This window comes from Pseudomonas sp. 300, from assembly GCF_055803035.1.
In genome coordinates this window covers 2,320,509-2,435,851 of the sequence record NZ_JAVLRV010000002.1, presented here as the reverse complement: position 1 = coordinate 2,435,851, position 115,343 = coordinate 2,320,509, and the positions used below count along the sequence as shown (strand labels likewise).

The 115,343-nt window shown below is 60.4% G+C and carries 78 protein-coding genes, 1 other RNA gene and 1 pseudogene (1 of these 80 only partly in view); 44 read left to right on the top strand and 36 right to left on the bottom strand.

Translation table 11 applies throughout. The annotated features are described in order from the left end of the window. From Q7W83_RS17545 to Q7W83_RS17535, 3 genes are all read left to right on the top strand, one after another. On the top strand, positions 1 to 298 hold the final stretch of the coding sequence (locus tag Q7W83_RS17545) for a non-ribosomal peptide synthetase (RefSeq protein WP_473656403.1). Its footprint begins 2,801 nt before the window's first position; 298 of the gene's 3,099 nt are visible here — the last part of the coding sequence; the start codon falls outside the window, past its left edge; its stop codon occupies positions 296 to 298. Then, on the top strand, positions 295 to 12,093 hold the full coding sequence (locus tag Q7W83_RS17540; RefSeq protein WP_473656402.1) for an amino acid adenylation domain-containing protein: 11,799 nt from the start codon (positions 295 to 297) through the stop codon (positions 12,091 to 12,093). The genes Q7W83_RS17545 and Q7W83_RS17540 overlap by 4 nt, the downstream gene beginning before the upstream one ends. A gap of 92 nt (positions 12,094 to 12,185) precedes the next feature. Next, on the top strand, positions 12,186 to 13,151 hold the full coding sequence (locus Q7W83_RS17535) for an alpha/beta hydrolase (RefSeq protein ID WP_473656401.1): 966 nt from the start codon (positions 12,186 to 12,188) through the stop codon (positions 13,149 to 13,151). A gap of 49 nt (positions 13,152 to 13,200) precedes the next feature. Here Q7W83_RS17535 and Q7W83_RS17530 read toward each other — a convergent pair whose 3' ends face one another. Continuing rightward, the gene (locus Q7W83_RS17530; protein WP_473656400.1) at positions 13,201 to 13,557 is read right to left on the bottom strand and encodes a DUF6124 family protein; all 357 of its coding nucleotides are present in this window, start codon (positions 13,555 to 13,557) and stop codon (positions 13,201 to 13,203) included. A 348-nt stretch (positions 13,558 to 13,905) separates the two neighbouring features. Between Q7W83_RS17530 and Q7W83_RS17525 the strand changes: the two are divergent. Together Q7W83_RS17525 and Q7W83_RS17520 are read left to right on the top strand one after the other, a co-directional pair. Further along, a pseudogene (locus Q7W83_RS17525) lies at positions 13,906 to 14,334 on the top strand (DUF1963 domain-containing protein); the annotation flags it as partial. 50 nt (positions 14,335 to 14,384) lie between these two features. Beyond that, positions 14,385 to 14,840: a GNAT family N-acetyltransferase gene (locus tag Q7W83_RS17520; protein WP_473656399.1), complete on the top strand. Its 456-nt coding sequence runs from the start codon at positions 14,385 to 14,387 to the stop codon at positions 14,838 to 14,840. Positions 14,841 to 15,005: 165 nt separating this feature from the next. Here the strand turns inward: Q7W83_RS17520 and Q7W83_RS17515 are convergent, their stop codons facing one another. The 5 genes from Q7W83_RS17515 to pvdM form a co-directional block, all read right to left on the bottom strand. After that, positions 15,006 to 17,420 (bottom strand): TonB-dependent siderophore receptor, encoded by a 2,415-nt coding sequence (locus Q7W83_RS17515; RefSeq protein WP_150637567.1) that lies wholly within the window; start codon positions 17,418 to 17,420, stop codon positions 15,006 to 15,008. Between the two features lie 123 nt (positions 17,421 to 17,543). Further along, positions 17,544 to 19,205, bottom strand: a complete 1,662-nt coding sequence (locus Q7W83_RS17510) for a cyclic peptide export ABC transporter (RefSeq protein WP_473656398.1) — start codon at positions 19,203 to 19,205, stop codon at positions 17,544 to 17,546. A gap of 102 nt (positions 19,206 to 19,307) precedes the next feature. After that, positions 19,308 to 20,213 (bottom strand): dihydropyoverdine dehydrogenase, encoded by a 906-nt coding sequence (gene pvdO, locus Q7W83_RS17505; protein ID WP_473656397.1) that lies wholly within the window; start codon positions 20,211 to 20,213, stop codon positions 19,308 to 19,310. A 29-nt stretch (positions 20,214 to 20,242) separates the two neighbouring features. Further along, entirely contained in the window at positions 20,243 to 21,529 is a 1,287-nt protein-coding gene (gene pvdN / locus Q7W83_RS17500) for a pyoverdine-tailoring periplasmic protein PvdN (protein ID WP_150634074.1), read from the bottom strand. 29 nt (positions 21,530 to 21,558) lie between these two features. After that, positions 21,559 to 22,908, bottom strand: coding sequence for a pyoverdine-tailoring dipeptidase-like protein PvdM (gene pvdM, locus Q7W83_RS17495; protein ID WP_150634075.1), 1,350 nt, complete (start codon positions 22,906 to 22,908; stop codon positions 21,559 to 21,561). 243 nt (positions 22,909 to 23,151) lie between these two features. Here pvdM and pvdP point away from each other — a divergent pair, with 243 nt between their 5' ends. Then, positions 23,152 to 24,780, top strand: coding sequence for a pyoverdine maturation tyrosinase PvdP (pvdP, locus tag Q7W83_RS17490; protein ID WP_473656396.1), 1,629 nt, complete (start codon positions 23,152 to 23,154; stop codon positions 24,778 to 24,780). 120 nt (positions 24,781 to 24,900) lie between these two features. Here the strand turns inward: pvdP and Q7W83_RS17485 are convergent, their stop codons facing one another. From Q7W83_RS17485 to Q7W83_RS17475, 3 genes are read right to left on the bottom strand one after another with little or no spacing between them, the layout of a single operon-like run. Further along, positions 24,901 to 26,295 (bottom strand): efflux transporter outer membrane subunit, encoded by a 1,395-nt coding sequence (locus Q7W83_RS17485; protein ID WP_473656395.1) that lies wholly within the window; start codon positions 26,293 to 26,295, stop codon positions 24,901 to 24,903. Positions 26,296 to 26,302: 7 nt separating this feature from the next. Further along, positions 26,303 to 28,276 carry a MacB family efflux pump subunit gene (locus Q7W83_RS17480; RefSeq protein ID WP_458377186.1) on the bottom strand — a complete coding sequence of 658 codons (1,974 nt, stop codon included), beginning with the start codon at positions 28,274 to 28,276 and terminating at the stop codon, positions 26,303 to 26,305. Further along, positions 28,277 to 29,449: an efflux RND transporter periplasmic adaptor subunit gene (locus Q7W83_RS17475; protein ID WP_473656394.1), complete on the bottom strand. Its 1,173-nt coding sequence runs from the start codon at positions 29,447 to 29,449 to the stop codon at positions 28,277 to 28,279. A gap of 325 nt (positions 29,450 to 29,774) precedes the next feature. On the opposite strand from Q7W83_RS17475, the gene Q7W83_RS17470 reads away from it, so the two are divergent. The 6 genes from Q7W83_RS17470 (at position 29,775) to Q7W83_RS17445 (ending at position 39,530) form a co-directional block, all read left to right on the top strand. Next, the gene (locus Q7W83_RS17470; RefSeq protein WP_150634080.1) at positions 29,775 to 30,254 is read left to right on the top strand and encodes a sigma-70 family RNA polymerase sigma factor; all 480 of its coding nucleotides are present in this window, start codon (positions 29,775 to 29,777) and stop codon (positions 30,252 to 30,254) included. 148 nt (positions 30,255 to 30,402) lie between these two features. Beyond that, a complete protein-coding gene (locus tag Q7W83_RS17465) occupies positions 30,403 to 31,740 on the top strand; it encodes a lysine N(6)-hydroxylase/L-ornithine N(5)-oxygenase family protein (protein WP_150634081.1) in 1,338 nt (445 codons plus the stop codon). Positions 31,741 to 32,260: 520 nt separating this feature from the next. Beyond that, positions 32,261 to 34,963: a magnesium-translocating P-type ATPase gene (gene mgtA / locus Q7W83_RS17460; protein WP_473656393.1), complete on the top strand. Its 2,703-nt coding sequence runs from the start codon at positions 32,261 to 32,263 to the stop codon at positions 34,961 to 34,963. A 167-nt stretch (positions 34,964 to 35,130) separates the two neighbouring features. Further along, positions 35,131 to 35,541 (top strand): response regulator, encoded by a 411-nt coding sequence (locus tag Q7W83_RS17455; protein WP_191623754.1) that lies wholly within the window; start codon positions 35,131 to 35,133, stop codon positions 35,539 to 35,541. Between the two features lie 110 nt (positions 35,542 to 35,651). Beyond that, positions 35,652 to 36,278, top strand: a complete 627-nt coding sequence (locus Q7W83_RS17450) for a response regulator transcription factor (protein ID WP_150634083.1) — start codon at positions 35,652 to 35,654, stop codon at positions 36,276 to 36,278. Continuing rightward, positions 36,279 to 39,530 (top strand): transporter substrate-binding domain-containing protein, encoded by a 3,252-nt coding sequence (locus tag Q7W83_RS17445; protein WP_473656392.1) that lies wholly within the window; start codon positions 36,279 to 36,281, stop codon positions 39,528 to 39,530. Between the two features lie 3 nt (positions 39,531 to 39,533). On the opposite strand, the gene dkgB is transcribed toward Q7W83_RS17445, so the two are convergent. The 3 genes from dkgB to Q7W83_RS17430 form a co-directional block, all read right to left on the bottom strand. Next, on the bottom strand, positions 39,534 to 40,337 hold the full coding sequence (dkgB, locus tag Q7W83_RS17440; RefSeq protein ID WP_473656391.1) for a 2,5-didehydrogluconate reductase DkgB: 804 nt from the start codon (positions 40,335 to 40,337) through the stop codon (positions 39,534 to 39,536). A 238-nt stretch (positions 40,338 to 40,575) separates the two neighbouring features. Beyond that, positions 40,576 to 41,115 (bottom strand): PaaI family thioesterase, encoded by a 540-nt coding sequence (locus Q7W83_RS17435; RefSeq protein ID WP_150634086.1) that lies wholly within the window; start codon positions 41,113 to 41,115, stop codon positions 40,576 to 40,578. 97 nt (positions 41,116 to 41,212) lie between these two features. Then, entirely contained in the window at positions 41,213 to 42,121 is a 909-nt protein-coding gene (locus Q7W83_RS17430; protein ID WP_150637544.1) for a LysR substrate-binding domain-containing protein, read from the bottom strand. Positions 42,122 to 42,226: 105 nt separating this feature from the next. On the opposite strand from Q7W83_RS17430, the gene Q7W83_RS17425 reads away from it, so the two are divergent. The 3 genes from Q7W83_RS17425 to Q7W83_RS17415 all read left to right on the top strand — a co-directional run bounded on the left by Q7W83_RS17425 (position 42,227) and on the right by Q7W83_RS17415 (position 45,470). Then, the gene (locus Q7W83_RS17425) at positions 42,227 to 43,093 is read left to right on the top strand and encodes a pirin family protein (protein WP_150634088.1); all 867 of its coding nucleotides are present in this window, start codon (positions 42,227 to 42,229) and stop codon (positions 43,091 to 43,093) included. A gap of 125 nt (positions 43,094 to 43,218) precedes the next feature. Beyond that, on the top strand, positions 43,219 to 43,845 hold the full coding sequence (gene ycaC, locus Q7W83_RS17420) for an isochorismate family cysteine hydrolase YcaC (RefSeq protein WP_150634089.1): 627 nt from the start codon (positions 43,219 to 43,221) through the stop codon (positions 43,843 to 43,845). A gap of 182 nt (positions 43,846 to 44,027) precedes the next feature. Further along, positions 44,028 to 45,470 carry a mechanosensitive ion channel domain-containing protein gene (locus Q7W83_RS17415; RefSeq protein WP_150634090.1) on the top strand — a complete coding sequence of 481 codons (1,443 nt, stop codon included), beginning with the start codon at positions 44,028 to 44,030 and terminating at the stop codon, positions 45,468 to 45,470. Between the two features lie 151 nt (positions 45,471 to 45,621). On the opposite strand, the gene Q7W83_RS17410 is transcribed toward Q7W83_RS17415, so the two are convergent. The 3 genes from Q7W83_RS17410 to Q7W83_RS17400 form a co-directional block, all read right to left on the bottom strand. After that, entirely contained in the window at positions 45,622 to 48,051 is a 2,430-nt protein-coding gene (locus tag Q7W83_RS17410) for a TonB-dependent receptor (protein ID WP_150637539.1), read from the bottom strand. A 101-nt stretch (positions 48,052 to 48,152) separates the two neighbouring features. Continuing rightward, the gene (locus Q7W83_RS17405; RefSeq protein WP_150637537.1) at positions 48,153 to 49,112 is read right to left on the bottom strand and encodes a FecR domain-containing protein; all 960 of its coding nucleotides are present in this window, start codon (positions 49,110 to 49,112) and stop codon (positions 48,153 to 48,155) included. Further along, positions 49,112 to 49,618 (bottom strand): sigma-70 family RNA polymerase sigma factor, encoded by a 507-nt coding sequence (locus tag Q7W83_RS17400; protein ID WP_150637535.1) that lies wholly within the window; start codon positions 49,616 to 49,618, stop codon positions 49,112 to 49,114. Before Q7W83_RS17400 ends, Q7W83_RS17405 begins: the two co-directional genes overlap by 1 nt. Positions 49,619 to 49,925: 307 nt before the next feature. Here Q7W83_RS17400 and Q7W83_RS17395 point away from each other — a divergent pair, with 307 nt between their 5' ends. After that, positions 49,926 to 50,366 carry a carboxymuconolactone decarboxylase family protein gene (locus Q7W83_RS17395; protein WP_150634094.1) on the top strand — a complete coding sequence of 147 codons (441 nt, stop codon included), beginning with the start codon at positions 49,926 to 49,928 and terminating at the stop codon, positions 50,364 to 50,366. Between the two features lie 253 nt (positions 50,367 to 50,619). Beyond that, a complete protein-coding gene (locus Q7W83_RS17390; RefSeq protein WP_150637532.1) occupies positions 50,620 to 52,482 on the top strand; it encodes a DUF3857 domain-containing transglutaminase family protein in 1,863 nt (620 codons plus the stop codon). Between the two features lie 945 nt (positions 52,483 to 53,427). Here Q7W83_RS17390 and Q7W83_RS17385 read toward each other — a convergent pair. The 3 genes from Q7W83_RS17385 to Q7W83_RS17375 all read right to left on the bottom strand — a co-directional run bounded on the left by Q7W83_RS17385 (position 53,428) and on the right by Q7W83_RS17375 (position 57,730). Further along, complete coding sequence (locus Q7W83_RS17385) at positions 53,428 to 55,020, bottom strand: DHA2 family efflux MFS transporter permease subunit (RefSeq protein ID WP_150631661.1); 1,593 nt, start codon at positions 55,018 to 55,020, stop codon at positions 53,428 to 53,430. Further along, the gene (locus tag Q7W83_RS17380) at positions 55,017 to 56,138 is read right to left on the bottom strand and encodes an HlyD family secretion protein (protein ID WP_150631660.1); all 1,122 of its coding nucleotides are present in this window, start codon (positions 56,136 to 56,138) and stop codon (positions 55,017 to 55,019) included. Before Q7W83_RS17380 ends, Q7W83_RS17385 begins: the two co-directional genes overlap by 4 nt. Positions 56,139 to 56,539: 401 nt before the next feature. Further along, positions 56,540 to 57,730, bottom strand: coding sequence for a benzoate/H(+) symporter BenE family transporter (locus Q7W83_RS17375; protein WP_150631659.1), 1,191 nt, complete (start codon positions 57,728 to 57,730; stop codon positions 56,540 to 56,542). 282 nt (positions 57,731 to 58,012) lie between these two features. On the opposite strand from Q7W83_RS17375, the gene Q7W83_RS17370 reads away from it, so the two are divergent. After that, positions 58,013 to 58,777, top strand: coding sequence for a GntR family transcriptional regulator (locus Q7W83_RS17370; protein ID WP_150631658.1), 765 nt, complete (start codon positions 58,013 to 58,015; stop codon positions 58,775 to 58,777). A gap of 176 nt (positions 58,778 to 58,953) precedes the next feature. On the opposite strand, the gene guaD is transcribed toward Q7W83_RS17370, so the two are convergent. The 4 genes from guaD to xdhA all read right to left on the bottom strand — a co-directional run bounded on the left by guaD (position 58,954) and on the right by xdhA (position 65,100). Beyond that, positions 58,954 to 60,258 (bottom strand): guanine deaminase, encoded by a 1,305-nt coding sequence (gene guaD, locus Q7W83_RS17365; RefSeq protein ID WP_150654223.1) that lies wholly within the window; start codon positions 60,256 to 60,258, stop codon positions 58,954 to 58,956. An 8-nt stretch (positions 60,259 to 60,266) separates the two neighbouring features. After that, positions 60,267 to 61,109 carry a xanthine dehydrogenase accessory protein XdhC gene (xdhC, locus tag Q7W83_RS17360; protein ID WP_150654222.1) on the bottom strand — a complete coding sequence of 281 codons (843 nt, stop codon included), beginning with the start codon at positions 61,107 to 61,109 and terminating at the stop codon, positions 60,267 to 60,269. Between the two features lie 144 nt (positions 61,110 to 61,253). After that, the gene (xdhB, locus tag Q7W83_RS17355) at positions 61,254 to 63,653 is read right to left on the bottom strand and encodes a xanthine dehydrogenase molybdopterin binding subunit (protein ID WP_150631655.1); all 2,400 of its coding nucleotides are present in this window, start codon (positions 63,651 to 63,653) and stop codon (positions 61,254 to 61,256) included. Next, entirely contained in the window at positions 63,646 to 65,100 is a 1,455-nt protein-coding gene (gene xdhA, locus Q7W83_RS17350; protein WP_473656390.1) for a xanthine dehydrogenase small subunit, read from the bottom strand. The genes xdhB and xdhA overlap by 8 nt, the downstream gene beginning before the upstream one ends. A 268-nt stretch (positions 65,101 to 65,368) precedes the next feature. Here xdhA and Q7W83_RS17345 point away from each other — a divergent pair, with 268 nt between their 5' ends. The 6 genes from Q7W83_RS17345 to ffs all read left to right on the top strand — a co-directional run bounded on the left by Q7W83_RS17345 (position 65,369) and on the right by ffs (position 74,707). Then, entirely contained in the window at positions 65,369 to 66,028 is a 660-nt protein-coding gene (locus tag Q7W83_RS17345) for a GntR family transcriptional regulator (RefSeq protein WP_473657643.1), read from the top strand. Between the two features lie 2 nt (positions 66,029 to 66,030). After that, positions 66,031 to 69,519 carry a chromosome segregation protein SMC gene (smc, locus tag Q7W83_RS17340; RefSeq protein WP_473656389.1) on the top strand — a complete coding sequence of 1,163 codons (3,489 nt, stop codon included), beginning with the start codon at positions 66,031 to 66,033 and terminating at the stop codon, positions 69,517 to 69,519. Between the two features lie 258 nt (positions 69,520 to 69,777). Continuing rightward, positions 69,778 to 70,632 carry a cell division protein ZipA gene (zipA, locus tag Q7W83_RS17335; protein WP_017337515.1) on the top strand — a complete coding sequence of 285 codons (855 nt, stop codon included), beginning with the start codon at positions 69,778 to 69,780 and terminating at the stop codon, positions 70,630 to 70,632. A gap of 112 nt (positions 70,633 to 70,744) precedes the next feature. Next, the gene (gene ligA, locus Q7W83_RS17330; RefSeq protein WP_150631652.1) at positions 70,745 to 73,102 is read left to right on the top strand and encodes an NAD-dependent DNA ligase LigA; all 2,358 of its coding nucleotides are present in this window, start codon (positions 70,745 to 70,747) and stop codon (positions 73,100 to 73,102) included. Positions 73,103 to 73,306: 204 nt separating this feature from the next. Beyond that, positions 73,307 to 74,473 carry a zinc-binding metallopeptidase family protein gene (locus Q7W83_RS17325; RefSeq protein ID WP_473656388.1) on the top strand — a complete coding sequence of 389 codons (1,167 nt, stop codon included), beginning with the start codon at positions 73,307 to 73,309 and terminating at the stop codon, positions 74,471 to 74,473. 137 nt (positions 74,474 to 74,610) lie between these two features. Further along, positions 74,611 to 74,707, top strand: an RNA gene (gene ffs, locus Q7W83_RS17320) — signal recognition particle sRNA small type. 184 nt (positions 74,708 to 74,891) lie between these two features. Here ffs and Q7W83_RS17315 read toward each other — a convergent pair. Next, positions 74,892 to 75,206, bottom strand: coding sequence for a helix-turn-helix domain-containing protein (locus Q7W83_RS17315; protein ID WP_150631639.1), 315 nt, complete (start codon positions 75,204 to 75,206; stop codon positions 74,892 to 74,894). 415 nt (positions 75,207 to 75,621) lie between these two features. On the opposite strand from Q7W83_RS17315, the gene Q7W83_RS17310 reads away from it, so the two are divergent. Beyond that, positions 75,622 to 77,319, top strand: coding sequence for a putative bifunctional diguanylate cyclase/phosphodiesterase (locus Q7W83_RS17310; RefSeq protein WP_473656387.1), 1,698 nt, complete (start codon positions 75,622 to 75,624; stop codon positions 77,317 to 77,319). Between the two features lie 12 nt (positions 77,320 to 77,331). Here the strand turns inward: Q7W83_RS17310 and Q7W83_RS17305 are convergent, their stop codons facing one another. Continuing rightward, positions 77,332 to 78,069, bottom strand: a complete 738-nt coding sequence (locus Q7W83_RS17305) for a substrate-binding periplasmic protein (protein WP_150631637.1) — start codon at positions 78,067 to 78,069, stop codon at positions 77,332 to 77,334. A 144-nt stretch (positions 78,070 to 78,213) separates the two neighbouring features. Here Q7W83_RS17305 and dnaX point away from each other — a divergent pair, with 144 nt between their 5' ends. The 4 genes from dnaX to recR all read left to right on the top strand — a co-directional run bounded on the left by dnaX (position 78,214) and on the right by recR (position 82,676). Continuing rightward, a complete protein-coding gene (gene dnaX, locus Q7W83_RS17300) occupies positions 78,214 to 80,304 on the top strand; it encodes a DNA polymerase III subunit gamma/tau (protein ID WP_150654219.1) in 2,091 nt (696 codons plus the stop codon). A gap of 66 nt (positions 80,305 to 80,370) precedes the next feature. Continuing rightward, positions 80,371 to 80,709, top strand: a complete 339-nt coding sequence (locus Q7W83_RS17295) for a YbaB/EbfC family nucleoid-associated protein (RefSeq protein WP_008028561.1) — start codon at positions 80,371 to 80,373, stop codon at positions 80,707 to 80,709. A gap of 264 nt (positions 80,710 to 80,973) precedes the next feature. Then, positions 80,974 to 82,008, top strand: coding sequence for an NADP-dependent oxidoreductase (locus Q7W83_RS17290; RefSeq protein WP_150637514.1), 1,035 nt, complete (start codon positions 80,974 to 80,976; stop codon positions 82,006 to 82,008). A gap of 65 nt (positions 82,009 to 82,073) precedes the next feature. Continuing rightward, the gene (gene recR, locus Q7W83_RS17285) at positions 82,074 to 82,676 is read left to right on the top strand and encodes a recombination mediator RecR (RefSeq protein WP_133836727.1); all 603 of its coding nucleotides are present in this window, start codon (positions 82,074 to 82,076) and stop codon (positions 82,674 to 82,676) included. A 144-nt stretch (positions 82,677 to 82,820) separates the two neighbouring features. Here recR and Q7W83_RS17280 read toward each other — a convergent pair whose 3' ends face one another. After that, positions 82,821 to 83,729: a DMT family transporter gene (locus tag Q7W83_RS17280; protein WP_473656386.1), complete on the bottom strand. Its 909-nt coding sequence runs from the start codon at positions 83,727 to 83,729 to the stop codon at positions 82,821 to 82,823. A 96-nt stretch (positions 83,730 to 83,825) separates the two neighbouring features. Here Q7W83_RS17280 and Q7W83_RS17275 point away from each other — a divergent pair, with 96 nt between their 5' ends. Then, a complete protein-coding gene (locus Q7W83_RS17275) occupies positions 83,826 to 84,692 on the top strand; it encodes a LysR family transcriptional regulator (protein WP_150631633.1) in 867 nt (288 codons plus the stop codon). A 57-nt stretch (positions 84,693 to 84,749) separates the two neighbouring features. Here Q7W83_RS17275 and trhP read toward each other — a convergent pair whose 3' ends face one another. Continuing rightward, positions 84,750 to 86,075, bottom strand: coding sequence for a prephenate-dependent tRNA uridine(34) hydroxylase TrhP (gene trhP, locus Q7W83_RS17270; RefSeq protein WP_150654216.1), 1,326 nt, complete (start codon positions 86,073 to 86,075; stop codon positions 84,750 to 84,752). 174 nt (positions 86,076 to 86,249) lie between these two features. Between trhP and Q7W83_RS17265 the strand changes: the two genes are divergently transcribed. After that, the gene (locus tag Q7W83_RS17265; RefSeq protein WP_150637505.1) at positions 86,250 to 87,311 is read left to right on the top strand and encodes an AI-2E family transporter; all 1,062 of its coding nucleotides are present in this window, start codon (positions 86,250 to 86,252) and stop codon (positions 87,309 to 87,311) included. On the opposite strand, the gene Q7W83_RS17260 is transcribed toward Q7W83_RS17265, so the two are convergent. The 3 genes from Q7W83_RS17260 to Q7W83_RS17250 form a co-directional block, all read right to left on the bottom strand. Beyond that, positions 87,308 to 87,490 carry a hypothetical protein gene (locus Q7W83_RS17260; protein WP_150631630.1) on the bottom strand — a complete coding sequence of 61 codons (183 nt, stop codon included), beginning with the start codon at positions 87,488 to 87,490 and terminating at the stop codon, positions 87,308 to 87,310. The genes Q7W83_RS17265 and Q7W83_RS17260 overlap by 4 nt on opposite strands. A gap of 112 nt (positions 87,491 to 87,602) precedes the next feature. Next, positions 87,603 to 87,797, bottom strand: coding sequence for a hypothetical protein (locus tag Q7W83_RS17255; protein ID WP_084319749.1), 195 nt, complete (start codon positions 87,795 to 87,797; stop codon positions 87,603 to 87,605). 234 nt (positions 87,798 to 88,031) lie between these two features. Then, positions 88,032 to 88,400, bottom strand: a complete 369-nt coding sequence (locus tag Q7W83_RS17250; RefSeq protein WP_031319047.1) for a hypothetical protein — start codon at positions 88,398 to 88,400, stop codon at positions 88,032 to 88,034. Between the two features lie 246 nt (positions 88,401 to 88,646). On the opposite strand from Q7W83_RS17250, the gene Q7W83_RS17245 reads away from it, so the two are divergent. Next, a complete protein-coding gene (locus tag Q7W83_RS17245) occupies positions 88,647 to 89,465 on the top strand; it encodes a shikimate 5-dehydrogenase (RefSeq protein WP_150637500.1) in 819 nt (272 codons plus the stop codon). 207 nt (positions 89,466 to 89,672) lie between these two features. Here the strand turns inward: Q7W83_RS17245 and Q7W83_RS17240 are convergent, their stop codons facing one another. From Q7W83_RS17240 to acnA, 3 genes are all read right to left on the bottom strand, one after another. Beyond that, a complete protein-coding gene (locus tag Q7W83_RS17240; RefSeq protein ID WP_150631628.1) occupies positions 89,673 to 91,238 on the bottom strand; it encodes a methyl-accepting chemotaxis protein in 1,566 nt (521 codons plus the stop codon). 103 nt (positions 91,239 to 91,341) lie between these two features. Further along, entirely contained in the window at positions 91,342 to 92,133 is a 792-nt protein-coding gene (locus Q7W83_RS17235) for a CPBP family intramembrane glutamic endopeptidase (RefSeq protein ID WP_458377194.1), read from the bottom strand. Positions 92,134 to 92,290: 157 nt separating this feature from the next. Next, complete coding sequence (acnA, locus tag Q7W83_RS17230; protein ID WP_458377195.1) at positions 92,291 to 95,032, bottom strand: aconitate hydratase AcnA; 2,742 nt, start codon at positions 95,030 to 95,032, stop codon at positions 92,291 to 92,293. Positions 95,033 to 95,254: 222 nt separating this feature from the next. Here acnA and rlmM point away from each other — a divergent pair, with 222 nt between their 5' ends. Then, complete coding sequence (rlmM, locus tag Q7W83_RS17225) at positions 95,255 to 96,328, top strand: 23S rRNA (cytidine(2498)-2'-O)-methyltransferase RlmM (protein ID WP_150631625.1); 1,074 nt, start codon at positions 95,255 to 95,257, stop codon at positions 96,326 to 96,328. A 91-nt stretch (positions 96,329 to 96,419) separates the two neighbouring features. Then, positions 96,420 to 96,671 carry a sulfurtransferase TusA gene (gene tusA, locus Q7W83_RS17220; protein ID WP_150631624.1) on the top strand — a complete coding sequence of 84 codons (252 nt, stop codon included), beginning with the start codon at positions 96,420 to 96,422 and terminating at the stop codon, positions 96,669 to 96,671. A 108-nt stretch (positions 96,672 to 96,779) separates the two neighbouring features. Here tusA and Q7W83_RS17215 read toward each other — a convergent pair whose 3' ends face one another. Further along, a complete protein-coding gene (locus tag Q7W83_RS17215) occupies positions 96,780 to 98,183 on the bottom strand; it encodes an MATE family efflux transporter (RefSeq protein WP_150654213.1) in 1,404 nt (467 codons plus the stop codon). 212 nt (positions 98,184 to 98,395) lie between these two features. Here Q7W83_RS17215 and pdxB point away from each other — a divergent pair, with 212 nt between their 5' ends. Next, a complete protein-coding gene (gene pdxB, locus Q7W83_RS17210; protein WP_150631622.1) occupies positions 98,396 to 99,538 on the top strand; it encodes a 4-phosphoerythronate dehydrogenase PdxB in 1,143 nt (380 codons plus the stop codon). A gap of 185 nt (positions 99,539 to 99,723) precedes the next feature. Here pdxB and Q7W83_RS17205 read toward each other — a convergent pair whose 3' ends face one another. Next, the gene (locus tag Q7W83_RS17205; protein ID WP_150631620.1) at positions 99,724 to 99,903 is read right to left on the bottom strand and encodes a PA1571 family protein; all 180 of its coding nucleotides are present in this window, start codon (positions 99,901 to 99,903) and stop codon (positions 99,724 to 99,726) included. Positions 99,904 to 100,150: 247 nt separating this feature from the next. Here Q7W83_RS17205 and Q7W83_RS17200 point away from each other — a divergent pair, with 247 nt between their 5' ends. Continuing rightward, complete coding sequence (locus Q7W83_RS17200; protein ID WP_191623681.1) at positions 100,151 to 101,959, top strand: ABC transporter transmembrane domain-containing protein; 1,809 nt, start codon at positions 100,151 to 100,153, stop codon at positions 101,957 to 101,959. 75 nt (positions 101,960 to 102,034) lie between these two features. Here the strand turns inward: Q7W83_RS17200 and Q7W83_RS17195 are convergent, their stop codons facing one another. Then, a complete protein-coding gene (locus Q7W83_RS17195; protein WP_150637490.1) occupies positions 102,035 to 103,963 on the bottom strand; it encodes a transglycosylase SLT domain-containing protein in 1,929 nt (642 codons plus the stop codon). A 213-nt stretch (positions 103,964 to 104,176) separates the two neighbouring features. On the opposite strand from Q7W83_RS17195, the gene Q7W83_RS17190 reads away from it, so the two are divergent. Continuing rightward, positions 104,177 to 106,096, top strand: a complete 1,920-nt coding sequence (locus tag Q7W83_RS17190; RefSeq protein WP_150631617.1) for an ATP-binding cassette domain-containing protein — start codon at positions 104,177 to 104,179, stop codon at positions 106,094 to 106,096. Positions 106,097 to 106,204: 108 nt separating this feature from the next. Here the strand turns inward: Q7W83_RS17190 and Q7W83_RS17185 are convergent, their stop codons facing one another. Then, positions 106,205 to 106,645: a universal stress protein gene (locus Q7W83_RS17185; protein ID WP_008028495.1), complete on the bottom strand. Its 441-nt coding sequence runs from the start codon at positions 106,643 to 106,645 to the stop codon at positions 106,205 to 106,207. Between the two features lie 103 nt (positions 106,646 to 106,748). Between Q7W83_RS17185 and Q7W83_RS17180 the strand changes: the two genes are divergently transcribed. From Q7W83_RS17180 to Q7W83_RS17150, 7 genes are all read left to right on the top strand, one after another. Next, a complete protein-coding gene (locus tag Q7W83_RS17180; RefSeq protein ID WP_150631616.1) occupies positions 106,749 to 107,186 on the top strand; it encodes a hypothetical protein in 438 nt (145 codons plus the stop codon). A 607-nt stretch (positions 107,187 to 107,793) separates the two neighbouring features. After that, a complete protein-coding gene (gene fadB / locus Q7W83_RS17175) occupies positions 107,794 to 109,941 on the top strand; it encodes a fatty acid oxidation complex subunit alpha FadB (RefSeq protein ID WP_150631615.1) in 2,148 nt (715 codons plus the stop codon). Between the two features lie 32 nt (positions 109,942 to 109,973). Beyond that, positions 109,974 to 111,149, top strand: coding sequence for an acetyl-CoA C-acyltransferase FadA (gene fadA / locus Q7W83_RS17170; RefSeq protein ID WP_150631614.1), 1,176 nt, complete (start codon positions 109,974 to 109,976; stop codon positions 111,147 to 111,149). Positions 111,150 to 111,248: 99 nt separating this feature from the next. Further along, complete coding sequence (locus Q7W83_RS17165) at positions 111,249 to 111,485, top strand: DUF1653 domain-containing protein (protein ID WP_017337558.1); 237 nt, start codon at positions 111,249 to 111,251, stop codon at positions 111,483 to 111,485. 114 nt (positions 111,486 to 111,599) lie between these two features. Beyond that, positions 111,600 to 114,227 (top strand): type I DNA topoisomerase, encoded by a 2,628-nt coding sequence (topA, locus tag Q7W83_RS17160; RefSeq protein WP_150637484.1) that lies wholly within the window; start codon positions 111,600 to 111,602, stop codon positions 114,225 to 114,227. Between the two features lie 141 nt (positions 114,228 to 114,368). After that, on the top strand, positions 114,369 to 114,893 hold the full coding sequence (locus tag Q7W83_RS17155; protein WP_150631612.1) for a DUF6586 family protein: 525 nt from the start codon (positions 114,369 to 114,371) through the stop codon (positions 114,891 to 114,893). 154 nt (positions 114,894 to 115,047) lie between these two features. Beyond that, on the top strand, positions 115,048 to 115,281 hold the full coding sequence (locus Q7W83_RS17150; protein WP_008028479.1) for a hypothetical protein: 234 nt from the start codon (positions 115,048 to 115,050) through the stop codon (positions 115,279 to 115,281). Positions 115,282 to 115,343: the final 62 nt, after the last annotated feature.

The window sequence follows — 115,343 nt, the reverse complement described above, 5'->3', positions numbered from 1 at the left end:
CGACCTGGAAAAAGTCCTGGCGGCGATCTGGGCCGAAGCACTGCACGTGGAGCGGGTCGGCGTGCACGACAGCTTCTTTGAACTCGGCGGTCACTCGCTGCTGGCGACGCGGATTCGTGCGCGGATTCAGGAAGAGCTGAACCTGGCGATCCCGCTGAAGCTGTTCTTTGAAGGCGACACGCTGGAACGCCTGGCGGCGGAAATCGAGCAGTTCCGTCAGCACAGTGAGCACAAAGAAAACGATGTAGACGCCCTGGAAGCGTTGTTCGACGAAGTGGATGAGGAACACACGCGATGAGTGCTGCACCGGACAGAATGATGACCCTGGCCCAGCGTTTCTGCGGCTTGAGCCTGGAGGCGCGGCGTGCCTTGCAAGAAAAGATGCACGCGCAAGGCCTGACCCTGGAACTGCTGCCGATCCCGCCAAGGGACCCGGCGGTGGACACGTTACCGGCGTCGTACGCGCAGCAGCGTTTGTGGTTTCTGTGGCAGATGCAGCCGCAGGCGACCGCGTACAACCTGACCGGTGCCTTTCGCCTCAGCGGTGAGCTGAACCGCGCAGCGTTGGCGCAAACCCTCGCCGCGCTGGTGCAGCGTCATGAAGTGCTGCGCACCACGTTCGTCTTCGACGAGCAGCAGGTGCTGCAAAAAATCCATCCGCAGATGGACGCAGCGCTGGTCGAAGTCGACGCCGCTGACGAAACCGAACTGCAACGTCAGGTCGGTCTCAACGCCGAGCAGCCGTTCGACTTGCAGCACGGCCCGTTGATGCGCTGCCGGTTGATCCGCCTCGACGCGCAGCAGCATGTGCTGGTGCTGACGTTCCACCACATCGTCACCGACGGCGGTTCGCTGCCGATTTTGTTGCAGGAGTTCACGCAACTCTATGCGCAGATGAGCGCCGATCAGCCGGCGCAACTGCCGGAGCTGGGCATTCAGTACGCCGATTTCGCCCGTTGGCAGCGCCTGTGGCTGGAGGCCGGCGAAGCCGAACGTCAGCTGGCGTACTGGCGTGAACAATTGGGACGTGAGCATCCGCCGCTGAACCTGCCGACGGACCGTCGTCGCCCGGCAATCCCGAGTCAGCAGGGCGCCAGCATCGAGCTGAAGGTGCCGGTCGAACTGGCGATCAGCCTGAAGGAGCTCGCCCGTCGCGAAGGCTGCACGCTGTTCATGGTGCTGATAGCCTCGTTGCAAACCCTGTTGCATCGCTACAGCGGCGAACGGGACATTCGCGTCGGCGTGCCGATTGCCAACCGTACCCGTCAGGACGTGGAGAACCTGCTGGGCTTTTTCGTCAACACCCAAGTGCTGCGTACCCAGCCCCATGCCGATCAGCCATTCCTGCAATTGCTGGCCGAGGTCAAGACTGCTGCGCTGGGCGCGCAGGCGCATCAGGATTTGCCTTTTGAGCAGTTGGTCGATGGCCTCGATGTCGAACGCAGCCTGAGCCACACGCCCTTGTTCCAGGTGATGTTCAACCACCAGCGCGATGCCGGCGGGAAACAGCGCTGGGACTTGCCGGGCCTGAGCGTCGAACCGCTGATCTGGGACGAAAAGACCACCAAGTTCGAGCTGATGCTCGACACCGTGGAGAGCGACGACGGCATCCACGCCTCGTTTGTCTATGCCACCGAATTGTTCGACGCCTCGACCATCGAGCGTCTCGGCCAGCATTGGCTGAACCTGTTGCAGGCGATTTGCGCCGACGGCTCGGTCGCCTTGGCCGACCTGTGCATGCTCGCCCCAACCGAGCAGCAGGCTACGTTGCTGGAGTGGAACCGCAGTGCCGCTTCGCCGGCCACAAACACGCTGTGCGCGCATCAACTGATCGAAGCCCAGGCTGCCGAGCACCCGCACAGCATTGCGGTGACCTGCGACGGCGTGACCCTCAGCTACGCGCAACTGAACCAACAGGCCAACCGCATCGCCCAGCGTCTGCGCGAACGCGGCGTCGGCCCGGATGTGTTGGTGGGGATCGCGCTGGAGCGCTCGCTGCAAATGATTGTCAGCGTGCTGGCGATCCTCAAGGCCGGCGGCGCCTATGTGCCGCTGGACCCGGAATACCCGCAGGACCGTCTGGCCTACATGCTGGCCGACAGCGGCACGCGCCTGTTGCTGACCGACTCCGCGCTGCTGCCGCGACTGCCGTTGTCCGAAGGCCTCGAAGTGATTTGCCTCGACCACGCCAGTGACTGGCTCAACGAAGCGTCTGCCGAGAATCTGCCGAACCTGACCCAGCCGGAAAACCTCGCGTACGTCATCTACACCTCCGGCTCCACCGGCAAACCCAAAGGTACGTTGTTGCCCCACAGCAACCTGACCCGCCTGTTCAGCGCCACCGAGCACGGGTTCGGTTTCAACGCGGACGATGTCTGGAGCTTGTTCCATTCCTACGCCTTCGACTTCTCCGTGTGGGAAATCTTTGGTGCGCTGTTCTACGGCGGTAAGCTGGTGGTGGTGCCGCACGCCATCAGCCGTTCCCCGGAGGAGTTCGCTCGCCTGCTGTGCGATGAACAGGTCACGGTGCTCAACCAGACGCCGTCGGCGTTCCGTCAGTTGATGCCGTTTGCCTGCGCCAATGCCCAGGGCATGGCCCTGCGTTACGTGGTGTTTGGCGGCGAGGCGCTGGACGTCGCGAGCCTGCGTCCGTGGTACGACGCCTTCGACGACCAGCAGCCATTGCTGATCAACATGTACGGCATCACTGAAACTACCGTGCATGTGACGTACCGGCCGCTGTCTCGGGCCGACCTCGACGGCGTCAACAGTTCGCCGCTGGGCGAGCCGATTGCCGACCTGCGCTGGTACGTGCTCGATCCGCGTCTGAACCCGGTGGTCAAGGGTTGCGTCGGTGAGCTGTATGTCGGTGGCGTCGGCCTGGCTCGGGGTTATCACCAGCGCTCCGACCTGACCGCCACCCGGTTCGTCCCGGACCTGTTCGCCAGCGAGGCGGGCGCACGCCTGTATCGCACCGGCGACCTGGCGCGCTATTGCGCCGACGGCAGCATCGAGTACGCCGGGCGCATCGACCATCAAGTGAAGATTCGTGGCTTCCGCATCGAGCTGGGGGAAATCCAGGACCGCCTGCAAAGTCACCCGGCCATCGAGCAAGCGCTGGTGCTGGCGCCCGAGATCAATGGCAGTCAGCAACTGGTCGCCTGGTTCATCGTCACCCAGGACGTTGCCGATCTACGTCAATCGTTGCGTGAACACTTGCAAGCGGGCCTGCCGGATTACATGGTGCCGGCGCATTTGCTCAAGCTCGATCACTGGCCGCTGACCAGCAACGGCAAGCTCGATCGCAACGCGTTGCCCAAGCCTGATGCCGCTCTGGCGCAGCAGGTTTACACGGCGCCGGTGGACGACCTGCAAGCCGCGTTGGCGGCGATCTGGCAAGACGTGCTCAAGCTTGAGCGCGTGGGCATCGATGACAACTTCTTCGAGCTGGGCGGCGACTCGATCATCTCGATTCAAGTGGTCAGTCGTGCGCGTCAGGCCGGCATCCGCATCACCCCGCGTGATCTGTTCCAACACCAGACCGTGCAAAGTCTGGCGAAGGTCGCGCAGCGCAGCGCCGGGCTGGTCATCGATCAGGGACCGGTGCGCGGTGATGTGCTGCTGACGCCGATCCAGCACTGGTTTTTCGAGCAGGCCATCGAGCCCCGGGACCACTGGAACCAGTCGGTATTGCTGGAACTTCGCGAACCGCTCGACAGCGCGTGCCTGCAACAGGCATTGGCCGCGCTGCTGGAGCATCACGACGCGTTGCGCCTGCGTTTGCATCAGGTCGATGGCGTGTGGCAGCAGGCTCAGGCCGGGCACTGGAACAGCACCGAGCTGTTGTGGCAACGGCAGGCGGCGAACGCTGATGAGCTGCTTGAGCACTGCAACGCCGCACAAGCCAGCTTGAATTTGCACGACGGCCCGCTGTTGCGCGCCTTGCTGGTGGACATGGGCGCGGCCGGTCAGCGCTTGCTGTTGGTAGTGCATCATTTGGCGGTGGACGGCGTGTCCTGGCGTCTGTTGCTCGAAGATTTGCAAACGGCCTACGACCAGGCGCGTCAGGCTCAACCCCTGCGCCTGCCGGCCAAATCCAGCGCCTATCAAGCGTGGGCGGCGCGTTTGCAGCTGCATGCGCAAAGTCCCGAACTGGCGAGCCAAGCGGCTTACTGGCAGCGCCAATACCACGACGTGGTGGTGGACCTGCCCGCTGATAATCCACAAGGCAGTCTCGCCGGCCAGCATGCCGTGAGCGTGGAAACCGTGCTCGACAGCACCTTCACTCGCCAACTGCTGCAAGAGGCTCCGGCGGCTTACCGTACGCAGGTCAACGACCTGTTGCTGACGGCGTTGGCGCGGGTGCTGGGCGACTGGACCGGCCAGCCGTCGACCTTGGTCAAACTGGAAGGTCACGGCCGCGAAGACCTGTTCGACGACATCGACCTGACCCGTACCGTGGGCTGGTTCACCTCGATCTTCCCGGTCAAGCTGACCCCGGCCAACGATCTGGCGGGCAGCATCAAGGCGGTCAAGGAACAGCTGCGTGCGGTGCCGGACAAAGGCATTGGTTTTGGCATCCTGCGCTATCTGGCCCAGGCCGGTCTTGAGGCGTTGCCGCAGCCACAAATCACGTTCAACTACATGGGCCAGTTCGATGCCAGCTTCGATGAGCAGGCACCGTGGCGTCCGGCCCGGGAAAGCGGTGGCGCCGAGCAAGGGGCTTCGGCGTCGCTGGACCGTGGCCTGAGCATTAACGGTCAGGTCTACGCCGGGCAATTGCGCCTGAGCTGGACCTTCAGCCGAGACGTGTTTGCCGAGCACACCGTGCAGCGTCTGGCCGAGGCCTATGCCACCGAGCTGCAACAGCTGATCAAACATTGCCTCAGCGGTGCCGGTGGCCTGACGCCGAGTGATGTGCCGCTGGTCAGCGTCGATCAGACGCAGCTCGACGCACTGCCGCTGGCGGCGCGTGATATCGAAAGCATCTTCCCGCTGTCGCCGATGCAGGAAGGCATGTTGTTCCACAGCCTGTTCGCCCCGGATGCCGGCGCTTACATTCCGCAAATGCGCGTAGACGTGCAGGGCATTGAGGTCGAGGCGTTCCGCAGCGCCTGGCAACAGACGCTGGAAAACCATGAAGTGCTGCGCGCAGCGTTCTTCAGCGAGAGCAATGGCTCGCGGCCGCTGCAAGTGATTCTGGCCAATGCCACGCTGCCGTTGACCGTGCTCGACTGGCGCAATGAAGCGGATCAGGCGCAGGCCCTGGAACGTCTGGCCGAGCAAGACCGTCTGCGCGGTTTCGACCTGACAGCGGCACCGTTGCTGCGCCTGACCCTGGTGCAGACCGCGCACGACACGCATCACCTGATCTTCACCCACCACCATATTTTGCTGGACGGCTGGAGCACCTCGCAGCTGTTCGGCGAAGTGTTGCAGCGTTACTCCGGTGAGATGCCGGTGGCGAGCGGCGGTCGTTATCGCGATTACATGACGTGGCTGGGCGGGCGTGATCGCGCTGCGTGCGAAGCGTTCTGGCTGGAGCAATTGCAGGCGTTCAACGAGCCGACACGTTTGGCCGGCGCACTGCCGGGGCCTGTCGCGGGGCAGAGCGAGGGTCATCGCACCGTTCACCTGAGCCTGGACCGGGCGGCCACCGAGCGCCTGAGCGGGTTTGCCCGTCAGGCCCGCGTCACGCCAAACACCTTGCTGCAAGCGGCCTGGCTGTTGCTGTTGCAGCGCTACACCGGCCAGCGCACCGTCGCGTTCGGCGCCACGGTGTCGGGGCGTCCGAGCGAGTTGCAAGGCATCGAGCAGCAAGTCGGCCTGTTCATCAACACCTTGCCGGTGATCGCCACGCCGCACCCCGAGTGCACGGTCAGCCAATGGGTGGACGAGGTGCAGGCGCTCAACCTCACATTGCGCGATGTCGAGTACACGCCGCTGGCGGATGTACAGCGCTGGGCCGGGCATTCCGGCGAGGCGCTGTTCGACACGCTGCTGGTGTTCGAAAACTACCCGGTCGCCGAGGCGCTGGAGGGTGGGAATCCGAGCGCGCTGAAGTTTTCCGGTATCAGTAATCACGATCAGACCAGTTTCCCGCTGGCCATCGCCGCCGAGTTGGGCGAGTGCCTGGACCTGCGCTTCAATTACGACACCACATTGTTTACCGCCGAGGCCATCGACGGCCTGAGCAATCGTCTGGTGGCGTTGCTCGATGCCATGGTCCGTGAGCCGCAACAAGCCCTGGGCCGTCTGAGCCTGCTCGACGCCGCGCAGACCGAGCAGCAAGTACAAGGCTTCAACGACACCGCCGTGACCTGGCCCGATGTGCGCCCGGTCCACCTGTGTTTCGAAGCCCAAGTGCTGAAAACCCCGGACGCTGCGGCGTTGGTGTTTGCCGGCCAGACCCTGACGTATCGCCAACTCAACCAACAGGCCAACCGCCTGGCGCACTCCCTGCGCGCCCACGGTGTTGGCGCCGAAGTGCTGGTGGGCATTGCCGCCGAACGCTCGCTGGAACTGGTGATCGGTTTGCTCGCGATCATGAAAGCCGGTGGCGCCTATGTGCCGCTGGACCCGGATTACCCGCGCGAGCGCCTGGAGCACATGTTCGAAGACAGCGGCGTGCACGTGCTGTTGACCCAGCGTCATCTGCTGGCGCAATTGCCGATTCCGCCCGACACCACGCTGATCTGCCTGGACGACAGCGCCCAACTCGTCGAAGGCATGAGCGAGGAAAACCTGCCGTGCGTGATCGAGCTGCAATCGCTGGCCTACATGATTTACACCTCCGGTTCCACGGGTAAACCCAAGGGCGCGGCCAACCGTCACGATGCGTTGTACAACCGCATCGAGTGGATGCAGGGCGCGTACCCCCTGGACGGTCGCGACACCGTGCTACAGAAAACGCCGTTCAGTTTTGACGTCTCGGTGTGGGAGTTCTTCTGGCCGCTGATGGTCGGTGCACGCCTTGCAGTCGCCGAACCGGGTGCGCATCGCGACCCGGCGCAGCTGGTGCGTTTGATCGAGCAGTATCAGGTCAGTACCCTGCATTTCGTGCCGTCGATGTTGCAGGCGTTTGTTCAGGGCGAAGGCTTCGAACGTTGCGCCAGCCTGCGGCAAATCATGTGCAGCGGTGAAGCATTGTCGGCGGATTTGCAGAACAGCCTGTTCCGCGTGCTGCCCGACGTTGGCTTGTACAACCTGTACGGGCCGACCGAAGCCGCCATCGACGTGACCCACTGGACCTGCGTCGAAGACGGTTCGATCAGCGTGCCGATCGGTTGCCCGATTGCCAATCTGGTGACCTACATCCTCGACGACAGCCTGCAACCACAAGTGGCGGGCTGCGTCGGTGAACTGTATTTGGGTGGCATCGGCCTGGCGCGGGGTTACCACCGTCGTCCGGACCTGACGGCCGAGCGTTTCGTCGCCAGCCCGTTCGGCGTAGAGGGCGAGCGCCTGTACCGCACCGGCGACCTGGCGCGTTACCGCGAGGACGGCGTGATCGAGTACGTCGGCCGCATCGATCATCAAGTGAAAATCCGTGGCTTGCGTATCGAGCTGGGTGAAATCGAAGCCTGCCTGCTGGACCATCCACAGGTGCGCGAGGCGGTGGTGATCGCGCTGGATGTCGGTAAATCCAAGCAATTGGTGGCTTATGTGGTCGGCCAGTCGTTGGTGCTCGACGGGCTCAAACAGCACCTGCGCAACGCATTGCCCGAGCACATGCAGCCGAGTCATCTGCTGATGCTTGAGCGGTTGCCGGTCACGCCAAACGGCAAGCTCGATCGCCGCGCCTTGCCGCAACCCGATCAGCAGGTGCGCGAATACGTCGCGCCGCGCAATGCCGTGGAGACGACGCTGCAGGACGTGTGGCAGACGCTGTTCGAAGTGCCGGTCGGCATTCAGGACAACTTCTTCGAACTGGGCGGCGATTCCATCGTGTCGATCCAGGCGGTCAGCCGTGCACGCAAGGCCGGCCTGAGCATCTCGCCGAAACACGTGTTCAGCCACCCGACCATCGCTGAACTGGCGACGGTTGCCCAGGCTGTGGACGCCGTGGAAGCGGCGCCGGTGATGGCTGCGCCGACGCTGAAGATCGAGCTGAGCGACGTGCAGTATCAGGCGCTGGAATTGACGGCAGACGAAGTGGACGACGTTTATCCCCTGTCGCCGATGCAGCAGGGCATGCTGTTCCACTCGGTGCAGGACGGTGATTCGGGGCTGTACGTCAACCAGATCGAAGTGGGCGTACGTGGCGTTGACGGTCCGCGCTTCCGCGAAGCCTGGGCCGACGCCGCGCAGCGCCACGCGATCCTGCGTACCGCGTTCCTGTGGGAGGGCGACAAGGAGCCGCTGCAAGTGGTGCTGCGCCAAGCGCCGGCGCTGCTGACCGAACTGGACTGGCGCGGTCTGGATAACCAACCTGAACGCGTACGCCAATTGGCCACCGATGAACGTGAACGTGGCTTCTCGCTGAACCGCGCGCCGTTGTTGCGCCTGCTGCTGGTGCGTCTGGAAGACGACCGCTATCGCCTGATCTGGACTTACCATCACATCCTCATGGACGGCTGGAGTGTGTCGCGCCTGATCGGTGAAGTGCTGCGTCATTACAGTGGCGATGCGCAGGAGCCGGTGGCCGCGTATCGCGACTACATCGACTGGCTCGGCCAACAGGTGGCCGAGGCCAGCGAAGCGTTCTGGAAAGGCAAACTCAACGCCCTCGAAGGCGCCACTCACCTGGCCCGCGCGTTGCCGGTGAAGGCGCCGCAAGCGGGTTATCACGCGATCTACACGCACCTGAATGCGCAGCAGACCGCGCGTTTGCAGGCGTTTGCCCAGCAACAGCAAGTGACGCTCAACACCCTGGTGCAAGCCGCGTGGCTGTTGCTGTTGCAGCGTTACACCGGTCAGCGCACGGTGACGTTCGGCGCCACGGTGTCGGGCCGCCCGGAAACCCTCAACGGTTCGGAGAACATGTTGGGGCTGTTCATCAACACCTTGCCGGTGGTCAACAGCGTGCCGACCGAAGCAAGCGTCGGTGACTGGCTGCGCGAGATTCAGGCCTACAACCTCGACATCCGCGACTTCCAGCAAACCCCGCTCAGCGATATTCAACGCTGGGCCGGGCAGGGCGGGCAGTCGTTGTTCGACAGCATCATCGTTTTCGAAAATCAGCCGGTGGACCGCACGTTGCGCGAGTGGAACGGCGATTCGCTGCGCTTCGAAGACGTCTCCGACTTCGGCCTGACCAGCTTCGCCATGGACTTGATGGTCAGCCTCGATGAGGGGCTGCGCATCGAGTACATGCATCAGCGCGATCAGTTCGACCTGGCCACCGTCGAAGTGCTGCGCAGCCACATGGAAAGCCTGATGCAGCGCCTGTGCGACAACGCCGGGCGCGCGGTGGGCGAGTTGGGCTTGCTGACCCTGGACCAAGGCCGGCACCTCGACGGCGAGTTGCCGACGCTGGCCGACGACCATGAACGGCCGGTGCATGAGCTGATCCGCGAGCGGGCGCGCCTGCAACCGGAGCACACCGCGTTGGTGCTCAGTTACGCCGACCGCGACGCCGAACACTTGAGCTATGCCGAACTGAATCGGCGTTCCGACGCACTCGCGGTGCACCTGCTGGAGCAGGGCGTGCAGGCCGAAGACGTGATCGGTGTGTTCATGGAACGCTCGCTGGAACTGGTGGTGTCGCTGCTGGCGGTGATGAAGTGCGGCGCCGCCTATGTGCCGCTGGACCCGCAATACCCGCAGGAACGTTTGCGCTACATGATGGCCGACAGCGACATGCGTTTGCTGCTGACCCAGGAGCGTCTGCGCGACACCGCGCAACTCAATCCGGGCACGCCGATGGTCGCCGTGGATCGCTTGAACCTCGACGTTGAAGTCGCGCCGCCGCAACGCGCAGTACACGCCGAGCAACTGGCCTACCTGATTTACACCTCGGGCTCGACTGGCAAGCCGAAAAGCGTCGCCGTGGCTCACGGGCCGTTGAGCATGCACGTGCAGGCGATTGCCGAGCTGTACGAAATGGACCCGGGCAATCGCGAACTGCATTTCATGTCGTTCGCCTTCGACGGCGCCCATGAACGCTGGATCACCGCGCTGATCAGCGGCTCGACCCTGGTGGTGCGCGACAACACCTTGTGGACTGCCGAGCAGACCCTGGCGGTGTTGCACCGTCAGCGCATCAGCGTCGCCTGCTTCCCGCCGGCGTACCTGTTGCAACTGGCCGAACACGCCGAGTTGCAGGGCGGTGATCCGCCGCCAGTGCGCATCTACTGCTTCGGTGGCGATGCGGTGCCGGACGCCACGTTCGAGCGGGTCAAGCACACGCTCAAACCGCAATTCCTGGTAAACGGCTACGGCCCGACGGAAACCGTGGTCACGCCGCTGCTGTGGAAGATTGCTGCCGACGGACACTGCGAGGCGATGTATGCGCCGATTGGTCGCCGCGTGGGCACCCGCAGCCTGCATGTGCTGGACATGGACCTCAATCCATTGCCGGTGGGCATGGTCGGTGAGTTGTACATCGGCGGTCGTGGCGTGGCGCGTGGTTACCACCGTCACCCGTGGCAAACCGCCGAGCGTTTCGTCGCCAACCCGTTCAGCAACGACGGTGGTCGTCTATACCGCACCGGTGACCTGGTGCGCCGTCGCGAGGATGGCGTGTTCGATTACGTGGGGCGCATCGACCATCAGGTCAAAGTGCGCGGCTTCCGCATCGAACTGGGTGAAATCGAAGCCCGTCTGCGCGAGCAAGTCGGGGTCAATGACGCGCTGGTGGTGGTCCGTGACAGCGGCCAGGGTCCGCAACTGGTGGGTTATGTGGTTGCGGTCGAAGACGACGGTCTGGGCCTGCGTTGCCAGGCAGCCTTGCGTGAAAGCTTGCCGGATTACATGGTGCCGACGCAGATCGTGGTGCTGCCGCGTTTCCCGCTGACACCCAACGGCAAGCTCGACCGCAAGGCCTTGCCCGACCCGACCTTCGAGGGCCGCGATTACGTGGCCCCGCGCACACCGCTGGAATGGGCACTGGCCGAGATCTGGCAGCAAGTACTGGGTGTCGACAAAGTCGGCATCACCGACAATTTCTTCGAGTTGGGCGGCGACTCGCTGCGCACCCTCAAGGTGATCTCGAAGGTGCGGGCGCTGAATCAGCCGGACTTCCAACTGAAACTGCGCGACATGATGGCCAAGCCGACCATCGCCGGGTTGTCCGGTGTCGATGAGCAACCGCCCAGACAGAGCCCTGAACCGCTGTTGCTGTTGAACCAGCCCGTGGACGATCAACCGGCACTGTTCTGCCTGCACGCCGGGTTCGGCACGGTGTTCGACTACGAACCGCTGGCCCGCCGACTGGAAGGTCTGCGCACGGTGTATGGCGTGCAATGCCGCATGCTGCTGGACCGCCAGTGGCACGACACGTCGCTGCAACAAATGGCCGCCGACTACGTCGAAGCGATCCGCCGCAAACAAGCGCAAGGCCCGTATCACTTGCTGGGCTGGTCGTTGGGCGGAGCGCTGGCGTTGATGGTCGGCGAACTGCTTGAACAGCAGGGGCAGCGTGTGGCGTTCGTCGGTCTGGTGGACAGTTTTGTGCCGACCCAGGCCAATGCCGCCGCCAGTGTTGATGAGTGGCGCGCGGACCTGCGCGAGTTCCTCGGCGCAACCTTGAGCATGGACAGCGATGTCGTTGCCCAGGCATTGAGTGTCGAGACTTCGGGTGATCAGGACGCCATCGCGCGGATCATTCGCACGGTGATCGACACCGAAGGCGAGCAGGCCAGCGGCTACGCGCTGCTCGGTGCCGATGAGTTGGCGCAGACGTTCATGGTCAGCACACGCTTGAAGGCGTTGTCGCGGCAGGTGGAGACCTTGCCGCTGCCGCACGCCGAACTGTGCTGTTGGTGGGCCGATGGCAACCCGACGGCGGAACGCGCGACACTGGAGCGTCAGCAACCGCGACTGCGCAAGGTGCAGACCGTCAGCGCCAGCCACTTCGATATCCTGCAACGGGATGAATGCCTGAGCGCCGTGGTGACGGCACTCGGTCGGGAGGTGGTGGCGCAGGACTAAGCGTTTACCGCGTCAAAACAAGCTCGCCCTAATGAACGGTCCTCACGGTTCGTTTATAGGGCGAGCTTTTATTTTTTTGGAGACGACCGCCCATGGCACTGCACCCGGACATCGAAGGTTTTCTAGAGCTGGCCGAGTTCGGCCGCCTCACCGGCAAAAGCCTGCCCATGCACGAGCTGAGCCCGACCGAAGCGCGCCAGCAATTCGAACAAACCTCGCAGTTGCTCGATGCGGCACCGATGGGCGCGCTGAACGTGACCGCGGTCAGCATTCCGGCCCGCGACGGCCATCTGCTCAACGCGCGCCTCTACGCTCGCCCGTCGCTGGGCACGCAGGAGCGCGCGGTGCTGCTGTATTTTCATGGCGGCGGCTATGTGGTCGGCAGCCTTGATTCCCATGACACCCTGTGCCGGCGACTGGCATTGGCAGGTGGTTTTGCGGTGCTGTCGGCGGATTATCGACTGGCCCCGGAGCACCGTTTTCCTACCGCCTACGAGGATGCGGAGGATGTGACGCGCTGGCTCGCGACCACGGGCGCCGGTGCTCTGGGCCTGGACGCCACGCGCATCGCACTGGCCGGCGACAGCGTCGGCGGCAGCCTGGTGGCCTCGTTGTCGATCGTGATCGCGCAGAATCCGCAAGCCTGGCCGCTGACGCCACGGCTGCAAGTGTTGTTGTACCCGGTGATCGACGCCGTGGAAAAACGCCCGTCGCTTGCGCGTTTCGCTGAAGGCTATCTGCTGGAAGCGACCACGCTGCAATGGTTCTACCAACAGTACCAACGAAGCGCGGATGATCGCCGCGACTGGCGCTTTTCACCGTTGTTTGCCGAGACCGTGCAAGGTCTGACGCCGACCGTGTTGTGGTTGGCCGAGTACGACCCGCTGCTGGACGAAGGCCTGGCCTGGGCCGAAAAATTGCGGGCGGCGGGGCAACCTGTGGTGCTCGACGTTAAAGCGGGGATGACCCACGACTTCGCGCGGATGGGGGAGATGGTGCAGGAAGTGCCGGGGATGCTGGAGCAACTGGCAGGGCTGATCACTGAAAGCCTGAGTTGATGCATTCGTGGTGATCGTTCCCAAGCATGGGAACGATCACATTGCCGGACTAATGCACGCCCTCTATCGGATACAGATGGTCCAACGCCCGATTCACTGCCAACTCCGCGAGCATGATCACCTGCGAAATACCCAGCAGCGAATTGCGCGACGATCCCGTCATATGATCAGCCAGATCGTTTGTCATCACATCGGCGGAGGCCAGCGACTCACAGGCATAACCGAGCAGGGTTTCGATATCGAGGTCCGGGTTGACGATGAACATCGTACTCAAGGTGCGAGGCGTCGCCATGATGTCGGCGGCTGAGTGCGGTTGGAATTCCGGGGTGGGGTCGGTGGGGGAATCGAGATTTTCGTTGGGGGATGCCGGTTCGGTTTCCGGCGGGTTGGGTGTGACCTTGGGCATAGATGGAACTCCTAACGCGAAATGTAAAGGAGCCATCACCCTCGCTACCAAACGAAGGGTGGCGGCCATACGCGGGTTGGTAGACCGGTCGCATTAGGACCCCGGCGCTCCCGAAGGAGCCCTGCGCATGACCACCATAAATCAGAGCCCTGAAAAAGCGGCTGTATAGGTGACTCAATGCGCCTAAGCGAAGCGGGCTACCAAACCCGACCACTGATTTGCAGTGGCAGGGAAACGATAGAGACCGTGCTCAAGACGCACAAGACGGCGGATTCTGGCGTACCTGTAGGCAACGACGCAAGGTGATGTAGCTTTCACGAAGTAACTTGTAGGCCGCTTAAACAAGCGCTCGAACCGATGGGAAACAACTGGCTGATCAGAGAGTACGGCCCCGACGATGTACTCGTCCGCAAAGAGCCGGCGGTAGCAGGCTCATGTATCAAACCCTTTCCTTTGCTGGCCGAACCGGTGGCTGAAGACTTTCCGCTGTGGGATGGAGGCGGCGTACCGGAGGATCTTGAGGGCGAAATTTGCAAGCTTGAGAAGGCGGGGGAGATAGAAAGCTACTACGATGTTGTCACTCATACGTACGCACACAAAATTGGCGGATACCCCTCATTCTGCCAACCTGGCGTCGACCTCGGTGATGACTTCGAATTCGTGTTCCAGATTTCATCTGACTCCAAAATCAATCTGAACGTGGTGGATTGTGGAAGCCTGATGTTCTGGAAGAGCAAAAGTACGGGGACGTGGGCTCTGTACTACGACTTCTACTAAGCAGGCGGCATCCCTCACGCTCAGCCAACCACACGGAAAGAAGCACTCAAATGGACTGCCTGACTCGAATCGCCACAAGCGAAGATGCAACCGCCATCAGCCGAGTCGTCATTGGCGCACTACGCGAAACCAACGCCAGGGACTACACGCTGGCAGTCATCGAACAGGTGGAGCAAAGCTTCTCCCCTCAAGCCATCCTTTGCTTACTGACTCAGCGTCTGGTCTACGTGGCAACAATCGACGATCACGTCGTTGCAACCGCCAGCCTTGACCAGGACGTTGTTCGAAGCGTATTCGTCGACCCACTCCATCAAGGGCAGGGTATCGGCAAACAGTTGATGGCGATGATCCAGTCGGCCGCCGTCAGCAGGGGAGTCAAATTATTGCGCGTCCCTTCTTCAATCACCGCAGAAGGCTTTTACGCATCGCTTGGCTTCAAAAAAGTTCGAGACGAGTTTCACGGTGCCGAGCGCACGATCATCATGGAGCAATGGCTCGCGTATTAACTTGTCTCCGGGAATCGAAAAGGCAATCGAACATTCAAAGTAGGGACCCTCCGGCCCGCTGAGCAGCAAATCCCAACCGCGCATCGCACCGAATGCCATCCACTCCAAAAACAAAACCGGGCCGCAAGCGGCCCGGTGGTGTTCAGCAATTAACGTTCGCAGCAATCAATAGTTAGCCCGCAACGTCAGGGTCAAATTACGCGGATCGCCATAGAAGTTGGTGCCCCATGACCCATCCACTCGATCGTAGTACTTGCGGTCGAACAGGTTGTTGGCGGTCAGGGTCGACGACAGGTTTTCGTTGAACTTGTAGCCCACCTGCGCCGTGGCGATGCCGTAGCCGCTTTGTTCGAAGCGCACATCACGTTGGAACCAGGTCTTGCTGACCACACGCACGCCGCCGCCGACGCTGAAGTCTTTGAGCGCGCCATCGGTGAAGTCGTATTTGGTCCACAGGTTGAAGTTGTGTTTAGGCGTGATGGTGCTGAAGGTGTTGCCTTCAGTAGCGTCGTCAGATTTCACCAACTTGGTGCTGGTGAAGGCGTAGCCGGTCACAATGCTCCAGTTGTCGGTCAGGTTGCCACTCAACTCGGTTTCCCAGCCCTGGCTGCGTGCCTTGCCTTGTGCCTCGTTTCCATTGGTGTCGGCGTTGAATTGAGCACGGTTTTCATCGTAGATGCGGAACATCGCGATGCTGGCGTTCAGACGGCCGTCGTAGAATTCGCGCTTGAGGCCGATTTCATATTGCTTGCCTTTGCGCGGCCCGATAGGCGTGTTGTCGCTGTCGAGCTCGCTTTGTGGCTTGAACACGCCGGTGTAGCTGGCGTAGGCCGACAGTTCCGGGGTCAGCTTGGCGATGATGGCGCCGTAGGGTACGACCTTGCGGTTGATGCTGGTGTGGGCTTCGCCGAAATTGTTGAAGAAGGCGTTGGCGTTCTTCGCGTCGCTTTCGTACCAGGTCACGCGGCTGCCGCCGATCACGTCGAGCCAGTCGGTGACGTTGAACTTGGCGCGGGTATAGAGGCCGTACTGGTCGGACTTGGAGCTATTGCCGTTGACCCGCTCATAGTCGTTCTTGGGAATATCGATGCTGCCCGGGTCGTAGACGTTGATCGGGAAGTACTCGCCGCCACCGTATTCGAAGTCTTTGTCGAGGTGCTGGTACTCGGCCCCTACGGTGAACTCGTGTTGGCGATCCGCGAATTCAAACGGCGTGGTCACGAAGCTGTCGACGCCGATGGTCTTGATGTGGGTGTAGTAGTCGTACGCCACAGCCCAGCTGTCGCCATTGGGCTCGACCGCACCGTCGGCCCAGGTGAAGTTACGTTGCGGGGTTTCCGCATCACGGTAAGTCAGGGTGGTCTTGAACTGACCACCGTTATCCAGCGCGTGATCGACCTCGGCGAAGGACTCCCAGACTTTCTCGTTCAGGGTGTTCCACTTGGCATCGACGAAGGTTGAGCGCGACGCGTCCAGCAACTTGCCATCGGCAAAGGCCGGCAAACCGAACGCCGGGGTGGAGTGGTTTTGCTGATACGCACCGCCGACCGACAAGGTGGTGGATGGGTCGAGGTCGAATTCCAGGCGACCGTACACCATCGGGCGTTCGTTCTGGGCAGAATCGACGAAGGATTTGTTGTTTTCGTAAGCGGTGATGAAGCGACCGCGTACGGTGCCCTGATCGTTCAACGGGCCGGTGACGTCCACCATGGAGCGGTAGTGGTCATAGGACCCTGCGCCCAGTTCGCCACCGAGGGCGAATTTGTTCAGGGCGCGCTTGCGCACTACGTTGATGGTGCCGCCGGGCTCGCCAGCGCCTTGATACAGGCCCGACGGGCCGCGCAGCACTTCGACGCGGTCGTACATCGCGAGGTCGAAGCTGGTGCCCAAGTCGCCCTGGCCGGTCGGTTGCGACACGCCGTCAACCTGTACCTGGTCGACGAGGAAGCCGCGCATGTAAACGTCGTTCAGGCTGGAACCGGAGTTGTACGTCTTGATGGTGACGCCGGTGACCTGACGCATCGCGTCTTGCAGGCTGTTCATGTTCTGGTCGTCCATGCGCTGGCGCGTGACGACGGACACTGACTGCGGAATGTCCTTGAGCTTGATGTTGCCCTTGCCGATGCTGACTTCATCGGAGGTGTAGGAATGCGTGCCTTCGGTAGTCGGCCCCGGTGCCACGCCGGAGATCGCGGTCGCGCCCAGTTGTAGCGCACTGGAGTTGCCCGCCACCGGAATCAGCGAAACGGTGTTGCCAGTCAGTTGAAACGTAATGCCGCTCCCCAGCAGCAACGTGTTCAGTGCCTGTTCCGGCTCCAGATTGCCGGAAACCGCCGTCGATTTGAGGCCGTTGACCATGTCTTGGCTATACAGAATCTGCAGGTCGGTCTGTTGACCCAGTTGCTGTAGCGCGCTGGCCAGCGATTGCGCAGGAACGTTGACGTTCACCGGGGCCGCCTGGACTTCAGACGTGCCCAGCAGCAACAGGGTCAGCAACGCACCCGGTACGACTGTTCGGAATTTCTTTTGCGGCGCGATAGCCAGTGCCAACGGCGCGCGGGACAGGGTAGGGCTTTGCATTGCTCAAATCGCTCCTAAGGTGTGCAGTTTTTTAGTTAATGATAATTATTATTAGACGCATCACCCCGACGAAACCGGAAAACAATCTCCGAAAATCATCGAGGTCGTTGAATTCAAGGAGGCTCAGGCGGTCGCCCGCTCCGTCACCACTCGGCCCGATTCCATGCGCACCAGTTGATCGGCCATGTCGAAATAGCGATCGTCGTGGGAGATGACGATGATGGTTTTGCCCAGGCGCTTGAGGTCCGGAAGCAGCTCGGTGTAGAAGATCCGGCGGAAGGTCGGGTCCTGGTCGGCCGCCCATTCGTCAAACACCAGCACCGGACGTTCTTCCAGCCAGGCATTGACCAGTGCCAGGCGTTTACGCTGGCCGGTGGACAGGTCGGTGGTGGTGAAACTGCCGTCCTTGACGCTGACCTTGTGCGCGATTTCCAGGCGTTGCAGGTATTTGTTGGCGTCTTCGGGAATGTGCTGATCGCCCTGCACCACGTCATCGAACAGGTAGTAGTCGGCAAAAATCGTGGTGAACAATTGGCGGTAGTCGTCACGGTTCTGCGCATCGATGCCTTCGCCGTTGAGCAGGATGGCGCCTTGTTGCGGCGCATACAGCCCCAGCAGCAACTTGATCAAGGTGGTCTTGCCACAGCCGTTTTCGCCGACGATGAAAATGATGTCGCCCTGTTCGATGGTCAGGTTCACCGGCCCCAGGCGGAACGCTTCGCTGCCCGGTGCGGCCGGGAAGGCATAGCTGACGTTGTCCAGTTGCAGGCTGTTGACCACGGCCGGTTTTTTGCCGGTGTCGTTGAGCAGCAGGTGCGGCTCGGGCGAGGAAAACCGGCTCGACAGTTCGGCGATGCGGCGGAAGGCAATCCGCGCCCGGCTGACCACCGGCAAGGTGCCGACCAGATGCTCGATCGGGCCTTTCATGTACAGCAACACCAGGACGAAGCCGCTCATCACCGACTTGTCGGCGCTCGGCCAGAACGATTGCAGGGCCAGCGCAAGGCCGATGACCACGAAGAACAGCATCGACCCCAGCGTCTTGGCGATCACGAAGGTATTGATCGAGCGCACCTGGGTGTTGCAGATGAAGTCGGCCGTGCCCTGGATACCCGAAGTGAACATGCGCTGGCGGCGCGGACGGTGAATGCGCAGTTCCTTGGCGCCGCCGGCAATGGCGTTGTAGTGTTTTTGCAGTTCGTCTTCGGCGTCACGGGCGGCCATGAAGCCTTTGATGCCTTTGCCCTGGGCGTAGAACTGGATGCCTGTGCCGATGGCAATCGCCAACACCATCATCAGGAACATCGGCCACGACAACAGGGCCAGGTAGCCCATGCAGCCGAGGGTCACGGTCAGGGAAATGGCCAGCGGCGCGAAGGCAAATGCGAAGTCGCTGATGGTGTCGACGTCATGGGTCAGCACCGGGATCAAACGGTGGCTGCGATAGCGTTCGATCTGTTCGATGGGCGCCGACAGCACCTTCTCTCCCAGCTCTTTGCGCAGCTTGGCAATGATGTGCTGGCCAACATAGTTGGTGCCGATGTCCGAGCAGATTGAACTCGCCAGGGCCAACAGGCAGAGGCCGCCGAACAGCGCAACCACGCCTTGGGTCAGGCCGCTTTGCGAATGCAGCGCATTGTTGATCGTGGCCAGCAGCACCGTCACGCTCAGACCGCCCACCATGCCCAGAATGATCGACAGGCTGACCACCAGCCGGAACGGTTTCAGGAGGGTGAACAATTCATGAATTGCACCGCGCGTAGGCAGGGTCTTGAGGAGATGCATTTGAGGACGGTCCCTTGGGTCGTGAGGCATACCCAGTAGAACGTGTGGTCAGGCGTTTAATTTAGACGGCCGCCGACTGGCGGCGGCCGAAGGGGAGGGGGCTCAGCCTTTGGACGGCAGCTCGCGTACCACGCGGAAACCGATCCAGTCGCCACGGGTTTGCGGGTAGATGTTGTTGCGGTTGCCGGAACGCGAGAACACCGGCGCTTCGCCCCAGTCGTTGCCGCGAATCTGCAGGGCTTCGCAGTTGCCTTCGACCCAGGCGCTGCCGTCGGTGGGGGCGCCGACGTAATCGCTGTGTTCGCAGTCGGCGATCCACTCGTAGACATTGCCGTGCATGTCGTACATGCCGAAGGCGTTCGGCGGGTAGCTGCCGGCGGGGGAGGTGTAGCTGAAACCGTCGGTTGGCCCGTACGTATTGGCGTGGGTGGCGATGCTGTACTCGGTGCCCTCATCGAACGGGAACGGGAACGGTCCGGTTGATCCGGCACGGGCGGCGTATTCGCGCTGAGCCTCGCTGACGATGTGGTAGTGCTGGCCGGTCTTGAGCGACAGCCACGCGACATACGCGCTGACCTCGGCGAAATTCATGCACACCGCCGGCTGGCGCGGGCCCTGTGGATAACGCGGTTTGCTGTTGATGCACTCGCGGCCGGGGCGGGTGTCGCCGTCGGGGAGGGTGATCCCGGTTTCCTTCAGGTATTGGTCCCATTCACCGGCAGTGATCTGGTACCGGCTCATGGCGAAGGGCTTGGCGAACGTCACTTCGTGCATCGGTCCTTCATCGTGCTCGCGACCGACTTCACCTTCCGGTGTGCCCATGGTGAAGGTGCCGGCGGGCAGCACCACCATTTCCGGGCAGTGGCGGCAGTCCTTGAACACCTTGCCCGGCAGCGGCGCAGTGGAGGCTTGGGCACCGCTGGGCAACGCGGCGCCGAGCAATGCCAGCAGGGTCAACGCCCGCGATTGTGGGCGCGACGATCCGAGTCTGTGCAGGATGTTTTTCATGAGCATTCTCGCTAAAGGGAATCGGTGTGTCAGAGCTTGCTGGCCAACAGCGCCACGACGCGGTCGATGTGCGCCTCGGTGTTGAGCAGGCCCGGGGACAGGCGAATGATCGGCCCGACATCACGGTCGACGGCATCACAGACCACGCGCTGGTCCATCAGGAAATTGGCCACTTCCTCGCAGTCGCGGTTCTTGATCCGGAAGAACGTGAAACCGGCGGAATACTCAGGCGACAGCGGCGTGACGAGCTCCACCGACGGATGCGCCTGCAAGCGCTTTTTCAGGTAGCTGTTGATCTCGTGAATGCGCGCCTGAACCTCGGCCTTGCCCAGGTCCAGATGCAATTTGAACGCTTCGGTCAGCGCCCAGCGGTGTTCAAACGAGTGATAGCCGCCGTAGGTCATCACGGTCGAAAACGTGGTCGCTTCGGAGAACGTCGGGATGGTCGGCGTGACATCTTTCATCTCGTCCGAGCGGGCGCAGATGATCCCGGTGCCCCGTGGCCCGAACATCCATTTGTGGGTGCCGGCGATGAAATAGTCGCAATGCATGTCCGGGAAATCGAGGTTTTCCACGCCGAAACCGTGGACGCCATCGACGACATAAAGGATGCGATCCTTTTCCTCGCGGTCGCGGTTTTTCTCGGCGACCAGTTTGCCGATCTCGCCGATCGGCAATTTCACACCGCTGCCGGAGTGCACCCAAGTCATGCCCAGCACGCGGGTCTCGGGACGGATGTTGCGGGTAATCGAAGCCAGTATTTCGTCGGTCGAAACCTTGTACGGGTCCTCGAACAATTTGATTTTGCGCACCTGGGTGCCGTCCTTCTGCGTGCGGAATTCGAACACGCTGTTGGCCGCGTAGTGTTCATGCTCGCTGGTGAGGATTTCCTGATCCGGACGCACATGAATACCGGCATAAATCATTGCCAGGCCTTCGGTGGTGCTGCCGGTCAGGGCGATCTGCGACGGTTTGGCGTTCAGGTAACGGCCGGCCCACACGCGGACTTCTTCTTCGCGGCGTTCGGTTTCACCGCGATGCCAGTCCATCGCCAGACCGGGGTTGCGATCGAGGTTGGCGCGGTGCATCTCGATCGCCTCGCGCACCGGTCGTGGGTGCGAGGTCACCAGAAAGTTGGCGAAATGCAGGTAGTCGGGGTCCTGATTGAACAACTGGCGAAACTGCGCCCATTTGTCTTTGGGCAGCGGCGCCGGCGCCGGCGTGGCAGCCAGCGCAGGCAGGCTGACGGCGGAACTCAGGGGGATGCCGGCCGCGATAACGCCAGCCTGCTTGAGGAAGGTACGACGGTTGGTCATGGATTCGGTTCGCTTGGCAAAGGTGAAGGTCAGTGTTTGGCGACGGGTCTGGAGGACTTCTGCACCTGATCCCAAACCCGCAGGAAGTTGCCGCCCCAGAGCTTGGCAATGTCGGCTTCGCTGTAGCCGCGACTGATCAGCTCGGCGGTCACGTTGCGTGCCTCGCTGACGTCTTTCCAACCGTTAAGGCCGCCGCCGTCGTTGAAGTCGGAGCTGATGCCGACGTGGTCGATGCCGATTTTTTTCACCGCATAATCGATGGCGTCGCCGTAATCCTTGAGGGTGGCCTTGGGCTCTTCATCAATGATGCCGTAGAGCTGACTGGCGTATTCGCCGAAGCGCTGTTCCGACCACACGGTGATCACCGGGTCACCCGGCATCAGCGCCATCTCCAGGCCTTGCAGCGGTTGCAGGTCAAAGCGCGCACGCAGGGCGTTGAGTTTGTCCTGGGTGGCCTGACTTAGGGGCTTGATGTAGGTCGGGAAACCGACGATCTGCACCACGCCGCCGCTGTTCTTGATCAGCTGCATTTCGCTGTCGCTGAGATTGCGCGGGATGTCCACCAGCGCCCGTGGCGCCGAATGCGAGGCAACCATCGGGGCACGGCTCAATTGACTGACTTGCTCAAGCGCTTTGGTCGACATTTGCGACACGTCGATGATGACCCCGAGGTCGTTCAGGCGATGCACCGCCTGCTTGCCCAGCTCCGACAGGCCGCCCAGCGCATCACGGGAATCATTGAAAAACGGCAGCGGCCGGGACGAATCGGCCCAGGCGTTATTGCCCACGTAACTGAAGCCGAACATGCGCATTCCGCGGGCGGCCCATTTATCCAGGGCATTGACGTCGTTGCCCAGTGGGTAGGCGTTGAGCATGCTGATGAACACAGCGAACTTGCCCTCGCCGTGCAGGCGTCGGAAATCGTCCGGGGTGTAGGCGATGGCGACCTGATTGGGGAAGTCGCGCACCAGGGTGCTGATGATTTTGTAGCGGGTTTCCTGCTCGTGACGGGCTTCGTCGATGAACCCGGCGGTCGGGCGGTGCGGGGCGTTGTCGCCGTTCCAGATTTCCGGCCAGCCGAAAATGGTCAGCGCCGCGCCTGACAGGCGACCGCGTGCCGCCTTGACCAGGTCGAACTGACCGCTACCGTCCTTGTCAGCCTCGTTTTCGGCGGTGCCGAAATCCATCGGGACGGTGATGTGGCTGTCGAACGAGAGGATGCGCTCTTGCAGTTCATCGGCCTGTTTCATCACCGCGACCGGGTAGCCGGGATTGTCGTTGAGCCAGTAATCCCAGGCCGCAAACCCCGCCGCGCCAGCGATGGCCAGCGCCAGGGGCAGGCCAATGAAAAGAGCCTTTTTCGAACGAGGTTTTGTCATTGCCATCTCAGTCAGGTTCGCCGTCGAGGGTGCAGGCGCGGGGGCCTTTGCTATCTGGGAAGAACGAGTGGCCAGGGCAAGAATTTAGTCGTTTGTGCGGGCCTCATCGCGAGCAGGCTCGCTCCCGCCTGATTAGCGCACTACTTGTGGGAGCGAGCCTGCTCGCGATGCTCTTAAATTTGTCGAGGTGATGAACGTTCTAGCTTGGATAAAGCCTGCTCCATGGCTGACACAGGTAGGGCAATGACGATTTCTCGACGATGGTTCCTGGCGGGCCTGGCACTGACCGGCGCTGCCCTGCCTGCGGCGTATTACGGGCATCGCGAACTGACAAAACCGGACCCGACGATTACCCCCGGCGAAGCGTCATTCGACGTCGCGGATGTGGCCGGGCAGCGGTTGGCCAACACCTTGCAAGGCGTTTGGGACATTCGTTTCGAAGGCCGTGACGCCGGGCTCGACGGTTTAGCTCGCGAGGGCCTGCAACTGCTGCTTGATGTCGGTCACAAGGGCCGAGGGCTCAACGGTTTTCTCGATACGTTCGAGGCGCTGCGTGCCGGGCCGCCGCCGCGCTATCGCGTCCTCGGCGATCTGGCGGGCACGAACAGCACCGAGTTGAGCTGGCGCTTGATCGATTCCCGCTCCCCGACCGGGACGCCGGATTACGAGTTCACCTTCACGCTGGACGAGGTCTGGGCCGCATTCGGCAATGCCGGCAGCGGCACCTTGAGTGGGTGCGTGCTGCGTCTGGATCGTCCGCTGGCCTTGACCGCTCAGGACAATCGTTTCGTCGCGGTCAAGCAAGTGTTCCCCGAAGCACGTGAGCGCACGGGCCTGGGCCCGGCGTTGCTGGCGTGGCTGATTTCGCCCGAGCACCGCTTGTTCCACCAGCTCTGGCACGCTTCGCGAGACAAATGGCACACCTTGTCCGAAGACAAACGCAACGCCTTGCGTGGTATCGGCTGGCAGCCGGGGCGGCGGGACAAGGAGCGCGATGCGCGTGGGCCGCGCAAGGACCGCAATGGTTCAGGCATCGACTTTTTCTTTATGCACCGGCACATGCTCGGCACCGCGCGCTCCCTGCAAGACTTGCCGTCCTGGCAGCAGTTTCCGTTGCCGCAACCGGAACTGGTGCGTGATCGCCAAGGCTTTGCTCGTTACTTCGACAACCACGACGGTACCGCGCTGCCACCCGCCTGGCGCGCCGATGACGATGACGAGTATTCGCAGTGGGTGGCCGATCTCAAGACGGCCGAGACTTACCACAGTAATTTTCAGGTCTGGGAATCGCGTTACCGTGACCCGCGCTACTTGGCGAAATTGACCCTGGGGCAGTTCGGTTCCGAGGTCGAACTGGGCCTGCATGACTGGTTGCACATGCGCTGGGCATCGGTGCCTCGCGACCCGTCCAACGGCCAACCTGTGCCGTTCGCGCGGGACACCGCAGACTTTTCCGCCCGCTGGTTCGCGGCGGAAAACGACTTTCTTGGCGATCCGTTTTCATCCCATGTGAACCCGGTGTTCTGGCATTTCCATGGCTGGATCGATGACCGTCTCGAAGACTGGTTCCGCGCACACGAACGCTTTCATCCGGGGGAAGTGAGTCGCCTGGAAGTCAATGGCGTGCCCTGGTTTGCGCCCGGGCGCTGGGTCGAGATCGACGATCCTTGGCTGGGCCCGAGCACCCACGGCTGCAACACCACGCCGGGTTTGCAGGCGGGCAAGTCGGTGGAAATGGACCCGGAAACCATGAAGCTGGCGCTGCGGATTACCTTTGGCGAAGACGAGAAGAAACTGGAAGATCTGTTCCGCAAAGTGCCGCAGCGACCGTGGTATGCGCGGAATCTGAAGGCCAAGCCGATTACCAGTTGATCCAGAGATACCGCGTTATCGTTCAATCGCGAGCAGGCTCGCTCCCACAATGGAACGGTGTACGCAGGACTAATGTGGGAGCGAGCCTGCTCGCGATGGCGGACTCACTGGCGCTGCAAGTCACAAAACCTGCCACCCACCCCCAAGCGCCTTGTACAGCGCAATACTCGCCTGCAACCTCGCCAACCGCAGCTGCACATTCAGATCCTGCGCCGCATACAACGTGCGCTGCGTCTCCAGCACCGTCAGCAAATCCTCGGCCCCGGCCTGATAGCGGCTTTGCGCAATGTCGAACGCCGTTTGCGCCTGATTCAATTCTTCACTTTGCCATTGGCGCTGGGCGTCCAGTCCGCGAATACCGGTCAGCGCTTTTTCCACGTCGGCAAAGCCGTTGATGATCGCGCCACGGTAGGTTTCCAGCAGCTCTTCCTGGCGCGCCGTGGCTTTGTCGCGTTCGGCGCTCAGGCGGCCGTTGTTGAAGATCGGTGCGACCAGTCCGGCGGTGAGGTTGTAGAACGGGCTGCGCAGCACATCGCTGAAGGTGTCGGCGCCAGACCCGAGCTGGGCGCTCAATGTCACGGTGGGTAGCATTTTCGCCCGGGCCACGGTCACGTCGGCGCGTGCCGCCGCCAACTGCGCTTCGGCGCGAGCGATATCCGGGCGGCGGTTGAGCAAGTCGCTGGGCACGCCCGCGCCGATGACCGGCCAACTGAGCTGATCGAAGCGTTGATCGTCGAGCTTCAACTCCTGAACCGGTCGACCGAGGAGGGCGGCGAGGGTGATTCGCGCTTCTTCGGCTTGTTGCTGAACCTGTGGCAACTGCCGTTGTTGCGCGGCCACCAGACTCTTTTGCTGGGCCAGTTCCAGTGCGGTGGCCGAGCCTGCGTCGAAGCGGGTCTGTACCAGATTCAAAACCTTTTGCGCATTCGCCAGATTGAGCTGCGCGATGCGCTGTTGTTCCTGCAATGACAACGCTTGCGCATAAGTGTTGGCGACTGCGCTGAGCAGCGTCAATTCCACCGTGTCGCGATCGAATTCACTGGCCCGCAGGCCCCATTGCGCACTGTCGCGCGAGGCGCGCTGGCCGCCCCAGAAATCGATTTCATAACTGGCGCTGAGGCTGGCGTCGAAATAATCCACCGCCTTGTCGCTGCTGTCGGCGTCCAGTTGGCTGTAGCCGTTGCCGCGCATCAGCTTCTGGCGGTTGGCGTTCACCGCTGACTTCACTTCCGGCAGCAGCGAGCCGCCGGCGATCACAGTGGTGGCCTGGGCTTGACGAACCCGAGCCAGCGCCGCCGCCAGGTCATAGCTGCCGACGCGGGCCTGTTCAATCAGTTGAGCGAGCTGCGGGCTGCCAAAGTGCGTCCACCACTGGGCGTTGCGCAACGGGGCATTTTCACTGTGCGCCGACTGCCAGGCGGGCGGCGGCTGCAGGCCACTGTCCGGACGCGGGTCCGGGCTGGCGCACGCGCTGAGCAACACGCAAAGGGTCAACAGGCTGAGTGGCGCTTTCATAGGTCGATCATTCACTGGTAAGGGCCGTGACCGGGTCGAGCCGGGCAGCTTTGCGAGCCGGCATGAAGCCGAAGACAACACCGGTGACCAGGGCGCAGCCGAAGGCACCGAGTACCGCTATCAAAGAGAACGCGACCGCGACTTCGCTGAGGATCAGCACGCCGCCGACGATCAGCGCCAAGGCAATGCCCGCCAGACCGCCAACCACCGAGAGCATCACCGCTTCGGTGAGGAACTGCCGCAGGATGTCGCGTTGCCGGGCGCCGGTGGCCATGCGGATGCCGATCTCGCGGGTGCGTTCGCGCACGGTCATGAGCATGATGTTCATCACACCAATCCCGCCCACCAACAGCGAAATCGCGGCGATCGAACCGAGCATCAGCGACAGGGTGTTTTGCGTGCGCGCTTCGGCCTGAATCATCGCCGCGTTGTTGGTCAGCTCGAAATCCTTTTTGCCGTCGTGCAGACGCAACATCAACTGCTCGATGGCGGTTTCCGTCTCTTTGACCTTGCGCGCATCAGCCGCCGCGATGGCCACGTATTCGGGGTTGTGGGTGCCGAACAGCCGCACACTCGCGGCGGAATACGGGATGGCGATGCGGTCGTCGCTGTCGGTGTCGCCGGAGCTGGCGCCTTTTTCCGCGAGCACGCCGACCACCTGGAACGGCACGTTTTCGATCAGGATGTACTGACCGATCGGGTTGGCGACATCCTTGAGCAATTTGGTCCGCACCTTGTGGCCGATCACCGCGACGGCCGCGGCGTTGCGTTCATCTTCCTGGGTGAAATAGCTGCCTTCCACCACTGGCCAATTGAAGATTGCCGGGAAGTTTGTGTCATTGCCGCCAACGTAGCTCAAGTGATCGAGGTTGCCGAAACGCACCCCGGCTTCCTGGCCGTTGACCGGCATGATGCGCGTCACCTGCGGCAGGCTGCCCACCGCCGCGACGTCATCAAGGGTGATGATGCCCTGCGGCGTTCGCGGGTTCGGTGCCGAGCCGCTGAGGTAAATGATGTTCGAGCCGAACGCGCCCATTTGCGCCATCACCTGACGCTTGCTGCCCTCACCAACGGCCAGCATCACCACCACCGACGCAACGCCGATAATGATCCCGAGCAGCGTCAGGGCGGTGCGAAACCTGTTGATCCACATCACCCGCCACGCGGCGTGTACGGCGTCCACCAGTTCGCCTTTCCAGGCGCCGGTGGCTTCAGCGCCTTCACTCAGGCGCTTGCGCAGATCGACCGCTTGCAGGGCGCCGGGGTTGGCCGAGCTTTGTACGTCGGGGTTGTCGTGGGCGCTGTCGCTGATGATCAGCCCGTCGCGGATTTCGATGATGCGTTTGGCCCGGGCCGCGACTTCGCGGTCGTGGGTGATAAGAATCACCACATGGCCCTGGCTCGCCAGTTCATCCAGCAGCGTCATGACCTCGGCGCCACTGTGGCTGTCGAGGGCGCCGGTGGGTTCGTCGGCGAGGATGATGTGGCCGCCGTTCATCAAGGCGCGAGCGATGGACACCCGTTGTTGCTGGCCGCCGGAGAGTTGGTGCGGACGGTTGCCGGTGCGCGAGGCGAGGCCGAGGCGGTCAAGCAGTGCGGCGGCGCGGGCGTGGCGCTCGGCGGCCGGGGTGCCTGCGTAGATCGCCGGCATTTCGACGTTTTCCTGGGCCGAGCCGGACGGAATCAGGTGATAGCCCTGGAACACAAAACCAAAGGCTTCGCGGCGCAGCCAGGCCAGCTCATCGCTGTCGAGCCCGGCGACGTTTTCCCCGGCGAAGCGGTATTCGCCCGAGGTCGGGCGATCAAGGCAGCCGAGGATGTTCATCAGCGTCGACTTGCCGGAACCTGACGCACCGACAATCGCCACGAATTCACCGGCATGGATCGACAGGTCGATGCCGCGCAACACGTGAACCTGCGGTGAATCGCCGCCGCCGTAGGATTTGCGGATGTCCTGCAGGTCGATCAGGGGCGTCAGCATTCAGCCGCCACTCCCGTCGGCCGGGCCGATCAACAGGTGATCGCCTTCCTGCAAACCGTCGAGGATCTGCACGCGCAGGCGATCGCTGATGCCGGTGCGCACGTCGCGTTGCTCGATACGGCCGTTTTTGGCGACGACCTGGGCGCTCTGAATGTTCGGTTGGGTGCCGCTTTGCAACGCGGCGATGGGCGCGGTGAGGACGTTTTTCGCCTGGTCGGACACGAAGAATACCTGCGTGGTCATTTCCGCCATCAGCGCGTTGTCGGCGTTGTCGACGTCGAGCAATACGGTGTACAGCACCACGCGGGCGCTGCCGCTTTTGCTCGAACTGGCCGGGCTGCCGCCGCTCTGGCTGGTCTGGTCCAGAGGCTTGGGCGGCACCGGCAGAATCTGCCGCACGGTGCTGCTCCAGCGACGCTTGCCGCCGCTGAGGGTGGTGAACCAGGCCGACATGCCGGGTTTGACGTGGCCGATGTCGGCTTCCGACACCTCGGCCCAGACGGTCATCGGCGACAACTTGGCGATGCGCAGTATCAACGGTGTTTGCTGTTGCGCGTTCAGGGTCTGGCCGACCCGGGCATCGAGTGCAACCACGGTGCCGGACATCGGCGCGTAGATTCGTGTGTAGCCGAGCTCGGCCTGATCACTGCGCAAGCTGGCCTGGGCCTGGCGGATCTGCGCCTGGAACATGTCGATGCGCGCCTGGGTGGCGCGCAGCTCAGCCTGGGCGGTTTGCACGTCTTCTTCGCGGGTGGCGCCGCCGGCCTTGAGGTTCTGCTGGCGCTGGAATTTTTGCCGGGCCAGTGCGTGCTGTGCCCGTTGTTCTTCGAGTTGCGCCTTGAGGTTTTCGATGGAGAAACGTCCGGCGTCGAGTTTGGCCTGCTGCGTGGACGGGTCGATTTCCACCAGCAGCTGGCCGTCCTTGATCACATCACCGACTTCCACGTGGATTTTCTGGATCTGCCCGGACGCCTGTGCACCGACGTCGACGTAGCGTCGAGGTTGCAGGGTGCCGAGGGCGGTGACGCTGCTTTCGATGTCGCCACGACTGACTTGCACGGTGGCAAATTTGTCTCGGCCAGGCGGGATGACCTGCCAGGCAGCCACGGCGATAACGGGGATCAGACAAAGGGCTACAAGCAGGGCGCGTCGGGTCTGTCGGGGACGTTTCATGCAGGGTTCCGGCCAATGGAAATAGGCCCGTCGTTCAGCCTGTGCACGAAATCCGGCAACAGTTGAACGCTGTCGGGAGGCCGACAGAGACGGGGAGCTGTCCTTTATACGAGGAAGGCGGCGGGGAATTTAGGTGCGGACATATAGGGTTACACCTGTAGTTCAAGACTATTTGCCGGGCAAGTTGAAGCAATACTTTAAATCTATATGAGAATTACTATAAATTACGCATCTCGAACTGCCACTATCGTGCCACTGCCCATTTTCGGCGGTCGTCGACGTGGCTCAAGGATAGAAACCGCACCCGTGCGGCCGGGAGTCATGGTTGGAAAACTACTATCGCGAGCTGGTGTGTTTCCTCAACGCCAAGCTGGGCAACCGTCAGGTGGCCGAGGATGTGGTGCATGACGCGTATGTGCGGGTTCTGGAGCGTTCCAGCGACACGCCGATCGAACAGCCCCGGGCATTCCTTTATCGCACCGCGCTCAATCTGGTGATCGACGACCATCGACGCAATGCCTTGCGTCAGGTCGAGTCGCTGGAAGTGCTCGACAACGAAGAACGCTACTTCACCCCTTCGCCCCACAGCAGCCTCGACCACGGCCAGCGCCTGGAGATGGTCCAGCGTGCCCTGGCGGAATTGCCACGGCTGTGCCGCGAGAGTTTCCTGTTGCGCAAGATCGATGGCCTGTCGCACCCGGAAATCGCCGAACGCCTGGGGATTTCACGGGCGCTGGTGGAGAAGCACATCGTCAATGCGATGAAGCATTGCCGCGTGCGGATGCGCCAGTGGGATGCCCACTGATCTTCTCCGGCGGGTAAAAAACAACATTAAATTTTTTTTCATTGTCCTCGTTCCCTATCAACAGACGACTTGCTGTCCTGCTCAAGGCTGGTCAGGTCACTTAGGCTTACTCCCCACTGTTGAGGGGTTCATCCAGAGGACACTGGAAATGACACAGGCAATTGCATCGCCCATCGTTCACGACCTGATCGGCGTCGGTTTCGGCCCTTCGAACCTGGCGCTGGCCATCGCGCTGCAAGAGCGCGGGCCGAGTCAGGGCGAACTGGATGTACTGTTTCTCGACAAACAGGCGGATTACCGCTGGCACGGCAACACCCTGGTGACCCAAAGCGAATTGCAGATTTCCTTCCTCAAGGACCTGGTGACCCTGCGCAATCCGACCAGTCCGTATTCCTTCGTCAACTACCTCAAGCACCACGGTCGTCTGGTGGATTTCATCAACCTCGGCACGTTCTATCCATGCCGCATGGAATACAACGACTACCTGTGCTGGGTCGCCGGGCAATTTGCCGAACAGAGCCGCTACGGCGAAGAAGTGCTGACCATCGAGCCGGTGGTGCACAACCAGCAGGTCGAAGCGTTGCGCGTGATCTCCCGCGATACACGGGGCCAGCAACACGTACGCACCGCTCGTTCGGTGGTCGTCAGTGCGGGTGGAACACCGCGCATTCCCGAAGCGTTCAAAGCGTTGAAGGATGACGGGCGAGTGTTCCATCACTCGCAGTACCTGGCACAAATGGCCAAGCAGCCGTGCGTGAACAATCAACCGATGAGCATCGCGATCATCGGCGGAGGGCAGAGCGCGGCGGAAGCCTTCATCGATTTGAACGACAGCTTCCCGTCGGTGCAGGTCGACATGATTCTGCGCGGCTCGGCGCTGAAGCCGGCGGATGACAGCCCGTTCGTCAACGAAGTGTTCTCGCCGGAGTTCACCGATCTGGTGTTCCAGCAGGCGAGCAGCGAGCGCGAGCGCCTGGTCAACGAGTACCACAACACCAACTATTCGGTGGTGGACATTGACCTGATCGAACGCATCTACGGCATCTTCTATCGCCAGAAAGTCTCGGGCATCGCCCGTCATGCGTTCCGTACCCTGACCACCCTCTCAAAAGCCACCGCCACCGAGCGCGGCATCGAACTGACAATGTGTAACAACGCCACCGGCGAAGTCACGGTTCGTCATTACGACGCGGTGGTGCTGGCCACCGGGTATGAGCGTCAGATGCACCGCAAACTGCTGGCGCCGCTGGAGCAGTATCTCGGCGATTTCGAGGTGGACCGCAATTACAAGCTGATCACCGACGAGCGCTGCAAGGCCGGCATCTACATGCAGGGCTTCTGCCAGGCGAGCCATGGTTTGAGCGACACCTTGTTGTCGATCCTGCCGATTCGCGCGGATGAGATTGCCGGGTCCTTGTATGAGCATGGCAAGAGTCGGGGGCAGGGTCGGTCGGTGATGGATTTGCTGCTAGCGACTGCCAGCTAAAATTCTCGGCAACAGAGAGGCCGTCATCGCGGGCAAGCCCGCTCCCACAGTGATCTCCGTCTTACACAAAATCTGTGTTCACTGACGATCCCTGTGGGAGCGGGCTTGCCCGCGATGGGGCCCGAAATAACACCGAAAATCTTCGAAGCTGAACCCTCCCTGAAGAACCCCGCAATTCCCCCGCAACACACCGTTCCTTCGTTTACTCTCCAGAAATCGGGGCGTAAGCTTCGCGCGTTTTCATCAATAGCGGAGACCCACAGTGGGTACTTGTTCGAGTGACAGTAGTCGGCCGGTTCCAATAACCGGCACATCCTCGGCAAGATAACGCGCACATTTTTTGTGCCGTTGTCTCGCCGTAAAAGCGAGCAGCGGCATCCCGATCGCGGCCAGTCCTGGTCCGTGTCCCGACGTCCTCTCATCGACGCTGAACCGTGCGTGATGTTCGACTTGTTGTCGTCATCGCGGCGCACCGACACGCCTGCTGGAAGGTTTCCCGGCTGACCCTGGGGGAACTGCCATGAACCTGACCCTGCTCAAAGAGTTCTTCGCCGGATTCCTGCGCACCCGCCACATCGTCCGACACTTTCGTCGCCTGGCGCTGCTGGAAACCTTCACCGACACCACGGTCAGCCGTGAGGTGCCGCCGACCCTGGCGCAAACCCTGGTGGGCGCCGCCAACAGCGACACCGGCCAACTGCTGAACAACCTCGGCAGTCACACCGACGGCCTGAGCGAACTCGAAGCCGACGCACTGCGCGTGCAATTCGGCCTCAACGAAGTCGAGCACGAGCAACCGCTGCCGTGGTGGACTCACCTGTGGCACTGCTACAAAAACCCGTTCAACCTGCTGCTGACATTGCTCACGGTCATCTCGTGGCTGACCGAAGACATGAAAGCCGCCATCGTGATTTTCTCGATGGTGGTGCTCTCGACCTTGTTGCGCTTCTGGCAGGAAACCAAGTCCAACCAGGCCGCCGACGCGCTCAAGGCGATGGTCAGCAACACCGCCACGGTCATGCGTCGCGATGCCCTGCGCAGCGAAGTGCCGATCAAATTGCTGGTGCCGGGCGATCTGATCGTGCTCTCGGCGGGCGACATGATTCCCGCCGATTGCCGGGTGCTCAGTGCCAAGGATTTGTTTGTCAGCCAGGCGGCCATGACAGGGGAATCGATGCCGGTGGAAAAATTCCCCCGCCAGCAGGACAGCGACACGAGCAACCCGCTGGACCTCGACAACATCCTGTTCATGGGCACCAACGTGGTGTCCGGCACCGCGATTGCGGTGATTCTGACCACGGGCAATAGCACCTATTTTGGTGCGCTGGCCCAGCGGGTCGGTGCCACGGACCGCGCGCCAACGTCGTTTCAGACCGGGGTCAACAAAGTCAGCTGGCTGCTGATCCGCTTCATGTTTGTCATGGCGCCGCTGGTGCTGTTCATCAACGGTTTCACCAAAGGCGACTGGACCGAAGCGCTGCTGTTTGCGCTGTCGATTGCCGTGGGCCTGACCCCGGAAATGCTGCCGATGATCGTCACCTCGACCCTGGCCAAAGGCGCGGTGTTCCTGTCGCGCAAAAAAGTCATCGTCAAACGGCTCGACGCGATCCAGAACTTCGGCGCCATGGACGTGCTCTGCACGGACAAGACCGGCACCCTGACCCAGGACAAAATTTTTCTGGCGCGCAACGTCGATGTCTGGGGCAACGATTCCGATGACGTGCTGGAAATGGCCTACCTCAACAGCTACTACCAGACCGGCCTGAAAAACCTTCTGGACGTGGCGGTGCTCGAGCACGTCGAGGTCCACCGTGAACTGAAAGTCGGCACGGCGTTTCACAAAGTCGACGAGATCCCGTTCGACTTCACCCGCCGGCGCATGTCGGTGGTAGTCGCCGAGCGCGATCACTCGCACTTGCTGATCTGCAAAGGCGCGGTGGAAGAGGTGCTGGCGGTGTGCACCCGTGTGCGGCACGGCGTGGTCGATGAAGCACTGAGTGATGACCTGTTGGCACGGATTCGCCAAGTGACCGCTGCATTCAATGCCGAAGGACTGCGCGTGGTAGCAGTCGCCGCCCGACCAATGATCGAAGGGCGCGACACCTACAGCCTGGCGGATGAACAGGCCCTGACGCTGATCGGTTACGTGGCGTTTCTCGATCCGCCGAAGGAAAGCACCGCACCGGCCCTGAAAGCATTGGCCGCTCACGGCGTGGCGGTAAAAGTGCTGACCGGCGACAACGAACGGGTGACTGCGAAGATCTGCCGCGAAGTCGGTCTGGAGCAGCAAGGCCTGTTGATGGGCAACGACATCGAGCGCATGACGGATGCCGAACTGGCCGTGGCGGTGGAGACCGCCAACGTCTTCGCCAAACTGACGCCGTCGCACAAGGAGCGCATCGTCCGTCTGCTCAAGGGCAACGGCCATGTGGTCGGGTTCATGGGCGATGGCATCAATGACGCGCCGGCGCTACGCACTGCCGACATCGGTATTTCGGTGGACAGTGCCGTGGACATCGCCAAGGAAGCGGCCGACATCATCCTGCTGGAGAAAAGCCTGATGGTGCTGGAGGAGGGCGTGCTCGAAGGGCGGCGGACCTTCGCCAACATGCTCAAGTACATCAAAATGACTGCGAGCTCGAACTTCGGCAACGTGTTCTCAGTGCTGGTGGCCAGCGCGTTCATCCCGTTCCTGCCGATGCTGCCGATGCACCTGCTGGTGCAGAACCTGCTCTACGACATTTCGCAGATCGCCATCCCGTTCGATAACGTCGATGAAGAAATGCTCAAGCAACCGCAGCGTTGGCAACCGGCGGATGTCGGGCGTTTCATGCTGTTTTTCGGCCCGATCAGTTCGATCTTCGACATCAGCACGTTTGCCTTGATGTGGTACGTGTTCGACGCCAACACGCCGGACCACCAGACCCTGTTCCAGTCTGGCTGGTTCGTGGTCGGGTTGCTGACGCAGACGCTGATCGTGCACATGATCCGCACGCCGAAAATTCCGTTCCTGCAAAGCCGTGCAGCCATGCCGCTGCTGGTGATGACCGGGATCATCATGGCCGTGGGCATCTTCCTGCCGATGGGGCCATTGGCGCACTACTTCAAATTGCAGGCGCTGCCGTCGCTGTATTTCGTGTTCCTGCCGGTGATTCTGCTGGCGTACATGGCGCTGACCCAGGCCGTGAAGGGGTTCTATATCCGCCGGTTCGGCTGGCAATAAGCGGTAACGATCCGAGACAAAAACCCCCGGACACTCAACGACATCTCCCTGACGTTTTCCTCTCCACCGAGGTGGCGCCACGGAATTTAGGAATAGTCCTACAGAAAGCTCGACGGGTCTTCCGTAGCCTTGCAGCCTCAAATCTGAAACCCTCTTGGGGGCCCCGGTTGTCGAACAAAGCGTTACGTATCCTGATTGCCGACGAGCAGCATTTCCAGCGGATGAGAATCGAGCGCCTGTTCAACCGGCTCGATTATTACCGCGTGGCGCCCGTGCAAAGCCTTGCGGAACTGCTGACCCTGGTCGAATACGGCGGCGTGCCTTTCGACCTGCTGGTCATCAATGCCGCGTTGGCGGACGGCGCCTTGAACCTGCGCGATTTCCTCCTTGATCAGCCGCAGGTGCACCACGCCTTGATCTACGGGCAGCCGGCTGAGTGGCCGCCAACCCCGGCCGGCGGACTTCAAAAGATCCAGGTGAGCGATGCTGCGGTGCCCGATCTGACGTGCATTCAGCGGCTGATGGCCATCGTTGATCCTCAACTACCGTTCGTCGGCACTGTCATTTCTGTCAGGTAGTCGGGCGCGGATTTCCATGCAACAGTCTTCGCGCAGCTGCTGCGTCTAACAGGGAGCCGGCCTATGGGCATTCAATGTCCGATTGTCATGTATTTGCTCAGGGAGTTGCCATGAAGTCAGTGCTGATAGCGGACGATCATCCGGTGGTTCGCGCTGCCGTCAAAATCCTGCTCAAACAGGAAGGGTTTCAACAGATTTACGAGGTGGCCAACGGCAACGAGGTGTTGTCGATGATCCGTGAGCATCAACCGGATCTGGTGGTGCTGGACCTGGGCTTGCCGGGACTCGACGGGCTGGATGTACTGAACCGGATCAAGACCAGTGGTGTGCGCTGCCGGGTGTTGGTCTTCACTTCACAAGAGCCAAGGTTTTATCAGGATCGTTGCATGCGTGCCGGTGCGGCCGCGTACGTGTCCAAAACCAACGACCTGCAACATTTGCACAAGGCCGTGCACGCGGTGATGGCCGGTTACTCCTATTTCGCCAAACTCGCCTCGAGCTCGGTGTCGCTGAACACGCTGCAACGCAGCGAAAAGGAGATGATCGACAAACTCTCCGATCGCGAGCTGACCATCTTGTGTTACGTGTCCCAAGGTATGAGCAACAAGGAAATCGCCGAAATCACCAACCTGAGCCATAAGACCGTCAGTACCTACAAAACCCGCTTGATCGAAAAACTCAACGTGGACTCCAAGGTTCACTTAAGGGATTTCGCCAAGCGTAACGATCTGATCTGAATGAGTGTTTTTCGACGATTTCGCCTTCTGACCCACTGGGTATTGCTGGGGTGCCTTTGGATTTCCAGCGTCTGCGCCCAACCGCAAACACTGACGCTGCTGGGACGCTCCAGCGTGGACGGCTACGAGGTCAGGCTGTCGGATGCCGATTCCCGTGTGCTGCGGCAAAAGGGCCGGCTGGTGCTGGCCGTCTCGGCACCGGATTACCCTCCCTTCGACATCACCACCACCGGCACTGACTACGAAGGGTTGACGGCTGACTATGCCGGGCTGCTCAAACAGCTGTTACACGTGGAGATCGATGTTCAGCGCTACGCATCGCGGGGCGATGCGGTGCGGGCAATCAAGGACGGCAAGGCTGATCTGTTGGGAACGGCCAATCGCTATGAGGTCGAAGATCCACAGCTGCGGATGTCCAGTGCCTACGCCGATGATCAACCGGTACTGGTCACGCGCACCGATTCATCTCAGCCTCTGGACCCGGATCTGGCCGGTAAACGGCTGGCGATGCTGTACCACTATTTGCCCGCGCAGCAAGTGCGAGCCATTTACCCCAAGGCCACTGTACAGCTGTTTCCTTCGACACTGGGCGCCGTCGGCGCCGTCGCGTTTCGCCAATCGGACGCCTATCTGGGCGACGCCATCAGCGTCAATTACCTGATCAGTAAAAATTACCTCAACAACGTTCAGCTGGCGGATTTTTCCCGTATGGAGTCCGGGCGTTTCGCGTTTGCGATGAACCTCGACAACCTCCAGTTGCAACGCATCGTCAACCGGGCGCTGGCGGCGATTCCGACCAATGAACGAATGAATATCCTGCGGCGATGGGGAGGCAGCGGGGCTTCCATCGCCGGCACGCAAGTCCTGCAATTCACTGTCGCCGAGCAACGCTGGCTCGATGATCATCCGCGCGTGCGAGTGGCGATCAACCCAAACCTCATGCCGATTTCCTTTATCGACAGCGAGGGCAAGTACCGGGGTATCAGCATCGATGTGCTGGCGAAAATCAGTTTGCGTACAGGTTTGAAATTCGACATTCAGCCAACCCGTTCAGTGGCTGAACTGTTCGAGTGGATCAGGACCGGTCATGTTGATGTGGTCGCCGGGATCAGCCCCAGTATTGAGCGTGAAACAGAACTGCGTTTTACCCGGCCGTTTCTGACCAGCCCGAATGTGCTGGTGACCCGCATCGCATCCGACGGCCCCATGACACTGGATCAAATGGCCGGAAAAAAACTGGCCATCACCCAGGGCAACAGTGCCGGCGAATTCATTCGCAAGCATTTCCCGCAGGTCGAACTGGTCAATGCCCCGTTGACAGCGGACGGGATGGAAATGGTCGCCGAGGGCAAGACGGACGGCGCAATCAACTCGTTGATCGGTGCCCGGATCATGATTTCCCGGCAGTATCGGGATCGGTTGCAAGTGACCAGCACCGTCGGCAGCGATCCGGCCCGCAGCACGCTGGCGACCAGTCGCGAGGCCGTAGAGCTGCACTCGATCCTGGACAAGGCGCTGCTGAGTATTTCCCCCGAGGAAATCGATGAAATGACCGGCTATTGGCGCAACGACCTGATGGTCGAGCAGAGCTTCTGGCTGCGTCACCGGCAGGACATTCTCCAGGCCTTTGCCGGCGCCGGCGCCTTGCTGTTGCTGGCGCTGGCCTGGATCGCCTGGCAGCGCCGGCAAATCGGCCTGCGTCAACAATTGCTCGGTCAATTGCAGGACGCCAAAGACGCCGCGGATGAGGCAAACCGCGCCAAGACCACGTTTCTGGCGACCATGAGCCATGAGATCCGCACGCCGATGAATGCGCTGCTCGGCATGCTTGAATTGGCGCTCAAGCGCGCGGATGAAGGCGTTACCGACCGGTCGGCCATCGAGGTGGCGGCCAATGCCGGGCAACAATTGCTGGCGTTGATTGGCGACATTCTGGACATCGCCCGCATCGAATCCGGGCATTTGTCCCTGGCGCCGGAACGGGCCAATCTGCGCTCGCTGGTCGAATCGGTGTGCCGGGTATTTGAAGGCCTGGCCCGGCAGAAAAACCTGGAGTGGCGCGTCGAACTGGGCGAGCACAGCGATGCCGACGTGTTGATCGACCCCACACGCTTCAAGCAGGTGCTGTCCAATCTGCTGAGCAACGCGATCAAATTCACCCGTGAAGGTGAAGTACGCCTGACGCTGCGGGTCGAGCCCGGATTGTCCGGGCATTTGAGGGTCGCCGTGTGCATTCAAGACACCGGCATCGGTATCAGCGTGATTGATCGGCAGCGACTGTTCAGCCCGTTTGCGCAAGTGGAAAACAGCCTGCAATCGGGTCGCACCGGCTCAGGACTGGGGCTGGTGATCAGCCGTACGCTGTGCGAAATGATGGGAGGGCAATTGCAGCTCGACAGTGTGTCAGGCAGGGGCACGCGGATTGATGTCTGTCTGGATCTGCCCGTGTTGCAACCGTTGCCGCCCAGCGAGTTGCCTGATCGTGAGGAGCTGACGCAGACCCGGGCGCTGAAGATTCTGGTGGTCGATGATTACCCGGCCAATCGTTTGCTGCTCTCACGGCAGTTGAGCTATCTGGGCCACTGCGTGATGGACGCTGAAGATGGACAGCAAGGTCTTGAGCGATGGCGCGAGCATGAATTTGATGTGCTGATCACCGACTGCAACATGCCGGTGCTCAGCGGGTATGAATTGGCCGGGGCCATCCGCGATGAAGAGCGGGCTCAGGGATTGCAACCGATCCTGATTCTGGGGTTCACCGCCAATGCACAGCCCGAGGAGAAGGCCCGTTGCCTGGAAGCGGGGATGGACGACTGCCTGTTCAAACCGATCCGGCTGGCGGATCTGGCCACCTGGTTGGCATCGAGATTTGCCGCTGCCCCCGTGACCCTCGCTACACCCTCAACACCCTCAACACCGTCAACCGTCGAAATCGACTTGAGCGGTCTGGAGCGGTATATCGGCGAGGACGACGAGCTGATCAATCAACTGCTCAGTGATTTGGCCGCGACCAATCGCACGGATCGGGAGGCGTTGCTCAAGGCCCATGCGAGCGGCGAACAGCATGTCCTGTGCACGCTGGCGCACCGCATCAAGGGCGGGGCGCTGATGGTGCGGGCGGTCAGTCTGATCGAATGCTGCGAGAACCTTGAGCGTGCCTGCGGCGATGGCCGCACAGGGCTGATCGACGAAGCCGTCGATCGGTTGCTGCAGGCCATGACGCGCCTGGACCAACACCTGGCGCAGGCCTGACGCTTAATCCCAGTTCGGTGCGATGCCTTTGGGGCTGGTCAGGCGGTGGCCGCGCTCAAGGCCGGCGATCAGCGCCATGTCCGCGTCGCTCAAGGTCAGCGCGCAGGCCTTCAGGTTGCTTTCCAGATTGGCGCGTTTGGTGGACGACGGGATCACCGCGTAACTCAGCTGCATGGCCCAGGCCAGGGTGACTTGCGCGGGGGTTGCCTGCAGGCGAGCGGCGATCTGCTGGATGACCGGGTCTTTCAGCACTTCGCCGTAGGCCAGGGTCATGTAGGAGGTGATCTGGATGCCCTGGCTTTGCGCGAACTCGACGACCTTGCGGTTTTGCAGGTACGGGTGCAGTTCGATCTGGTGGGTGGCGATTTGCTCGGCACCAACGGCGGCGATGGCTTGCTTCATCAGGTCGACGGTGAAGTTGGAGACGCCGATCTGGCGAGTTAATCCGAGTGTTTTGGCTTCGAGCAACGCGCCCATGAATTCTTCGACCGGCACCTGGTCTTCCGGCGATGGCCAGTGAATCAGCGTCAGGTCGAGGTAGTCGGTCTGCAGTTTTTGCAGGCTCTCTTTGAGGCTGTCGATCAAGCGGTCCTGGGCGAAGTTGGCGACCCAGATCTTGCTGGTGATGAACAGTTCTTCACGGGCAATGCCGCTGGCCGCGATGGCCTCGCCGACTTCGGCTTCGTTCTCGTAGATTTGCGCGGTATCGATGGCGCGGTAGCCCAGTTCCAGGCCAGTGCTCACCGAATCAATGACCACCTGGCCTTGCAAGCGAAACGTACCAAGACCGAATGCGGGAATAGACATCAATGACTCCAGGGTTTGCAGTGGGAATGAGCACGAGTATCCGCGCCTGAATCCTTGAGAAAAACCGCTGGTGGGGCAAAGCACTGTTTACCGCAAGTCATGAATCGTGAGTAGTCCGGGGATTGTCGGTGTTGAGTCTGGCTCCATCGCGAGCAAGCTCCTACAGGAGATCTTCGGTGTACACACATCCAATGTGGGAGCGAGCTTGCTCGCGATGGCCGCGACTCGGTTTCGGATCTTATCCGCGTGCCTCAAGAATCATGCAAGTCGTCGACCCCGTCGCATACAACCGCCCATCCGCATCATAAATCCGCCCCTCGGCCAGCGCCGTCGAACGCCCCAGGTGCACAAGCTTGCCCTCGGCACGCACCGGCCCGCTGGCGCCGGTCAACGCGCGGACATAACTGATGCGCAGATCCAGCGTGGTGTAACCCTGGCCCTTTTTCAGCTGCGTATGAATCGCGCACCCCATGCACGAATCCAGCAAGGTCGCCGCATAACCGCCATGCACACTGCCCAGCGGGTTGTAATGTCGCGAATCCGGCGTGCCCTGGAAGATGAACAGCCCGGCCGACCATTCGACAGGGATGAAATCCATCAGCGTGCCAATCGGCGGTGAGGGCAGTTCACCGCTACCGATGCCCTCGAAGAACTCGGCGGGCGACAGCGCGCTGACCTCGGCCAGGGACAGACTGCCGGGCCCGGCCAGTCGAGCGCGCATGGCTTGTTCCTGAGCGATCCATTGAGCGAGGGTGGCTTCTCGGTTGGGGCTTTGCATGTTCAGTGTCCTCGGACGGGCGCGGATATTATGGTTGTAATCTGCGCCAATATTATGTCCGAAATAAAAACTCCGCCAGCCCCGCGTGTCGCGCTTCTCAAGCAATGTCGGCGTGGCTGAATTCTTCCCCGAGAAAGTCGATCAACGTCCGCACCGATGGCAACAACCCTCGGCGAGAGGGGAAGATCGCATGAACGATCCCGCACTTGGGTGCCCAACCCGGCACCAGCTCGACGAGGCGTCCGGCGGCAATATCTTCGCGCACTACCACGCTGGGCAGATGCGCGACGCCAATCCCTGCGAGCACCGCGTGACGCAAGGCCAGCAAGTCATCGGTGACCATGCGCGGCGCGTGTCGAATCAACGCGCTGGCGCCGTTCGCACCGAACAATTCCCACTGATACTCACGCTGCGCCGCGCCCCAATGCACGCTGGGCAAACCGCTGAGGTCGGCCGGGGACGCGGGCGACGACAGCCGCTCGGCAAACGTCGGGCTGCCCACCAGGCATTGGGTGCTGTTGCCGAGCACCTTCATCACCATGTCGGTGTTTTCCAGCGGCGGAAAACGCACGCGCAGGGCAATGTCGAAACCCTCATGGATCAGGTCGACCCGGCGGTTGGTGCTCTCGATGAACAGCTCAACCAACGGATATTTGAGCATGTAGCGGGTCAGCATCGGCCCGACCCAGGAGTTGAGCAACGCGGTCGGGCAACTGATGCGCACCAGACCTTGGGGCTCGGAGCGGTTGCGTTCGATCAGTTCGGCGGCGCTTTCCGCTTCCACGCGCATGGCCAGGCAACGCTGGTAGTAGGCCTGGCCGATTTCGGTCAGCGAACAGTGTCGGCTGGTGCGGTGCAGCAAGCGTACGCCGAGGCGTTCTTCGAGCTCGGCGATGCGGCGGCTGAGCTTCGATTTGGGCATGTCCAGCGCCCGCCCGGCGGGGGCGAAACCACCGTGTTCCACCACTTGGGTGAAGTAGTAGAGGGTGTTGAGGTCTTCCACCATCGTTCTCCATATAGAACGCTAAGGCTGATTTTTGCAGTCTAGCGCAGCAAAGGCTGCGGTTTTAAGCTCTGTTCATCGCGTCAAACCACAGATTTCGGAGGCAGCATGAAAAACATCATCGGCATCTACACCAGCCCGCGGACCCATTGGGTCGGCGACGGTTTTCCGGTTCGCACGCTGTTTTCCTATGACAACCTGGGCAAACACATCAGCCCGTTTTTGCTACTGGATCACGCCGGCCCTGCCGAATTCACCCCGACCACCGAGCGTCGTGGCGTTGGTCAGCATCCGCACCGCGGTTTTGAAACCGTGACTATCGTTTACAAGGGCGAACTGGAGCACCGCGACTCCACCGGCAGCGGCGGCAAGATCGGCCCTGGCGACGTGCAATGGATGACCGCCGCCTCGGGGATTCTCCACGAAGAGTTCCACTCTGAAGGCTTCGCCAAAACCGGCGGTACCCTGGAAATGGTGCAGCTATGGGTCAACCTGCCTGCCAAAGACAAAATGGCCGACGCCGGTTACCAGACGATTCTCGATGGCGACATTCCGAGCATCCCGCTCAAGGACAGGGCCGGCAGCCTGCGCTTGATCGCCGGCGAATTCGACGGCCACACCGGCCCGGCGCGGACGTTTACCCCGGTCGATGTCTGGGACTTGCGCCTCAACGGCGGCAAGTTGCTGACCCTGGATCTGCATGAAGGTCGCAACACCGCACTGGTGGTGCTGCGTGGCACGGTTCAGGTCAATGGCCTGGAACTGGTGCGCGAAGGGCAATTGGCGTTGTTCGAACGCAACGGCCACCAGATCAGTCTGGAAGCCAATAACGACGCCATCGTGTTGCTGCTCAGCGGCGAGCCGATCGACGAACCCATCGTCGGCCACGGTCCGTTCGTGATGAACAGCGAGCAGGAAATCCACCAGGCCTTTGCCGATTTCCAGTCGGGCCGGTTCGGTCGGATGAGCGGTTGATACACGGATATACGGCTGCACCGCGCCAGGCTTGACTGACTACGCTTGTCTGGCCGCGTTTGAACGATCAATCAAAACACCTGTTCGCCGAATATTCGGCATCGATTAAAAGCGAGGATGACCCCATGACTACTTCTTACAAACGTCTCGACAAGGATAACGCTGCCGTTCTGTTGGTCGATCACCAGGCAGGCCTGCTTTCTCTGGTGCGCGACATCGAACCCGACCGTTTCAAGAACAACGTGCTGGCCCTGGCTGACCTGGCCAAGTACTTCAAACTGCCAACCATCCTCACCACCAGTTTCGAAACCGGCCCCAACGGCCCGCTGGTGCCCGAGCTCAAAGCGCTGTTCCCGGATGCGCCGTACATTGCCCGTCCAGGCCAGATCAACGCCTGGGACAACGAAGATTTCGTCAAGGCGATCAAGGCCACCGGCAAGAAGCAACTGATCATTGCCGGCGTGGTGACCGAGGTGTGCGTGGCATTCCCGGCGCTGTCGGCCCTGGCGGAAGGCTTTGAGGTGTTCGTGGTGACCGACGCTTCCGGCACATTCAACGAACTGACCCGTCAATCGGCCTGGGACCGCATGTCGTCTTCCGGCGCGCAACTGATGACCTGGTTCGGCCTGGCCTGTGAACTGCATCGCGACTGGCGCAACGACGTGGAAGGCCTGGCGACCCTGTTCTCCAACCACATCCCGGACTATCGCAATTTGATGACCAGCTACAACACGCTGACCAATAGCAAATAATCACTGGCTACACAGATCCCCTGTGGGAGCGAGCTTGCTCGCGATAGCGGACTGACATTCACTGCAAAAGGTGACTGTCCTGCCGTCATCGCGAGCAAGCTCGCTCCCACAGTGTTTTGTGTTGTTCTGAAGGCATCAATTACTCCTACACTGTGCCGATCCGTACATGGCTGGAGTTCTTGATGCTGTCACTGCTTACCAATCACCCGCTGGTCTGTGCCCTGATCCTGATCCTCATCGATCTGGGGCTGTGGCGCCTGATCAGTGCCAATGGCAGTAACTGGAAACTGGTGGTGCGGCTGCTGATTTTCTCGTTGTTCAGCGTCCTGTTGTTCAACGAAGGCTTGAACCCGCTGGAGCCCGCGCCGTGGGCGGACAACGTGCCGTTGCACCTGGCGGCGACCGGTTTGCAGATTGGTTGGTGGCTGTTCGGCGCGCGCACCCTGACGGTGTTGATCGGCGCGGTGATGATGCAGCGGGTCGGGCACACCGGGCGCTTGCTCCAGGATTTGCTCGGCGCGGTGATTTTCCTGATCGCGATCATCGCGGCCCTGGCGTATGTGCTCGACCTGCCGGTCAAAGGCGTGTTGGCGACGTCCGGTGCGTTGGCGATCATCGTCGGCCTGGCGTTGCAAAGCACCCTCAGCGACGTGTTCTCGGGGATCGTCCTCAACACCACCAAACCCTATCAACTGGATGACTGGATTTCCATCGACGGCACCGAAGGTCGGGTCACCGACATCGATTGGCGTGCCACGCGCCTGCAAACGTCCCAGGGCAGCATGGCGGTGATCCCCAACTCGCTGGCGGCCAAGGCCAAGATCATCAACTTCAGCCGGCCGAGTGATATTTTCGGTGTGTCGATCAGCCTGCAACTCAGCCCGCATGAACGGCCGCAAACGGTGATCGATGCGCTGGAACGGGCGATGGAGGGGTGCCGATATCTGCTGGCAAAACCGGCGCCGTGCGTTGCCCTCAAAGGGTCGAGCGCCACCGGCGTGGAGTACGAAATCAGCGGCTTCGTGGTCTCGATGGACCAGAAGCGCATGGTGCGCAATCTGCTGTTCGATCTGGCCTTCCGGCATTTGCAGGCGTCCGGCGTGAGCCTGTTGTCCAGCGTCGAATCAAATGCACCAGCGGGCCTGTCACGGCCACGGGCGTTGCTGGAAAGCTCGGCCATTTTCTCGACGTTGCGCCAGGACGAGAAAGAAACCTTCGCACAACACATGACCCTGCAAACCTTCCGCCCCGGCGAGGTGATCCTGCCGGCGGGGGAGGTTAGCGATCACCTGTTCATCATCGAATCCGGCGTGGTCTCGGTGACGCTGAGTCGCGCCGGGGTCAAGTTCGAATCCGGGCGCATGGGGCCGGGCGAAGTGATCGGCGAGGGCGGGATCTTGTCGGACACCGCGCTGCCGGCGGACTTCAGTGCCAAGACTGCTTGCAGCCTGTACCGGATCGAAAAGGACTACCTCAAACCGTGCCTGGATGCGCGGCATGACATCGGCGAAGCGATGAAGGCGTTGCTGGATTTCCGTTTGCACAAGGCGCAGACGTTGACCCAGGAAGCGCCGAAGGTGGTGGCGAAGAAAGGGTTTTTGCAGTGGTTGCGCAGTCGGGCTTAGCAATCTGTGTTGGATGGCCGCTGCGCGGATCGCTGGCAAGCCAGCTCCCACAATGGATTGGTGTCGAACGCAAATGTCCGGTTCACTGGAGATCAACTGTGGGAGCGGGCTTGCCCGCGATGGCGGCTGCAGGCTCACCGCCAGATTCAGATCAGAAATCCAAAGTCGCCGACACCTTCAACGTCCTGGGCGTCCCCTGTGTCAGATACCCGCCATTCGCCGAGGCCCAATACGCCTTGTTCGCCACGTTCTCCAGATTGGCGCGCAAGGTGATTTCCTTCTCATCCACCTTGAAGGCATACCGCGAGCCCACATCAAAGCGGTTCCACGCCGGAATGCTCTGCGTGTTGGCAGCGTTCAGGTACTGCCCGCCCGTGCGCAACATCCGCGCACTGAGCGCCGCGCCTTCGATCCCCGGCACATCCCAATCAGCCCCGACGTTGAGCTGAAAACGTGGCACGCCGACGGCGCGGTTGCCGTCGTTGACGCCGTTGGCGCTGCCTTCGATCTCGGTCTTCATCAGCGTCGCGCCGCTCAGCAGGCGCAGGCCATCGAGCGGTTCGCCGTAGACGTTGAGTTCCATGCCTTTGTTTTGCTGCTGGCCGTCGACCCGAAAGAGGCCGTTCTGGGTGTAGCTCGACGGCTGTTCGATACGGTACACGCCAAGGCTCGCACCGTAGCTGTCCATGTCCAGGCGCACGCCGGCTTCGATTTGCTTGCTGCGCACCGGGGCGAACGTTTCGTCGCGGTTGAGTGCGGTGGTCGGCGGCGTCGGGCCCTTGGCCAGGCCTTCGATGCGGTTGGCATAAAACGAAACGTGTTCCCACGGCTTGATCACCAGGCCGTAGACCGGTGTGGTGATCGACTCTTCGTAGCTTGAAGTGCGCGCGCCGGTGGTGGTGTTCCAGCCGTCGACGTTCAGTGTCTGGCGCCGTACGCCGAGGGTGAGCAAGACGCGATCATCGATGAACCCCAGGGTGTCGGACACCGCCGCGCTGCGCAGGGTGTTCTTGCCGACGATGCGCGGATCATGAATGTCGCTGGCAAACGATGTGGGGCTTGGGCGCGGTTTATCGGTGACGTCGTAGAGGTTGGTGCTGTAGCGCGAAGCGGCACCTATGGTTTCGAATGCCGAGCGTTGCTGGCCCCAGGTACCCGCGAGCCCCAGGTTCAATTGATGACTGATCGGCCCGGTGTTCAAGTGGCCGTTGAGGCCGGTCATCAGGCTTTTGTTGTCCTCGTCGTGTGGCGAGTACAGCATGCCGCCCCGGGCATTGCCGTTGAGGTCGGTGACGGTCAGCGATGAATACACGCCGTTTTCCCGGGTGTGTTTGGCGCCACCGGAGACGTAGGCGGTCCAGTTGTCGCTGAGGTCGTACTCGGCGCGGGCCATGCCGAAGGTGTCTTCCAGTTGCGAGTAGCTCCAGCTCTGTGCGTATCCGGCGTTGGCGTCCGGTACCTTGGGCGCCTTGCTCAAGGTCGAATCGACATAGATCACCGAGCGGCCCTGATTGATCACCTGTTTCTGATAGCCCAGGTCCGTCGATACCCGCAGGCGATCACCTTGGTAGTCCAGACCGACGCTGATCAGCGACGAGCGACGGTCTTCGTCATCGACGGCGGTGGCGCCTTCGCGTTGCAGCAGGTTGACCCGTGCACCGAAGCGGTTGTCTTCACCGAAGCGCTGGCCCAGGTCCAGGTGCCCACCCACTCGACCATCGTCACTGTAATCGAGGGTGACGCTGCGGGTCGGCACATCGTTGGCGCGTTTGGGTTGCAGGTTGACGCCACCGCCAATCCCGCTGCCGCTGGGCGTGACACCATTCACGAAAGCATTCGGTCCTTTGAACAATTCGACCCGTTCAAGGGCTTCGGTGGCGATGATCTGCCGGGGCAAGATGCCGTAAAGACCGTTATAGGAAATGTCATCGGACAGCAGCGGCAAACCGCGGATCATGAACACCTGGGAGAAATTGCCAAACCCGGCGGACTGGCGCACCGAGGCATCATTGAGCAACACATCGCCCACGGTCTGCGCTTGCTGGTCGGCGATGGTTTTGGCGGTGTAACTGGTGACACTGAAGGGCAAGTCTTTGACGGCCTGATTACCGAGCATGCCGACCTGCACAACCTTGGCAACCTGACCGCCGCCGTAGGTGTCCGCGTTGTCGTCGCGCAGGGCGCTGACGCTGGTGGCGCCCAGTTCAAGCGCACCGCCGGCGGCCATTCGCGGCGCCACGGTGTAACCGTTTGCGCCGGTGCTGATCAGCTGGAAGCCACTGCCTTCCAGCAACTGCGCGAAGCCCGATTGCACGCTGTAGTTGCCCTGCAATCCCGGACTCTGACGATTGCCCAGTTGCGCCGGATCGAACGACAACGGCACGCCGACCGCCACGGCGAATTGCGCCAGGGTATGGCTGAGCAGACCCGGGCCGATGTTGAGGGTGTGGCTGGCGCTTTCGTTGACAGTGTCAGCGGCATGGCTGTTGATCGGCAGCCACGCGGCGAAGGCCAGGGCAACACTCAGGCTCAAAACCTTGAGCGGGAAATCGGCGGGACGGTGCGGGGGCGTTGAAGTCATTCGGCGTTCCTGTCGAGCGCGTGGAATTGAAGAGGTCTATCCACACACCGAACGAAACGCGGAAAGGTATCAGGGGACTGTGAAATAGTTTTTCAGCGCACTCAGACCCGCGGTTCGACCGACAGCCAATACCGGGTCAGGCTGCTGATTTTCAGCGGCAGCGTATCGCGGAGCAGGCGCAGGCTGGCGTCGGTGTCACGCAGGGAAAACGCCCCCGAGACCCGCAACCCCGCGACATCCGCATGACAGCGCAACACGCCGGGGCGGTAACGGCTCAATTCACCGAGCAATTCATCCAGGCGCATGTTGTTGGCCAGCAACATGCCTTTGTCCCAGGCCAGGGCACTGGTGTCGAAGTTTTCGAGCGGGTCGAGGCGATTGAGCTTGAAGCTCTGGCGCTCACCGGCCTTGAGGGTCGTACTCTTGGTCAGCAACTGCGGCGTGACTTCCACGAGCCCTTCGAGCACCGACACCTGGCTTCGCGAGTCAGTGACCCGCACGCAAAACCGCGTACCCGGCGCACGCGCGATGCCTTGCGGGGTTTCGACGATAAACGGCCGGGCACCAGGGTCTTTGGCGGTGCTGATCAACACTTCGCCATCGAGCAGCACAACCCGGCGTTCGCGCAGGTTGAAGGCAATGTCCACCGCACTGGCGGTGTTGAGCAGCACATGGCTGCCGTCCGGCAGTTGCAGGCTTTTCTGTTCGCCGACGGCCGTGCGTTGATCGGCGGTCCACTGCTGCCATGGCATGCGTTGCGAGGCAATGCCCAAGGGGCCGGCCATCAGGAACACACCCAGACACGTGAGGGTCTGGCGACGGCTGAGGCCATCCTTGTGTGCGGCCCGTTGCAGGGTCTGGATAGCCAGGTTGGCCGGTACGCTGCGAAATTCTCCAAGCAGCGCTTCGGCGCGTTGCCAGGCCAGCGCATGCTCGGCACTGCGGTTGCGCCATTGGGCAATGGCCTGATGGTCGGACGGTGTCGCGGTGCCTGAATGCAACTGCACCAGCCAATCGGCGGCTTCGCCGAGAATATGCGGTTTGATCATCGACGAATTCATCACGCGACACTCAGGCAGGCGATGAATGCGGCGCGCATGTGTCGTTTGACGGTGATCAGCGACACATTCAGTCGTGTGGCGATCTGGGTGTACGTCAGCCCTTCGATCTGCGACAGCACGAAGGCGTCGCGAGTGACGGCGGGCAATTCGCGAAGCAAGGCTTCGATGCGCATCAGTGTTTCGAGAATCAGCAGACGGGTTTCCGGTGACGGCACCTCTGCGACCGGCAGGTGAGCAATCGTCTCCAGATAGGCGCGTTCGATGTCCTGACGCCGCCAGCGATCAATCACCAGGCCTTTGGCGATGTGCGTCAGCAGCGCGCGAGGTTCGCTGCCCCAGGGTTTGACGACTTGCCGGGTCAACAGGCGCAGGAACGTATCGTGAGCCAGGTCCGCCGCGTCGCAGCGGTTACCGAGTTTTCGATGCAGCCATCCCTGAAGCCAGCCGTGGTGCTCGCTGTAAAGGGTATGGATTTGCTGATTCGAAGGTGGGTTGGCTGACGACATGGGGGACAGATACTCTTTTCCGGCGTCCTGGCCTGAGTGCGATTAAGAATTGATCGCATTCTAGTGGCCGGGAGCGAGTGCTGGCAATCAGGTCGACAGACTATTTTTCGCACCTTGCAGGAGCCGGCTTGCTGGCGACAGCATCACCTCGGTCATCAATTTTGCTCCGAGTTGCCCGCATCGGTAGCAAGCCGGCTACTACCGGGATTGTGGAGGTGGTCTCCTCGACTTCTGGAATATTGGCTATTTAAGCAGTCGGCCGGCGGGATTAACTTAGCTCCACCCCCACTTGCTCCTGGAGCCTGCCATGAAACCTCGTATCGATTTCTACACCGCATCGCCTGATGCACTCAAAGCCATGATCGCCTTGGAAACCGCTGTTTCGAAGCTGCCGCTGGAAAAAAACCTGATTGAACTGGTCAAGCTGCGCGCCTCGCAAATCAACGGCTGCGCCTTCTGCATCGACATGCACACCGCCGATGCGATCAAGGGCGGTGAAACCCCGCGTCGCCTGTTCGCCGTGACGGCCTGGCGCGAGGCGCCGTTCTTCACCGAGCGCGAACGTGCTGCGTTGCTCTGGACCGAGTCCCTGACCCAGCTGAGCCTGACCCACGCTCCGGACGAAGACTACGACGTGGTCGCTGCGCAGTTCAGCGCCAAGGAAATGGTCGACCTGACCGTCGCGATCTCCACCATCAACAGCTGGAACCGCCTGGCCGTTGGCTTCCGTAAAACGCCTCAAGCCTGATCAATGAGCGTCCGCTGACGGCGCGGCCGGTGGTTGCACCTTGCGCATCAAGGGCACCATCGCCGTGGCGATGATGAAGCAGACCATGATCATCAGAAACGCATCGCCATAGGTTTGTTGGTGAAGTAGGACCGTTAAGAACTCCTGCGTAGGACCGTTCTGAATTTGATTTTATGGGGACGAAGGTTGCAACAAACGGACGTTACGCCGCTGTATATTGCGAATACATCTTATTCAATGGGGTTGTATTTATATGCAGTTGCATGCGTTCATTCTTCTGGCATCGCTTTGCTGTTTTGCGCCAAGTTGTTTGGCATTGACCACTGCATTGGCAAAGGATGATAGTAGTGACACGTCAATTGTTATCGAAAAAGATGTTCGATCCTATGTTGTCAACTCCGATGGTAGTTTTGTCGTTACCAATGAAATAGTGGTGCTGATCAACGAAGAACGCGCCATCAAGGTGTATTCGCAACGTCCGTTGAGCTACAACCGAACACTGGAAAATCTTGATGTCTTAGAGGCATACACTCAGAAGCCGGATGGCCGGAAAGTATTGGTTAGCGTTGATCAAATCAAGGAGCAACAGGAGCAGGGGTCGTCTGATGCTCCAATGTTTCAGGATACACTGGTCAAAGTTGTAATTTTTCCTGAAGTTGTTGTAGGCGATCGTTTAATCATTAAATTTAGAACGCATCGCACTACTGCATTGTTTCCGCAACAATTCGAGGCTCTGTCGTATCCTGCGTTTCACCCTACCGAGCAATACACGCTTATTTATGACTTGCCGCGTAGCATGCCGTTGCACGCCGATGCTCGAGGGTTCAGGGCCAGTGATCCTGTGGTCACCGCGGGACGAACTATTTATCGCTGGGATTATATTCCCGGAAAAAAAGATCGCATTGAAAAAAATTCTGTCTCCTACCACGACTATGGCCAATATCTGGCTGTTTCAACTTTTTCTGACTTCTATGACTTTGCTCAGTCCTACGACGCCCGGGCGAAGAGCCGCGTGACGGCAGAAATCAGCGAGTTGGCAAAAACGATAACCGTCAATCTCGATAACCCTCGGGACAAAGCGATTGCTTTGAGCGACTGGGTGCGTAAAAACATTCGCTATGTCGCAGTTTACGTGGGGGCCGGTAGCGTTGTTCCAAACTCTGCCGACACAATTTTGGCCAATCGCTATGGGGACTGTAAGGATCACGTAGCGTTATTGCAGTCATTGCTCGACACCTCGGGCATAGATAGCACGCCCGCGCTTATCAACTCTGGTAATGCTTATACCTTACCCAAGGTTCCAACCCTTGGTGTACTCAATCATGCCATTACCCATATCCCAAGCCTGAATCTGTATCTGGACTCAACCGCAAAGGGAACAGCAGGCGGCTATCTGCCTATTTTTGTCCTGGATAAACCCGTCCTTCTCACAAAATCAGGGACTCTCGGGCGCACACCTTTTACCCAAGAAGGAAAGGTTGAAAACAGCACGGTGTTCAAGGTTAGTGCGAACGGTAATGCCGACTTCATTCACACTTCACGAATCACAGGTTGGGCAGCAGAACTCAATCGTTACGCCGTTAACTCCATGAGTCTTGTTGATCGAAATCAGTTAGTACAGAACATTCTGGCTAGTAATGGACAGACGGGTAAAGGAGAGTTCAGCACGGCAGAACTTGAGGCGAGTGATAACGAAATTACAATAAAAATGGTCGGTCGATCGGAGAGCCTGGTTGGATTTCCCGGGCCCACGGGCGTTTCGTCTATGAGTAGCTTCGCTGGTGGTATTGCTCAAAGCATTTTTGCTTTCGCAGCGGAGAGCGATCGTATTCAAGCCTTTACCTGTATTACGGGAGTAACAGAAGAGCAAGCGCGCTTTGAGTTTTCAAAGGAAGTCACTATTGTTGCGGTGCCTAAGTCGATGACACTGCGCCATGAAAAATTCGAATATACCTCTACTTACTTAAAAGAACCTGGAGCGGTGATCGTTCGTCGCCACTTGAGATTTTACAATCCCAGTGCGGTGTGCAGTCCGGAAGATTTCAAAGGCATGAATACAGTCATTGGCTCAATGTTAAGTGATTTGAAATCGCAGATTGTGGTTCAACTGAAGTAGCGGTTGGGAGGCTAAAAGACAGGGGCTTGAAATTGGTTTTGGTTTGAGTGGCTAGCGTTTTGGGTTTGTTTGTCTCGGTTTTTTCTCGGGTCATAAAGGTCGTTTTATTCGTTTGTGTGGTCGGTTTTTAATAGCTTTTGTAGTTTTGAATGGTAAGGCTAGCCTGGGAGTTGTTTGTTTTTTTTGTTTAACAATAAAGAAGGAGTAAGTGCTATGCGCGGTTTAACACAGGATGAGATTAAAGTTATTAGTGGTGCTATCGGCCCTCCCGGAGCGATAGCTGGCGCTGCTGGGGGAGTTGTCGCGTACGTTGGAACTCAAGCGGGCGCGGGTCAGACCGCAACTTGGTCTGGTGCAGGACAGGCCGCAGTAGGCGGGGCGGTATTAGGATTCTTTACGCCTGCAACAACTGCTCAAGCTGTAGGAGCCGGTATAGCTGGGTTCTATGGCGGTTTTGCCGGCGGCCTTGTGTCGCGTGGTACTGATGCTGGAAGCTAAATATCATTTGTCTCACCCATTGAATAATATAGATGGGTAAACGTGTCGGTCGGGCTTCCATTTTCGAATGGAGGCCCGATTGAAAAGCACCTATTTACTACATGTCGGTAGTGGGCGCTAAAAGAGAAAAATATGGGCGCATTTAGTTGGTTTGAGTTTTACGCAAGGTTAGGTTGTGTGCTGGTAGTGTGGGGGCTGACGTTTCTAGTTTCATGTTCATTAAAAAAAATCTTTGATTTTGAATTCCCACAACCGATAAAAGCACTCTTTGTTCCATTCGTGATGTTGGTTTCGTTTTTCACCTACTCATTGCTGGGTTTTTAGAAGGCAGATAGCCTGGATGAAAAGTCTGATTTTTTTGCGGGGCAGTTACAGAAACTGAGTTTAACTTTGGCTCATCGGGAATCGTAACTACTTGGTTGTTTTGTGATCTGTTTTTGAATCCGCTCAATGAGCGTCCGCTGACGGCGCGGCCGGTGGTTGCACCTTGCGCATCAAGGGCACCATCGCCGTGGCGATGATGAAGCAGACCATGATCATCAGAAACGCGTCGCCGTAGGTTTGCGTCTGAGCTTCGCGGTAGGTCAGCAGCCATAACTGTTGCAGGCTGGCAGTGACGCCCACGTCACCGCTTTGGCCGAGCGTGGCAAAGTTGTTGCCGACCTGGGACAGCCACTGATTCAGGGCTTCGTTGGTGCTGTTTAGGTTTTCCGCCAACCGGGTGAAGTGCAGATTGGTCCGGTCATTGAGGATGGTCGCGCAGGCCGCGATGCCAATGGCGCCGCCGAGGTTTCGCATCAGATTGAACAAACCCGAAGCGTGCTTGAGCCGGGCGGGCGCCAGTCCACCGAGGGTCAGGGTGACCGCAGGCGGCACCGCCAATTGCTGGGCAATCCCGCGCAGCGCTTGCGGCAGCATCAACTCCTTGCCTCCCCAGTCATGGGTGATCGGGCTGAAATCCCACATCGACAATGCGAACAACCCAAGGCCGGTCATCATGATCCAGCGCAGATCGATGCGGTTGGCCAGAAAGGCGTACAGCGGAATCGCCATGATCTGGAACACTCCGGTGGAGAAAACCGCCAGACCAATGTCCAGCGCGCCGTAGCCACGCACTCGTCCAAGAAACAACGGCGTCAGGTAGATCGTGGCGAACAGGCCGATGCCGGTGACGAACGAGAAGAAGCAGCCGAGGGCGAAGTTGCGGTCTTTGAGGGCGCGCAAATCGACGATCGGGTTGGCCACGTGCAAGGTTCGACCAATGAACGCCAGACCGGCCAGGCCGCTGATCCATGCTGTGGTCAGAATCGTGCGGTCACTGAACCAGTTCCAGCGCGGGCCTTCTTCGAGGGTGTATTCCAGGCAGCCGAGAAACAGTGCGAGGAACAGCATGCTCAAATAGTCGGCGCCCTTGAGCAGCGACAGTTCCGGCTGATCGATCTTCACCAGCATCGGCACCGCCACCGCAACGAAAATCCCCGGCACCAGGTTGATATAGAACAGCCAATGCCAGGAGGAAATATCGGTGATGAACCCACCGATGACCGGCCCCAACGTCGGCGCCAATGAGGCCACCGCACCGATGGTCGCAGCGGCGATTACCCGTTGTTTACCGGTGAAGAAAAAGAACGCGGTGGTGAACACCAGCGGGATCATCGAACCGCCAAGAAACCCTTGCAGTGCGCGAAAGGCGATCATGCTCTGGATGTTCCAGGCCGCGCCGCAGAGCAGGCTGGCCAGGGTAAAACCCACCGCCGACGCGCAGAACAGCCAGCGGGTCGAGAACACGCGGGAGAGCCAGCCGGACAACGGAATCACGATGATTTCGGCGATCAGGTAACTGGTCTGCACCCACGCCGTTTCGTCCGTGCCTGCCGACAGCCCGCCGCCGATATCGCGCAACGAGGCCGAAACGATCTGGATATCCAGCAGCGCAATGAACATGCCGATGCACATGCTGGCGAAGGCGAAGACCTTGGTCGCCGTCGCCATGTTCGCGGCGTTGAACGGCTGCGCGGGGACGGCGAGGGTGCGGCTCATGGAGCGCTGGCCACGGCAGGCGTTTCAGGCTCCTTGCGCGTATCGACTTCAGCGGTCACCGACAAGCCTGGACGCAGATGCCCGAGCACGCCGTCGGCGGGATCGAGCACGATCCGCACCGGCACTCGCTGCACGATTTTAGTGAAGTTGCCGGTGGCGTTTTCCGGTGGCAACACGCTGAACTGCGAACCGCTGGCCGGTGCGAGGCTGTCGAGGTGACCGTGGAATACCTGACCCGAGAGCACGTCGGCGTGAATGATCACCCGTTGGCCCGGTGCCATGTGCGCCAGTTGATCTTCCTTGAAGTTGGCATCGACCCACAGCCCGCTGGCCGGCACCACTGACAACTGTTGCGAACCCGCCTGCGCATAGGCGCCGACCCGCGCCCGGCGATTGCCGATCACGCCATCCATCGGCGCGCGCAATTCGGTGTAACCGACGTTCAATTGCGCCAGGTCTCGTTCGGCCCGGGCCTGCATCAGCGCGGCGCGTGCCTGCTGTTTCTGGGTGTCGATCACGTTCAATTGGCGTTGCGCGGCCAGCAGTTCCGCCTGGGCCCGTGCACTCAATGCCTGGGCGGTCTTGAAGGTGGCATCGGCCCGTTGCGCACTTTCCACGGAGACGGCGTTGCTGCCGACCAGGCGTTTGTAGCGTGCATTGTCATCCCGCGATCGGGCCGTTTCAGCGCCGGTGGCATCGATCCCGGCGCGGGCCTGGCCGATCACCGCGTGTTGCAGTTGTTCGGTGGCATCGAGGTTGGCGAGCAAGGCTTCTTCGGCGGCAACCGCGCCTTCGGCCTTGGCCAGGTTGGCGCGGTAGTCACGGGAGTCGAGGCGGATCAGCACATCGCCGGCCTTCACTTTCTGGTTATCGCTGACCAGCACTTCTTCGATGTAACCCGCGACCTTCGGCCCGATCACGGTCACGTCGCCGCCAATGTAGGCGTCGTCGGTTTCTTCGATGAAACGCCCGGCGGTCCACCAGTGAGCGGCGTAAAGGCCCGCAAATACCAGGGCCGCGATGGCCAGCATCAGCAGAATCAGGCGCTTGAGCAGGGGAGGCTTGGGCGTGCTCACCGCAACAGCGACGTCGGGTTCAAGGCTGGGCATGCGGGTCATGGAGGATTACCTGTGGGAATCGGCGTTAAATTACGCTCGTAATATGACGTATGTAATATTTGGTGGCAATTGATTTTTGCTGCCGGCTGTCAGGTGCTTATTTGCGCCAGTGGCCAGGGGGGCTGCCGGTCATGTCCAGGAGGAAGGCAGATTGCCGATGCGGGTGTGCGGTGGAGTGGCGATGCTGTTGGCACACACAAGAAGCCGTTCGGTCATTGATCGTGGAGTTCACTGAAAACCATAGATGCAGGAGCCGGCTTGCTGGCGATTCGGCCTTTGGATTTGCATCGATCTTCAGGCCGTCTTCGCCGGCAAGCCAGCTCCTGCAGTTGATCAGTGTGGCGCTTGAAACTGGAGTTCGCTGTCGTCCCCTGTAGGCGCTGGCTTGCCAGCGATACTCTTCAGCCTTTACGCCAATTCAGGATCACCAGCGTCAACACCCCCGCCACAATGCCCCAGAACGCCGAACCGATGGAAAACAGCGTTAGCCCCGACGCCGTGACCATAAAGGTGATCAGCGCCGCTTCGCGTTCCTTCACCTCGGTCATGGCAATGCTCAAGCCATTGATGATCGAACCGAACAGCGCCAGCGCCGCAATCGACAGCACCAGTTCTTTGGGCAATGCAGCGAACAACGCCGCCAGCGTCGCGCCGAACACCCCGGCGATTCCGTAGAAAATCCCGCACCACACCGCTGCCGTATATCGCTTGTTGCGGTCTTCGTGGGCATGCGGCCCGGTGCAAATCGCTGCGCTGATGGCCGCCAGGTTGATCCCGTGGGAACCGAACGGCGCCAACAGCAGCGAGGCGATGCCCGTTGTGGTGATCAGCGGCGAGGCCGGCACCGTGTAACCGTCGGCGCGCAACACCGCAATCCCCGGCATGTTCTGCGAGGTCATCGCCACCACAAACAGCGGAATGCCGATGCTGATGGTCGCAGCCAGGGAAAAGTGCGGCGTGGTCCAGACTGGTGTCGCCACTTCCAGGTGAAACGCGCTGAAATCCAGCAGCCCCATGAACCCTGACAGCGCCGTGCCAATGAGCAGTGCAGCCAGTACTGCGTAGCGGGGCGATAGGCGCTTGACCACCAGGTACGTGAAGAACATTCCCAGTACCAGCGCAGTGCGATGCTGGGCGGCGACGAAGATTTCACTGCCGATCTTGAACAGAATCCCCGCCAGCAACGCCGCGGCCAATGACGCTGGAATCTTCTTCATCAGGCGTTCGAAGCTGCCGGTCAAGCCACACACTGTGACCAGCACCGCACAGGTGATGTAGGCGCCAATGGCTTCGCCGTAGCTCACACCGCCCAGGCTGGTGATCAGCAACGCCGCGCCGGGTGTCGACCAGGCGATGGTGATCGGCGTGCGATAACGCAGGGACAGGCCGATCGAACACACCGCCATGCCAATGGAGATCGCCCAGATCCACGAAGAAATCTGCCCACTGGTCAGGCCTGCCGCTTGCCCGGCCTGGAACATCAGCACCAGGGAACTGGTGTAGCCGGTCATCATCGCGATGAACCCGGCAACGATGGCGGAGGGAGACGTATCCGCCAACGGGCGGAGCTGCGTGTGCGTGGCGTCGTTCATGACAGCGGTGTTCCTTAATGCGTACGAAAATATCCACAGCAACGCCAACCCTTTCAGGAGCCGGCTCCTACAGGAGATCGCGCTGCGGATTCTGTGATCAAGCCTAAACTCAAACGTAAGCAATCGTTGCAATACAGCGGAGGCGACAAACAGCCGTACAGTCGTGTTGCCACCATCCATTGTGTACAATCGCGGTGTTTTTTACGCGATACTTGCCAGCGACCCACTGTGCCGTATTACAGTCACGGTCAATTCGCCGCAGTTCTCCCGACTCGAGTGCCCATGAACGAACAGTTGCAACCCCTCAAGAAACAACCGCGAGCAGGCAAAGCCGGCCGCAGCGGTACCCAGGACGATATTGTCTACGCGCATATCTTCGAGGCCATCCTCGAACAGCGCCTGGCGCCCGGCACCAAGTTGAGCGAAGAAGCGCTGGGGGAAATTTTCGGGGTCAGTCGCACCATCATTCGCCGCGCGCTGTCGCGCCTGGCCCATGAAGGTGTCGTGCTGCTGCGGCCCAATCGTGGTGCCGTGGTTGCCAGCCCGAGTGTCGAAGAAGCGCGTCAGGTGTTCCTCGCCCGGCGTCTGGTCGAGCGGGCGATCACTGAACTGGCGGTGCAACACGCCACCGCCGAGCAGATCGCCGAATTGCGCCAGATGGTCAACGACGAACGCGACAGCTTCTCCCGTGGCGATCGCGGTGCCGGCATTCGTCTGTCGGGCGAATTTCACCTGAAACTGGCCGAAGCAGCGAAGAACGCTCCGCTGATCAGCTTCCAGCGCAGCCTGGTTTCGCAGACTTCATTGATCATCGCCCAGTATGAAAGCGGCAACCGTTCGCACTGTTCCTACGACGAGCACACCCAACTGATCGACGCCATTGAAGCGCGCAACGGTGAGTTGGCGGTGAACCTGATGATGCATCACATGGACCACATCGACAGCAAACTCAACCTCGACGAGGAAAGTGCGTCGGATGATTTGCATGCGGTGTTCTCGCATTTGTTGCAGACCAAGAAGCCGGGGCGTTCGTCGGCGAAAATCTGAAGCACTGTGTCGTCCTCATCGCTGGCAAGCCAGCTCCCACAATGTTTTGTGGGGTTCACCAGATCCGCGATACACCAAATCCTGTGGGAGCTGGCTTGCCAGCGATAGCAATCTGACAGGCAATAAAAATCCCCCGGGGCTGAACACCACCGGGGGATTTTTATTGCCTGAAAGAACTAGCGCTGATGCACCTGATTCCCCGCTGCATACGTCTGCAGAACAGTCCGGTCATCCCCCAGCGTCATCAACACAAACAACGTCTCGGCAATGTTGTTCGCCTGCTTCAAGCGATAACTCAACAGCGGTGTAGCGTTGTAATCCAGCACCAGGAAGTCGGCATCGGTGCCCGGCAGCAACGTGCCGATCTTGTCTTCCAGACGCAACGCACGTGCACCGCCGAGCGTCGCCAGGTACAGCGATTTGAACGGGCTCAACCGCGCGCCTTGCAACTGCATGACCTTGTACGCTTCGTTCAACGTTTGCAGCAGCGAGAAACTGGTACCGCCACCCACGTCCGTGCCCAGGCCGACATTCAACTTGTGCTTCTCGGCCATTGGCAAATTGAACAAACCGCTGCCGAGGAAGAAGTTCGAGGTCGGACAGAAGGCAATCGCCGAACCGGTTTCGGCCAGGCGTGCACATTCGTCGTCGCACAGGTGCACGCCGTGGGCGAACACCGAGCGCTCGCCCAGCAACTGGTAGTAATCGTAGACGTCGAGGTAGCCCTTGCGCTCCGGGAACAGTTCCTTGACCCACTCGACTTCCTTGAGGTTTTCGCTGATGTGGGTCTGCATGTACAGGTCCGGATATTCGCTCAGCAACTGACCGGCGAGGGTCAGTTGTTCCGGGGTGCTGGTCGGGGCGAAGCGCGGCGTGACGGCGTAGTGCAAGCGACCCTTGCCGTGCCAGCGTTCGATCAACGCCTTGCTTTCCACGTAGCTGGATTCGGCGGTGTCGGTCAGGTAGTCCGGCGCGTTGCGGTCCATCATCACCTTGCCGGCGATCATCCGCAGGTCCAGTCGTTCGGCGGCTTCGAAGAACGAGTTCACCGATTGCGGGTGCACGCTGCCGAACACCAGCGCGGTGGTGGTGCCGTTGCGCAGCAGTTCCTTGATGAAAATGTCCGCGACTTCGTCGGCGTGTGCCTTGTCGGCGAACTGGCTCTCACACGGGAACGTGTAAGTGTTGAGCCAGTCCAGTAGCTGCTCGCCGTAGGCACCGACCATGCCGGTTTGCGGCAGGTGGATGTGGGTGTCGATGAATCCGGGGGTGATCAGCGCGTCCTGATAATGAGTGATCTCGATATCGGCCGGCAGGGTTGGCAGCAGTTCGCTGGCGTGGCCGAGGGCACTGATCTGGCCGTTATCGACCACCAGCAAGCCGTCCTCGAAATACTCGTACGAGGCTTCGATGCCAACGATGGCAGGGTCGGCGATGCTGTGCAGGATGGCGGCGCGGTAGGCTTTGCGAGTCAGAGGCATGGGCGTTCTCAATTAGAGGCTTGGCTGCGGCGTGAGGCAGGCAGCAGTTTGGCAATCGATCCGGCGCTGGCGGAGTGCTGGCCGAAATTCGCGTTATAGGTGGCGATGATTTCGCCGGCGATGGAGATGGCGATTTCCACAGGCAGCTTGCCTTTGACTTCGCCGATGCCCATCGGGCAGCGCATGCGTTGCAGCACGCTGCTGTCAAAACCGCGATCGCGCAGGCGGTGTTCGAACTTCACCCGTTTGGTCTTCGAACCGATCAGGCCGAAGTAGGCGAAGTCGTTGCTCTTGAGGATCGCAGCGGTGAGTTCGAGGTCGAGCTGATGATTGTGGGTCATGACGATGCAGTAACTGCCGGCGGGCAGGTCGTCGATTTCATCCACCGGCTCTTCGGCGACGATTTTGCGTACGCCGTGGGGGATCTGTTCGGGGAATTCATCTTCCCGGGAATCGATCCAGCGTACGCGGCAGGGCAGGCTGGCGAGCAGCGGCACCAGCGCGCGACCGACATGCCCGGCACCGAACACGGCGATCTGCGCCTGCACCTGGCCCATCGGTTCAAACAGCAACACGGTTGCGCCGCCACAGCACTGGCCGAGGCTGGCGCCGAGGCTGAAGCGCTCCAGGTGCGTGTCCTGTTTGCCGCTGGCGAGCATCTCGCGGCCGATCTGCATGGCCTTGTATTCAAGGTGTCCACCACCGATGGTGTCGTAGGCCTGGGTGGCGCTGATGACCATCTTCGAACCGGCATTGCGCGGCGTCGAGCCGAGCTCTTCGATGATGGTCACCAATACGCAGGGCTCACCCCGGTTTTGCAGGTCGGCGAGGGCGTCGATCCAGTTGTACATGTTTCACCTCGACATCTGTGTTGTCTATCCGGGCCTCATCGCTAGCAGGCTAGCTCCCACAGGGTTTTGTGGTGTCCACAGAATCTGAATTCAGCGCAAAATTCTGTGGGAGCCAGCCTGCTGGCGATTGGGCGCGCCTCGGTCCTAGAGCGAAGCCAACTCGGTTTCGGCTTCCTCAGCCTTCGCCGCCTTCAACTGCCGCATCTGCTCACACCCCCACAACACCCGCTCCGGCGTCGCCGGGGCATCGATTTTCGGTTGATGCTTGTAGTCGCCCAGGCTCGCCACCGCATCCTTGATCGCACACCACGAGGCAATGCCGAGCATGAACGGCGGCTCACCCACCGCCTTGGAATGGAACACGGTGTCTTCCGGGTTCTTGCGGTTTTCCACCAGCTTCACCCGCAGGTCCAGCGGCATGTCCGCCACGGCCGGGATCTTGTAGCTCGCCGGGCCGTTGGTCATCAGTTTGCCCTTGGCATTCCACACCAGCTCTTCCATGGTCAGCCAGCCCATGCCCTGGATAAAGCCGCCCTCGACCTGACCAATGTCAATGGCCGGGTTCAACGAGGCGCCGACGTCGTGGAGGATGTCGGTGCGCAGCATCTTGTACTCGCCGGTCAGGGTGTCGATGATCACTTCGCAGCATGCCGCGCCGAAGGCGTAGTAGTAGAACGGCCGACCCCGCGCCTGACTGCGGTCGTAGAAGATTTTCGGGGTCTTGTAGAACCCGGTGCTCGACAGCGAAACCTGCGCGAAATACGCCTGTTGGATCAACGCTTCGAACGTCAGGATATGGTCACGAACCCGCACGTGACCGTTGTGGAATTCCACGTCTTCTTCGCTGACCTTGTACTGCCGCGCGGCAAATTCCACGAGGCGTTGCTTGATGATTTCCGCCGCGTTCTGCGCGGCTTTACCGTTCAGGTCGGCACCGCTGGAAGCCGCCGTCGGCGAGGTATTCGGCACCTTGTCGGTGTTGGTCGCGGTGATCTGCACGCGGTCCATTTCCACCTGGAAAACTTCGGCCACGACTTGCGCAACCTTGGTGTTCAGGCCTTGGCCCATTTCGGTGCCGCCGTGGTTCAGGTGGATGCTGCCATCGGTGTAGACGTGGATCAGCGCACCGGCCTGGTTGAGGAAACTGGCGGTGAAGGAAATACCGAATTTCACCGGCGTCAGCGCCAGGCCTTTTTTCAGGATCGGGCTGTTGGCGTTGTAGCGCCGAATCGCTTCGCGGCGCTCGGCGTACTGGCTGCTTTCTTCCAGTTCGGCGGTCATTTCTTCGAGCATGTTGTGCTCGACGGTCTGGTAGTAGTGGGTGACGTTGCGCTCGGTCTTGCCGTAGTAGTTGGCCTTGCGCACCGCCAGCGGATCGAGGCCCAGATGGCGGGCAATCGCGTCCATGACTTCTTCGATGGCGACCATGCCTTGCGGCCCGCCGAAACCCCGGTACGCGGTGTTCGACGCGGTGTTGGTCTTGCAGCGGTGACCGTTGATGGTCGCGTCGCCCAGGTAGTACGAGTTGTCGGCGTGGAACATCGCCCGGTCGACAATCGACGCCGAGAGGTCCGGCGAGCAACCGCAGTTACCGGCCAGTTCCAAGGCAATGCCGTGCAGCCGGCCAGTGCTGTCGAAGCCCACGTCGTACTCGACGTAGAACGGGTGACGCTTGCCGGTCATCAGCATGTCTTCGACCCGCGGCAGGCGCATTTTGGTCGGCTGGCCGGTGAGGTGCGCGATCACCGCGCACAGGCACGCCGGGCTCGCGGCCTGGGTTTCCTTGCCGCCGAAACCACCGCCCATGCGGCGCATGTCGACGACGATTTTGTTCATCGAAACGTCCAGAACCTCGGCCACCAGTTTCTGCACTTCGGTGGGGTTCTGGGTCGAGCAGTAGACGATCATCCCGCCATCTTCAGTCGGCATCACCGAAGAGATCTGGGTTTCGAGGTAGAAGTGTTCCTGGCCGCCGATGTGCAGCGTGCCTTGAATACGATGTTCAGCGGTGGCCAGGGCACCGGCCGAATCACCACGCTGATGCGTGTGGCTGTCGAGCACGAAGTGGCGTTTGCGCAAGGCTTCGACCACGTCCAGAACGGGCTCAAGATCTTCATATTCGATGATCGCGGCCATCGCCGCTTTGCGAGCGGTTTCCAGGTCTTTTGCGGCGACGGCGAGCACTGGTTGACCGACGAACTGCACATCATCAATCGCCAGCAATGGATCACCCGGCAGCAACGGCCCGATGTCTTTCAGACCGGGCACGTCTTCATGGGTGATGGCGATGCGCACGCCTTCGAAGGCGTAGCAGGGCTTGGTGTCGATGCTGATGATTTTCGCGTGGGCGCGGTCCGATAGCCGGGCGTAAACGTGCAGCTGGTTCGGAAATTCCAGTCGATCGTCGATGTACTGCGCCTCACCGGACACATGCTTGGCGGCGCTGTCATGCTTGACGCTGCGGCCGACACCGGTGGTCAGGTCCTTGGCGAACAGTTCAGCCAATTCGGCCTGGGTCTTCTCTACGGCGTGATGGTTAGACATAAGCGGTCACCCGAGTCTCGATGTGCGGCGTTTGCAGTTCGATGAAGTATTTGCGCAGCAGGTTTTGCGCGCTGAGCAGGCGGTATTCCTTGCTGGCGCGGAAGTCCGAGAGCGGCGTGAAATCTTCGGCCAGTGCGGCGCAGGCGCGTTCGACGGTGGCGTGGTTGAACGGTGAACCGAGTAACACGGCTTCGCAGTGGGCGGCGCGTTTCGGGATGGCAGCCATGCCGCCAAATGCCACGCGGGCATCGGCAATCACGCCGTTTTCAAGGCGCAGATTGAAGGCGGCGCAGACGGCGGAAATGTCATCGTCCAGACGCTTGGAAACCTTGTAGGCACGGAACAGCTGTTCGGCACTGGCACGCGGCACGATGATCTTCTCGATGAACTCGCTTTCCTGGCGCGCGGTCACGCGGTAATCGATGAAGTAATCCTCCAGCGCCAGGGTGCGGCGAGCCTCGCCTTTGCACAGGACGATTTGCGCGCCGAGGGCGATCAGCAGCGGAGGCGAGTCACCGATCGGCGAGGCGTTGCCGATGTTGCCGCCGAGGGTGCCCTGGTTGCGGATCTGTAGGGAAGCGAAGCGTTGCAGCAATTCGCCGAAGTCCGGGTACTCGGCTTTCAAGGCTTCATAGCAATCGGAGAGGGCGGTCGCAGCGCCGATTTCCAGGCGATCGTCAAAGCGTTCGATGCGCTTCATCTCGGCGACGTTGCCGACGTAAATCATCACCGGCAGGGTGCGGTGGAACTGGGTGACTTCCAGCGCCAGGTCCGTGCCGCCGGCCAGCAGCCGCGCCTGTGGATAAGCGTCGTAGAGGTCGGCCAGATCGGCGACGGTCAGCGGCACCAGGCAGCGCTTGTCGCCACTGTTGAGTTCGCCGATATCGGTGGGGGCGATGGCTTTAAGGCGGGCGATGGTATCGGCTTCTCGAGCATCGAATTGGTCTGGTTGCTTACCGCAGCAGGACTGCTCGGCAGCTTCCAGGATCGGCCGATAGCCGGTGCAGCGGCAGAGGTTGCCGGCCAGCGCTTCGTGCGCTTTATGCGAGTCCGGCTGGTCGCTGTTCTTTTGCAGCGCGAACAGCGACATCACGAAACCGGGGGTGCAGAAACCGCACTGCGAGCCATGGCACTCGACCATGGCTTTCTGCACGCTGTGCAGTTCGCCTTGGTGCTTGAGGTCTTCGACGCTGATCAGCTGTTTGCCGTGCAGCGACGAAACGAACGTCAGGCACGAATTGAGGCTGCGATAGCGAATGTGTTCGCGGCCATCGTCATCCGTTTGCAACTCGCCGACCACCACGGTGCACGCGCCGCAGTCACCGCTGGCGCAGCCTTCTTTGGTGCCGGGTTTGCCCACATGGTCGCGCAGATAGTTGAGCACGGTCAGGTTCGGGTCCAGGGCGTGCTCGCTACGGAGTTCCTGGTTTAGTAAAAACTGGATCACGGAAGGCCTCGCAGACTCATTATTGTTGTTAACCGACTTGGACCGAATTTATCAGGTCTGACTTTCGGGTCAATGATTTTCTGACTTAAAGGTCAGGAAATAGCGTTTTGTCGATCAACAACCTGTTCCTTCATTATTGACCCTTGCGGGATTGCCTGCTTTTTTGCGGGATTCGTGCCAAAAACCGCCGAGTGGGCACTCCGCCATGACCCTTCATGTGCGCTACACTGCGCCGCTTGTGCAGATCGAAGAGTTTGAAGGGACAACCATGACGTTCAAGGCGCCGGACAGCCTCGCCGAGCAAATTGCTCACCACCTCGCCGAACGCATCATTCGTGGCGAAATGAAGCCGGGGGAGCGCATCCAGGAACAGAAGGTCACGCTGGCCCTCAATGTCAGCCGCGGCTCGGTTCGTGAAGCCTTGCTGATCCTCGAACGACGCCACCTGATCGCGATCCTGCCGCGACGCGGCGCCCACGTGACCGAACTTACCGCACACAAGGTGCAGAGCCTGTGCGCGTTGATGGGCGAGATGTACATCCTGCTCGCCAATGCGGTGGCCGCTGGCTGGAAAGTCCAGGCCGACCTGGCGCCGTTCGTGCAGATCCAGCAGCTCCTGACCGCGAGCTACGAGCGCCAGGACATCCATGCCTTCGTCGACGACAGTTTCAATGTGATGCGTGCCACGTACGAGTTTGCCAACAACCCGTACTTGCAGGAAACCGTCGAGAATCTGCAGCCGGCCATGAGCCGTGCGTATTTCCTCGCCCTGGAGCAGCGCAAGGCCTCGATGAGCGAGTATCTGGAACTGTTCGAACGCTTGCTGGCGGCCGTGATCGCCCGTGACTATGCGCTGATCCGCACCGTGCTGACCGCGTATTGCCAGCGCAGTTGCGATCTGGTGATCTCTGCCCTGACGGACGCTTAAGCGTGCGGCTCAAGTGCATCAAGCTGGCGGGGTTCAAATCCTTCGTCGATCCGACCACGGTGAACTTCCCCAGTAACATGGCGGCGGTGGTCGGGCCCAATGGCTGCGGCAAATCGAACATCATCGACGCCGTACGCTGGGTGATGGGCGAGAGCTCGGCCAAGAACTTGCGGGGCGAGTCGATGACCGACGTCATCTTCAACGGTTCGACCAGCCGCAAACCGGTGAGCCAGGCGAGCATCGAACTGGTGTTCGACAACTCCGACGGCACGCTGCTCGGCGAGTACGCGGCTTACGCGGAAATCTCCATTCGCCGCAAAGTCACCCGCGACAGCCAGACCACCTATTACCTCAACGGCACCAAATGCCGCCGCCGTGATATCACCGACATCTTTCTCGGTACCGGCCTGGGCCCGCGCAGCTACTCGATCATCGAGCAGGGGATGATCTCCAAGCTGATCGAGTCCAAGCCCGAAGACCTGCGCAACTTTATTGAAGAAGCGGCGGGCATCTCCAAGTACAAGGAGCGCCGGCGCGAGACCGAAAACCGCATTCGTCGCACCCACGAAAACCTGGAGCGCCTGACGGACCTGCGCGAAGAACTGACGCGTCAGCTCGAACGCCTGCACCGCCAGGCCGAGGCCGCCAAGAAGTATCAGGAATACAAAGGCGAGGAGCGGCAGCTCAAGGCGCAACTGTCCGCATTGCGCTGGCAGGCGTTGAACGAACAGGTCGGTCAGCGTGAAGCGATCATCGGCACTCAGGAAGTCACTTTCGAAGCGCTGGTGGCCGAGCAACGCAACGCCGATGCGAGCATCGAACGCTTGCGTGACGGGCACCATGACCTGTCCGAACGCTTCAATCTGGTGCAGGGGCGCTTCTATTCGGTCGGCGGCGACATCGCCCGGGTCGAGCAGAGTATCCAGCACGGTCAGCAACGTTTGCGTCAGCTACAGGACGATCTGAAAGAAGCCGAGCGTGCACGTCTGGAAACCGAGTCGCATCTGGGCCACGACCGCACCTTGCTGCTGACCCTCGGTGAAGAGCTGGACATGCTCACGCCGGAACAGGAAGTCACCAGCGCCGCCGCTGAAGAAGCCGCCGCCGCGCTGGAAGAATCCGAAACCACCATGCACGGCTGGCAGGAGCAGTGGGACACGTTCAACCTGACCGCCGCCGAGCCGCGCCGCCAATCCGAAGTTCAGCAGTCGCGCATCCAGCAGCTGGAAACCAGCATGGAGCGCCTGGCCGATCGCCAGAAGCGTCTCGGCGAAGAACGCGCTTTGCTCTCGGCGGACCCGGAAGACGCGGCGATCATGGAACTCAGCGAGCAGTTGGCCGCTTCCGAGGCGACGCTCGAAGACTTGCAGGCCAGTGAAGAGGCGCAGGTCGAGCGCCTTGAGCAACTGCGTCAGGAATTGCAGCAAGCGCTGTCGGCGCAGCAACAGGCCCAGGGCGATTTGCAGCGTCTCAACGGCCGTCTTGCCTCGCTGGAAGCCTTGCAGCAAGCCGCGCTCGATCCGGGCACCGGCACCGCTGAATGGCTGCGCGAGCAACACTTGGCAGACCGTCCGCGTCTGGCCGAGGGCCTCAAGGTTGAAGCCGGTTGGGAGCTGGCAGTGGAAACCGTGCTCGGCGCTGATCTGCAAGCGGTGCTGGTGGATGATTTCGGTGATTTCGATCTGGCCGGTTTTGCCCAGGGCGATTTGCGTTTGCTCAGTCCCGCCAGCGATGGCGTGCGCGTGCCTGGTAGTCTGCTCGACAAGATCGAGGCGCAGATCGATCTGTCGCCGTGGCTGGGGCAGGTTAAACCGGTTGAAAATCTCGAACAGGCCTTGGCCCTTCGTGGTCAGTTGAGCGCCGGCCAGAGCCTGATCAGTCGTGACGGTTACTGGGTCGGCCGACATTTTTTACGTGTGCGTCGGGCCAGCGAAGCGGAAAGCGGCGTGCTGGCGCGCGGGCAGGAAATCCAGTCTCTGAGCATCGAACGCGAGGAGCGCGAGGCCACGGTCGAAACCCTTGAAACGCAACTGCAAAATCTGCGGGCACAGCAGCGTCAGCAGGAAAACGGTCGCGAACATCTACGCCGTCTGCTGCAAGACGAAGCGCGCCAGCAAGGCGAATTGAAAGCTCAGTTGTCCGCCGGCAAAGCCAAGGTCGAGCAACTGACGTTGCGCCGTACCCGGCTCGATGAAGAACTCACCGAGTTGGCCGAGCAGCGCGCCCTGGAGCACGAAAACATCGGCGAAGCGCGCCTGCAATTGCAGGAAGCCCTCGACGCCATGGCGCTGGACACCGAGCAGCGTGAGTTGCTGCTGGCCCAGCGCGACAGTTTGCGTGAGCGGCTGGATCGCGTGCGTCAGGAAGCCCGGCAGCACAAGGATCACGCGCATCAACTGGCGGTGCGTCTGGGCTCGCTCAAGGCGCAACACGACTCGACGCGTCAGGCGCTGGAGCGGCTGGAAATGCAGTCCGAGCGTCTGACTGAAAAACGCGAACAACTCAGCCTCAATCTGGAGGAGGGCGAGGCACCGCTGGAAGAGCTGCGCCTGAAGCTCGAAGAGTTGCTCGACAAGCGCATGACCGTCGACGAAGAGCTCAAGACCGCACAGATTGCGCTCGAAGACGCCGACCGCGAACTGCGTGACGCCGAGAAACGTCGCAACCAGGCCGAGCAGCAATCGCAGTTGATTCGTGGCCAGATGGAAACGCAGCGCATGGAATGGCAAGCCCTGACCGTGCGCCGCAAGACCTTGGAAGATCAGCTGCTGGAAGACGGCTACGACCTGCACGGCGTGCTCGGCACACTGACGACCGAAGCCAGCGAGAAGGACGCCGAAGAAGAACTCGAACGCATTGCCGCACGCATTCAGCGTCTCGGGGCGATCAACCTCGCGGCCATCGACGAATATCAGCAACAATCCGAGCGTAAACGTTATCTGGATGCGCAGAACGACGATCTGGTGGAAGCGCTGGACACGCTCGAGAACGTGATTCGCAAGATCGACAAGGAAACCCGTAACCGCTTCAAAGATACCTTTGATCAGATCAATGGCGGTTTACAGGCGCTTTTCCCAAAAGTTTTCGGTGGAGGACGCGCCTATTTGGAACTGACGGGCGAAGATCTACTCGATACAGGGGTGACGATCATGGCGCAGCCGCCCGGAAAGAAGAACAGCACCATCCATTTGCTCTCCGGCGGCGAAAAAGCCCTGACCGCATTGGCCCTGGTTTTTGCGATCTTCAAGTTGAATCCGGCGCCGTTCTGCATGCTCGATGAGGTTGACGCGCCACTGGATGACGCTAACGTTGGACGCTACGCACGGTTGGTGAAAGAGATGTCGCAGACGGTGCAGTTCATCTATATCACCCACAACAAGATCGCCATGGAAATGGCCGATCAACTGATGGGGGTGACGATGCACGAGCCGGGGTGTTCGCGTCTGGTGGCGGTGGATGTCGAGGAGGCGATGGCGATGGTGGATGCCTGAGTCGGCGTCTGTAGGGCGGGTTTTTTTTGTCCGTCGGACTTATTTACCTGGCTCGACTTGCTGGCCAATCGACATATTCGCGCAAGCCATTGTGACAGACGGTGTAAAGTTGCCTTTGGTCGTGCTAGTTTAATGTCAATTTTTCGTATACGTGGGCAAAACGCCTGTCAGAACATAGAGTTGGCGCCACGTTTTAAAGCGGTTTGCGAGTTGTAAACCCCTTATTTTTCAGCATTTTTTATAGAGGCACGGGATTACATGGAAATCGGTCTGCGCGAGTGGCTGATCGTCATCGGCATTATTGTCATTGCCGGTATTCTTTTCGATGGCTGGCGCCGTATGCGCGGCGGCAAGGGAAAACTGAAGTTCCGTCTTGATCGAAGTCTGTCCAATTTGCCGGACGAGGACACCAGCGCCGAGCTGTTGGGCCCGCCCCGCGTCCTGGATACCCATAAAGAACCGCAACTGGACGAGCACGACCTGCCGTCGGTGAGCATGCCGGCCCGGGAGCCACGTGAGTCGGGTTCCAAACGCGGCAAGCGTGGCCATGGCGAACCGTCGCAAGGCGACATGAACCTCAGCCTGGATCTGGACGGCGGCCCGAGCTTCAGCAGTCGTGACGACGATTTCCCGGATGACACCAAGGCTTCGCCGTCGGTGAGCGACAAGGAACAACCGCAAGCCGAAGAAGTGCTGGTGATCAGCGTGATCTGCCGCGACGCCGCTGGCTTCAAAGGCCCGGCGCTGTTGCAGAATATTCTGGAAAGCGGCCTGCGCTTCGGCGAGATGGACATCTTCCATCGTCACGAAAGCATGGCTGGCAATGGCGAAGTTCTGTTCTCGATGGCCAATGCGGTCAAGCCTGGCATCTTTGATCTGGATGACATCGACCATTTCAGCACCCCGGCAGTGAGCTTCTTCCTTGGCCTGCCAGGTCCGCGTCATCCGAAGCAGGCCTTCGATGTAATGGTGGCTGCGGCGCGCAAATTGTCCCAGGAGCTGAACGGCGAACTGAAAGACGATCAGCGCAGCGTACTGACCGCCCAGACGATCGAGCATTACCGTCAGCGCATCGTTGAGTTCGAACGTCGCGCCCTGACCCAGAAGCGCTGATATTGATCGCGCCCTTGTAGGAGCCAGCAAGCGCTGGCTCCTACAATGAATCTGCGCCGTACTTACAGATTGAGCAGCCTAGGCTGCTCTTTTGCTTTATGAGAGAACACCCATGACCGCCGCCAAAACCCGCATTCTAGAGCTGCGCGCTGAGCTTGATCAGCACAACTATCGCTACCATGTGATGGACGAGCCGAGCATTCCGGACGCCGAATACGACCGGTTGTTCCACGAGCTCAAGGCCCTCGAAGCGGCCAATCCCGAACTGATCACCAGCGACTCGCCGACCCAGCGCGTCGGCAGTGCGGCGCTGTCGGCGTTCACGCAGGTGCGTCATGAAGTGCCGATGCTCAGCCTCGGCAACGCCTTCGAAGAAGCCGACATGCGTGAGTTCGATCGTCGGGTGACTGAAGGCCTCGATCTGCCGGCCGGCGACCTGTTTGGCGGTGGCGCAGCGGTTGAATACAGCTGCGAACCGAAGCTTGATGGCCTGGCGGTCAGCCTGCTGTATCAGGACGGTGTGTTGGTGCGCGGCGCGACGCGCGGCGATGGCACCACCGGCGAAGACATCAGTGTCAACGTGCGCACCGTGCGCAACATCCCGCTCAAACTGCAAGGCAGCGGCTGGCCGGCGACTCTTGAAGTGCGCGGTGAAGTGTTCATGTCCAAGGCCGGTTTCGAACGGCTCAACGCTACGCAACTGGAAGTCGGTGGCAAGACCTTCGCCAACCCACGCAACGCGGCGGCGGGCAGTTTGCGGCAGCTGGATTCGAAGATCACTGCCAACCGTCCCCTGGAATTCTGCTGCTACGGCATAGGCCAGGTCTCGGCGGACATTGCCGACACGCATATCGGCAATCTCAAACAGCTTCAGGCATGGGGTATGCCCATCAGTCGCGAGTTGAAACTGGCGCACGGTATTGATGAGTGCCTGGATTACTACCGCGACATCGGTGAGCGCCGCAACGGGCTGGCCTATGAAATCGATGGCGTGGTGTTCAAGGTCAACAGCATCGCCTCCCAGCGTGAGCTGGGTTTCCGCGCTCGCGAACCGCGCTGGGCGATTGCCCACAAATTCCCGGCGATGGAAGAACTCACCGAGTTGCTCGACGTGGAATTCCAGGTCGGCCGGACCGGTGCCGTGACGCCGGTGGCGCGCTTGAAACCGGTCAAGGTGGCGGGCGTCACTGTGGCCAACGCGACGCTGCACAACATGGACGAAGTGGCGCGTCTGGGCCTGATGATCGGCGACACCGTTGTCATCCGCCGTGCGGGCGACGTGATTCCGCAAGTGGTGCAGGTGGTCATGGAGCGCCGTCCGGAGAATGCGCGGCCAGTGCAGATTCCTGAGCAGTGCCCGGTCTGTGGCTCGCATGTCGAACGCACGCAACTGATCAAGCGCAGCAAGGGGCGCGAGACCGTCAGCGAGGGCGCGGTGTATCGCTGCGTTGGGCGACTGGCCTGCGGTGCGCAACTCAAACAGGCGATCATTCACTTCGTTTCCCGTCGCGCGATGGATATCGAAGGCTTGGGAGAGAAGAGCGTCGAGCAGTTGGTGGATGAAGGTCTGGTCAATTCACCGGCCGATCTGTACGCCCTGACGTTCGAGCAAATCGTCGATCTCGAAGGCTTTGCCGAGCTGTCGAGCAAGAACCTGCTCAGCGCCATCGAGGACAGCAAAAAGCCAGGCCTGGCGCGCTTTATCTACGCCCTCGGCATTCCCGATGTCGGCGAGGAGACGGCCAAGGTGCTGGCGCGTTCTCTCGGCTCACTGGAGCGGGTTCAGCAGGCGTTGCCGCAAGTGCTCACGTACTTGCCGGATGTCGGCCTGGAAGTGGCGCACGAGATTCACAGTTTCTTCGAGGATGCGCATAACCGGCAGGTGATCGCGGATCTGCTCAAGCATGGGCTGCAGATTCAGGATCAGGGCGAGTTGGGTGCAGAGTTCGCGGCGAGTACCACGCTGGGCGGTTTCCTCGACAAGCTGCACATTCCTTCGGTCGGGCCGGGCGGGGCACAGAAACTGGCGGACAAGTTCGGTTCGCTGGAAGGGGTGTTCGCTGCGGACTGGCTGGACATGCGTCAGGCGCTGCCAGAGAAACAGGCAAATTCGGTTCGCGAGTTCTTTGCGGTCGCCGAACATCGCCGGGTTGCTGAAGCCGCTGAAAAGCAGCTGCGTGATTTCGGCATGCACTGGCAGAGCGAGAAAAAAGTCGTCGAGGGCTTGCCGCTGGCCGGGCAGACCTGGGTATTGACCGGTTCGCTGGAATTGATGAGCCGCGATATCGCCAAGGACAAACTGGAAAGCCTCGGCGCCAAAGTGGCCGGTTCGGTGTCGGCCAAGACCCATTGCGTAGTGGCCGGGCCGGGTGCCGGTTCGAAGTTGGCCAAAGCCAATGAACTGGGATTGAAAGTTCTCGATGAAGAGGGGCTTATCAAAACATTGCGTGAGCACGGCAAGCTGGATTAAGACTTGGCAATTCAAAACTTGTGGGAGCGAGCCTGCTCGCGATGAGGCCGTTACAGTCGGCATTCATGGTGACCGGTCCAGCGCTATCGCCGGCAAACCGGTCTCGCTCCCACATTGACCGCACCAGGCTTGCTTCATCGCGGCGCGGGAACGATCTGCACGCAAGGATGATCTAGTCTTGGCAAGCCCCAGGGAGAGATCGCCATGCACCGCTTCTTCGAACAGCTCAGTTCACGCATCGCCGCGCCGTTCATTGGCGAAAGCTCGCGCAACAGCAAGGTCTGGCATTGTCGCTGCGGGCAGTCGCTGTTCTTCCGCAACAGCCAGTGCCTGGCCTGTTCAGCGGCGTTGGGCTATCAGCCTGAGCGCAGTCGCTTGTCGTCGCTGCAACCCGGCTTGCGCGCGGACACCTGGATTCTCGATGCTGATCCAGGTGCCGGTGAGTTGCGCCGGTGCGCCAATCTCGATTCCCCTGCCGCGTGCAACTGGCTGTTGCCCGCCAACGACCATGATGCGTTGTGTATCGCCTGTAGCTTGAATCGCACCATTCCTGATTTGTCGATCCCCGAGAATCAAGAACGCTGGGGCAAGGTCGAAACCGCCAAGCGTCGGCTGGTCGCGCAGTTGGTCAGCCTGGGTTTGCAGGTCATCCCCAAAACCGTGGACGAAGAAACCGGCCTGGCCTTCGATTTCATCGGCGTCGACCTCGAAGGCAAACCGCCGACCACCGGCCATGCCAACGGCCTGATCACCCTCGATATCAAAGAAGCCGACGACGCCCACCGCGAGCAGGTGCGGGTGCAGATGCACGAACCGTATCGCACATTGCTCGGGCACTTTCGTCACGAGGTCGGGCATTATTATTGGGATCGGCTGATCGCCAACGGCCAGTGGCTGGAACCGTTTCGCGGCGTGTTCGGCGACGAGCGTGCGAGTTACGCTGAGGCGCTAGATCGGCATTATCAACAAGGCGCGCCACTCGACTGGCAGCAACATTTCGTCAGCGCCTACGCCACCATGCATCCCTGGGAAGACTGGGCCGAAACCTGGGCGCACTACCTGCACATGATGGACGCGGTAGACACCGCCCTCGGCTTCGGCATGAGTGCACGGGAAATGGATTTTGACTACCAGCCATTCCCGTCCAGCACCCTTTATGATCCGCAGCATCCCGGCGGTGCGGCGTTCCTGTCATTCGTCAATGCGTGGATCGAACTCGCCGGCATGCTCAATGAGCTGTCGCGCAGCATGGGCCAGCCAGATTTTTACCCGTTCGTGTTGCCGCCGGCGGTGATCGCCAAGTTGCACTTCATTCATCTGGTGATTCAGCAGGAGGGCGGCAGGGCGGATGAGGTGTTGCAGGACTTGTAGGAGCCTGCGCACTTTTCAGGCCTGCGCATGTCCTTGAAGCCGCTCATATTTTTTAATCCAACCGAACGGTTGTAACTTCGTCTCAGACAGGTACAATGGCGCGGCTCGCCGTCAGGCAAGCGTCGTTATGGTGACCCCATCGGTCCCCCCGCAACGATTACCCGTGAACCTGGTCAGATCCGGAAGGAAGCAGCCACAGCGGGAACATTGTGTGCCGGGGTGTGGCTGGTGGGGTTGCCTCCATAACGCACCGCGAGCCTTCTCTCGCGTTATCCATTGAAAATACCGACTTGTTACTCTGCCATGGACCCTGTCCAGCGGCGGATTTTTGTCGTCTGCGATGCTGAATTCCGCCGATAAAAAAGGAGGCCGACCTGTCGAACCACGACAAGTCGGCCTCCTTTTTTCATTTCTGCCACTAAGGCTTGGACATGGCCTGGTCAACCGCTGCAATCAGCTTTCCCAGATCCTTCGGGGTGGCCTTGTGGATGACACCAAACAGGTACGCCCGCTGTTCGTCTTCATCGGCCAAATCTGCGAAGAAGACTTTCAGTTTTACCCCCAGCACGCCGGCAAGCAGGAACAGGGCTTCCACGCTGGGGGTGTAGGTGCCGGTTTCAAAACGGCTGATGGTTTTCGGGTCAAAACCGGTTTTTTCGCCGAGTTCAGCCTGAGTAAGCCCCGCGACCTTGCGGTAACGCCGAATGGCTGAACCCAAGCTTGAAATTTGCATCGCTCAATTCCCATTTAGAATCAATAACTTAACGATAGATCTTTGCATTAGGCAACTGCATGATCCATCACCTTGCTTTGCAAAATGTGATGCATTTCGTAGAATTGCCGCTCCAAAGGGTATTTGGTGACCTGTTTGCGCACGTTTGGCTGATGCGAAAGAGCCAGCATGGCGCTCCCCTGAGCAGTGTGTGGAGCGCTGAAGCATCCCTGAAGCTTGGCAAAATGTTCTCGAATTGGTTGTTGCTGCCCTTAGTCCGGGCCTTTGAGACTAGTTGATCTTCGGCGGCCAAAGGGCCATCAATCGCTGTTCATGGAGTGATCACGTGGCTCTGCGCAGGACGATTCAAAACATCTCTTCCGGGCATTGTGCGCTGGTCGAGCGGTACCACCGCTAGCGACAGCGAGCCTGACTCATGGATGAGAAATACCGCCGGGCCGTGGACGCCGCCGCGATTTTTTCCGAGACCGATCTGACCGGCCGGATTACCTACGTCAACGATCAGTTCTGCGCCGTGTCCGGTTACAGCCGTGACGAACTGCTCGGGCAAAACCATCGTCTGCTCAATTCCGGCCTGCACTCCGCTGATTTCTTCGCCGGCATGTGGCGCACCATCGCGCTGGGCAATGTCTGGAAGGGCGAGATCTGTAATCGCGCCAAAAATGGCAGTCTGTATTGGGTTGAAAGCACGCTGGTGCCGCTGCTGGATGACGCCACCGGGCGGATTCACCGTTACCTGGCGATTCGTTTCGATATCAGTGAAAAACGCCAACTGCTGCATTCCCTGCAATGGCGGGTCGGTCATGACGTGCTGACCGGGCTGCCCAATCGCGCGTTTCTCTCCGACTTGCTGGATCAGGCACTGGCGTTCTCGCGGGAGGAAAATATCCCGCTGGCGGTGTGCATGCTCGACCTCGACGGCTTCAAAGCGGTCAACGATGGCTACGGGCATGCCAGTGGCGATCTGCTGCTGGTGGAGGTGGCCAAGCGTTTGCGCGACATTGTTCGCGGCGAGGATGTGGTGGCGCGGCTAGCCGGTGACGAGTTTGTGCTGGTGTTGCGTTATGTGCGTGATGTGCCGGACGTGCGCGCGGCGCTGAATCGCGTGCTGGGCGCGATTTCGGCGCCTTACCTGCTGCGGGGAAAGGCCCTGAATGTATTTGCCAGCATCGGCGTCACCCTGTACCCGGATGACAATCAAGATGCCGAAACCTTGCTGCGTCACGCCGACCAGGCGATGTACGTGGCCAAGCAGAGCGGGCGCAATCGCTTTCATTTATTCGACGCGCTCCGGGATCGAGAGGTCAAGGCCACTCACCAGACCGTCGAGCGGGTTCGGCAGGCACTGGCCGCTGGCGAGTTACGGGTGCATTTCCAGCCGAAAGTAAACATGCGTCGCGGCGTTGTAGTCGGCTTCGAGGCGCTGTTGCGTTGGGAGCATCCGCAAAATGGCATGGTGCCGGCCCGGGAGTTTTTGCCGTTGGTGGAGGAGACGGACCTGATCATCGATATCGGTGAATGGGTGATGGATCAGGTAATGATGCAGTTGGACCGTTGGCAGCAAGCGGGGCAGGGCTGGCCGATCAGCGTCAATATCGCCGCCCGGCATTTCCAGCGGGCGGATTTCGTCGACCGGCTCAGGCGGGTGCTCGACCGGCATGCCCGGGTCGCGCCGCAGATGCTGGATCTGGAAATCGTCGAGGCGGTGGCGATAGAAAACATTCAGCATGTCAGCGCCTGTCTGCAAGCCTGTCAGGCGCTCGGCGTGCAGTTTTCCCTGGGCGACTTTGGCACCGGTTATTCGTCCTTGAATTACCTCAAGCGATTGCGAACCCAGACCATCAAGATCGACAAGTCATTTATCCGCGACATTCTGCATGACCGCGACGATTTGGCCCTGACCACGGCGGTGATTGGCCTGGCTCGCGCGTTTGGCCGACAAGTGATCGCCGAAGGGCTGGAAAGTATCGAGCATGGTGAGCTGCTGTTGCAGTTGGGCTGCGACGTTGCCCAAGGCTATTTCATCGCCCGGCCGATGCCGGCCGTTGAAGTGCCGGGCTGGGTCGAAGGTTTTGTGGCGCCGCCGCAATGGCGAGTGGATGAAACCGTGTGAGCCGTGATGCGCTCAGGGTTTGCCGACATATAGCTGGATAATGTCATCGATCTCCCCGGACATTTTCATCCTCAGCAAAGTGCGCAGGATGCGTTGCACGGGCACTTTCGGGTCGTTGCGCACGTAACAGCCGACACTCTGCACTTGCAGCACTGCCACGCCTTGCAGTTGTCGCTCAGGCAGCAGGCGCTGATTGAACCAGTCCAGCGTCCATTGATTGCTCACGGCATAGCGGTAGCGTCCGGCCATGAGTTTTTCCAGGACCTGTTCCTGGTTGCGTGCGTCCTCGCGAAGCAGGCGGCCGGCGTCGAACAGGGGTTGCAAGGTGGGGTAGCTGTAGCCGTGCACGGTGCCGATGGATTGTCGCGCCAACCCCGCCGGATTGATTGAGGTCGGCAACTCGTGCCGGCTGATCAGCACATCCGGCTGGGTCCAGAGCGGAATGCTCCAGATGTAGTCGCCAGACTGGTTTGGCGACCAGGATTGCGCGGCGTAGCAACGGACATCGACCTCGCCGTGCTCCATGGCGCTTTGCACCCGGGCCCGTGGCAGTACGTGAAACTCGGCCGGAACGCCGACCTGGGTCGCGAGGCTGACTATCACATCATGCAGGATGCCCTGGGTCGGCTGGCCGCGATCCAGCTGCACCATCGGCATCGCCCAGCTGTCGGGCACCACGAAGCGCAGCGGCGTACCGGCAGCCATGACGTTCAGACTCATCAACAGCAGTGCCCCCAAGGCCAGCCGCATAAACACTCCACTACCGATGAAACCCGAGCCGATAAAAATCGCCCCAAGTGCATCTTAGCCAGATTAGACGAGCGCGCCGGATGCAATTTTGGCCTTGCTCCGCTAGCATTAGCCGCTTCTGCTTCCCAGTGGCGATGGTTTTCGATGAGTTATCAGGTTCTTGCACGTAAATGGCGTCCGCGCTCGTTCCGCGAAATGGTCGGCCAGACCCATGTGCTCAAGGCTCTGATCAATGCCTTGGACAGCCAGCGGCTGCACCACGCTTACCTCTTCACGGGGACGCGCGGGGTCGGCAAGACCACCATCGCGCGGATCATCGCCAAATGCCTGAACTGTGAAACAGGTATCACTTCGACGCCGTGCGGTGAGTGCTCGGTGTGCCGCGAGATAGATGAAGGCCGTTTCGTCGACCTGATCGAGATCGACGCCGCGAGCCGGACCAAGGTCGAAGACACCCGCGAGCTGCTCGACAACGTGCAGTACGCCCCGAGCCGCGGGCGCTTCAAGGTCTACCTGATCGACGAAGTGCACATGCTCTCCAGCCATTCCTTCAATGCGCTGCTGAAAACCCTCGAAGAGCCGCCGCCCTACGTCAAGTTCATCCTGGCGACCACTGACCCGCAGAAACTTCCTGCAACGATTCTCTCGCGGTGCTTGCAGTTCTCGCTGAAGAACATGACCCCTGAACGGGTGGTCGAGCATTTGACCCACGTGCTGGGTGTCGAGAACGTGCCGTTCGAAGACGACGCGCTGTGGCTGCTGGGTCGCGCCGCCGATGGTTCGATGCGCGATGCCATGAGCCTGACCGACCAGGCGATTGCCTTCGGTGAAGGGCGGGTCATGGCCGCCGATGTACGGGCGATGCTTGGCACGCTCGATCACGGCCAGGTTTACGATGTTCTGCACTCGCTCATTGAAGGCGACGCCAAGGCGTTGCTCGAAGCCGTCCGCCATCTGGCGGAACAAGGCCCGGACTGGAATGGCGTGCTCTCGGAAATTCTCAACGTGCTGCACCGTGTCGCCATCGCCCAGGCCTTGCCTGAAGGCGTCGACAACGGTCACGGCGACCGTGATCGGGTGCTGGCGCTGGCCCAGGCCTTGCCGGCCGAAGACGTACAGTTTTATTACCAGATGGGCCTGATCGGTCGCCGCGATTTGCCGCTGGCGCCGGACCCGCGCGGTGGCTTCGAAATGGTCTTGCTGCGGATGCTCGCGTTCCGACCGGCGGACACGGCGGATGCCCCGAGGCAACCGCTAAAGCCAGTGGGGATCAGCCAGGCCACAGTTGATTCCGCAAACTCAGTGGCTGCCGCGCCGGTTGTTGCGCCGGTAGTCGCTGCGGCAGTTGCACCGGTTGTCACCGCGCCGATCGCGGCGGTGGTTGTTCCCGAGCCTGAGCCGGTTGCGGCCGCTGTCGTGCCCGAGCCGGTCATCGTGCCGGAGCCTGTCGTTGCGCCGGTAGCGGTCGAAGCCGTCGTCGACCTGCCGTGGAATGATCCGGTCGAACCCGAAGTCATCCAGCAGCCAGCCGTCGAGCCGGTATTGGAAACCGCCGGTGAACAACCCGAATTGCCCCCGATGCCGTTGCCGACGCCGGACAGCGTTGTGCCGGACGCGCCGGAGTGGGCTGCTGCGCCAATTCCCGAGCCGTCCGTGGCCGATGTCGACGCCGCGACCCCGGGCATCGACCCCGACGACGAGCCGCCGCTGGATGAGGATTACATCGAGCCGGACATGGACTCGGCGTACAGCTACCTCGACGAACTGGCCAGTGAGCACGCCGCCGAGCCCGCGCCGGAACCCGAACCTGAGCCGGCGTCGATGCCCGCCACCGGTTTGGCCCTGCAATGGCTGGAGCTGTTCCCGAAACTGCCGATATCCGGCATGACCGGCAGCATCGCCGCCAACTGCACGCTGATCTCCGTGGAGGGCGACCATTGGTTGATGCACCTGGACCCGGCCCATAGCGCCTTGTTCAACGCGACCCAGCAGCGTCGTCTCAACGATGCGCTGAACCAGTTTCACGGGCGCACGCTGACCCTGAGCATGGAGCTGATCAAGCCCGAGCAGGAAACGCCGGCCCAGGCTGCGTCCCGGCGCCGCGCCAACCGTCAGCGCGAGGCCGAGGAGTCGATTCACGGTGATCCGTTCATCCAGCAAATGATGCAGCAGTTCGGTGCGGTGGTCCGTAACGATACTATTGAACCTGTCGAAGCCCTGGTCAGTCAGGGCTAATAACTGAAGGCGTTCGACCGAAAGGGCCGGGCGCTGTTTTTATCCAAGTACTTTGAGGTGATTCCCATGATGAAAGGTGGCATGGCCGGCCTGATGAAGCAGGCGCAGCAGATGCAGGAAAAAATGGCCAAGATGCAGGAAGAACTGGCCAACGCCGAAGTCACCGGCAAGGCGGGTGGCGATATGGTCACCGTGGTGATGACCGGTCGTCACGACGTCAAGCGCGTCACCATCGATCCAAGCCTGGTCGAAGGCCTGAGTGAAGACGACAAAGAGATGCTGGAGGCCGTATTCGCCGCCGCCGTCAACGACGCCGTCCGCAAGATCGAAGCCAACAGCCAGGACAAAATGTCCGGCATGACCGCTGGCATGCAACTGCCACCGGGTATGAAGCTGCCGTTCTGATTCGCCAAAGCGCGTCGGATGAGCTACAAAAAAATGCCAGGCATTGCGCCTGGCATTTTTGTTTCTGCCTGATGGCGATGTAGTGTCTATCAGGCCGCTATCGCGAGCAGGCTCGCTCCCACCGGTTGATCGCATTCCAATGTGGGAGCGAGCCTGCTCGCGATGAAGTCACCTCAGTACAACTGACGAAACATCGAACGCGACACCGCCACAAAGGTCTGCTCCCTTATACCGCCGAATTCATCGATCAAAGGAGACGCTCACATGCCAGAAGCATTGACCCTCAACCAACGTATCGTCCTCGCGTCCCGCCCCGTAGGTGCGCCGACGCCGGAGAATTTCCGCCTGGAACGGGAAGCGCTGCCGGATTTGGCCGAAGGCCAGGTGTTGCTCAAAACCCTGTATCTGTCGCTGGATCCCTACATGCGCGGACGCATGAGTGACGCGCCGTCCTACGCCGCACCGGTGGAAATCGACGAAGTGATGACCGGTGGCGCTGTCAGCCGTGTCGAGCGTTCCATGAATCCCAAGTTCCACGAAGGTGATCTGGTCGTCGGCGCCACCGGCTGGCAGAGCCACAGCATCAGCGACGGTCGCAATGTCATTCCGGTACCGTCCGGGCTGCCGAGCCCGTCGATGGCACTGGGCGTGCTCGGGATGCCGGGTATGACGGCCTACATGGGCTTGATGGACATCGGTCAGCCAGCCTCCGGAGAAACCCTTGTGGTCGCGGCGGCGTCCGGCGCGGTGGGGTCGGTGGTCGGGCAAGTGGCGAAGATCAAAGGTCTGCGGGTGGTTGGCGTGGCCGGTGGCGCGCAGAAATGCCGTTACGTGGTGGATGAGTTGGGTTTCGACGCCTGCATCGACCACAAGAGCCCCACCTTCGCCGATGAGCTGGCTCAGGCGTGCCCGGACGGCATCGACATCTATTACGAGAACGTCGGTGGCAAGGTATTCGACGCGGTGGTGCCGTTGCTCAACCCCAAGGCGCGCATTCCACTGTGCGGGCTGATCGCTTCCTACAACGCCAGCGAAGCGCCGACCGGCCCGGATCGCCTGCCGCAATTGCAACGCACGTTGTTGACCAAGCGTGTGCGGATTCAGGGTTTTATCGTGTTCGACGACTATGGCGATCGTCAGCCCGAGTTCGTCAGCGCCATGGCGCCGTGGGTGCGCGACGGCAAGGTGAAATTCCGCGAAGATGTGGTCGATGGCCTTGAGAATGCGCCCGAGGCGTTCATCGGTCTACTGGAAGGACGCAACTTCGGCAAACTGGTAGTTCGGGTCGCGCAGGACTGAGAATTTGACGCTAAAGAGAGGCGCGGGTATAAACCGCGTCTCGTTGTTTTGTCGGACGTTTCCCCATGAGCTTCAGCCCTTTGATTCGCCAACTGATCGATGCCCTGCGAACGTTGCCAGGTGTGGGTCAGAAAACTGCCCAACGCATGGCGTTGCAGCTGCTCGAGCGTGATCGCAGCGGTGGCTCGCGACTGGCCCTTGCACTCAGCCAGGCCATGGAGGGGGTGGGCCATTGCCGGTTGTGCCGCACGCTGACTGAAGACGATCTGTGCCCGCAATGTGCCGATAACCGCCGCGACGATACCTTGCTGTGCGTGGTGGAAGGGCCGATGGACGTCTACGCGGTGGAGCAGACCGGTTTCCGCGGTCGCTACTTTGTGCTCAAGGGCCACTTGTCGCCGCTCGACGGGCTGGGGCCGGAAGCCATCGGGATTCCGCAATTGCTGGCGCGGATAGAAGAGGCGGGGACCTTTACCGAAGTCATCCTCGCGACCAACCCGACGGTCGAGGGTGAGGCCACGGCGCACTACATCGCCCAGTTGCTCAGCAACAAAGGCCTGATCGCCTCGCGCATTGCCCACGGCGTGCCGTTGGGGGGCGAGCTGGAGCTGGTGGATGGCGGGACGTTGGCGCATTCGTTTGCGGGGCGTAAGCCGATCGCCCTCTGAAGTGATGTGGCGTCACGGCTGACGCCATCGCGGGCAAGCCCGCACACAGGGTTTTGTGTTGATCAAATAATGGGGTCGACACAAACCCTGTGGGAGCGTGGCTTGCCCGCGAAGACGCCAGACGCATCACCACAAAACCCCCAATCAAACACTGGCCACCCGAATCGCCAGCCACCGCCGCTCCAGATTCAACGCCAACACACTGACCAACACGACCATCGCCCCCACAACAACCATCAACGTCGGCCGCTCACCCAGCGCAAACGAGGCCATCGCCATCGCTGTCGGCGGCACCAGATACAGGGTCATCGTCGCCCGGCTCAAATCAACGTGGGCCAACACAAACGCCCAGGCCAGGTAGGCGAGCGCGCTTGGAAAAATGCCCAGCGCCAGCACCGCCAGTTGCACCTGCATCGGCGCGTTGAGCACTTGCGCCGCCAACCCCGGCAGATAAACCAGCAACAACGCGGTCCCCGACCACACCGTGTAGCAGACCAGTGTCAGCCCGTCGTGACGCCCGGTGTGATGTTTCTGTAGCGCGAAGTAGAAACTCCAGGACAACGCTGCCAGCAGAATCAACACGCCGTGGGCGTCGATGCTGCCCAGTCCGCGATCGCCCGCGACCACAATCACCACGCCGATCAATCCGAGAAAAACACAGCCCCAGCGCCAGGCGCTCACCCGGTCCTTGAACACGAAGCGCGCCAGCAGCGTGCTGAACAATGGCGTCGATTGCGCCAACACGCTGGACGCTCCGGCGCTGATCCCTTGCTGACCAAAATTGATCGCCACGTGATGCAGGCTCACCGCAAAAAAACCGAGGCCGAACAGCAGCGGCAAATCGCGCAGGTTCGGCAGACTGATGCCTTTGAACCCCGCGACCAGCGCCATGAACAATGACGCGATCAGAAACCGCAGCAACGCCAGATGCCCGGGGTCATAGGCTTGCAAGCCGATGTGGATACCGGTGGGGGAATACCCCCAGCACGCGACGACGAAGGCCATGGCCAGGATGATTTTGAGGGGAGAGGCGGCGGTTGAGAGGGCTGGCATGGTCGGGCACCTGTGGGCAGATGCTTCAAGTATCAGAACACGGATCGTTCGCCACAACTGACTTATACTGCGTTAACTGTTCACTTTGGGTGATGTATGGAGCTGGCGCAGATTCGCATGTTCAAGACCGTGGCCGACGTCGGCAGCATCGCCCGGGCAGCCGAGCTGTTGCATTGCGTGCCGTCGAACATCACGGCACGGATCAAATCGCTGGAAGCCGAGTTGGGCGTCGCGTTGTTTATCCGCGAAGGCAGAGGGTTGCGCATCAGCCCGTCGGGGCAGACTTTTCTGGCCTACGCCTCGAAGATTCTGGCCATGACGGCGGAAGCCAAGCGGGCGGTCGACCCCGCCGCCGAGCCATCCGGCCCGTTGCGTATCGGCGCCATCGAATCGTCGGCCACCGGCCGCTTGCCTCGTTTACTCGCCAAATTCCACAAGCGTTATCCGGCGGTGGCGCTGGAACTGACCACCGGCACCTGGGGCCAATTGCTCGATGACACGGTCAGTCACCGGCTCGACGGCGCGATTGTCGCGGTGGATGTCGAGCGCTCACAACTCAAGCGCACGCCGATGTACCGCGAGGAGCTGCTGTTGATCGCCTCGACGTCGCTGGGGCCGCTGCGTGAGAACGCTGATTTGCAGGACAAGACCGTGTTCATGTGGCCTCAGGGGTGTCCATACCGCGCGGCGCTGGAGCATTGGTTGTTGCGCCAGGGGCAGGCGCTGCCGATTGTCAGCCTGGCGAGTTACGGCGCGATTGTCGGGTGCGTCAGCGCGGGGGCGGGGATCGCGCTGGTGCCTAAGGGGGTGTTCGATCAGTACGCCCAAGGCGCCGGTTGCGCGGGGTATGAGTTCCCCGAACTGACCGCCATCGACAACCTGTTCTACTGGCATGAAAACGCCGGGGTTCACCCGGCGCGAGAAGCGTTTGTGGCGATGTTGCGCGAAGAGTTCACCCAATAACACCGCGCCCTCTGCGGGAGCTGGCGGTGTTTCAGAAGAACAGGTGTAGATCGAAAATTACACCCCGCTCACATCCCGCATCAACAACCCGAAGCGCAAATCCACCGCATCCGGAATCGGCAGGTACACGGTGTGCCCATCCCCCGGTGCCACTTCGATGGGCTGGCCTTTGACGTTCTGCAACTGGTGCAAATCGAAGTGGAAGTTGCCCTTGGGCGTCATCAGTTCCATGTGATCGCCCAGGCCAAAGCGGTTCTTCACTTTGACTTCCGCCAGCCGGTCACGCCGCTCGCCGGTCAGCTCACCGACAAACTGTTGCCGCTCCGACACCGAGCTGCCGTTCTGATAATTCTGATATTCGTCATGCACGTGCCGACGCAGAAAACCTTCGGTGTAGCCGCGCTGGGCGAGGGATTCCAGATCGCTCATCAGGCTGCGGTCGAACTCGCGACCGGCCACCGCATCGTCGATCGCCCGGCGATAAACCTGAGTCGTGCGCGCGCAGTAAAAGTGAGATTTGGTTCGCCCTTCGATTTTCAGCGAATGCACGCCCATCTGCGTCAGACGCTCGACGTGCTGCACGGCGCGCAGGTCCTTGGCATTCATGATGTAGGTGCCGTGTTCGTCTTCGAAGGCCGGCATCAGTTCGTCGGGGCGGTTGGCTTCCTGCAACAGGAATACCTGGTCGGTGGGCGCGCCAATTCCCAGTGTCGGTTCGGGCTGGAAGGTCTGCACGATTTCGCCGAGATGATTTTCCGTGGCCTGCTGCGCCGAGTACTTCCAGCGACAGGCATTGGTGCAACTGCCCTGATTGGCATCGCGTTTGTTCATGTAGCCCGACAGCAGGCAGCGCCCGGAATAGGCCATGCACAACGCGCCGTGGACGAACACTTCCAGTTCCATGGTGGGCACTTGCTGGCGGATTTCGGCGATTTCTTCCAGGGACAGTTCCCGCGACAGGATGATCCGGCTCAAGCCTTGTTGCTGCCAGAACTCGACACTCGCCCAGTTGACCGTGTTGGCTTGCACCGACAGGTGAATCGGCATCTGCGGGAAGTGCCGACGCACCAGCATGATCAGGCCCGGGTCGGACATGATCAGCGCGTCCGGCGCCATGGCAATCACCGGCTCCAGGTCCTTGAGGAAGGTTTTGAGTTTGGCGTTGTGCGGGGCGATGTTCACCACCACGTAAAAGCGCTTGCCCTGGGCCTGGGCTTCGCGAATGCCGAGCGCCAGGTTGGCATGATCAAACTCGTTATTGCGCACCCGCAGGCTGTAGCGCGGCTGACCGGCGTACACCGCATCGGCGCCATAGGCAAAGGCATAACGCATGTTTTTCAGGGTGCCGGCGGGGGCGAGCAGCTCAGGTGTGAAAAGGGTCATGGGCGGGTCGATCGCAAAAACCACCGAGGGTAATCGGCTTGTCCGCGGCGTACCTTGATCTGGATCTATGCTTGATGAACAAACGGATGGCACTCGCGCGAACCGTGGCGGACTAAGCATCAGAACGGCTCTTGCTTCAAGGGCCTGTGCCCTGCGGACTGACATGGATCGGACATGAGCGAAGAGACGGTACAAGACAAATCACTGGTGATTCTGCTGGGGCTGGTGACCGCCGCGTTTATCTGGATTTTGCTGCCGTTCTACGGCGCGGTGTTCTGGGCGGTGATTCTCGGCATTCTCTTCGCGCCGCTGCAGCGGCGCCTGCAACTGAAGTTCGGCTGGCAGCGCAACCTGACGTCACTGCTGACATTGAGCATTTGTCTGGTCATCGCGATCCTGCCGGTGATCATCCTCAGTATTCTGCTGGTCCAGGAAGGGGCGGCGCTTTACAAAAGCATCGAAAGCGGCGAACTGGACATTGCCGGGTACGTCACGCACTTCAAACACAGCCTGCCTCCGTACTTCCAGCATTTGCTCGATCGCGCGGGGGTCGGCGAACTGGAAGGGCTGCGGGAGAAAATCATCAAGAGCGCAGTGACGGGCAATGAGTTCATCGCCAACAAAGCCTTCAGTTTCGGCCAGGGTACGTTTGATTTCGTGGTGGGGTTTTTCATCATGCTGTACCTGCTGTTCTTCTTTTTGCGCGACGGTGCAGAACTGGCGCGCAAAGTGCGCGCCGCCGTGCCGCTGGAAGAACACCAGAAACGTCGTTTGCAGCTCAAGTTCAACCGCGTGGTGCGCGCCACGGTGAAGGGCAACCTGCTGGTGGCAATCACGCAAGGTGCATTGGGCGGCTTTATTTTCTGGTTTCTGGACATCCCGAGCTCGTTGCTCTGGGCGGTGCTGATGGCGTTTTTGTCGCTGTTGCCGGCGGTTGGCGCAGGGATTGTCTGGGCGCCGGTGGCCGCGTTTTTCCTGTTCAGCGGGGCGATCTGGCAGGGCGTGGTGCTGGGGCTGTTCGGGGTGTTCGTGATCGGCCTGGTGGACAACGTGCTGCGCCCGATCCTGGTGGGCAAGGATACAAAGATGCCGGACTATCTGATCCTCATTTCGACCCTCGGTGGCCTGGCGATTTTCGGACTCAATGGCTTTGTCATCGGACCGTTGATCGCCGCGCTGTTCATGTCGAGCTGGGCGATTTTCATCGAAACCAAACCACGGGTTCAGCTGCCTTAGGCGCTGAGTCGACCGGTGTGGAGGCTCTGCGACAGGGCCTTGGCCGCGTTAAGCGAGGTAAGCGGACCGCTGATCGGTTCGCCGTCCTGCACCAGATACCAACAGGCGAGCAATCCCAGCTCTCTAAGCGGGGCGGGAACGGCGCTGCCGATAACGGACATGATCTGAACCTGGGACATAAGTACCTCCATCAATCTATGGAGCTACCTTACGGACCCGATGCTTGAACGAGAAATCAACGCTTTCGATAGTCGTCATTGACGCCAGCAGCCCCAAACGACCGTCTGTCAGTCAGTCAACCACCAAATCCAGCATATGGACCACTTCGTGCTCGTTGAGCAGGCCTTTGCGCACCAGGTTTTCGGCCAGCAACGAAAGAAACTTGGCGCTGCGGTGGCCTTCCAGGTGCTTGAGTTCGGTCAGGGCGTTGTACACCTTGCTGGAGGTGCACAAGCTGATATCGCGGTGCGGGTTTTGCGTGGGCATGAGGTCGTCCTTGTTGTTATCAACCTGTTGTTGGCGGACAGATCCAAGCTTGCGGACCTGACATGACATAAATATGACCGTTCCCCCTGCGCGGGGGAAGGACGCTTGAGTCAATCTTGCCCGCTTGAACCGGCGGGACTGTCCCGATAGCGACCTTGGCGAGATGTATCCAGACGTTCACCGACGAACGGGCATAAAAAAGCCCCGCTATAAAAGCGGGGCCTTGTGAGCCTGTTACCAGCGGCCGTAACCATGGGGATGGCCGTAATAACCGCGTGGCGGGCCGTAATAGCCGCGGGGCGGACCGTAGTAGACCGGTGGCGGGGCGTAATAGACCGGTTGTTGCACGTAGACCGGCGCCGGCTGGTAGTAAACCGGTGGCGGTTGCTGTACGTATACCGGTTGCGGCTGGTAGTACACCGGTTGTTGCTGGACATAAACGGGCCGGTTGCTATTGATGATGGCCGAACCGACGATGGCCGAGCCAACGATCGCGCCAAATACCGCTGGACCTTGCCAACCGTGACCGCCGCCAGCCTCTGCCTGCCCTGCGATAGCAAGCGCACCGATCAGCAAGGCAACTGTGGGGATTTTACGGATCATGATCATTCCTCGGTTCTTCAACCCGGCGCTTGGGTCTGCAATAGACCCAAGGATTGTCGCGGGGATACTTCTAAGACAGCGTTTTTTTGAAAATCAGCACAGCCGTTGGGTAAATTTTGTGTAAGGTCTGTACCGGCTTCGTTACCCACGTGCGCTGCCACGAGCAGGCACGCCGATATGATCGATCAGAACGCGATGGAATGGCTAATCCCGTCCATCTGAAAGTGCTACCGAAGGAGATTCTTCATGCAGATGAACCCCAACAAAGACACTCAGCTGTGCATGTCCCTGTCGGGGCGCCCGGGGAACTTTGGCCTGCGATTTCACAATCATCTGTACGAACAACTTGGCCTGAACTTCTACTACAAGGCGTTCCGCAGCCAGGATCTGACCGGGGCTGTCGGTGGCATCCGCGCCTTGGGGATTCGCGGCTGCGGCGTGTCGATGCCGTTCAAGGAAGCCTGCATTGCGCTGGTCGATGAGCTGGACGCGTCGGCTGCCGCGATTCAGTCGATCAACACCATCGTCAACACGGACGGCCACCTCAAGGCTTACAACACCGATTACATCGCCATCGCTCAATTGCTGGAAACCCATCAGGTACCCAAGGAATCGACCTTTGCCCTGCGCGGCAGCGGCGGCATGGCCAAGGCTGTGGCCAGTGCCTTGCGCGATGGCGGTTACAAAAACGGCCTGATCGTCGCCCGTAACGAGCGCGCCGGACGAGCGCTGGCGGAGTCGCTGGGGTATCAATGGCAGGCCGATATGGGGGCTCAACGCCCGCAAATGTTGATCAACGTGACACCGATCGGCATGACCGGCGGGCCTGAAGCCGATCACCTGGCGTTTGCTGCTGAAATCATCGCAGCGGCAGAGACCGTCTTCGATGTGGTGGCGATCCCCTCGGAAACACCACTGATCGTGCGTGGGCGTGCCGAAGGCAAACGGGTGATCACCGGACTGGAAGTGATCGCCATCCAGGCGCTGGAACAGTTCGTGCTGTATACCGGCGTGCGGCCGACGGATGAGCAGTTTCAGAAAGCTGTGGCGTTTGCCCGAAGCTAGAGGCTGCATGGTGTGGCGGTTGTGCTGGCCGCTTCGCGGGCAAGCCCGCAGAGTGACAGGTGTGTTACGCAAAATTCATTTCCGGCACAAAACCCTGTAGGAGCGGGCTTGCCCGCGATGAGACCCTGGCAGACAACATCACTTTCAGATTGGCAAGAAAAAACCCGGAAGCTTTCACTGTCCGGGTTTTTGTTTTTCCAGCATCAATCAGCGGTTAAACCGCTCCACCAACGAATACTGGGTATTCGCAGTCTTCGTCAGCTCTTCACTCAGCAACGCCGAGTGCTGCGCCTGTTCCGACGTCTGGTCAGCCAGTTGCGAGATGTTGCTGATGTTGCGGCTGATTTCTTCGGCCACCGAGCTTTGCTCTTCGGTCGCGGCAGCGATCTGCGTGGTCATGTCGGTGATGTGCGCCACCGCTTCGCTGATCCCGATCAACGCCTGGTCCGCTTCGAGCACCCGCGCCACACCTTCTTCCGCCTGGCGATGCCCGGCTTCCATGGTTTGCACGGCGGTGCTGGCGGTTTGCTGGAGCTTGGCGATCAGGGCGTGAATCTGCCCGGTGGATTCGCTGGTGCGCTGTGCCAATTGACGAACTTCGTCGGCAACTACCGCAAAACCGCGCCCCATTTCACCGGCCCGCGCCGCTTCGATGGCGGCGTTCAACGCCAGCAGGTTGGTCTGGTCGGCGATGCCTTTGATCACGTCGACCACGCCGCCGATTTCATCGCTGTCCTTGGCCAGTTGCGTCACGGTCAGGCCGGTTTCGCCGACCACTTCCGACAGGCGCTGAATGGCTTCGCGGGTTTCCCCGGCGATGTCACGGCCGCGCCCGGTCAGGCGATTGGCTTCCTGAGTCGCATCCGCCGTGCGTTGCACGTGGCTGGCGACTTCCTGCGTGGTCGCGGCCATCTGATTGACGGCGGTGGCCACTTGCTCGGTTTCGACGCGCTGACGTTCCAGGCCGGTAGAGCTGCTGTGAGCCAGGGTGTCGGACTGCTTCGCTTGGTCGCTCAGGTGCTCGGCGGTGTCCTGCAGACGGGTCAGGCAGGTTTTCAGGCGAGCTTCCTGGCTGAGGATCGACATCTCCAGACGCGCCTGAGCGCCGCGACTGTCGGTGTACATCTGCGCGATCAGCGGGTCGGACGTGGTCTGCTCGGCCAGGCGCAGCAAGCGCTTGAGACCGCGCTGTTGCCAGCTCAACCCCAGCAGGCCCAATGGCACCGAAAGGCCGGCGGCCAGGGCAAAACCCCAGTGGGAGTTCAGCGTGGCGCCGATCATGAAGCTCAACTGGCTGACCAGAATGAACGGCAGCCAGTCCTGCAGGATCGGCAGCCATTTATCGGTGGAAGGAATCGCTGACTTGCCCTGGTTGATGCGTTGGTAGAGCGCTTCGGCACGCTGGATCTGTTCGGCGGTGGGTTTGACCCGCACCGACTCGTAACCGATCACCTGGTTGCCATCGAACACCGGTGTGACGTAGGCGTTAACCCAGTAGTGGTCACCGGTCTTGCAGCGATTCTTGACAATGCCCATCCATGGCAAGCCTTGTTTCAATGTGCCCCACATGTGCGCGAACACCGCAGACGGTACGTCAGGGTGACGGACCAGGTTATGCGGCGCACGGATCAGTTCCTCGCGGGAAAACCCACTGATTTCGACGAACGCGTCGTTGCAGTAGGTGATCACGCCCTTGGCATCGGTGGTGGAAATCAACCGTTGCTGAGCCGGGAAGGTCCGTTCGCGTTGTGTAATGGGCTGGTTGTTACGCATGGCTTTTTCAATCCGCAAGGCTTTGAGTGGTTGTCGGCATCGTCAGGGGTTTATTGAATTTTTATTTCAATAATCAGCGGCGCGTCGCAAAACGACCGTTGCGTCATCCCGCCAGCATCGGATAGGTGAACAGGCCGAAATGCAGCAGGTTCAAACCGAAATGCGTGGCAATGGCCGCACCCAACCCGCCGAAACGGTAGGCCAGACCATAGCCGACACCTGCCAGGCTCGCCAGTAACACCCATTGCCAGCCAGCCCCCCCATGCACCAGACCAAACAGCAGCGAAGCGAGCAACAGCGCCAGGTTTTCGCCATAAGGCAGGTGTTTGAAGTGCCGACTGAGACCGCCCTGAAGGTAGCCACGAAACAGCGCTTCTTCCACCAGCGTCACGAGCAGCAGGTTGTTGACCAGCCACAGCCACGCCTGATCGGGCCATTTTGGGGCCCAATTGATCACGCCCAGCAATAGCGCGCCACCCAACGCCAGCACGCTGCTCAGCGTCAGCCCCATCGCGGTGGCAAAAACGCCAAGCCGCAGCGAACGCCGGCCGACAATCCACGGGCAGACCAGTAATAGCCAGAAACCGATCAGCGGTTTGTCCAGATTCAGGAACAGGGCAAACGGTGCAGCATCGTCGGTAAAACGATGCGGATTGATACCGCGACCATTGTGGAAGCCGGGCAGCCAGTGCATCGCCAATGCCAGCGCCATGAAAACAAACAGGGCGTGACCGAGGTAGCGGCCAATCGGGACCTGTTGTTGGCGAGCCGCGAAACCGGCGATCAGCAGCAGTGCAACCGAGATAAGCGCCAGCCAGCCGAGGCGGCCGTATGTCAGGGCCATGGCGTAGCCGAGGGAGAGCAGGGCCAGGAAGGTCCATGGCAAAGCAAACATCTGAAGTCCTTGTGTCGAAGATTCTGCGGGTCGTCTCGGTCCTTTGTAGGAGCAAGCTTGCTGCTTCAGGGGGCGGTATAAAAAAAGAGGGGCGATTATAGGGATGTCCGTACAAACAAAAACACCGCCCGAAGGCGGTGTGTTTTTCTGCGAACACTTACGATGCAATCAACTGCCGCAACACATAGTGCAAAATCCCTCCTGATTTGAAGTATTCGACTTCATTCAGCGTATCGATCCGGCACAGCACCTCGATTTTCTCGCGGCTGCCGTTTTCACGGGTGATGATCAGCGTCAGGTTCATCCGCGGCGTCAGCTCGACGCCGGTCAGGCCCAGAATATCCAGGGTCTCCTTACCGGTGAGATTCAGGCTCTTGCGGTTCTGATCCAGCTTGAACTGCAAGGGCAGCACGCCCATGCCCACCAGATTGGAGCGGTGAATCCGCTCGAAGCTTTCGGCGATGACCGCTTTCACGCCCAACAGATTGGTGCCCTTGGCCGCCCAGTCGCGGCTTGAGCCGGTGCCGTATTCTTGCCCTGCGATCACCACCAGCGGCGTGCCCGAGGCTTGGTAACGCATGGCCGCGTCGTAGATCGCCAGTTTTTCCCCGGTGGGAATGTAAATCGTATTCCCGCCTTCCTCGCCGCCGAGCATCTCGTTGCGAATGCGGATGTTGGCAAAGGTGCCGCGCATCATCACTTCATGGTTGCCGCGACGGGAACCGTAGGAGTTGAAGTCTCGCGGTTCCACGCCTTTTTCTCGCAAGTAATTGCCCGCCGGGCTGTCGGACTTGATGTTGCCGGCGGGGGAGATGTGATCGGTGGTCACCGAGTCGCCGAGCAGCGCAAGGACTCTGGCACCCGCGACGTCCTTGACCACGGGCGGTGGGCCGCCGATGTCGTCGAAAAACGGTGGATGCTGGATGTAAGTCGAATCGTCCTGCCAGACATAGGTTGCCGCTTGCGGCACTTCAATCGCCTGCCATTGCGCGTCGCCGGCAAACACTTCGGCGTATTCCTTGTGGAACATCGCGGTGTTGACCTGATTCACTGCGTTGGCGATTTCCTGGGTGCTTGGCCAGATGTCCCGCAAGTAAACCGGGTTGCCGTCCTTGTCGTCCCCCAGCGGTTCGCTGCTGATATCAATGCGCACCGTGCCAGCCAGGGCATACGCGACGACCAGCGGCGGCGAGGCCAGCCAGTTGGTTTTCACCAGCGGATGCACGCGGCCTTCGAAGTTGCGGTTACCCGACAGCACCGAAGCGACGGTCAGGTCGGCTTTCTGGATGGCTTTTTCGATCGGCTCCGGCAACGGCCCGGAGTTACCGATGCAGGTGGTGCAGCCATAACCGACCAATGCAAACCCCAGCTCATCAAGGTATTGCGTCAACCCGGCCGCCTTGTAGTAGTCGGTCACCACTTTCGAGCCCGGCGCCAGCGAACTTTTTACCCACGGTTTGCGCCTGAGGCCTTTCTCCACGGCTTTTTTTGCCACCAGGCCGGCGGCCATCATCACGCTCGGGTTGGAAGTGTTGGTGCAAGAGGTGATCGCGGCGATCACCACCGCGCCGTTTTTCAGTCGATAGGTCTGGCCGTCGTACTCGTAGTCCGTTTCGCCGACCAGATCCGCGTTGCCGACCGCGACGCCGCCACCGCCCTCACTTTCCAGGCGACCTTCTTCCTTGCTGGTGGGCTTGAACTGCAGGCCGAGAAAGTCGCTGAACGCTTGCGCGACATTGGGCAACGACACCCGGTCCTGTGGGCGCTTGGGCCCGGCGAGGCTGGCTTCGACGCTGCCCATGTCCAGCGCCAGGCTGTCGGTGAACGCCGGCTCCTTGCCGGGCAGGCGCCACAGACCCTGGGCCTTGCAATAGGCCTCGACCAGTTTCACGGTTTCAAGCGGCCGGCCGGACAGGCGCAGGTATTCCAGCGTCACGTCATCCACCGGGAAGAAACCGCAGGTGGCGCCATATTCCGGGGCCATGTTGGCGATGGTCGCTCGGTCAGCCAGCGGCAGGTCGGCAAGACCGTCGCCGTAGAATTCGACGAATTTGCCGACCACACCTTTCTTGCGCAGCATCTGGGTCACGGTCAGCACCAGATCGGTGGCGGTGATGCCTTCCTTCAATTTGCCGGTGAGCTTGAAACCGATCACTTCCGGAATCAGCATCGACACCGGCTGACCGAGCATCGCCGCTTCCGCTTCGATCCCGCCGACACCCCAGCCGAGGACGCCGAGGCCGTTGATCATGGTGGTGTGGGAGTCGGTGCCGACCAGGGTGTCGGGGAACGCATAGGTGCGACCGTCCTCATCCTTGGTCCAGACCGTGCGGCCGAGGTATTCGAGGTTGACCTGATGGCAAATCCCCGTGCCCGGTGGCACCACGCTGAAGTTGTCGAAGGCGCTCTGGCCCCAGCGCAGAAAGGCATAACGCTCGCCGTTGCGCTGCATTTCGATGTCGACGTTCTGTCCGAAGGCGCTGGCGCTGCCGAACTTGTCGACCATTACCGAGTGGTCGATCACCAGGTCCACCGGGGACAGCGGATTGATCCGCTGCGGGTCGCCACCGGCCTTGGCCATGGCGGCGCGCATGGCGGCCAGGTCGACCACGGCGGGCACACCGGTGAAGTCTTGCATCAGCACCCGGGCAGGGCGGTACTGGATCTCGCGGTCGGAGCGGCGCTCCTTGAGCCAGGCGGCTATCGCCCGGAGATCGGCGCCGGTGACGGTTTTTTCGTCTTCCCAGCGCAGCAGGTTTTCCAGCAACACTTTCAACGACATTGGCAGCTTGTCGAGATCACCGAGGCTTTTGGCGGCGTCGGGCAGACTGAAATAATGGTAGGTCTTGTCGTCGATTTGCAGGGTTTTAAGGGTTTTCAGGCTATCGAGGGACGGCATTGAAATGACTCCTTTGAGTCCGCACGGCTACGGACTGACGTGACGAACAGAGCTTTTAACCTAGCCCTGTTTAGGCGTTAAGGCTAATAACTGGACTCTATGGCCAAGTCCAAGGTTCCGAACTCGGCTATCATGCGCCGGTTTTCGTGACAGGCTTTGCTTCAACGCAAGCCTGGGCATCGCGCAGTGGCTGAATTCTTCGCCAACTGCCCAGGAGTAAGAATGAACACCCTCTTTATGCATTGCCGGCCGGGCTTCGAAGGCGAAGTCTGTTCCGAGATCTCCGAACACGCCGCACGGCTGAACGTCGCCGGTTATGCCAAGGCCAAAACCGCCAGCGCCTGCGCCGAATTCATCTGCACCGAAGAAGACGGCGCCGAGCGCCTGATGCGTGGTCAGCGTTTCGCCGAGCTGATCTTCCCGCGCCAATGGGCGCGCGGGATTTTCATCGACTTGCCGGAAACCGACCGCATCAGCGTGATCCTCGCGCACATGGCGGACTTCCCGCTGTGCGGCAGCCTGTGGCTGGAAATGGTCGATACCAACGACGGCAAAGAACTGTCGAACTTCTGCAAGAAATTCGAAGTGCACCTGCGCAAAGCGCTGATGGCGGCGGGCAAGCTGGTGGAGGACGAAAACAAGCCGCGCCTGCTGCTGACGTTCAAAAGCGGTCGCGAAGTGTTCATGGGCCTGGCCGAGTCGAACAACTCGGCGATGTGGCCGATGGGCATTCCGCGCCTGAAGTTTCCCCGCGAGGCACCAAGCCGTTCGACCCTGAAGCTGGAAGAGGCGTGGCACCATTTCATTCCGCGCGATCAGTGGGACGAGCGTCTGCACAGCGACATGACCGGCGTCGACCTTGGCGCAGCGCCCGGCGGCTGGACCTGGCAACTGGTCAATCGCGGCATGCTGGTGACGGCCATCGACAACGGCCCGATGGCGGAAAGCCTGATGGACACCGGTCTGGTGCAACATTTGATGGCCGACGGTTTCACCTACAAGCCCCGCCAGCCGGTGGACTGGATGGTCTGCGACATCGTCGAGAAACCGGCACGCAACGCGGCGATGCTGGAAGAGTGGATTGGCGAAGGGCATTGCCGTGAGGCGGTGGTCAACCTCAAGCTGCCGATGAAACAGCGTTACGCCGAAGTGAAGCGCTTGCTCGAGCGCATTGCCGACGGCTTCAAGGAGCGCGGGATTCGGGTCGAAATCGGCTGCAAACAGCTGTATCACGACCGTGAAGAAGTGACGTGCCACCTGCGCCGGCTCGACGTGAAGAAACCGAAATCCCGCTGAAATGCTTATATCCCTGTGGGGGCGGTGTATGTCACAGATGACGTTAAACCCGGCAATGCGCGACAATGCCGGCCAGTTTCAGGAGTGAATCATGAGTGAAATGCTTGATACGCCGGTAGACGGCACCCTCGACGCCTCCGGCCTCAACTGCCCGGAGCCGGTGATGATGCTGCACCAGCACATCCGTGACCTGGCGCCCGGCGGCCTGCTCAAGGTGATCGCCACCGACCCGTCGACCCGTCGTGACATTCCCAAGTTCTGCGTGTTCCTCGACCACGAGCTGGTCGCGCAGCATGAAGAGGCCGGCACCTACCTCTACTGGATTCGCAAGAAGTCCGATTGACCCACAAAAAACTACGTTGGGAGCCAGCCTGCTGGCGATGGCTGATTCAAACTCAACATCATTGTTGACTGAATCACCGCAATCGCCAGCAGGCTGGCTCCCACAGGGTCAACTCAGCCCGTTGCGGATCCGCTTGCGTGCACTGCGCGTCAGGCGGATCGACAGCATCAGCGCGGCGCAGCTCAGGCCGACGATCAAACCCTGCCACAGCCCGCTCGGGCCACTCGGCGTGCCGAACCAGTCGGTCAGACCCAGCGCGTAACCCACCGGCAAACCAATGCCCCAGTACGCGAAGAGCGTCAGGATCATCGTCACCCGCGTGTCCTGATAGCCGCGCAACGCACCGGCCGCCGTGACCTGGATCGCATCGGAAAACTGGAACAGCGCCGAGTAAACGATCAGCATCGCCGCCACGCGAATCACCGTTGGGTCCGCCGTGTAGATGGTCGCGATGTGCTCGCGCAGCAACAGCATCATGCTCGCAGAGATACACGCGTAAGCCAGCGCCGTGCCCATGCCGACACCGGCGGCGAAACGCGCTTCACGCGGCTCCTGACGACCGAGCGCCTGACCCACTCGTACGGTCACGGCCATGCCGAGCGAGTAGGGAATCATGAACACCAGCGAACTGAAGTTCAGCGCGATCTGATGCCCGGCCACCACGGTCGCGCCGAGGCTGCCGATCAGCAGCGCAATCACCGCGAAGATGCTCGATTCGGCGAACACCGCGATGCCGATCGGCAGGCCGATACCCAGCAGGCGTTTGATCACTGGCCACTGCGGCCAGTCGAAACGGCTGAACAACTGGCTCGACTGATACGCCGGCGCCCAGCGTTCCCAGCCGGCCATGCCCAGCGCCATCACCCACATCACAATCGCCGTGGCCCAGCCACAACCGACGCCGCCCATGGCCGGCACACCGAAGTGGCCATAAATGAAGATGTAGTTCAGCGGAATGTTCAGTGCGAGCCCGCACAACCCCAGGACCATCGCCGGGCGCGTGCGTCCCAGGCCGTCACTGAAACAGCGCAACACATGGTAGAACGCGACGGCGGGCAGCCCACTGGCGATGCCGTGCAGGTATTGCATGCATGGGCCGATCAACTCGGGATCGACCTTCATAAGGTGCAAAATCGGTTCGGCGCTTAACAGCATGCCCGTCGCCATCAAACCCACCACCAACGCCAGCCACAAGGCCTGCCGCACGATCGGGCCGATCTCGCTGTGCGTGCCGGCGCCAAAGCGCTGGGCGACTTTTGGCGTGGTGGCCAGCAGGGTGCCGGTCATCAACAGAAACACCGGGACCCAGATCGAGTTGCCCAACGCCACCGCTGCCAGGTCTCGCGGCCCGACTCGGCCGGCCATCACCGCATCGACGAAGCCCATCGCGGTAGTGGCAAGTTGCGCAATCATGATCGGCAGCGCCAGGCCGAGCAGGGTTTTCAGCTCCATGCGAACCCGAGCCGGGCGATTGAGGGGAATTGCAGCGGAGTGGTCAGTCACGGAATTCAAGGGCGAAACGTCCAAAAGGTTTTGATGCGCGAGGCCGCGCATTCTACGCGTTGACGCAGTGGTCAGGAAAAGTCCTGTGTTAGCCATTTGTAAGCATCGACTCGCGGTGTTCGCATCTCCTGAGTGGTGGCTTCATGTCTGAGGTGGTTAATGCCCGCTGGCCCGCCACAGGCTTCTGCGCCTACACTGCCGATCCGCCAAAGGAGCCTGCCATGCTGATTGTTGCCGACGAAAATATTCCGCTGCTCGATGCCTTCTTCGAAGGTTTCGGTGAAATCCGCCGGGTGCCGGGACGTTCAATCGACCGCGCCACCGTCGAACAGGCCGATGTGTTACTGGTGCGCTCGGTGACCAACGTCAATCGCGCGCTGCTCGAAGGCAGCAAGGTGCGCTTTGTCGGCACTTGCACCATCGGCACCGATCACCTCGACCTCGATTACTTTCAGCGGGCCGGCATCACCTGGTCCAGCGCCCCCGGCTGCAATGCCCGTGGCGTGGTCGACTACGTGCTGGGCAGTTTGCTGACGCTTGCGGAAATCGAAGGTGCCGATCTTACCCGGCGTACGTACGGCGTGATCGGTGCCGGCGAAGTGGGCGGGCGGTTGGTCAAGGTTCTGCAAGGGCTGGGCTGGAACGTGCTGGTCTGCGATCCGCCACGGCAAGCGGCTGAAGGGGGTGATTTTGTCAGCCTTGAGCAAATCCTCGAGCAGTGTGATGTCATCAGCCTGCACACACCGTTGAAAAAACACGGTGCCGGATCGACCTGGCATCTGTTCGACAAGAACCGTTTGAATCAGCTCAAACCCGGCGCCTGGCTGATCAATGCCAGTCGTGGCCCGGTGGTGGACAACGCTGCCCTGTGCGAAGTGTTGCTGCAGCGCGAAGACCTGCAAGCAGTGCTGGATGTCTGGGAAGGCGAGCCCGAGGTCGACGCGGCACTGGCCGACCTCTGCGTGCTGGCGACACCGCACATTGCCGGTTACAGCCTCGACGGCAAACAACGCGGGACGGCGCAGATCTATCAGGCGTATTGCGATTTTCTCGGGCAAACGGCGCAGGTCAGCTTGAGCGATTTGCTGCCGGCACCGTGGTTGTCGCAAGTGACCTTGAACGCTGAAAGCGATCCTGCCTGGGCGCTGGCGATGTTGTGCCGTGGCGTGTACGACCCGCGCCGCGACGACGCGGATTTCCGCCGCAGTCTTGTCGGCAGTGTGAGCGAGCAGCGTGCGGCGTTTGACGGGCTGCGCAAGAACTATCCATCGCGGCGGGAGATTGATGGGCTGCAGGTGCGGATCGAAGGGGATTCGCCGGAGTTGCGCAAGATCGTGGCGGCGCTGGGCGCTTCGGCTGTCTGAAAAACCAGTTGGCCCAATCGCGAGCAGGCTCGCTCCAACATGTATTCTCAGGCGTATGCAGAGTCCACATTCACTGAAGATCTACTGTGGGAGCGAGCCTGCTCGCGATAGGGTGCGCAGCACCCTCAAAATGCACCCACAAAAAACCCGGCCATCCGGGCCGGGTCAAGAAGACGGTGGCTATATCAATCTTGTTTGGCAGGCTTGACCAATCGCTTTTCCAGTTCGCGGCAAGCGTCCTGGATCATGTCTTCAGTGATCGGTACTTCGCGGCCTTTTTCGTCAATGATTGAGCAACCCAAAGACTGATCTGGCTGTGTGCGGATCACTTGAATCTTGTCATCGCTGCTATTTTGCAAGGACATGGCCTGTCTCCTCTTCAGGTGTGTGCTTACTGTAAAACCGCCAGGTGACCGGGCTATGACAACTCCCTGCGATCTTTTCAGGGCGGCAACACCAGTCCACCAGAAATCCCCAAATGTTGCCACCCGGACTTTAGATCAATAGCGTCTAGGACCTGGTCATCGCGGTCATAATTAACCTGACTCATTGTGATTTACAGAGTTCAACCCCATTGAACCCTCTGGCTGGCCCCATCAATTGCGTAACTGGATGAACCCGATGCTCTCTGCCCGTCACCGTCGCGCGATTCGCCTGACCAGTCTTTTTCTCGCACCCTATCGTTGGCAGGCCTTTGGTGCCTTGCTCGCGCTGATCGTTACGGCTGGCATCACGTTGTCCATGGGGCAGGGGATTCGCTTGCTGGTGGACCAGGGGTTCATGACCCAGTCCCCGCATCTGCTCAACCAGACGATCGGTTTGTTCATGGTGCTGGTGATGGGCCTGGCGATCGGCACATTCGCGCGTTTCTACCTGGTGTCATGGATCGGTGAGCGCGTAGTCGCCGACATCCGCCGTCAGGTGTTCAACCATCTGGTTTACCTGCATCCCGGATTTTACGAAGACAACCGCAGCTCCGAAATCCAGTCGCGGTTGACCGCCGATACCACGCTGCTGCAATCAGTGATCGGCTCTTCGCTGTCCCTGTTCCTGCGCAATCTGCTGATGGTGATCGGCGGGATTATCCTGTTGTTTATCACCAACCCGAAACTCACCAGCATCGTGGTGATCGCCTTGCCGCTGGTGATTGCGCCGATCCTGATTTTCGGCCGGCGGGTACGCAGCCTGTCGCGCCTGAGTCAGGACCGGATTGCCGATATCGGCAGTTATGTTTCCGAAACCCTGGGCCAGATCAAAACCGTGCAGGCCTACAATCACCAGGCTCAGGACGAACAGCGTTTTGCCGTGACCGTGGAGGAGGCGTTCAACACCGCCCGTAAACGGATTTTCCAGCGCGCCTGGCTGATTACCCTGGTGATCGTGCTGGTGTTGGGCGCGGTCGGCGTGATGCTCTGGGTGGGCGGCATGGATGTGATGGCCGGGCGGATTTCTGCGGGTGAACTGGCGGCGTTCGTCTTCTACAGCCTGATTGTCGGCAGCGCGTTCGGCACGTTGAGTGAAGTCATTGGTGAGCTGCAGCGCGCGGCCGGTGCCGCCGAGCGGATTGCCGAATTGCTGCGCTCGGAAAACATTATCCAGCCACCGGCGACCGGACTGGTGACGTTGCCCGAGCGGGTGGCGGGCAACCTGGTTCTGCAGGATGTGCGTTTTTCCTACCCGTCGCGTCCTGAAAGCTACGCCGTCGATGGCTTGAGTCTGACCGTCAAGGCTGGCGAAACCCTTGCGCTGGTCGGGCCTTCCGGTGCGGGCAAGTCGACGGTGTATGACTTGCTGCTGCGTTTTTACGACCCGGCCGAAGGCCGCATCCTGCTCGACGGCGTGCCGCTGACTCAACTCGATCCGCTCGACTTGCGCCGTTGCTTTGCGCTGGTTTCGCAAAACCCTGCGCTGTTTTTCGGCAGCATTGAAGAGAACATCCGCTACGGCAACCCGACAGCGACGCTGGAACAGGTCCGGGAAGCGGCGAAGATTGCCTACGCCCATGACTTTATCGAGGCGATGCCTAACGGCTACCAGACTCACCTCGGCGACGGCGGTCTCGGTTTGTCCGGCGGCCAGCGCCAACGCCTGGCCATCGCTCGAGCGCTGCTGGTGGACGCGCCCATCCTGCTGCTCGACGAAGCCACCAGCGCCCTCGACGCCCAAAGCGAACACTTGATCCAGCAGGCCTTGCCCAGCCTGATGAAAAACCGCACCACGCTGGTCATCGCCCACCGCTTGGCCACGGTTAAAAACGCCGACCGGATCGCGGTGATGGATCAGGGGAAACTGGTGGCGGTGGGCACCCACCAGGAGTTGATCGCGAGCAATGCGCTGTATGCGCGGCTGGCGGCGTTGCAGTTCAATGATGGGCGTAATGCCTCGGCAGACCCCGTAACCGGCCCCGTCCCGACCCAGTAACCATCCAAGTCAATCATCATAAAAAATGCCCGCATTTCTCAATGCGGGCATTTTTGTCAGTGCCTCAATTGACAATCATTGATCGTCAAAATAACGCTCATGCCAGTCCACCAACGGCTGTGGCGAGTTGAGCTTCTGGCCGTAGATCACCGAGTACGACAGCACGTTCTGCACGTACTGGCGGGTTTCGTCGAACGGGATGCTTTCCACCCAGACGTCGAAGCTCAGGTGATCCGCGCCGCGCAACCACTGGCGCACGCGACCCGGGCCGGCGTTGTAGGCGGCGGAGGCGAGGACGCGGTTGCCGTTGAACTGGCTGTGCACCTGGCTCAGGTACGCGGCGCCGAGCTGGATGTTCTTGTCCGGATCGAACACATGCTGCGGCGAGGCCAGGGGAATGCTGAACTTGCGCGCGGTTTCCTTGGCGGTGCCGGGCATCAGTTGCATCAGGCCACTGGCGCCGACGCCGGAGCGGGCGTCGTCCATGAAGGCGCTTTCCTGACGGGTGATGGCGAATACCCAGCTCGAATGCAGGCCCCGGACCTTGGCTTCGCGCACCAGGGTTTCGCGGTGGGCCATCGGGAAGCGGATGTCCAGATCGTCCCAGTACTGCGCCTGACTGATGGTGCGGATCGCGGGGAAGTACCATTTCAGGTCATACGCGAGTTTCGCCTGGGCGACCATTTCGTCACGATTGAAGTGGCGGCTGACGTGATACCACTCGCGACGACCATCAACGATCTGCCCGCGTGCGTGGAATTCCAGGGCGCGACGTACACCCGGCGTGTTGCGCACCTTGTTGATCAGCGCCTGGCTAAGTACCAGCGGCTTGTTGTTCAGCGAGTACGGCAGCTGCGAGCGGTCGGCGGCGAGGAAACCGTAGAAATCACGCTCACGGGCGAGGCCTTTGTAAAGCGTCTGCGCCTCCTGGTTCTGCGGTTGCGCCAGCTCCAGGCTGCGGGCCTGCCAGTAGCGCCAGCGATTGGTGGTCGCCAGGTCTTGTGGCAAGCGGCGGGTCAACTGATAGGCATCGTCCCAGCGGGCCAGGCGCAACAGCAGGCGCAAGCGCCATTCAGACACGGTGTTGTCGCGCAATTCCGGGTCGTACTTGGTCATCACATCCAGCGCCCGGCTATCAAAGCGGCGAGCGAGGGTCAGGCCGATTTCCCGGGCGATCGCGACTTTTTCGTCCCGGGAGAAGTGCATGCTGCTGGCATAACCGTCGAGCAATGCCATCGCCTTGTCCGGGTCTTGCTTGGCCAGGCGGCGCAAGCCGAGGCTGACGATGTCAGACATCGGCTCATCGGCCGGGGTGAAGCGCGACGGCTGATTGAGCAGTTCAGGTTTCTGCGCCACATCCACCAACAAGCGACCGCGCGGAGCGAGGGTGGTCAGGCCGTTGACCAGACTGTTGGCCAGCGGATAGTTGCGCGCCTGGGCGGCAAGCTTGGTGCGTTCCCAGCGTTTCTGCTCGGTCAGTTGGCCTTCGGCGGCCCAGATCCCGAACAAGCCATCACACGCCCCAGGCAGCGATTTACCGGTCAGCCAGAGTTTTTCGGCGTTGGCATAACCTTCGGTCTTCTGGTTGCGCGCGATCTGATTCTGCGCGTTCAGGCAGTCCAGTTCGGTGAAATTGAGCTTGGGGTCGTAGTACTTGACGAAAGTCGCCCAGTCGCCGCGATCGGCCAGCCAGCGCAACCAGCGAAGTTTCATCCAGTTGGCTTGCGGCAGGTCGCCGTGTTCGGCGAGGAATTTCTCGATTTCGGCATTGCTTGCGGTTTTCAGACGCGCGGTCAGTTCGTCATACGCAAGGTAAGGCTCCAGCGGGTAATCACGAAGCGCCTGGCTGTAACGGAAGTAGGGACCGGTATCACCCTTGGCCAGGGCGCGCTTGGCTTCATCGTAATATTGACGCTGGGTAGACAGGTCCACCGCCTGTGCTGTTTGGATGGCTGTGGCAGAAAGTAGAAAGCAGGATAAAAGACCAAAAAGGCGGCTGCGCATGAGACGTCCGAACAGAGAAATCATGACAAGCGTTGACGGTGCCAACACTGAATTAACTGTAGCTTAGCCTTTTGCCAGCAGCGGGCGAAAGCTTTGCGGGCCAGTCAGCATCAGTTCGCAACATTTGTCATGCAGAGTGCCCCGAAGGTGAAATTGCCGGCCTTCTGAAGCCTCAAGTCAGGTAGAATGCGCGCCCGGTTTTTGGAGAAGCTCATGACCCTGCTCAAATTCAGCGATGTGTCCCTTGCTTTCGGCGCTATGCCGTTGTTGGACAAGGTGTCCTGGCAGATCGCCCGTGGTGAGCGGGTGTGCATCATCGGCCGCAACGGCACTGGCAAGTCCAGCATGATGAAGCTCGTCAAGGGCGACCAGAAGCCCGACGAAGGCTCCGTTTGGCGCGCACCCGGCCTCAAGATCGGTGAGTTGCCGCAAGAATTGCCGGTAGCCGACGAGCGGACCGTGTTCGACGTGGTTGCTGAAGGCCTGGACGGTGTTGGCGAGCTGCTCGCGCAGTATCACCACCTGAGCCAGAACATCGTCACCGACGCCGACCTGGACAAGCTGATGCACGTCCAGCACGACCTCGAAGCCCGTGACGGCTGGCGTTTGCAGCAACTGGTCGACAGCACCTTGAGCCGTCTGCAGTTGCCGGCCGACAAGACCCTCGCCGAATTGTCCGGTGGCTGGCGTCGCCGCGTCCTGCTGGCGCAGGCGCTGGTTTCCGAGCCGGATCTGCTGCTGCTCGACGAACCGACCAACCACCTGGACATCGGTGCCATCGCCTGGCTCGAAGAGGCGTTGAAGGATTTCCAGGGCGCCGTGCTGTTCATCACGCACGACCGTTCTTTCCTGCAAAACCTGGCGACTCGTATTCTGGAGCTGGACCGCGGTGGCTTGATCGACTGGAACGGCGACTACGCCAGTTTCCTCGTGCACAAAGAAGCCTCGCTGGCCGCTGAAGAAACCGCCAACGCGCTGTTCGACAAAAAGCTGGCCCAGGAAGAAGTCTGGATCCGTCAGGGCATCAAGGCCCGTCGCACCCGTAACGAAGGCCGTGTCCGCGCACTGAAAGCCCTGCGCGTCGAGCGCAGCGAACGTCGTGAGCGCACCGGCAAGGCCAACATTCAGCTGGACACCGCCGACAAGTCCGGCAAGCAGGTAATGGTCCTTGAGAACGTGAGTTTCGCCCACCCGGGCGGTCCGTTCCTGATCAAGGATTTCTCGATGGTCCTGACGCGCGGCGACCGTATCGGTTTGCTCGGTGCCAACGGTACCGGCAAGACCACGTTGCTGAAGCTGATGCTCAGCGGCCTGCAACCCACCAGCGGCAAAGTGGAAGAGGGCACGCGCATCGACGTGGCGTACTTCGACCAGTTGCGCCATCAGCTGGACCTGGAAAAGACCGTGATCGACAACGTGGCCGAAGGTCGCGACTTCATCGATATCGATGGTCAAAGCCGCCACGTGCTGAGCTACCTCGGCGACTTCCTGTTCAGCCCGCAGCGTGCTCGCACGCCGGTCAAGGCGCTGTCGGGTGGTGAGCGCGCTCGCCTGTTGCTGGCGAAACTGTTCAGCAAACCAGCGAACCTGCTGGTCCTCGACGAACCGACCAACGACCTCGACGTGGAAACCCTCGAGCTGCTGGAAGAGGTCCTGCTGACCTTCAACGGCACCGTGCTGATGGTCAGCCACGACCGGGCATTCCTCGACAACGTGGTGACCAGCACCCTGGTCTTCGAAGGTGAAGGCAAGGTTCGCGAATACGTCGGTGGTTACCAGGACTGGCTGCGTCAGGGCGGCTCGCCGCGCCTGTTGGGCGTGACCGAGAGCAAATCCGGCAAAGCCGACCTGACGTCGGCGGTCGTGACGGCTGAAGCTGCACCGGTTGCGGCGGCGGTCGAAGCACCCGTGGCGAAGAAGAAACTCAGCTACAAATTGCAGCGTGAGCTGGAAATGTTGCCGGGCCAGATCGAAGCCATGGAACAGCAGATCGCGGCCGTTGAAGCGCAGATGGCGGACGGTGGCTTCTATCAGCGTCCTGTTGCCGAGACGGCTGCGGTGATCGCTCAGCTTGAGCAGTTGCAGGCTGAGCACGACGTGATGGTCGAGCGTTGGGCCGAGCTGGACGCCTGATTGATCCAGCAATAAAAAAGCCCGGCGTTCAGTGATGAGCGCCGGGCTTTTCGTATGCAACATAATCCTTCTGTAGGAGCCAGCAAGCCGGCTCCCACAAAATCTTTATCAGCTTTTGTTTTGCAGGCGCACCGCAAGCACATCGCAAGGCGCACCGTGCAGCACGTCGTTGGCGGTGGAGCCCAGCAGCAATGCCAGGCCATGCCGGCCATGGCTGCCCACCACAATCAGGTCGCAGGTCTGCTCTTTGGCCAGGTGATGAATCTCCTGGCGTGGCTGGCCGTAGGTCAGGTGGCTGTACTCTTTGGACAGTTCCGGGTACTTCACGATCAGCCGGTCAAGACGTTCCTTTGCCTGATCGAACTGTTGCTGTTGCAACTGGGAAAGGTCCATCGGCACGTCGCCGCCAAAGGCCATGGCCATGGGTTCGACAATGTGCACCAGGGACAATTTCGCGCCGTTGCTCACCGACAATTCGCGAGCACGGTGGATGACAGGGTCGCACTCTTCGGTCAGGTCTACAGCGACCAGAATGTGGTTGTAGGGCATGAGGTGCTCCTCCTGAGGATGCAATATTGGTAAGTATGGCTGGTTTCAAGCGCATTGTTTTCAAAGTGACCCAAAGCGCTCATCAAGAATCGGGAGTACAGATATGACGGTCTGGATAGTGGTGTCAATCCTGTTGGTGGTGTTGAGTCCGCTGGCATGGCTGCGACCGTCCCGTGGGCAGAGCGGGCGCATGGCCCTGCGCATGGAGGCGCGACGCATCGGGCTGGCCATGCAACTGGCTCCTCAAGAGTGGCCGCACTGGCTGAGCCAGGAACCGCCGAGCCCCTGCGCGCAATACCATCGACCGCGTCGCGGCAGTCAGCCCTCTTGCTGGACTTATTGGCAGAAGTCGCCGGGTGTGTGGGTGAATCAGTGGCAGGAGGTCTGCGAGGAGCCGGCGTTGCTGATTCATTTCGAAAAGTTGCCGGCCAACGTCTACAAGGTCGAAGCGGACAAGCAAATGATCACGTTGTATTGGGGCGAGAAGGGCGACGCATCCGTCCTGCAACAAATCGACGCCACCCTCAAGGACCTCGCCTGAACCCGATCCTGCAGGAGCCGGCTTGCTGGCGATGAACGACACGCGGTTTTCCTCGTTATCCGCGTTGTCTGGATCGCCAGCAAGCGGGCTCCTACAGGGCGTTGGCAGATTCGCAGGCAATAAAAAGCCCGACATTCAACATCGGGCTGGAGTTGGCCAGGCAGGCCGGTAATTCGATGTGGCTGATCTTACGCCGGGCATTCGCCGACGCGTTCATATTTTTCCTCAAAACTCCCGTCAGCGTAGCCCGTTAAACAAAGGCTGCGGTGAATTAGGGCGACTTTTCTAACTATTGATCTTATGAATGGCCTCACATGCAGCCGCGTGTTGCAGGTCTTCGTGTTACGGAAATGACCGGAAAGTCGCGTTTCAACCCGTATTTTGGGCGATTGACAATTGTCGGAAATTCCGTGAAGGTGACGTACCCAAATCAAACGGGCGTATGAATTGAGCGTTTGTATTTCAGACCGCTCCTACAGAATCCCGACTATCGCGTTGGCGGGTGTGTCGGGTGGATTGGCGTAGCATCGACGATAAACGTCCCTGCCAAGCCATTCGCCTGCGTCCGACGTGTACTGTTCAGCTTCCATATCGTGGAGATCAGTTGATGATTTACGAAGGTAAAGCCATCACGGTTAAGGCTCTTGAAAGTGGCATCGTCGAATTGAAATTCGACCTCAAGGGTGAGTCCGTCAACAAGTTCAACCGTCTAACCCTGAACGAACTGCGTCAGGCCGTTGACACCATCAAGGCAGATGCTTCGATCAAGGGTGTGATCGTCAGCAGCGGCAAAGACGTGTTCATCGTCGGCGCCGACATCACCGAATTTGTCGAGAACTTCAAGCTGCCTGATGCAGAGCTTGTCGCTGGCAACCTCGAAGCCAACAGAATTTTCAGCGATTTCGAAGACCTCAACGTCCCGACTGTCGCCGCGATCAACGGCATCGCCTTGGGTGGCGGTCTGGAAATGTGCCTGGCGGCGGACTACCGCGTCATGTCCACCAAGGCCAAGATTGGTCTGCCGGAAGTCAAACTGGGCATCTACCCGGGCTTCGGTGGCACCGTGCGCCTGCCGCGCCTGATCGGTGCCGACAACGCCATCGAGTGGATTGCCTCCGGCAAGGAAAACCGTCCTGAAGACGCGCTGAAAGTCGGCGCCGTCGATGCGGTGGTTGAACCTGGGAAACTGCAGGAAGCCGCTCTGGAGCTCGTCAAGCGCGCCATCTCTGGCGAGTTCGACTACAAGGCCAAGCGTCAGCCGAAGCTGGAAAAGCTGAAACTGAACGCCATCGAGCAAATGATGGCTTTCGAAACCGCCAAAGGTTTCGTGGCTGGCCAGGCTGGCCCGAACTATCCGGCGCCCGTTGAAGCCATCAAGACCATCCAGAAAGCGGCGAACTTCGGTCGCGAAAAAGCGCTGGAAGTCGAAGCTGCCGGTTTCGTCAAACTGGCCAAGACCTCTGCCGCGCAGAGCTTGATCGGTCTGTTCCTGAATGATCAGGAACTGAAGAAAAAGGCCAAGGCCTACGACGAAATCGCCAAAGACGTGAAGCAGGCTGCTGTATTGGGCGCCGGCATCATGGGCGGCGGTATCGCTTATCAGTCGGCGTCCAAAGGCACGCCGATCCTGATGAAAGACATCAACGAGCACGGCATCGAGCAAGGCTTGGCTGAAGCCGCCAAGCTGCTGGTCGGCCGCGTTGATAAAGGTCGCATGACTGCGGCGAAAATGGCTGAAGTGCTCAACGGCATTCGTCCGACCCTGTCCTACGGCGACTTCGGTCACGTTGACCTGGTGGTTGAAGCGGTCGTCGAGAACCCTAAGGTCAAGCAGGCTGTGCTGGCCGAAGTGGAAGACAAGGTCAAAGAGGACACCATCCTCGCGTCCAACACCTCGACCATTTCCATCACCTTGCTGGCCAAGGCCCTCAAGCGTCCGGAAAACTTCGTCGGCATGCACTTCTTCAACCCCGTGCACATGATGCCGCTGGTTGAAGTGATTCGTGGCGAGAAGTCCAGCGAACTGGCCGTTGCCACCACCGTTGCCTACGCCAAGAAAATGGGCAAGAACCCGATCGTCGTCAACGACTGCCCGGGCTTCCTGGTCAACCGCGTCCTGTTCCCGTACTTCGGCGGTTTCGCCAAGCTGGTCAGCGCCGGTGTGGACTTCGTCCGTATCGACAAGGTCATGGAAAAATTCGGCTGGCCAATGGGTCCGGCGTACCTGATGGACGTGGTCGGCATCGACACCGGCCACCACGGTCGCGACGTCATGGCTGAAGGCTTCCCGGACCGCATGAAAGACGACCGCCGTTCGGCTGTCGACGTGCTCTACGAAGCCAAGCGCCTGGGCCAGAAGAATGGCAAGGGTTTCTACGCCTACGAGACCGACAAGAAGGGCAAGCAGAAGAAAGTGGCCGACCCGTCGGTGCTGGAAGTGCTCAAGCCAATCGTTTTCGAACAGCGCGAAGTCACTGACGAAGACATCATCAACTGGATGATGATCCCGCTGTGCCTGGAAACCGTGCGTTGCCTGGAAGACGGCATCGTCGAAACCGCTGCCGAAGCCGACATGGGTCTGGTCTACGGTATTGGTTTCCCTCCATTCCGTGGTGGTGCGCTGCGCTACATCGATTCGATCGGTGTTGCCGAGTTCGTTGCCCTGGCTGACCAGTACGCTGATTTGGGCGCGCTGTACCACCCGACCGCAAAACTGCGTGAAATGGCCAAGACCGGCCAGCGGTTCTTCGGTTAAGCGTCCCAACTTTTGAGCGAGAGTGAAATTTTATGAGCTTGAATCCAAGAGACGTCGTGATTGTCGACTTCGGTCGTACTCCGATGGGCCGCTCCAAGGGCGGCATGCACCGCAACACCCGTGCTGAAGATATGTCGGCACACCTGATCAGCAAATTGCTGGAACGTAACGTCAAGGTCGACCCGAACGAAGTCGAAGACGTGATCTGGGGCTGTGTCAACCAGACCCTGGAGCAGGGCTGGAACATCGCTCGCATGGCGTCGCTGATGACGCAGATCCCGCACACCGCTGCCGGTCAGACCGTCAGCCGTCTGTGTGGCTCGTCCATGAGTGCTCTGCACACCGCTGCTCAAGCGATCATGACCGGCAATGGTGACGTGTTCGTCGTCGGCGGCGTCGAGCACATGGGCCACGTGAGCATGATGCACGGTGTCGATCCAAACCCGCACATGTCGCTGTACGCGGCGAAAGCCTCGGGCATGATGGGCCTGACCGCTGAAATGCTGGGCAAAATGCACGGCATCACTCGCGAGCAGCAGGACGCTTTCGGCGTGCGCTCCCATCAGCTCGCCCACAAGGCGACTGTGGAAGGCAAGTTCAAAGACGAAATCATCCCGATGCAGGGCTACGACGAGAACGGTTTCCTGAAACTGTTCGACTACGACGAAACCATTCGTCCGGAAACCACCCTGGAAAGCCTGGCGGCATTGAAGCCAGCGTTTAACCCGAAAGGCGGCACCGTGACAGCCGGTACTTCGTCGCAGATCACCGATGGTGCGTCGTGCATGATCGTGATGTCGGCGCAGCGTGCACAAGACCTGGGCATCCAGCCTCTGGCAGTGATTCGCTCGATGGCAGTGGCAGGTGTGGATCCGGCAATCATGGGCTATGGTCCAGTACCGGCCACACAAAAAGCACTGAAGCGCGCGGGCCTTGGCATCAACGATATCGACTTCTTCGAGCTCAACGAAGCTTTCGCCGCACAGGCCCTGCCAGTGCTGAAAGATCTGAAAGTGCTCGACAAGATGAACGAGAAGGTTAACCTGCACGGCGGCGCGATCGCCCTGGGTCACCCGTTCGGTTGCTCCGGTGCGCGTATCTCCGGCACTTTGCTGAACGTGATGAAGCAAAATGGCGGCAATCTTGGGGTAGCCACCATGTGCATTGGTCTCGGCCAAGGCATCTCCACCGTCTTCGAACGCATTTAAGCGTTCCGTTGACGGAAGCCGGGGCCAAGTGCCCCGGTTTTTGTTTTTCCGGATTTATTTTTGTTTTTATTTTGAAAAGATTTGAGTGAGGGCCAAACCATGCCGATACAACCTGGGCTCTACCAACATTACAAAGGTCCGCAGTACCGTGTATTCAGTATTGCGCGGCATTCGGAAACCGAAGAAGAAGTGGTCTTCTACCAAGCCCTGTATGGCGATTACGGCTTTTGGGTACGTCCCTTGAGCATGTTCCTGGAGTCGGTCGAGGTTGACGGCGAACAGGTGCCACGCTTTGCTTTGGTGCAAGCCGAACCGAGCCTTTTTTCGAAGGCATAAGCTGAGAGCGCGCAGAACCCTGCGCTTGACCTCACCTTGTAGCCACTATATATAGCGGTGCCGCGTCAGGCGCCAACCGCCTTTCACTTCTAGAATTCAGGAATTTTCTGATCCATGGGCAAATCGCTGGTCATTGTGGAATCCCCGGCTAAGGCCAAGACCATCAACAAGTATCTGGGTAACCAATACGTGGTGAAGTCGAGTATCGGCCATATCCGAGACCTGCCCACCAGCGGTTCGGCTAGCGCCAGCAAAGAGCCAGCCGCCAAGCGCGGCAAGGCTGCCGCGGGTGAAGGTCCGGTGCTCACGCCGAAAGAGAAAGCGCGCAAGCAGCTGGTCTCGCGCATGGGTGTCGATCCCGATCATGGCTGGAAAGCCAAGTACGAGATCCTCCCGGGCAAGGAAAAGGTCATCGAGGAGCTGCGCCGGCTCGCCAAGGATGCTGACACCATCTATCTCGCAACCGACTTGGATCGCGAGGGGGAAGCCATTGCCTGGCACCTGCGCGAAGCCATCGGTGGTGATGACAGCCGCTACAAGCGCGTGGTGTTCAACGAAATCACCAAGAAGGCGATTCAGGAAGCCTTCTCCAAGCCGGGCGAGCTGGACATCGACCGTGTAAATGCCCAACAGGCGCGTCGTTTCCTCGACCGCGTGGTGGGTTACATGGTTTCGCCGCTGCTGTGGGCCAAGATCGCCCGTGGCCTGTCCGCCGGTCGTGTGCAGTCGGTTGCCGTGAAGCTGGTGGTCGAGCGTGAACGCGAAATTCGTGCGTTCAACCCGGAAGAGTACTGGGAAGTCCACGCCGACCTCGGCACCGCCAAGGGCGCCACCGTGCGCTTTGACGTGGCTCGTGAGAAAGGTGAGGCGTTCAAGCCGTTGAACGAAGCCCAGGCTATGGCCGCGCTGGAGAAGCTCAAGGCTTCCAGCTACAGCATCGTCAAGCGCGAAGACAAGCCGACCAGCAGCAAGCCGTCAGCACCGTTCATCACGTCCACCCTGCAGCAGGCGGCGAGCAACCGCCTGGGCTTCGGCGTGAAGAAAACCATGATGATGGCCCAGCGCTTGTATGAAGCCGGCTACATCACGTATATGCGTACCGACTCCACCAACCTCTCGGCCGATGCCGTGACGATGGCGCGTACTTATATTGAAGGCGAATTCGGCAAGAAGTACCTGCCGGAAACCCCGAATGTCTACAGCAGCAAGGAAGGCGCACAGGAGGCTCACGAAGCGATTCGTCCGTCCGACGCCAATACCGAGCCAAGCAAGCTGTCCGGCATGGAGCGTGATGCAGAGCGGCTCTACGAGCTGATCTGGCGCCAGTTCCTCGCCTGCCAGATGCTGCCGGCCCAATACCTGTCGACCACGGTCACCGTCGGTGCCGGCGATTTCGAGCTGCGCGCCAAGGGCCGCATCCTGAAGTTCGACGGTTACACCCGCGTCATGCCGCAAATCGCCAAGCCTGGCGATGACGACGTGCTGCCGGACATGGCCCAGGGCGATGCGATGAAGCTGATCAAGCTTGATCCGACCCAGCACTTCACCAAGCCGCCGGCGCGATACTCGGAAGCGAGCCTGGTGAAAGAAATGGAAAAACGCGGCATCGGTCGTCCTTCGACCTATGCGGCGATCATTTCGACCATCCAGGACCGCGGCTACGTTGCGCTGCATAACCGTCGTTTCTACTCGGAAAAAATGGGTGACATCGTCACCGAGCGTCTGTCCGAGAGCTTCTCCAATCTCATGGACTACGGCTTCACCGCCGGCATGGAAGAGAACCTCGATGACGTGGCCCAGGGCGAACGCGACTGGAAAAACGTGCTGGACGAGTTCTACGGCGATTTCAAGAAGAAGCTCGAAGTAGCCGAAAGCGCGGAAAACGGCATGCGTGCCAATCAGCCGGTAATGACCGACATTCCGTGCCTGACCTGTGGCCGTCCGATGCAGATCCGTACCGCATCGACCGGCGTGTTCCTCGGTTGCTCGGGATACAGCCTGCCGCCGAAAGAGCGCTGCAAGGCCACCGTCAACCTGGTGCCGGGCGATGAAATCGCCGCGGACGACGAGGGTGAATCGGAGTCGCTGGTTCTGCGTGGCAAACATCGTTGCCCAATCTGCAGCACAGCGATGGACGCGTACCTGCTCGACGAGAAGCGCAAGCTGCACATCTGCGGCAACAACCCGGATTGCGACGGCTACGAAATCGAAGAGGGCACCTATCGCATCAAGGGCTACGAAGGTCCGAGCCTGGAATGCGACAAGTGCGGCAGCGAGATGCAACTCAAGACTGGCCGTTTCGGCAAGTTCTTCGGCTGCACCAACGCAACGTGCAAGAACACCCGCAAACTGTTGAAAAGCGGTGACGCGGCGCCGCCGAAGATGGACCCGGTGAAGATGCCTGAGCTGAAATGCGAAAAGGTCAACGACACCTACATCCTGCGCGACGGGGCTTCCGGCCTGTTCCTGGCGGCTAGCCAATTTCCGAAAAACCGTGAGACGCGTGCTCCGCTGGTCATGGAGATCGTGCCGCACAAGGATGAGATCGATCCGAAGTACCACTTCCTCTGCGAAGCGCCGAAGAAGGACCCGGACGGTCTCCCTGCTGTGATCCGTTACAGCCGCAAGACCAAAGAGCAGTACGTGCAGACGGAAGTCGACGGTAAGCCGACTGGCTGGAAGGCGTATTACGACGGCGGCAAGTGGACGGTTGAAGACAAGCGTCCAGCAGCCAAAGCTTAAACAGCGCCATAAACAAAAGGCCGCATGACAACCCTCGGGTTTTCATGCGGCCTTTTTGTTTTGGGCTTGCAGTGGGCTTGGGTGATCCACGACACTGTCCGACCTGCGTGAAGCAATTATTTCGTTGTGGAGGCTGCCGTCATGGCCCACGAACTCTATACCCGTACGAACCAAAAGATTTATTTCGCCGGCCTGTCGCTGGAAGCCCTCGCCAAGGCTGAAGAGGGGCGGGCGATGAATTCCCTGGCGCTGATTCAGGCCGGGCGCGAATCGGCGTTGTTTCACTTGTACGGCGCGTTGCTGGGGCTGTGCCATGAAATTGCTGGCTTCTACCGCTTGCCTCAGGCCAATGCACCTCGGGCGGAGATGTTACTGACCCGGGAAGTGCTGGACGCCATTGCCATTCCCGAAATGGCTGAGATGGTCGAGTTGGCGCAAAACCCGGAAACCTGGCTGGCCAAGCTGTTGTCGGCTCATGCTGCGTTGTTTCAGCCACCGCGTGCGCCGCACAAGCCCAAGGGGGACGTGACGCAGCCGCTGATTCTGGCCGTTAATCTGGACGAAGAAGATTCACCGGAAGAGCTGAGTCGGGACGAGTTGGAGAGCTGGCGTCAGAACCTCAAAGGCTTGGCGATTCGTTTTCGCGAAGGGTTGAACGAGTGCTGAAGGATTGAGTGTTTGGCGGAGGGTCCAACGGACTGTCCGTTTCAGGGATGAGTGCTGTCAGAAATGTCTCTTCGTAATGGCATCTGGTCAAGATCCTGAGCGAAGCCTGTCCGATGCCTATATAATCGCCGCCTTTCGTGGAGAACAGACCTTTATGCCAACGTCCTTTCTAGAAATTGTCGAGTTACCAGACGGCCGAATCGAGCTGCGCAGGGCCGAGGACGAGGGTTCTCTGGTTACTTTGGATTTCTCTGAGGATGCCAAAGCGTTCCTGCAGGGCCAGCACGTGGAAGTCGCCAAGGCGATGTTGAGCGTCGGCGTTCAGATGGCCGGCCGCTTGGTTGAAGGTGATTTCAATACGGATGAGAGCTCACGGGTCCTTCATTGATCCCGTTCGTCGCTTTTTCTTGATACCGCTACACACCGGCTTCTCTATCCTTGGAGAAGCCC

Bases quoted from the DNA above. Each gene is read 5' to 3' on its own strand.
- acnA (WP_458377195.1), bottom strand. From the start codon at position 95,032: ATGCCGTCCCTCGATAGCCTGAAAACCCTTAAAACCCTGCAAATCGAC.
- Q7W83_RS17260 (WP_150631630.1), bottom strand. From the start codon at position 87,490: ATGTCCCAGGTTCAGATCATGTCCGTTATCGGCAGCGCCGTTCCCGCC.
- fadB (WP_150631615.1), top strand. From the start codon at position 107,794: ATGATTTACGAAGGTAAAGCCATCACGGTTAAGGCTCTTGAAAGTGGC.
- xdhB (WP_150631655.1), bottom strand. From the start codon at position 63,653: ATGTCTAACCATCACGCCGTAGAGAAGACCCAGGCCGAATTGGCTGAA.
- Q7W83_RS17380 (WP_150631660.1), bottom strand. From the start codon at position 56,138: ATGACCCGCATGCCCAGCCTTGAACCCGACGTCGCTGTTGCGGTGAGC.
- ycaC (WP_150634089.1), top strand. From the start codon at position 43,219: ATGACTACTTCTTACAAACGTCTCGACAAGGATAACGCTGCCGTTCTG.
- Q7W83_RS17370 (WP_150631658.1), top strand. From the start codon at position 58,013: ATGAACGAACAGTTGCAACCCCTCAAGAAACAACCGCGAGCAGGCAAA.
- Q7W83_RS17250 (WP_031319047.1), bottom strand. From the start codon at position 88,400: ATGATCCGTAAAATCCCCACAGTTGCCTTGCTGATCGGTGCGCTTGCT.
- Q7W83_RS17430 (WP_150637544.1), bottom strand. From the start codon at position 42,121: ATGGTGGAAGACCTCAACACCCTCTACTACTTCACCCAAGTGGTGGAA.
- Q7W83_RS17155 (WP_150631612.1), top strand. From the start codon at position 114,369: ATGGCCCACGAACTCTATACCCGTACGAACCAAAAGATTTATTTCGCC.
- Q7W83_RS17375 (WP_150631659.1), bottom strand. From the start codon at position 57,730: ATGAACGACGCCACGCACACGCAGCTCCGCCCGTTGGCGGATACGTCT.
- Q7W83_RS17475 (WP_473656394.1), bottom strand. From the start codon at position 29,449: ATGAAACGTCCCCGACAGACCCGACGCGCCCTGCTTGTAGCCCTTTGT.
- Q7W83_RS17240 (WP_150631628.1), bottom strand. From the start codon at position 91,238: ATGCGTAACAACCAGCCCATTACACAACGCGAACGGACCTTCCCGGCT.
- Q7W83_RS17290 (WP_150637514.1), top strand. From the start codon at position 80,974: ATGCCAGAAGCATTGACCCTCAACCAACGTATCGTCCTCGCGTCCCGC.
- Q7W83_RS17390 (WP_150637532.1), top strand. From the start codon at position 50,620: ATGCAGTTGCATGCGTTCATTCTTCTGGCATCGCTTTGCTGTTTTGCG.
- Q7W83_RS17480 (WP_458377186.1), bottom strand. From the start codon at position 28,276: ATGCTGACGCCCCTGATCGACCTGCAGGACATCCGCAAATCCTACGGC.
- xdhC (WP_150654222.1), bottom strand. From the start codon at position 61,109: ATGTACAACTGGATCGACGCCCTCGCCGACCTGCAAAACCGGGGTGAG.
- Q7W83_RS17535 (WP_473656401.1), top strand. From the start codon at position 12,186: ATGGCACTGCACCCGGACATCGAAGGTTTTCTAGAGCTGGCCGAGTTC.
- mgtA (WP_473656393.1), top strand. From the start codon at position 32,261: ATGAACCTGACCCTGCTCAAAGAGTTCTTCGCCGGATTCCTGCGCACC.
- rlmM (WP_150631625.1), top strand. From the start codon at position 95,255: ATGAACACCCTCTTTATGCATTGCCGGCCGGGCTTCGAAGGCGAAGTC.
- Q7W83_RS17425 (WP_150634088.1), top strand. From the start codon at position 42,227: ATGAAAAACATCATCGGCATCTACACCAGCCCGCGGACCCATTGGGTC.
- zipA (WP_017337515.1), top strand. From the start codon at position 69,778: ATGGAAATCGGTCTGCGCGAGTGGCTGATCGTCATCGGCATTATTGTC.
- guaD (WP_150654223.1), bottom strand. From the start codon at position 60,258: ATGCCTCTGACTCGCAAAGCCTACCGCGCCGCCATCCTGCACAGCATC.
- Q7W83_RS17395 (WP_150634094.1), top strand. From the start codon at position 49,926: ATGAAACCTCGTATCGATTTCTACACCGCATCGCCTGATGCACTCAAA.
- Q7W83_RS17195 (WP_150637490.1), bottom strand. From the start codon at position 103,963: ATGCGCAGCCGCCTTTTTGGTCTTTTATCCTGCTTTCTACTTTCTGCC.
- dnaX (WP_150654219.1), top strand. From the start codon at position 78,214: ATGAGTTATCAGGTTCTTGCACGTAAATGGCGTCCGCGCTCGTTCCGC.
- Q7W83_RS17520 (WP_473656399.1), top strand. From the start codon at position 14,385: ATGGACTGCCTGACTCGAATCGCCACAAGCGAAGATGCAACCGCCATC.
- ligA (WP_150631652.1), top strand. From the start codon at position 70,745: ATGACCGCCGCCAAAACCCGCATTCTAGAGCTGCGCGCTGAGCTTGAT.
- Q7W83_RS17235 (WP_458377194.1), bottom strand. From the start codon at position 92,133: ATGTTTGCTTTGCCATGGACCTTCCTGGCCCTGCTCTCCCTCGGCTAC.
- Q7W83_RS17345 (WP_473657643.1), top strand. From the start codon at position 65,369: ATGACGTTCAAGGCGCCGGACAGCCTCGCCGAGCAAATTGCTCACCAC.
- pvdP (WP_473656396.1), top strand. From the start codon at position 23,152: ATGACGATTTCTCGACGATGGTTCCTGGCGGGCCTGGCACTGACCGGC.
- Q7W83_RS17515 (WP_150637567.1), bottom strand. From the start codon at position 17,420: ATGCAAAGCCCTACCCTGTCCCGCGCGCCGTTGGCACTGGCTATCGCG.
- Q7W83_RS17400 (WP_150637535.1), bottom strand. From the start codon at position 49,618: ATGTCGTCAGCCAACCCACCTTCGAATCAGCAAATCCATACCCTTTAC.
- fadA (WP_150631614.1), top strand. From the start codon at position 109,974: ATGAGCTTGAATCCAAGAGACGTCGTGATTGTCGACTTCGGTCGTACT.
- Q7W83_RS17280 (WP_473656386.1), bottom strand. From the start codon at position 83,729: ATGCCAGCCCTCTCAACCGCCGCCTCTCCCCTCAAAATCATCCTGGCC.
- Q7W83_RS17325 (WP_473656388.1), top strand. From the start codon at position 73,307: ATGCACCGCTTCTTCGAACAGCTCAGTTCACGCATCGCCGCGCCGTTC.
- tusA (WP_150631624.1), top strand. From the start codon at position 96,420: ATGAGTGAAATGCTTGATACGCCGGTAGACGGCACCCTCGACGCCTCC.
- Q7W83_RS17265 (WP_150637505.1), top strand. From the start codon at position 86,250: ATGAGCGAAGAGACGGTACAAGACAAATCACTGGTGATTCTGCTGGGG.
- Q7W83_RS17200 (WP_191623681.1), top strand. From the start codon at position 100,151: ATGAACCCGATGCTCTCTGCCCGTCACCGTCGCGCGATTCGCCTGACC.
- Q7W83_RS17435 (WP_150634086.1), bottom strand. From the start codon at position 41,115: ATGCAAAGCCCCAACCGAGAAGCCACCCTCGCTCAATGGATCGCTCAG.
- Q7W83_RS17310 (WP_473656387.1), top strand. From the start codon at position 75,622: ATGGATGAGAAATACCGCCGGGCCGTGGACGCCGCCGCGATTTTTTCC.
- topA (WP_150637484.1), top strand. From the start codon at position 111,600: ATGGGCAAATCGCTGGTCATTGTGGAATCCCCGGCTAAGGCCAAGACC.
- Q7W83_RS17415 (WP_150634090.1), top strand. From the start codon at position 44,028: ATGCTGTCACTGCTTACCAATCACCCGCTGGTCTGTGCCCTGATCCTG.
- Q7W83_RS17185 (WP_008028495.1), bottom strand. From the start codon at position 106,645: ATGCCCTACAACCACATTCTGGTCGCTGTAGACCTGACCGAAGAGTGC.
- Q7W83_RS17385 (WP_150631661.1), bottom strand. From the start codon at position 55,020: ATGAGCCGCACCCTCGCCGTCCCCGCGCAGCCGTTCAACGCCGCGAAC.
- Q7W83_RS17255 (WP_084319749.1), bottom strand. From the start codon at position 87,797: ATGCCCACGCAAAACCCGCACCGCGATATCAGCTTGTGCACCTCCAGC.
- Q7W83_RS17510 (WP_473656398.1), bottom strand. From the start codon at position 19,205: ATGCATCTCCTCAAGACCCTGCCTACGCGCGGTGCAATTCATGAATTG.
- Q7W83_RS17190 (WP_150631617.1), top strand. From the start codon at position 104,177: ATGACCCTGCTCAAATTCAGCGATGTGTCCCTTGCTTTCGGCGCTATG.
- Q7W83_RS17315 (WP_150631639.1), bottom strand. From the start codon at position 75,206: ATGCAAATTTCAAGCTTGGGTTCAGCCATTCGGCGTTACCGCAAGGTC.
- Q7W83_RS17305 (WP_150631637.1), bottom strand. From the start codon at position 78,069: ATGCGGCTGGCCTTGGGGGCACTGCTGTTGATGAGTCTGAACGTCATG.
- Q7W83_RS17295 (WP_008028561.1), top strand. From the start codon at position 80,371: ATGATGAAAGGTGGCATGGCCGGCCTGATGAAGCAGGCGCAGCAGATG.
- Q7W83_RS17150 (WP_008028479.1), top strand. From the start codon at position 115,048: ATGCCAACGTCCTTTCTAGAAATTGTCGAGTTACCAGACGGCCGAATC.
- Q7W83_RS17540 (WP_473656402.1), top strand. From the start codon at position 295: ATGAGTGCTGCACCGGACAGAATGATGACCCTGGCCCAGCGTTTCTGC.
- Q7W83_RS17485 (WP_473656395.1), bottom strand. From the start codon at position 26,295: ATGAAAGCGCCACTCAGCCTGTTGACCCTTTGCGTGTTGCTCAGCGCG.
- Q7W83_RS17245 (WP_150637500.1), top strand. From the start codon at position 88,647: ATGCAGATGAACCCCAACAAAGACACTCAGCTGTGCATGTCCCTGTCG.
- Q7W83_RS17180 (WP_150631616.1), top strand. From the start codon at position 106,749: ATGACGGTCTGGATAGTGGTGTCAATCCTGTTGGTGGTGTTGAGTCCG.
- trhP (WP_150654216.1), bottom strand. From the start codon at position 86,075: ATGACCCTTTTCACACCTGAGCTGCTCGCCCCCGCCGGCACCCTGAAA.
- pvdM (WP_150634075.1), bottom strand. From the start codon at position 22,908: ATGACAAAACCTCGTTCGAAAAAGGCTCTTTTCATTGGCCTGCCCCTG.
- Q7W83_RS17445 (WP_473656392.1), top strand. From the start codon at position 36,279: ATGAGTGTTTTTCGACGATTTCGCCTTCTGACCCACTGGGTATTGCTG.
- pdxB (WP_150631622.1), top strand. From the start codon at position 98,396: ATGCTGATTGTTGCCGACGAAAATATTCCGCTGCTCGATGCCTTCTTC.
- Q7W83_RS17165 (WP_017337558.1), top strand. From the start codon at position 111,249: ATGCCGATACAACCTGGGCTCTACCAACATTACAAAGGTCCGCAGTAC.
- pvdN (WP_150634074.1), bottom strand. From the start codon at position 21,529: ATGACCAACCGTCGTACCTTCCTCAAGCAGGCTGGCGTTATCGCGGCC.
- recR (WP_133836727.1), top strand. From the start codon at position 82,074: ATGAGCTTCAGCCCTTTGATTCGCCAACTGATCGATGCCCTGCGAACG.
- pvdO (WP_473656397.1), bottom strand. From the start codon at position 20,213: ATGAAAAACATCCTGCACAGACTCGGATCGTCGCGCCCACAATCGCGG.
- Q7W83_RS17205 (WP_150631620.1), bottom strand. From the start codon at position 99,903: ATGTCCTTGCAAAATAGCAGCGATGACAAGATTCAAGTGATCCGCACA.
- Q7W83_RS17405 (WP_150637537.1), bottom strand. From the start codon at position 49,112: ATGAATTCGTCGATGATCAAACCGCATATTCTCGGCGAAGCCGCCGAT.
- Q7W83_RS17530 (WP_473656400.1), bottom strand. From the start codon at position 13,557: ATGCCCAAGGTCACACCCAACCCGCCGGAAACCGAACCGGCATCCCCC.
- dkgB (WP_473656391.1), bottom strand. From the start codon at position 40,337: ATGTCTATTCCCGCATTCGGTCTTGGTACGTTTCGCTTGCAAGGCCAG.
- Q7W83_RS17465 (WP_150634081.1), top strand. From the start codon at position 30,403: ATGACACAGGCAATTGCATCGCCCATCGTTCACGACCTGATCGGCGTC.
- Q7W83_RS17275 (WP_150631633.1), top strand. From the start codon at position 83,826: ATGGAGCTGGCGCAGATTCGCATGTTCAAGACCGTGGCCGACGTCGGC.
- Q7W83_RS17410 (WP_150637539.1), bottom strand. From the start codon at position 48,051: ATGACTTCAACGCCCCCGCACCGTCCCGCCGATTTCCCGCTCAAGGTT.
- Q7W83_RS17450 (WP_150634083.1), top strand. From the start codon at position 35,652: ATGAAGTCAGTGCTGATAGCGGACGATCATCCGGTGGTTCGCGCTGCC.